Annotated in this window: 106 protein-coding genes, 3 pseudogenes and 2 riboswitches (2 of these 111 cut by a window edge); of the genes and pseudogenes, 50 read left to right on the forward strand and 59 right to left on the reverse strand. The window is 67.8% G+C overall.

Annotated elements, in window-relative coordinates:
* A protein-coding gene (locus ACODRX_RS02995) for a dicarboxylate/amino acid:cation symporter (RefSeq protein WP_488869559.1) crosses the window boundary here: on the forward strand, positions 1-204 show its final stretch. It extends 1110 nt beyond the left edge of the window; only the last 204 of its 1314 coding nucleotides appear in the window; its start codon lies off the left edge, out of view; its stop codon occupies positions 202-204.
* On the opposite strand, the gene ACODRX_RS03000 is transcribed toward ACODRX_RS02995, so the two are convergent.
* The 3 genes from ACODRX_RS03000 to ACODRX_RS03010 all read right to left on the reverse strand — a co-directional run bounded on the left by ACODRX_RS03000 (position 205) and on the right by ACODRX_RS03010 (position 4412).
* Complete coding sequence (locus ACODRX_RS03000; RefSeq protein WP_488869560.1) at positions 205-999, reverse strand: sulfite exporter TauE/SafE family protein; 795 nt, start codon at positions 997-999, stop codon at positions 205-207. It abuts the gene before it with no gap.
* Between the two features lie 87 nt (positions 1000-1086).
* A complete protein-coding gene (locus ACODRX_RS03005; protein ID WP_488869561.1) occupies positions 1087-3429 on the reverse strand; it encodes a cytochrome P450/oxidoreductase in 2343 nt (780 codons plus the stop codon).
* Positions 3430-3431: 2 nt separating this feature from the next.
* Complete coding sequence (locus tag ACODRX_RS03010; RefSeq protein WP_488869562.1) at positions 3432-4412, reverse strand: Bug family tripartite tricarboxylate transporter substrate binding protein; 981 nt, start codon at positions 4410-4412, stop codon at positions 3432-3434.
* Between the two features lie 119 nt (positions 4413-4531).
* Positions 4532-4633, forward strand: a riboswitch (glycine riboswitch).
* 172 nt (positions 4634-4805) lie between these two features.
* On the opposite strand from ACODRX_RS03010, the gene ACODRX_RS03015 reads away from it, so the two are divergent.
* A complete protein-coding gene (locus ACODRX_RS03015) occupies positions 4806-6044 on the forward strand; it encodes a D-amino acid dehydrogenase (RefSeq protein ID WP_488869563.1) in 1239 nt (412 codons plus the stop codon).
* 42 nt (positions 6045-6086) lie between these two features.
* On the opposite strand, the gene ACODRX_RS03020 is transcribed toward ACODRX_RS03015, so the two are convergent.
* Together ACODRX_RS03020 and ACODRX_RS03025 are read right to left on the reverse strand one after the other, a co-directional pair.
* A complete protein-coding gene (locus tag ACODRX_RS03020) occupies positions 6087-6890 on the reverse strand; it encodes a BUD32 family EKC/KEOPS complex subunit (protein WP_488869564.1) in 804 nt (267 codons plus the stop codon).
* A 14-nt stretch (positions 6891-6904) separates the two neighbouring features.
* Positions 6905-8647 carry an FMN-binding glutamate synthase family protein gene (locus ACODRX_RS03025; RefSeq protein WP_488869565.1) on the reverse strand — a complete coding sequence of 581 codons (1743 nt, stop codon included), beginning with the start codon at positions 8645-8647 and terminating at the stop codon, positions 6905-6907.
* A gap of 142 nt (positions 8648-8789) precedes the next feature.
* Here ACODRX_RS03025 and ACODRX_RS03030 point away from each other — a divergent pair, with 142 nt between their 5' ends.
* The 5 genes from ACODRX_RS03030 to ACODRX_RS03050 all read left to right on the forward strand — a co-directional run bounded on the left by ACODRX_RS03030 (position 8790) and on the right by ACODRX_RS03050 (position 12689).
* A complete protein-coding gene (locus tag ACODRX_RS03030; RefSeq protein ID WP_488869566.1) occupies positions 8790-9035 on the forward strand; it encodes a DUF6364 family protein in 246 nt (81 codons plus the stop codon).
* Positions 9032-9463, forward strand: coding sequence for a PIN domain-containing protein (locus ACODRX_RS03035; protein WP_488869567.1), 432 nt, complete (start codon positions 9032-9034; stop codon positions 9461-9463). Before ACODRX_RS03030 ends, ACODRX_RS03035 begins: the two co-directional genes overlap by 4 nt.
* Positions 9464-9508: 45 nt before the next feature.
* The gene (locus ACODRX_RS03040) at positions 9509-10327 is read left to right on the forward strand and encodes a YecA/YgfB family protein (protein WP_488869568.1); all 819 of its coding nucleotides are present in this window, start codon (positions 9509-9511) and stop codon (positions 10325-10327) included.
* Positions 10328-10379: 52 nt separating this feature from the next.
* Entirely contained in the window at positions 10380-11474 is a 1095-nt protein-coding gene (locus tag ACODRX_RS03045; RefSeq protein ID WP_488869569.1) for an SPFH domain-containing protein, read from the forward strand.
* A 75-nt stretch (positions 11475-11549) separates the two neighbouring features.
* Entirely contained in the window at positions 11550-12689 is a 1140-nt protein-coding gene (locus ACODRX_RS03050; protein ID WP_488869570.1) for a TFIIB-type zinc ribbon-containing protein, read from the forward strand.
* Between the two features lie 50 nt (positions 12690-12739).
* Here ACODRX_RS03050 and ACODRX_RS03055 read toward each other — a convergent pair whose 3' ends face one another.
* The 10 genes from ACODRX_RS03055 to apaG all read right to left on the reverse strand — a co-directional run bounded on the left by ACODRX_RS03055 (position 12740) and on the right by apaG (position 25116).
* Positions 12740-12958, reverse strand: coding sequence for a YMGG-like glycine zipper-containing protein (locus ACODRX_RS03055; protein ID WP_488869571.1), 219 nt, complete (start codon positions 12956-12958; stop codon positions 12740-12742).
* A gap of 190 nt (positions 12959-13148) precedes the next feature.
* Positions 13149-13376, reverse strand: coding sequence for a YMGG-like glycine zipper-containing protein (locus ACODRX_RS03060; RefSeq protein WP_488869572.1), 228 nt, complete (start codon positions 13374-13376; stop codon positions 13149-13151).
* Positions 13377-13528: 152 nt separating this feature from the next.
* On the reverse strand, positions 13529-14050 hold the full coding sequence (locus ACODRX_RS03065) for a CinA family protein (RefSeq protein WP_488869573.1): 522 nt from the start codon (positions 14048-14050) through the stop codon (positions 13529-13531).
* Complete coding sequence (locus ACODRX_RS03070; RefSeq protein ID WP_488869574.1) at positions 14047-14601, reverse strand: phosphatidylglycerophosphatase A family protein; 555 nt, start codon at positions 14599-14601, stop codon at positions 14047-14049. The genes ACODRX_RS03065 and ACODRX_RS03070 overlap by 4 nt, the downstream gene beginning before the upstream one ends.
* Before the next feature lie 32 nt (positions 14602-14633).
* Positions 14634-16289 (reverse strand): DUF4139 domain-containing protein, encoded by a 1656-nt coding sequence (locus ACODRX_RS03075; protein WP_488869575.1) that lies wholly within the window; start codon positions 16287-16289, stop codon positions 14634-14636.
* An 82-nt stretch (positions 16290-16371) separates the two neighbouring features.
* Positions 16372-19050 carry a PepSY domain-containing protein gene (locus ACODRX_RS03080; RefSeq protein WP_488869576.1) on the reverse strand — a complete coding sequence of 893 codons (2679 nt, stop codon included), beginning with the start codon at positions 19048-19050 and terminating at the stop codon, positions 16372-16374.
* A 152-nt stretch (positions 19051-19202) separates the two neighbouring features.
* Positions 19203-21335, reverse strand: coding sequence for a TonB-dependent receptor family protein (locus ACODRX_RS03085; protein ID WP_488869577.1), 2133 nt, complete (start codon positions 21333-21335; stop codon positions 19203-19205).
* A gap of 253 nt (positions 21336-21588) precedes the next feature.
* Complete coding sequence (thiL, locus tag ACODRX_RS03090; protein WP_488869701.1) at positions 21589-22569, reverse strand: thiamine-phosphate kinase; 981 nt, start codon at positions 22567-22569, stop codon at positions 21589-21591.
* Between the two features lie 4 nt (positions 22570-22573).
* Complete coding sequence (locus ACODRX_RS03095; RefSeq protein WP_488869578.1) at positions 22574-24706, reverse strand: site-specific recombinase; 2133 nt, start codon at positions 24704-24706, stop codon at positions 22574-22576.
* A complete protein-coding gene (gene apaG, locus ACODRX_RS03100; protein WP_488869579.1) occupies positions 24706-25116 on the reverse strand; it encodes a Co2+/Mg2+ efflux protein ApaG in 411 nt (136 codons plus the stop codon). Before apaG ends, ACODRX_RS03095 begins: the two co-directional genes overlap by 1 nt.
* A 29-nt stretch (positions 25117-25145) precedes the next feature.
* Here apaG and rpe point away from each other — a divergent pair, with 29 nt between their 5' ends.
* From rpe to ACODRX_RS03170, 14 genes are all read left to right on the forward strand, one after another.
* Positions 25146-25826 (forward strand): ribulose-phosphate 3-epimerase, encoded by a 681-nt coding sequence (gene rpe / locus ACODRX_RS03105; RefSeq protein ID WP_488869580.1) that lies wholly within the window; start codon positions 25146-25148, stop codon positions 25824-25826.
* Positions 25823-26509 carry a phosphoglycolate phosphatase gene (gene gph / locus ACODRX_RS03110; RefSeq protein WP_488869581.1) on the forward strand — a complete coding sequence of 229 codons (687 nt, stop codon included), beginning with the start codon at positions 25823-25825 and terminating at the stop codon, positions 26507-26509. Before rpe ends, gph begins: the two co-directional genes overlap by 4 nt.
* Positions 26510-26724: 215 nt before the next feature.
* Positions 26725-28002: a polyamine aminopropyltransferase gene (gene speE, locus ACODRX_RS03115; RefSeq protein ID WP_488869582.1), complete on the forward strand. Its 1278-nt coding sequence runs from the start codon at positions 26725-26727 to the stop codon at positions 28000-28002.
* 251 nt (positions 28003-28253) lie between these two features.
* Positions 28254-29753 carry an anthranilate synthase component I gene (gene trpE, locus ACODRX_RS03120; RefSeq protein ID WP_488869583.1) on the forward strand — a complete coding sequence of 500 codons (1500 nt, stop codon included), beginning with the start codon at positions 28254-28256 and terminating at the stop codon, positions 29751-29753.
* The gene (locus ACODRX_RS03125; RefSeq protein WP_488869584.1) at positions 29750-30094 is read left to right on the forward strand and encodes a chorismate mutase; all 345 of its coding nucleotides are present in this window, start codon (positions 29750-29752) and stop codon (positions 30092-30094) included. The genes trpE and ACODRX_RS03125 overlap by 4 nt, the downstream gene beginning before the upstream one ends.
* Before the next feature lie 10 nt (positions 30095-30104).
* Positions 30105-30680, forward strand: coding sequence for an aminodeoxychorismate/anthranilate synthase component II (locus ACODRX_RS03130; protein ID WP_488869585.1), 576 nt, complete (start codon positions 30105-30107; stop codon positions 30678-30680).
* Between the two features lie 102 nt (positions 30681-30782).
* Positions 30783-31817: an anthranilate phosphoribosyltransferase gene (trpD, locus tag ACODRX_RS03135; RefSeq protein WP_488869586.1), complete on the forward strand. Its 1035-nt coding sequence runs from the start codon at positions 30783-30785 to the stop codon at positions 31815-31817.
* Between the two features lie 10 nt (positions 31818-31827).
* Positions 31828-32628, forward strand: coding sequence for an indole-3-glycerol phosphate synthase TrpC (gene trpC, locus ACODRX_RS03140; RefSeq protein WP_488869587.1), 801 nt, complete (start codon positions 31828-31830; stop codon positions 32626-32628).
* A 4-nt stretch (positions 32629-32632) separates the two neighbouring features.
* On the forward strand, positions 32633-33298 hold the full coding sequence (locus ACODRX_RS03145) for a response regulator transcription factor (RefSeq protein ID WP_488869588.1): 666 nt from the start codon (positions 32633-32635) through the stop codon (positions 33296-33298).
* A gap of 41 nt (positions 33299-33339) precedes the next feature.
* On the forward strand, positions 33340-34725 hold the full coding sequence (locus ACODRX_RS03150; RefSeq protein ID WP_488869589.1) for a sensor histidine kinase: 1386 nt from the start codon (positions 33340-33342) through the stop codon (positions 34723-34725).
* 69 nt (positions 34726-34794) lie between these two features.
* Entirely contained in the window at positions 34795-35985 is a 1191-nt protein-coding gene (locus ACODRX_RS03155; RefSeq protein WP_488869590.1) for an ATP-binding protein, read from the forward strand.
* A 113-nt stretch (positions 35986-36098) separates the two neighbouring features.
* The gene (locus tag ACODRX_RS03160) at positions 36099-37316 is read left to right on the forward strand and encodes an efflux RND transporter periplasmic adaptor subunit (RefSeq protein WP_488869591.1); all 1218 of its coding nucleotides are present in this window, start codon (positions 36099-36101) and stop codon (positions 37314-37316) included.
* A 22-nt stretch (positions 37317-37338) separates the two neighbouring features.
* Positions 37339-40524 carry an efflux RND transporter permease subunit gene (locus ACODRX_RS03165; protein ID WP_488869592.1) on the forward strand — a complete coding sequence of 1062 codons (3186 nt, stop codon included), beginning with the start codon at positions 37339-37341 and terminating at the stop codon, positions 40522-40524.
* A gap of 40 nt (positions 40525-40564) precedes the next feature.
* Positions 40565-41956, forward strand: coding sequence for an efflux transporter outer membrane subunit (locus ACODRX_RS03170; protein ID WP_488869593.1), 1392 nt, complete (start codon positions 40565-40567; stop codon positions 41954-41956).
* Here ACODRX_RS03170 and ACODRX_RS03175 read toward each other — a convergent pair.
* The 10 genes from ACODRX_RS03175 to ACODRX_RS03220 form a co-directional block, all read right to left on the reverse strand.
* Entirely contained in the window at positions 41948-42781 is an 834-nt protein-coding gene (locus ACODRX_RS03175) for a ChbG/HpnK family deacetylase (RefSeq protein WP_488869594.1), read from the reverse strand. The two genes, ACODRX_RS03170 and ACODRX_RS03175, sit on opposite strands and share 9 nt — an antisense overlap.
* 8 nt (positions 42782-42789) lie before the next feature.
* The gene (locus tag ACODRX_RS03180; protein ID WP_488869595.1) at positions 42790-43209 is read right to left on the reverse strand and encodes a type II toxin-antitoxin system VapC family toxin; all 420 of its coding nucleotides are present in this window, start codon (positions 43207-43209) and stop codon (positions 42790-42792) included.
* Positions 43206-43433, reverse strand: coding sequence for a FitA-like ribbon-helix-helix domain-containing protein (locus ACODRX_RS03185; protein WP_488869596.1), 228 nt, complete (start codon positions 43431-43433; stop codon positions 43206-43208). Before ACODRX_RS03185 ends, ACODRX_RS03180 begins: the two co-directional genes overlap by 4 nt.
* Before the next feature lie 53 nt (positions 43434-43486).
* Positions 43487-44023 carry an RNA polymerase sigma factor gene (locus ACODRX_RS03190; RefSeq protein WP_488869597.1) on the reverse strand — a complete coding sequence of 179 codons (537 nt, stop codon included), beginning with the start codon at positions 44021-44023 and terminating at the stop codon, positions 43487-43489.
* Positions 44013-44225 carry a YgaP-like transmembrane domain gene (locus ACODRX_RS03195; RefSeq protein WP_488869598.1) on the reverse strand — a complete coding sequence of 71 codons (213 nt, stop codon included), beginning with the start codon at positions 44223-44225 and terminating at the stop codon, positions 44013-44015. Before ACODRX_RS03195 ends, ACODRX_RS03190 begins: the two co-directional genes overlap by 11 nt.
* A 67-nt stretch (positions 44226-44292) precedes the next feature.
* Positions 44293-44709 (reverse strand): type II toxin-antitoxin system VapC family toxin, encoded by a 417-nt coding sequence (locus tag ACODRX_RS03200; RefSeq protein ID WP_488869599.1) that lies wholly within the window; start codon positions 44707-44709, stop codon positions 44293-44295.
* Between the two features lie 8 nt (positions 44710-44717).
* The gene (locus tag ACODRX_RS03205) at positions 44718-44984 is read right to left on the reverse strand and encodes a type II toxin-antitoxin system Phd/YefM family antitoxin (RefSeq protein ID WP_488869600.1); all 267 of its coding nucleotides are present in this window, start codon (positions 44982-44984) and stop codon (positions 44718-44720) included.
* 79 nt (positions 44985-45063) lie between these two features.
* Positions 45064-45498 carry a GtrA family protein gene (locus ACODRX_RS03210; RefSeq protein WP_488869601.1) on the reverse strand — a complete coding sequence of 145 codons (435 nt, stop codon included), beginning with the start codon at positions 45496-45498 and terminating at the stop codon, positions 45064-45066.
* The gene (locus ACODRX_RS03215) at positions 45482-46486 is read right to left on the reverse strand and encodes a glycosyltransferase family 2 protein (protein WP_488869602.1); all 1005 of its coding nucleotides are present in this window, start codon (positions 46484-46486) and stop codon (positions 45482-45484) included. The genes ACODRX_RS03210 and ACODRX_RS03215 overlap by 17 nt, the downstream gene beginning before the upstream one ends.
* A gap of 15 nt (positions 46487-46501) precedes the next feature.
* Positions 46502-48115 carry a glycosyltransferase family 39 protein gene (locus ACODRX_RS03220; RefSeq protein WP_488869603.1) on the reverse strand — a complete coding sequence of 538 codons (1614 nt, stop codon included), beginning with the start codon at positions 48113-48115 and terminating at the stop codon, positions 46502-46504.
* 255 nt (positions 48116-48370) lie between these two features.
* On the opposite strand from ACODRX_RS03220, the gene ACODRX_RS03225 reads away from it, so the two are divergent.
* The 9 genes and pseudogenes from ACODRX_RS03225 to ACODRX_RS03265 form a co-directional block, all read left to right on the forward strand.
* A complete protein-coding gene (locus ACODRX_RS03225) occupies positions 48371-48946 on the forward strand; it encodes a bactofilin family protein (RefSeq protein WP_488869604.1) in 576 nt (191 codons plus the stop codon).
* Between the two features lie 156 nt (positions 48947-49102).
* Positions 49103-49849, forward strand: coding sequence for a GntR family transcriptional regulator (locus ACODRX_RS03230; protein ID WP_488869605.1), 747 nt, complete (start codon positions 49103-49105; stop codon positions 49847-49849).
* Between the two features lie 22 nt (positions 49850-49871).
* Positions 49872-50555 carry a dienelactone hydrolase family protein gene (locus ACODRX_RS03235; RefSeq protein WP_488869606.1) on the forward strand — a complete coding sequence of 228 codons (684 nt, stop codon included), beginning with the start codon at positions 49872-49874 and terminating at the stop codon, positions 50553-50555.
* A 7-nt stretch (positions 50556-50562) separates the two neighbouring features.
* The gene (locus ACODRX_RS03240; protein WP_488869607.1) at positions 50563-51312 is read left to right on the forward strand and encodes an SDR family NAD(P)-dependent oxidoreductase; all 750 of its coding nucleotides are present in this window, start codon (positions 50563-50565) and stop codon (positions 51310-51312) included.
* A 34-nt stretch (positions 51313-51346) separates the two neighbouring features.
* Positions 51347-52327 (forward strand): Bug family tripartite tricarboxylate transporter substrate binding protein, encoded by a 981-nt coding sequence (locus tag ACODRX_RS03245; RefSeq protein WP_488869608.1) that lies wholly within the window; start codon positions 51347-51349, stop codon positions 52325-52327.
* 142 nt (positions 52328-52469) lie between these two features.
* Positions 52470-53411 carry a Bug family tripartite tricarboxylate transporter substrate binding protein gene (locus ACODRX_RS03250; RefSeq protein WP_488869702.1) on the forward strand — a complete coding sequence of 314 codons (942 nt, stop codon included), beginning with the start codon at positions 52470-52472 and terminating at the stop codon, positions 53409-53411.
* 37 nt (positions 53412-53448) lie between these two features.
* Positions 53449-53649: pseudogene (locus tag ACODRX_RS03255) on the forward strand (tripartite tricarboxylate transporter substrate binding protein); the annotation flags it as partial.
* Between the two features lie 270 nt (positions 53650-53919).
* Positions 53920-54276: pseudogene (locus ACODRX_RS03260) on the forward strand (tripartite tricarboxylate transporter substrate-binding protein); the annotation flags it as partial.
* A 275-nt stretch (positions 54277-54551) separates the two neighbouring features.
* A pseudogene (locus tag ACODRX_RS03265) lies at positions 54552-54971 on the forward strand (tripartite tricarboxylate transporter substrate-binding protein); the annotation flags it as partial.
* A gap of 3 nt (positions 54972-54974) precedes the next feature.
* Here ACODRX_RS03265 and ACODRX_RS03270 read toward each other — a convergent pair.
* The gene (locus tag ACODRX_RS03270; protein ID WP_488869609.1) at positions 54975-55394 is read right to left on the reverse strand and encodes an acyl-CoA thioesterase; all 420 of its coding nucleotides are present in this window, start codon (positions 55392-55394) and stop codon (positions 54975-54977) included.
* Positions 55395-55445: 51 nt separating this feature from the next.
* Here ACODRX_RS03270 and ACODRX_RS03275 point away from each other — a divergent pair, with 51 nt between their 5' ends.
* Positions 55446-57266, forward strand: a complete 1821-nt coding sequence (locus tag ACODRX_RS03275; RefSeq protein ID WP_488869610.1) for an ABCB family ABC transporter ATP-binding protein/permease — start codon at positions 55446-55448, stop codon at positions 57264-57266.
* A 33-nt stretch (positions 57267-57299) separates the two neighbouring features.
* Here the strand turns inward: ACODRX_RS03275 and ACODRX_RS03280 are convergent, their stop codons facing one another.
* Positions 57300-57749, reverse strand: coding sequence for a polyhydroxyalkanoate granule-associated phasin (locus ACODRX_RS03280; RefSeq protein WP_488869611.1), 450 nt, complete (start codon positions 57747-57749; stop codon positions 57300-57302).
* A gap of 192 nt (positions 57750-57941) precedes the next feature.
* Between ACODRX_RS03280 and ACODRX_RS03285 the strand changes: the two genes are divergently transcribed.
* From ACODRX_RS03285 to ACODRX_RS03295, 3 genes are read left to right on the forward strand one after another with little or no spacing between them, the layout of a single operon-like run.
* The gene (locus tag ACODRX_RS03285; RefSeq protein ID WP_488869612.1) at positions 57942-58700 is read left to right on the forward strand and encodes a class II aldolase/adducin family protein; all 759 of its coding nucleotides are present in this window, start codon (positions 57942-57944) and stop codon (positions 58698-58700) included.
* Positions 58618-58938, forward strand: a complete 321-nt coding sequence (locus ACODRX_RS03290) for a 4-oxalocrotonate tautomerase (RefSeq protein ID WP_488869613.1) — start codon at positions 58618-58620, stop codon at positions 58936-58938. The genes ACODRX_RS03285 and ACODRX_RS03290 overlap by 83 nt, the downstream gene beginning before the upstream one ends.
* Positions 58939-59772, forward strand: coding sequence for a creatininase family protein (locus tag ACODRX_RS03295; protein ID WP_488869614.1), 834 nt, complete (start codon positions 58939-58941; stop codon positions 59770-59772). It begins immediately after the preceding gene.
* Between the two features lie 65 nt (positions 59773-59837).
* On the opposite strand, the gene ACODRX_RS03300 is transcribed toward ACODRX_RS03295, so the two are convergent.
* The 5 genes from ACODRX_RS03300 to ACODRX_RS03320 form a co-directional block, all read right to left on the reverse strand.
* On the reverse strand, positions 59838-60821 hold the full coding sequence (locus tag ACODRX_RS03300) for a threonine dehydratase (protein ID WP_488869615.1): 984 nt from the start codon (positions 60819-60821) through the stop codon (positions 59838-59840).
* Positions 60818-61753 carry a PhzF family phenazine biosynthesis protein gene (locus ACODRX_RS03305; protein ID WP_488869616.1) on the reverse strand — a complete coding sequence of 312 codons (936 nt, stop codon included), beginning with the start codon at positions 61751-61753 and terminating at the stop codon, positions 60818-60820. Before ACODRX_RS03305 ends, ACODRX_RS03300 begins: the two co-directional genes overlap by 4 nt.
* Before the next feature lie 66 nt (positions 61754-61819).
* On the reverse strand, positions 61820-62461 hold the full coding sequence (locus tag ACODRX_RS03310; RefSeq protein WP_488869617.1) for a glutathione S-transferase: 642 nt from the start codon (positions 62459-62461) through the stop codon (positions 61820-61822).
* Positions 62462-62542: 81 nt separating this feature from the next.
* Positions 62543-63730: an aminotransferase-like domain-containing protein gene (locus tag ACODRX_RS03315; RefSeq protein WP_488869618.1), complete on the reverse strand. Its 1188-nt coding sequence runs from the start codon at positions 63728-63730 to the stop codon at positions 62543-62545.
* 69 nt (positions 63731-63799) lie between these two features.
* Positions 63800-64399: a LysE family translocator gene (locus ACODRX_RS03320; protein WP_488869619.1), complete on the reverse strand. Its 600-nt coding sequence runs from the start codon at positions 64397-64399 to the stop codon at positions 63800-63802.
* Positions 64400-64510: 111 nt separating this feature from the next.
* Between ACODRX_RS03320 and ACODRX_RS03325 the strand changes: the two genes are divergently transcribed.
* Positions 64511-65974 carry an aminotransferase-like domain-containing protein gene (locus ACODRX_RS03325; RefSeq protein WP_488869620.1) on the forward strand — a complete coding sequence of 488 codons (1464 nt, stop codon included), beginning with the start codon at positions 64511-64513 and terminating at the stop codon, positions 65972-65974.
* 14 nt (positions 65975-65988) lie between these two features.
* Here the strand turns inward: ACODRX_RS03325 and ACODRX_RS03330 are convergent, their stop codons facing one another.
* On the reverse strand, positions 65989-67839 hold the full coding sequence (locus tag ACODRX_RS03330; RefSeq protein WP_488869621.1) for an ABC transporter ATP-binding protein: 1851 nt from the start codon (positions 67837-67839) through the stop codon (positions 65989-65991).
* A gap of 214 nt (positions 67840-68053) precedes the next feature.
* On the opposite strand from ACODRX_RS03330, the gene ACODRX_RS03335 reads away from it, so the two are divergent.
* Positions 68054-69226 carry an asparaginase gene (locus tag ACODRX_RS03335; RefSeq protein ID WP_488869622.1) on the forward strand — a complete coding sequence of 391 codons (1173 nt, stop codon included), beginning with the start codon at positions 68054-68056 and terminating at the stop codon, positions 69224-69226.
* 88 nt (positions 69227-69314) lie between these two features.
* On the opposite strand, the gene ACODRX_RS03340 is transcribed toward ACODRX_RS03335, so the two are convergent.
* Complete coding sequence (locus ACODRX_RS03340; protein WP_488869623.1) at positions 69315-70712, reverse strand: aminotransferase-like domain-containing protein; 1398 nt, start codon at positions 70710-70712, stop codon at positions 69315-69317.
* A 100-nt stretch (positions 70713-70812) separates the two neighbouring features.
* On the opposite strand from ACODRX_RS03340, the gene ACODRX_RS03345 reads away from it, so the two are divergent.
* On the forward strand, positions 70813-72000 hold the full coding sequence (locus tag ACODRX_RS03345; protein ID WP_488869624.1) for an MFS transporter: 1188 nt from the start codon (positions 70813-70815) through the stop codon (positions 71998-72000).
* Positions 72001-72030: 30 nt separating this feature from the next.
* On the opposite strand, the gene yedF is transcribed toward ACODRX_RS03345, so the two are convergent.
* Together yedF and yedE are read right to left on the reverse strand one after the other, a co-directional pair.
* Positions 72031-72270 carry a sulfurtransferase-like selenium metabolism protein YedF gene (gene yedF, locus ACODRX_RS03350; protein WP_488869625.1) on the reverse strand — a complete coding sequence of 80 codons (240 nt, stop codon included), beginning with the start codon at positions 72268-72270 and terminating at the stop codon, positions 72031-72033.
* Between the two features lie 9 nt (positions 72271-72279).
* The gene (gene yedE / locus ACODRX_RS03355; protein WP_488869626.1) at positions 72280-73503 is read right to left on the reverse strand and encodes a selenium metabolism membrane protein YedE/FdhT; all 1224 of its coding nucleotides are present in this window, start codon (positions 73501-73503) and stop codon (positions 72280-72282) included.
* A gap of 205 nt (positions 73504-73708) precedes the next feature.
* On the opposite strand from yedE, the gene ACODRX_RS03360 reads away from it, so the two are divergent.
* Together ACODRX_RS03360 and ACODRX_RS03365 are read left to right on the forward strand one after the other, a co-directional pair.
* Positions 73709-75223 carry an amino acid permease gene (locus ACODRX_RS03360; RefSeq protein WP_488869627.1) on the forward strand — a complete coding sequence of 505 codons (1515 nt, stop codon included), beginning with the start codon at positions 73709-73711 and terminating at the stop codon, positions 75221-75223.
* Positions 75220-76095: a D-hexose-6-phosphate mutarotase gene (locus tag ACODRX_RS03365; protein WP_488869628.1), complete on the forward strand. Its 876-nt coding sequence runs from the start codon at positions 75220-75222 to the stop codon at positions 76093-76095. Before ACODRX_RS03360 ends, ACODRX_RS03365 begins: the two co-directional genes overlap by 4 nt.
* Here ACODRX_RS03365 and ACODRX_RS03370 read toward each other — a convergent pair.
* The 3 genes from ACODRX_RS03370 to ACODRX_RS03380 all read right to left on the reverse strand — a co-directional run bounded on the left by ACODRX_RS03370 (position 76085) and on the right by ACODRX_RS03380 (position 78248).
* Positions 76085-76447 carry a HepT-like ribonuclease domain-containing protein gene (locus ACODRX_RS03370; RefSeq protein WP_488869629.1) on the reverse strand — a complete coding sequence of 121 codons (363 nt, stop codon included), beginning with the start codon at positions 76445-76447 and terminating at the stop codon, positions 76085-76087. The genes ACODRX_RS03365 and ACODRX_RS03370 overlap by 11 nt on opposite strands.
* Positions 76444-76734, reverse strand: coding sequence for a nucleotidyltransferase family protein (locus ACODRX_RS03375; RefSeq protein ID WP_488869630.1), 291 nt, complete (start codon positions 76732-76734; stop codon positions 76444-76446). Before ACODRX_RS03375 ends, ACODRX_RS03370 begins: the two co-directional genes overlap by 4 nt.
* Positions 76735-76805: 71 nt before the next feature.
* Positions 76806-78248 carry an NAD-dependent succinate-semialdehyde dehydrogenase gene (locus tag ACODRX_RS03380; RefSeq protein WP_488869631.1) on the reverse strand — a complete coding sequence of 481 codons (1443 nt, stop codon included), beginning with the start codon at positions 78246-78248 and terminating at the stop codon, positions 76806-76808.
* 200 nt (positions 78249-78448) lie between these two features.
* On the opposite strand from ACODRX_RS03380, the gene ACODRX_RS03385 reads away from it, so the two are divergent.
* Positions 78449-78877 carry an energy transducer TonB gene (locus ACODRX_RS03385; RefSeq protein WP_488869632.1) on the forward strand — a complete coding sequence of 143 codons (429 nt, stop codon included), beginning with the start codon at positions 78449-78451 and terminating at the stop codon, positions 78875-78877.
* A gap of 153 nt (positions 78878-79030) precedes the next feature.
* Here the strand turns inward: ACODRX_RS03385 and ACODRX_RS03390 are convergent, their stop codons facing one another.
* The 12 genes from ACODRX_RS03390 to ACODRX_RS03445 all read right to left on the reverse strand — a co-directional run bounded on the left by ACODRX_RS03390 (position 79031) and on the right by ACODRX_RS03445 (position 91413).
* The gene (locus ACODRX_RS03390) at positions 79031-79258 is read right to left on the reverse strand and encodes a CopG family antitoxin (RefSeq protein WP_488869633.1); all 228 of its coding nucleotides are present in this window, start codon (positions 79256-79258) and stop codon (positions 79031-79033) included.
* A 234-nt stretch (positions 79259-79492) separates the two neighbouring features.
* Complete coding sequence (locus ACODRX_RS03395; RefSeq protein ID WP_488869634.1) at positions 79493-80278, reverse strand: HAD-IIB family hydrolase; 786 nt, start codon at positions 80276-80278, stop codon at positions 79493-79495.
* Positions 80279-80328: 50 nt separating this feature from the next.
* Positions 80329-81300 (reverse strand): glycosyltransferase family 2 protein, encoded by a 972-nt coding sequence (locus ACODRX_RS03400; protein ID WP_488869635.1) that lies wholly within the window; start codon positions 81298-81300, stop codon positions 80329-80331.
* Positions 81293-81694 (reverse strand): GtrA family protein, encoded by a 402-nt coding sequence (locus tag ACODRX_RS03405; RefSeq protein WP_488869636.1) that lies wholly within the window; start codon positions 81692-81694, stop codon positions 81293-81295. The genes ACODRX_RS03400 and ACODRX_RS03405 overlap by 8 nt, the downstream gene beginning before the upstream one ends.
* Positions 81691-82671, reverse strand: coding sequence for a glycosyltransferase family 2 protein (locus tag ACODRX_RS03410; RefSeq protein WP_488869637.1), 981 nt, complete (start codon positions 82669-82671; stop codon positions 81691-81693). The genes ACODRX_RS03405 and ACODRX_RS03410 overlap by 4 nt, the downstream gene beginning before the upstream one ends.
* Before the next feature lie 22 nt (positions 82672-82693).
* Complete coding sequence (locus ACODRX_RS03415; protein WP_488869638.1) at positions 82694-84535, reverse strand: hypothetical protein; 1842 nt, start codon at positions 84533-84535, stop codon at positions 82694-82696.
* Entirely contained in the window at positions 84492-85541 is a 1050-nt protein-coding gene (locus tag ACODRX_RS03420) for an acyltransferase family protein (RefSeq protein ID WP_488869639.1), read from the reverse strand. The genes ACODRX_RS03415 and ACODRX_RS03420 overlap by 44 nt, the downstream gene beginning before the upstream one ends.
* Positions 85542-85719: 178 nt before the next feature.
* Positions 85720-87432, reverse strand: a complete 1713-nt coding sequence (locus ACODRX_RS03425; RefSeq protein ID WP_488869640.1) for a hypothetical protein — start codon at positions 87430-87432, stop codon at positions 85720-85722.
* Positions 87429-89198: an ArnT family glycosyltransferase gene (locus tag ACODRX_RS03430; RefSeq protein ID WP_488869641.1), complete on the reverse strand. Its 1770-nt coding sequence runs from the start codon at positions 89196-89198 to the stop codon at positions 87429-87431. Before ACODRX_RS03430 ends, ACODRX_RS03425 begins: the two co-directional genes overlap by 4 nt.
* Entirely contained in the window at positions 89195-90823 is a 1629-nt protein-coding gene (locus tag ACODRX_RS03435) for a peptide chain release factor 3 (RefSeq protein ID WP_488869642.1), read from the reverse strand. Before ACODRX_RS03435 ends, ACODRX_RS03430 begins: the two co-directional genes overlap by 4 nt.
* Positions 90824-90844: 21 nt before the next feature.
* On the reverse strand, positions 90845-91162 hold the full coding sequence (locus tag ACODRX_RS03440) for a type II toxin-antitoxin system RelE/ParE family toxin (RefSeq protein WP_488869643.1): 318 nt from the start codon (positions 91160-91162) through the stop codon (positions 90845-90847).
* Entirely contained in the window at positions 91159-91413 is a 255-nt protein-coding gene (locus tag ACODRX_RS03445; RefSeq protein WP_488869644.1) for a type II toxin-antitoxin system ParD family antitoxin, read from the reverse strand. Before ACODRX_RS03445 ends, ACODRX_RS03440 begins: the two co-directional genes overlap by 4 nt.
* Before the next feature lie 89 nt (positions 91414-91502).
* Positions 91503-91581, forward strand: a riboswitch (S-adenosyl-L-homocysteine riboswitch).
* A gap of 74 nt (positions 91582-91655) precedes the next feature.
* On the opposite strand from ACODRX_RS03445, the gene ahcY reads away from it, so the two are divergent.
* Genes ahcY through ACODRX_RS03465 form a run of 4 tightly spaced genes read left to right on the forward strand, consistent with a single transcriptional unit; the run spans position 91656 to position 95785 of the window.
* The gene (gene ahcY, locus ACODRX_RS03450; RefSeq protein WP_488869645.1) at positions 91656-93086 is read left to right on the forward strand and encodes an adenosylhomocysteinase; all 1431 of its coding nucleotides are present in this window, start codon (positions 91656-91658) and stop codon (positions 93084-93086) included.
* 20 nt (positions 93087-93106) lie between these two features.
* A complete protein-coding gene (locus tag ACODRX_RS03455) occupies positions 93107-94099 on the forward strand; it encodes a TlyA family RNA methyltransferase (RefSeq protein ID WP_488869646.1) in 993 nt (330 codons plus the stop codon).
* Complete coding sequence (gene metF / locus ACODRX_RS03460) at positions 94096-94923, forward strand: methylenetetrahydrofolate reductase [NAD(P)H] (protein ID WP_488869647.1); 828 nt, start codon at positions 94096-94098, stop codon at positions 94921-94923. The genes ACODRX_RS03455 and metF overlap by 4 nt, the downstream gene beginning before the upstream one ends.
* Before the next feature lie 55 nt (positions 94924-94978).
* Complete coding sequence (locus ACODRX_RS03465; protein ID WP_488869648.1) at positions 94979-95785, forward strand: septal ring lytic transglycosylase RlpA family protein; 807 nt, start codon at positions 94979-94981, stop codon at positions 95783-95785.
* 262 nt (positions 95786-96047) lie between these two features.
* On the opposite strand, the gene ACODRX_RS03470 is transcribed toward ACODRX_RS03465, so the two are convergent.
* Positions 96048-96929: a 23S rRNA (adenine(2030)-N(6))-methyltransferase RlmJ gene (locus ACODRX_RS03470; protein WP_488869649.1), complete on the reverse strand. Its 882-nt coding sequence runs from the start codon at positions 96927-96929 to the stop codon at positions 96048-96050.
* Positions 96930-97199: 270 nt separating this feature from the next.
* On the opposite strand from ACODRX_RS03470, the gene rplM reads away from it, so the two are divergent.
* Both rplM and rpsI read left to right on the forward strand, forming a co-directional pair.
* Positions 97200-97628: a 50S ribosomal protein L13 gene (rplM, locus tag ACODRX_RS03475; RefSeq protein WP_460479777.1), complete on the forward strand. Its 429-nt coding sequence runs from the start codon at positions 97200-97202 to the stop codon at positions 97626-97628.
* Positions 97629-97637: 9 nt separating this feature from the next.
* Positions 97638-98030 (forward strand): 30S ribosomal protein S9, encoded by a 393-nt coding sequence (gene rpsI, locus ACODRX_RS03480; RefSeq protein WP_488869650.1) that lies wholly within the window; start codon positions 97638-97640, stop codon positions 98028-98030.
* Between the two features lie 216 nt (positions 98031-98246).
* Here rpsI and ACODRX_RS03485 read toward each other — a convergent pair whose 3' ends face one another.
* Together ACODRX_RS03485 and ACODRX_RS03490 are read right to left on the reverse strand one after the other, a co-directional pair.
* Positions 98247-99134, reverse strand: coding sequence for a dioxygenase family protein (locus ACODRX_RS03485; RefSeq protein WP_488869651.1), 888 nt, complete (start codon positions 99132-99134; stop codon positions 98247-98249).
* Between the two features lie 73 nt (positions 99135-99207).
* A complete protein-coding gene (locus tag ACODRX_RS03490) occupies positions 99208-99642 on the reverse strand; it encodes an RcnB family protein (RefSeq protein ID WP_488869652.1) in 435 nt (144 codons plus the stop codon).
* A gap of 255 nt (positions 99643-99897) precedes the next feature.
* Between ACODRX_RS03490 and erpA the strand changes: the two genes are divergently transcribed.
* Complete coding sequence (gene erpA / locus ACODRX_RS03495; protein ID WP_488869653.1) at positions 99898-100266, forward strand: iron-sulfur cluster insertion protein ErpA; 369 nt, start codon at positions 99898-99900, stop codon at positions 100264-100266.
* 52 nt (positions 100267-100318) lie between these two features.
* Complete coding sequence (mdtD, locus tag ACODRX_RS03500) at positions 100319-101752, forward strand: multidrug transporter subunit MdtD (RefSeq protein WP_488869654.1); 1434 nt, start codon at positions 100319-100321, stop codon at positions 101750-101752.
* 50 nt (positions 101753-101802) lie between these two features.
* Here the strand turns inward: mdtD and ACODRX_RS03505 are convergent, their stop codons facing one another.
* The gene (locus ACODRX_RS03505; RefSeq protein ID WP_488869655.1) at positions 101803-102927 is read right to left on the reverse strand and encodes an anhydro-N-acetylmuramic acid kinase; all 1125 of its coding nucleotides are present in this window, start codon (positions 102925-102927) and stop codon (positions 101803-101805) included.
* Positions 102928-102993: 66 nt separating this feature from the next.
* Complete coding sequence (locus ACODRX_RS03510) at positions 102994-104373, reverse strand: M23 family metallopeptidase (RefSeq protein ID WP_488869656.1); 1380 nt, start codon at positions 104371-104373, stop codon at positions 102994-102996.
* 210 nt (positions 104374-104583) lie between these two features.
* On the opposite strand from ACODRX_RS03510, the gene tyrS reads away from it, so the two are divergent.
* Positions 104584-105816: a tyrosine--tRNA ligase gene (gene tyrS, locus ACODRX_RS03515; protein WP_488869657.1), complete on the forward strand. Its 1233-nt coding sequence runs from the start codon at positions 104584-104586 to the stop codon at positions 105814-105816.
* Between the two features lie 103 nt (positions 105817-105919).
* Here the strand turns inward: tyrS and queA are convergent, their stop codons facing one another.
* The 3 genes from queA to ACODRX_RS03530 form a co-directional block, all read right to left on the reverse strand.
* A complete protein-coding gene (gene queA / locus ACODRX_RS03520) occupies positions 105920-107011 on the reverse strand; it encodes a tRNA preQ1(34) S-adenosylmethionine ribosyltransferase-isomerase QueA (protein ID WP_488869658.1) in 1092 nt (363 codons plus the stop codon).
* A gap of 65 nt (positions 107012-107076) precedes the next feature.
* The gene (locus tag ACODRX_RS03525) at positions 107077-108453 is read right to left on the reverse strand and encodes an ATP-binding protein (protein ID WP_488869659.1); all 1377 of its coding nucleotides are present in this window, start codon (positions 108451-108453) and stop codon (positions 107077-107079) included.
* Positions 108450-109196 carry a response regulator gene (locus tag ACODRX_RS03530; protein ID WP_488869660.1) on the reverse strand — a complete coding sequence of 249 codons (747 nt, stop codon included), beginning with the start codon at positions 109194-109196 and terminating at the stop codon, positions 108450-108452. Before ACODRX_RS03530 ends, ACODRX_RS03525 begins: the two co-directional genes overlap by 4 nt.
* Positions 109197-109593: 397 nt before the next feature.
* Here ACODRX_RS03530 and ACODRX_RS03535 point away from each other — a divergent pair, with 397 nt between their 5' ends.
* Positions 109594-110679: the 5' portion of a TonB-dependent receptor gene (locus tag ACODRX_RS03535; protein ID WP_488869661.1), read on the forward strand. It continues 1176 nt past the right edge of the window; the window shows 1086 of its 2262 coding nt (coding positions 1-1086); the start codon lies at positions 109594-109596; its stop codon lies off the right edge, out of view.

Genomic DNA, 110679 nt, shown 5'->3' on the forward strand with positions numbered 1-110679 from the left:
GCGGTGGTGCCCGAAGTGCCGGTGGCCGGCATGGCGCTGATCCTGGGCGTGGACCGCTTCATGAGCGAATGCCGCTCCCTCACCAACTTCATCGGCAATGCGGTGGCCACCGTGGTGGTGTCGCGCTGGGAAAACGCGCTGGACTACACCCGGCTGAACGCAGCGCTGGACGGCGAGGATCTGCCCGACGCCGTGGCCGCTTGATCAGATCAGCACCAGCTTGGCGCCCGCCCAGGCCAGCAGCAGCGAGAGGGCCGAGCGGATCAGCCGCTCGGGCGCGCGGGTCACCAGGCGCGCGCCGATCCAGATGCCGGGCAGCGAACCGGCCAGCAGCTGCGCCAGCAGCGGCCAGTCGACCGAGCCGAGCGATGCATGGCCGAGGCCCGCCACCAGCGTGAGGGGCACGGCATAGGCGATGTCCGCCGCGATGATGCGCGGTAGCGGCAGCAGCGGGAACACCAGCAGCAGCACCGAGACGCCGATCGCGCCGGCGCCCACCGAGGTGAAGGTAACCATGGTGCCGATCACCGCGCCCAGCAGTACCGGCAGGCTCCAGTGGCGCGCCTTCAGCGCGGCGGCTGCGTCCTGGCCCTGGGGTTCGCTGCGGCGCGGCTGGGAAAAGACCAGCACCTTGTAGGCGGTGGCCGCGGCGGTGAGCAGCAGCGCCGCGCCCAGCGTGGTGGTCATGATGTGCTGCACGCGGGCGCTGTCCGGCCCCAGCCGCCGCAACACCCACAGCGCGAGCAGCGCGGCGGGGATGCTGCCGGCGCACAGCTGCGCCACCACGGGCCAGGGCACCAGCCGCTGGCGGGCCAGGCTGGCGGTGCCGCCCAGCTTGGTGAAGGCCGCGAACAGCAGGTCGGTGCCCACCGCCATATAGGGCTTGACGCCAAAGAAGAAGATCAGCACCGGCGTCATCAGCGAGCCGCCGCCCACGCCGGTCAGGCCCACGATCAGGCCGACGCCAAAGCCCGCGAAAACAAACGCAAATTCCTGCATGGCCGCGACTGTAGGCGAGGCGGCATATGGATCGAACGATTATTTCGTGCTTTTCTTATGTGGATCGCCGTATATGGAAATGGCCGGCTACAGCCCGAGCACGATTTTTCCGCCGCTGGCCCTGGCGCGCGAGCAGCAGCTCATCATCTTGGTGCAGGCCGCGCGCTCGGCGCGCGTGAGCACCATGTCGCGGTGGTCGACCTCGCCGGCCAGCACCGGCACCTCGCAGGATCCGCACAGGCCTTCGCGGCAGTCGCTCTCGATGTCGATGTTGGCGCCGCGCAGCGCATCGAGCAGGGTCTGGTCGCTAGCCACCTGCAGGGTGAGGCCCGATTCGCGCAGCTCGACCTCGAAGCCGTGTTCCTTGCTCGGGTCGAGCGCGCCCAGGGTGGTGGCGAAATGCTCCACCCGCAGGCTGTCCTCGGGCCAGTGGCGGCAGGCCTGCTCCAAGCCATCGAGCAGGCGCTGCGGGCCGCAGGCATAGATCCGGGCGCCGGGGCGCACGGCGGCCAGCAGGGCGGCGTAGTCGGCGCGCCGGCCTTCTTCGCCCGCATGGACGTGCAGCCGCTCGCCATGCTGCGCCTGCAGGTCTGGCAGGAGCGCCATGCGCCGGCGCTGCCGGGCGCTGTAGTGGATTTCATACGAGATGCCTAGCGCCTTGGCGCGCGCGGCCATGGCGGCGATCGGCGTGATGCCTATGCCGCCGGCCACCAGCATCAGGTGCTGTGCGCTCTCGTCGAGCTGGAAGTGGTTGCGCGGGCCGCGCACCTGCACCTGCATGCCGGCCTGCAGTTGGTTGTGCACCCAGGCCGAGCCGCCGCGGCCGTGCTCCTCGCGCAGCACGGCGATTTCATAGATATCGGCCTGCTGCGGATCGCCGCACAGCGAGTACTGGCGTGAGATTCCAGTGTCGCCGCACTGCAGGTCGATGTGCGAGCCGGGCGTCCAGCGCGGCAGCTGGCGGCCGTCGGGGGCCTTGAGGCGTATGCGCAGCACGTCCTCGGCAATGGCCTCAACGCGGTCCACCAGCATGCTGCGGCTCGCCTGGCCGTGCGAGGATTCGCCTATGCGCACGGCCTGGCGCTGCTGCAGCAGCGCGGGGTTGGCGCGTTCGGGATTGCGCGCCGGGTCCCACTCGACCCACAGGTGCTCGGGGCCGCGGAACGAGGTGTTGGGCACATAGCTGAAGCGCTGCTCTGCCAGCCGCATATGGGGCAGGCGGCGGGCGAATTCCTCCAGGAAGATCTGCATCTCCATGCGCGCCAGGTTCTTGCCCATGCACTGGTGCGAGCCGTAGCCAAAGGTCAGGTGGTCGCTGGCGTTGTCGCGCTCGATGTCGAAGAAATCGGCATCGACGAAGTGCCCCTCGTCGTGGTTGGCCGACGAGGTGACGATGAGCAGCTTGGAGCCCGCCGGGATCGGCTGGCCGCCGATCACCACGTCCCGGGTGGCCAGGCGCCGCCAGGCGGCGACCGAGCCGTTGTGGCGCAGGCACTCTTCCACCGCGCCGGGGATCAGCGACGGGTCGCGGCAAATAGCCTGCCAGGCCTCGGGGTGCTGCAGCAAAAGCTTCACCGCGTTGGCGGTGGCATTGGCGGTGGTCTCGTGGGCGGCGACGATGCCGGCCATCATCATCGAGTGCAGGTACGAGTCGGTGACGACCTCGGGCAGCTCCCTTTGCCTGCGGATGCCGTACTGCATCCAGCCATCGGCATCGGGGTTGGCGCGCATCTTGTCCAGCACCTGGCCCGCGTATTGCCAGAACCGGCCCACCGCATGGGCCACCGCCACCTGCTCCTCGGGCCTGGGGCGGCCCCAGGTGTTGACCGTGTGGGCGATGCTGTACTTGCGCAGCGTGTCCATGTCGTCCTCGGGCACGCCGAGAAAGTGCATGGCCACGGTGAGCGGCACTTCCCACAGCATCTGGTCCACCAGGTCGGCGCGGCCGTCGGCTATGAAGCGGTCCACGTATTCGCGCGCCAGCCGGCGCACCATGGGCTCGTGGTGCGCCAGCTGCTCGGGCGTGAACGGCTCCATCAGCGCGCGGCGGCGCGGCATGTGGGCCGGCTCGTCCTCGTTGACCAGGGTGCGGTTGAGCGCGAAGCCGTAGGAGGCCAGCACCGCATTGGCCGCATCGCCCGTGGGCGTGATCTTCTCCAGCGCGATCGACGGGCTGTAGGTGAGGTTGTCGCGGAAGATGGCCTTGATGTCGTCGAAGCGTGTGACCACCCAGTAGCCCAGCTGCGGGCTGTAGAACACAGGCTCCTGCTCGCGCGCCCAGCGCACATACTCGGGCGGGTCCTGCTGGTAGCCGTCGCTGAAGGGGTCGAAGGCGGCGGCGCCCAGGCTCACCGGGCAACCGGTGGGGCCGCTGCGGCCCGAGGGCCGGGTGAGCTGGCTGTGGTCGATGGGGCAGCGGGCGGATGCCATGTTCACTCCAGCGTGATGTGCAGGTCCTTGATCAGCTTCTGCCAGCGCGTGCTCTCGCTGTTGATCAGGGCCTGGAACTGCTCGGGCGTGTTGCCCACCGGCTCCACGCCGAAGTCGATGAGCTTTTGCTTGACCGCGGGCTCGTTGATCGCGGCCACCACCTGCTTGTTCAGGGTGGCGATCACCGGGGACGGCGTCTTGGCCGGCGCCACCATGCCGACCAGCGCCGCCGCATCGACCTTGGGCAGGCCCAGCTCGGCGAAGGTCGGCACCTCGGGCAGCTGCGGCAGGCGCGTGGCATTGGCCACGGCCAGCGGCTTGACCTTGCCGCCCTTGATGAACCCCGCGCCCGCGGCCAGGTCCACCATCATCGCCGGAACCTGGCCGCCGGCCACGTCGCCCAGCGCAGGCGCCGCGCCGCGGTAGGGCGCATGCACCAGCGACAGGCCGGCCTCCACCTTCAGCAGCTCCATCGCCAGGTGGTGCGGGCTGCCCGCGCCGGCCGAAGCGTAGTTCAGCCCCTGCTTGCTGGCCTTGGCCTTGGCGATGAAATCGCGGGCATCGGCAAAGCCGGCGTTCGGATTGACCACCAGGATCATCGGAAAGCGTCCCATCAGCGTGACCGGCGCCAGATCCTTGGAGGGGTTGTAGCTCAGCGTCTTGTACAACACCGGGTTGTAGATCAGCGTGCCGTTGTCGGCCGAGAGCACGGTGTAGCCGTCGGCCGCGGCGCGCGCGGTTTCGGAGGCGGCGATCGCGGTGTTGCCGCCGGGCTTGTTGTCCACCACCACCGGCTGCTTGATGTGGGCCGACAGCGCCTGCCCGATGGTGCGGGCCAGGAAGTCCGAGCCGCCGCCCGCCGCATAGGGCACTAGCCAGCGGATCGGCTTGGAGGGGTAGGCATCGTCGGCCCAGGCGCCGGTGGACATGCCGGCCAGGGCGGACAGCGCCAGCAGGCTGGCGGCGAAAGCGCGTTTTTTCATCGAAAGTCTCCGTGAACAGGTTCTAAGCCATTGTGGCGCCATGCATGGCGCAATGGCAGAGAAAACCCGTATATCCAATATCAGGGGATTTCCCTATATTTGCCCCCAAGGCTGTCAGCCTGGTGATGCCGAGAGAGACTGTTGCGTGCCCGCGTGCCGCATACAGCGCCGAAGGAGCAACCGCCCCGGAAACTCTCAGGCAAAAGGATCGGCATCACCGTCCATGCACTCTGAAGAATGTCCGGCGCCGTTGTCCGCCGGGCATACCGAAGGAGCAAGCGATCATCGCCCCGGCGATGCTGCGTGAATCTCTCAGGTCCAGAACAGAGGGGGCGTCCGGTGCACATGGTGTGCCCGGGCTCCACCTTTGACACATCCGGGACCTGATCCATCATGAAGAAAACCATCGCCGTCATCGGTGGCGGAATCACTGGCGTGACCACGGCCTACGCGCTGGCCCAGCGCGGGTTTGCCGTCACCTTGTTCGAAAAGCAGCGCTACGCCGCCATGGAAACCTCGTTTGCCAACGGCGGGCAGCTCTCGGCCTCGAATGCCGAGGTGTGGACCCATTGGTCCACCATTCTGAAGGGCCTCAAGTGGATGCTCAAGAGCGATGCGCCGCTGCTGGTCAACCCCAAGCCAAGCTGGCACAAGCTCTCGTGGTTCTTCGAATTCCTCGCGGCGATCCCGCACTACCAGAGGAACACCGTTGAAACCGCCAGGCTGGCCATTGCGGCCCGCGAGCACCTTTTTGCCTGGGCCGCGCAAGAGGGCATCGACTTCGACCTGAAGCAGAAAGGCATCCTCCATATCTACCGCAACAAGGCCGGCTTCGAGCATGCGGGCATGGTCTCGAAGCTGCTGGCCCAGGGTGGGCTGGAGCGGCGCGCACTGACGCCGCAGGAGATCCGGGACATCGAGCCGACCCTGTCCGGCGCCTTCTATGGCGGCTACTTCACCGAGAGCGACTCGACCGGCGACATCCACAAATTCACCAGCGGGCTGGCTGCCGCCTGCGTGCGCCACGGGGTGCGCTGCCTGTACGGCCAGCAGGTGCTGTCCGTGGCGGCCGATGGCCGGCAGGCCCGCGTGACCGCGAGCGATGCGCAGGGCACGTCCACCTCCAGCTTCGACGGCATCGTGGTCTGCGCCGGCACCGCCAGCCGCATGCTGGCAGCCCAGCTGGGGGACCGCGTCAATATCTATCCGGTCAAGGGCTATTCCATCACCGTCAACCTGCTCGATGAAGCCAGCCGCGCCGCGGCGCCGGTGGTGAGCCTGCTGGACGACGAGACCAAGCTGGTCACCAGCCGCCTGGGCGAAGAGCGCTTTCGGGTGGCGGGCACCGCGGAATTCAATGGCTACAACCGGGATATCCGGGCCGACCGGATCCGGCCCCTGGTCGAGTGGGTGCAGGCCTGCTTTCCCGGTGTCAGCACCCGCAGCGTCGTGCCATGGGCCGGCCTGCGCCCGATGATGCCCGACATGCTGCCGCGCATCGGGCGCGGCAGCAAGCCCGGTGTCTTCTACAACACAGGCCACGGCCATCTGGGCTGGACCTTGTCGGCGGTGACCGCCAGCATGCTCGGGGATATTGCGCAGCAGGCGATGGGGCCGGCTGCAGCGGTGTAGCAGGCGAAGGCATGGCGCGGCATACCGCGCCGTGCCTTGCCCTCACTGCACCAAATCGTACACCGCACGCAGGCGCTGCGTGTCGCGGCCCAGGCGGCGGCTGTCGGGCAGGCGGCCTACCCAGCGCATCCGGCGTACGGTGGTGTCGAGCGCCGCGCGCGCGCTGGCATCCAGCTGGTCATGCCATTGCTGCCAGTGCGGGCGGGCGGCGCCGAGCATGCCGGCCTGGCGCAGGAAGAGCGCGCTGGAGTGGGCGTAGCACAGCGCGTCCTTGACGATGCACAACTCGCGCGGCAGCGTGGCCAGCGGGTCGTCCTCGAAGTCGATGTAGCCGATCACGTCGTCGGGGCAGCGCACCATGTTGCGCGCAAAGCCCTGGCTCAGGCAGGTGCCGCTGCCGTGCACCCGCTGCATGGCGGCAAAGCCCCGCCGCCACAGCCACAGCGCCTGCTGCGGTGCATGGCGTGCGGCGTTCTCGATCTCGTCGGCCAGCGACGGCGTGGCCTGGCCCGGCGCGCCCAGGTGGCGCATCAGAAAGCCGTCTTCCTCGACAGCCAGCACGGCGGGCACGCGCAGCCCGCGCGCGGCCAGGTCGCGCAACCGCCGCACCTCGGTGGCGATGGCCTCGCGGCCGCCGGGGTTGACCACGGGCTGCAGCACATCCACCTTGAGCAGCCGCGCGGCCATGCCCAGCAGCCGGTAGCGCCAGGCAGCGATCGGCGGGCCGGCGCGCTTGAGCCAGACCGACTCGCCGGGCAGTTCGTAGCGCACGACGTTGAAGCTTTGCGCCTGCAGGTGCGAGCGCAGGAACGCGGTGTAGTCGGTGGCGGTGAGTGCGTGGTTCAAGGCGTGGCGGAGATTTAGATCAAGGCTGCATTGTCGCCGGTGGCGCTGGCCTGCTGGCGTTCTTCGGCCTTGCGGGCTCGGGGCGCCGACGGCTTGATCGACGGCGTCGCCGCCTGGAAGCTCTCGGCGCTGGCCAGCGGCCAGTAGGTTCGGAACACCTGGTGCTGCCGCTCCAGCTCGTGCAGCAGCGCGCCGGGCTGCACCTGCAGCAGCAGGTTGGAAAGCAGGCGCACCTCGGTGTCGCTGATGCGTCGCACGATGTGGTGGGCGCTGAAATCGCCCGGGTGCTGCAGCCCGGCGGCCTGCACCATCTCTTGCAGCGCATGCAGCGTGCTCTTGTGGAACTGGGCCACGCGCAGGGCCTTGTCGGGCACCACCAGCGCCTGCTGGCGCAGCGGGTCCTGCGTGGTCACGCCGGTGGGGCAGTTGCCGGTGTGGCAGCTCTGCGCCTGGATGCAGCCCAGCGCCATCATGAAGCCGCGCCCGGCGTTGCACCAGTCCGCGCCCAGCGCCATCATGCGCGCGATGTCGAAGGCGGTGATCACCTTGCCCGCCGCGCCGATCTTGATGCGCTCGCGCAGGTTCACGCCCACCAGCGTGTTGTGCACCAGCAGCAGGCCGTCTTGCAGCGGCACGCCGATGTGGTCGCTGAACTCCACCGGCGCGGCGCCGGTGCCGCCCTCGGCGCCGTCCACCACGATGAAATCCGGCGTGATGCCGGTCTTGAGCATGGCCTTGACCATGGCGAACCATTCCCAGGGGTGGCCCACGCAGAACTTGAAGCCCGTGGGCTTGCCGCCCGACAGGCGCCGCAGCCGGGCGATGAAGTGCATCATCTCCTCGGGCGTGGAAAAGGCGCTGTGGCTGGCCGGCGAGATGCAATCCACGCCGACCGGCACGCCGCGCGCGGCCGAGATTTCGGGCGTGACTTTGGCGCCCGGCAGCACGCCGCCGTGGCCGGGCTTGGCGCCCTGGCTGAGCTTGATTTCGATCATCCGCACCTGCGGCTGGGTGGCATTGGCGACGAAGCGCTCTTCGCTGAACGTGCCGTCGGCATTGCGGCAGCCGAAGTAGCCCGAGCCGATTTCCCAGATCAGGTCGCCGCCATGCACGCGGTGGTGTTCGGAGATCGAGCCCTCGCCGGTGTCGTGCGCAAAGCCGCCGATCTTGGCGCCCTTGTTGAGCGCCAGGATGGCATTGGCCGACAGTGCGCCGAAGCTCATCGCCGAGATGTTGAACACGCTGGCCTCGTAGGGCTGGGTGCAGGCGCTGTCCGAGTCCGGCGGCGCATCGGGGCTGGCGCCGATGGTGACGCGGAAGTCGTGCCCGTCGAGCCGGGTGGGCGCGAGCGAGTGGTTCACCCATTCGTAGCCTTGCGCGCTGACATCCATCAGCGTGCCGAAGGGCCGGTTGTCCGGCTCGCCCTTGGCGCGCTGGTACACCAGCGAGCGCTGGGCGCGTGAAAACGGCAGCGTCTCGGTATCGCTCTCGATGAAGTACTGGCGCATCTCGGGGCGGATGAACTCCAGGAAGAAGCGCATATGGCCGATCACCGGGTAGTTGCGCAAGATGGCATGGCGGGTCTGGCGCAGGTCGTACAGGCCGAGCAGCACCAGCGCCGCGCCGGCCAGGGCGCCGAGCCACCACCACGGCGAGCCGCCAGTGAGGAGTGCCGCCAGGCTCAAAGCCAGCAGCAGCACGCAGAGGATGAGCACGGTGTAGCGCACCGGGTAGAGTTTGTTGAGCTGGTGGATCATGGGGGCTCTCTCGGCGATACCGCCGTACTTGTTAGCGTTGGATGATAGAGGCTTGCCGGCATCGGCGCTGGCGGGCCGCCTCTGCCGGTGGGATAGTGTGACGTACAATGTTGCGTGTTTTGTACGTCATACGAGGTGCGCCATGCAAACCAAGCTTACGCTGCGGCTTGATGCGGAACTGATCGAGCAGGCCAAGGAGCAGGCACGGCGCAATGGCAAGTCGCTGTCGCAGCTGGTGTCGGACTACTTCATGCAGCTGGGCCAGGCTCCTGCCGCATTGCCGCTGCCGCCCACCGTGGCCTCGCTCAAGGGATCGCTGCGAGCTGCCGACGCCAGGCAGCCCGACGAGCGCGACTACCGCGCGCACCTGGAGGGCAAGCACCGGTGAACCTGCTCTTCGACACCAACGTGGTGCTTGACGTGCTGCTTGACCGCGAGCCTTTCGTCCATGACAGCGCGCAGGCCATGGCGCTGGTGGAGCGCGGCGAGCTGCGCGGCAGCTTGTGCGCCACTACGATGACCACGCTGTTCTACCTGTGCGGCCGCGCGCGCGACGAGCGCCGGGCCCGCGAGGCGGTGGGCACATTGCTCAAGCTGTTCGATGTGGCCGCGGTCGGCCGCATGGTGCTGGCCGATGCGCTTGCGCTGCGCTTTTCGGACTATGAGGATGCCGTGCTGCACGAGGCGGCCCGCCATGCGGGCTGCCGGGCGATCATCACCCGCAATGTGCGCGACTTCGCGGCAGCCAGCCTGCCGGTCTATACGCCTGGCGAGTGGATGCGGGCCTGGTCAACGGGCCAGAACCTCGGGCGCTGAGGCTACACTGCCGCATCTCGGTATTTTTCCTGATTCCTGTATCCCATGACCACTGCTGAACTGCCCCCGGACGACGACCCGTCGTCGCTGCGCCTGTCCGAACTGGACGATCTGCTCAACGACCTGCACACGCGCGACGACGGCGTGCCGCAGTGGGAGTTCTGCGACGGCTTTCTGGCCGCGCTGGCGTGCACGCGCCGTGCGGTGCCGCCCGAGGAGTTCCTGCCCGTGCTGCTGGGTGAGGGCGAGCCGCTGGTGCGCGCGGCCGATGGCAGCCTGCCGGTGCTGCCGGTGTTTGCCGACGCCGCGCAGCAGTCGCGCTTTCTGGCGCTGTGGCAACAGCGCTGGGACGAAGTGGTTGCGCAACTCGACGGCCAGGCCCAGGCGCTTGACGACGACGATGCCTTCCAGCCCGAATTCATCGACATGCGCGGCGCGCTGGCCGGCATGGACGAGGCCGAGCGCGCCGAAGCCGTGAGCGAGGGCGAGGTGCCTTCGCTGGCGCAGATCTGGGCGCTGGGCTTCATGTTCGTGGTGGAGCACTGGGCCGACGACTGGCAGCCGCCGCGCGACAAGGAAAATGCCGCCTGGCTGGCCGATGCGCTGGAGTTGGTGGAGCTGCTGGCCGAAGACGACAACGCCGCGCCCGCGCTCAACCTGTACGACGAGGACGCCGAGCCCAGCGTCAGCCAGGAGCGGATCGAGGCGCTGGGCGAAGCCATCTGGGCGGTGTACGACCTGCGCCGGCTGTGGAAAAGCATGGGCCCGCGCCAGTTCACCATCGTCAAGGGCGCGACCCCGGGCCGCAACGACCCCTGTCCCTGCGGCAGCGGCAAGAAGTTCAAGAAATGCTGCGGCGCATAGAATAGTCCGCTGATATCAGAACCCGCTTTTTTCTTTGCCCCAAGGATCTTTCATGAACCTCATGAACATCATCACCAAGCAACTGATCGAGGTCATCGAGTGGACGGATGATTCGCGGGACACGCTGTCCTACCGCTGGCCCGACCAGGACAAGGAAATCAAGAACGGCGCGCAGCTCATCGTGCGCGAGTCGCAGCAGGTGCAGTTCGTCTCCGAGGGCCAGTTCGCAGACCTGTTCGGCCCCGGCCGCCATGTGCTGACGACGCAGAACATCCCGATTCTCTCGACGCTGCGCGGCTGGAAGTACGGTTTCGAGTCGCCGTTCAAGTGCGATGTCTACTACGTCAACACGCGCCTTTTCACCGGCAACAAATGGGGTACCTCCAACCCGGTGATGCTGCGCGACCAGGACTTCGGCGTGGTGCGCATCCGCGCCTTCGGCACCTACGACTTCCGCATCGTCGAGGCCGCCAAGTTCCTCAAGGAGGTGGCGGGCACCGACCAGAACTTCCGCCTCGACGAGTTCGCCGACACCATGCGCTCGCGCATCGTCAGCATCTTCAGCGAGGCCCTGGCCCGCGCGCATGTGCCGGTGCTCGACGTGGCGCAGCGCTACTCCGAGATGGGCGAGGCGCTGCTGCAGCTCATCAACCCCGCGGTGCGCGACAAGTACGGCCTGGAGATCACCAGCTTCATGCTGGAGAACGTATCGGTGCCGCCCGAGGTGGAGGAGGCCATCGACAAGCGCTCCAGCATGAGCGCCATCGGCAACCTGAACGACTACGTCAAGTACCAGATGGGCCAGGCCATGGCCAATGGCGGCGAGGGCGCGGCCGCCGCCACCATTCCCGCCACCATGGCCATGGGTTTCGGCATGGCGCAGGAGATGATGAAGGGCATGCAGCAGCCGGGCCAGCCGGCGGCCGACCCCTTCTCGCCAGCCGCAGCGCAGGCCGCCCAGGCGCCGCAGGCGCCCGCCGCCGCGGGCGCGGTGCAGGTGCTCACGCCCGAGCAGGCGGCGCAGACGTTGGGTGTCTCGCTGCAGGACGTGATGGCCGAAATCGAGGCCGGCCACCTCAAGGCCCGCAAGATCGGCGCGGCCTGGCGCATCTCGCAGGACGCGCTCAACGAGTTCCTGCGCGGCTGAGCCCCGCAAGTGCCGGTAGCTATTGACTAGGTAGCTGCTGGCGCTTTCCCCATCCGCGTTTTACCGGTTTTTCTTGTGAACGACACGAGTGCTTTCACCGCGGCAGAGCCTGCCCAGGCCAAGCTGGTGGGGCGGCATACCTGCCCCGAATGCGGCGGCAACCTGGAATGGAATGCCAAGGCCCAGTCGCTGAAGTGTCCGTATTGCGGCACCACCGTGCCCTGGACGGACGAGCAGCAGGCCGCGCTGGGCGAAGCGGTGCTGGAGCAAGACCTGGCCGCCGCGCTGGCCAACCCGGCATCGGGCCGCGGCTGGGGCCAGCAGCGGCGCGAATACCAGTGCCAGAACTGCCGGGCCATCTCGGTGTTCGTCGACGGCCGGGTGGCGCAGCGCTGCGACTTCTGCGGCTCGCCCGCCATCCAGCAGCACGAGGAGAAGAACGACGCCATCACGCCGCAGAGCCTGCTGCCGTTCAAGATCAGCGACGGGCAGATCCGCGACCGCATCCGCCAGTGGTACGGCTCGCGCTGGTTCGCGCCGAACAAGCTCAGGAACGCCGCGCTCACCGACACGCTCAAGGGCGTGTACCTGCCGTACTGGACTTTCGACGCCCATGTGCAGGCCGAATGGCGCGCCGACGCGGGCTATTACTACTACACCACCGAGCAATACCGCGATGCCAACGGCAATGTGCAGACCCGCCAGGTCCAGCATGTGCGCTGGGAGCCGGCGGCGGGCGGCCTGCAGCATTTCTTCGACGATGAGCTGGTGCCCGGCACCGTGGGCATCCACCCGAACCTGCTGCGCAAGATCGAGCCTTTCCCGACCACCACCGAGCTCAAGCCCTACTCGCCGGAGTTCGTGCGCGGCTGGACGGTGGAGCGCTACCAGGTCGACCTGGGCCGGGCGGCGCAGCTCAACGAATCCGACATGGACCGCCAGGTCCAGGCGCTGTGCGCGCAGCAGGTCCCTGGCGACACCTGCCGCAACCTGCAGGTGCAGCGCCTGTACCAGGGGCGCACCTTCAAGCATGTGCTGGTGCCCGTGTGGCTGGTGAGCTATACCTATGGGCCCCGGAGCTACCAGATCGTGGCCAATGGCTACACCGGCCAGATTGCCGGCGAGCAGCCCTATAGCTGGGTCAAGATCGCGCTGGCGGTGATCGTGGCGCTGCTCGTGGCCTTGGTGCTGCTGAGCGTGACGCAGGGGCGGTAGAAACAAGAACCGCGCCAGGCGGCGCGGTTGAAACGGGGTTGAGGGCCGCTTCAGCGTGTACGGCGGCCCACCTCGTTGCCCAGCAGCGCGCCAGCGGCGGCACCGCCCACGGTGCCTAGCAGCGAGCCGAACAGCACATGGCCCACGGCACCACCGGCCACCGCGCCCACGCCGGTGCCGATCTGTGCATTGGTGGGGCGGGTGCTGCAGGCCCCCAGGCCCAACGAGGCGGCCAGCGCAATGGCAATGACAAAAGTGGGTTTCTTCATGGTTTCTCCTGGCAGGCCTGCTGCACATCAAAGAGGGTGAAGGCAGGCGCGCCAAGCTTTGGCTCGCGGGTGCAGCAGTGCAGCAGGAATAGCCTATATCCTAGGCGCTGTGGCGGCGGCGCCGCGCGTTGCAGGTGTAACTCCGGTGAGCGATGGTGCCGCCACGGGGCCGGGATCAGGAAAATGCCGCTTATCTGCGCCCGTCCATCTTGTCGCCGACTTGGTTGCCCAGCAGCGCGCCGGCGGCGGCACCGCCTACCGTGCCCAGCGTGGAGCCAAAGATCGCATCGCCGACCACGCCACCGGCCACCGCGCCCACGCCGGTGCCAAGCTGGGCATTGGTCGGTGGGCTGCTGCAGCCGCTCAGGCTTACTACACCAGCGAACAGCGAGGCCAGAATCCAGGTAGCTTGCTTCATGGTGGTTCTCCTTTCCAGAGCATCAGCTCGTGCAGGATGGATACCTTGCAACGATGATGCCTCCAGTATGGCGTGTGCCTGGCAGCGCGGGGATCGGCCAAGCGAGCCGATTCCTGTCGGCCGGATCTGACAGGCCGGCAGGAGCGCTCTTGTCAGCCGCAGGCCGCCATGTGCTCCAGCAGCCGCTTGAGCGCATGCACCACCGTGGCCTGGCGGATGGCGGCGCGATCGCCCTCGAAATGCATGCATTCGCTGAAGGTCTGCCCCGCCACCTGCCAGCCGAACCAGACCGTGCCCACCGGCTTGGCGGCGGTGCCGCCGTCGGGCCCGGCCACGCCGGTGACGGCCACGCTGGCCTGGGCCCGGGAGTGCGCGCATGCGCCCTGCGCCATGGCGCGCGCCACCGGCTCGCTGACGGCGCCATACTCCATGACCATGTCGGCGGGCACGCCCAGCATGGCCGTCTTGGCCTGGTTGGAATAGGTGACGAAGCCGCAGTCCAGCCAGGCGCTGGAGCCCGGCCGCTCGGTGCAGGTGCCCGCGATCAGGCCGCCGGTGCAGCTCTCGGCGGTGGCCAGCAGCCAGCCCCTGCGGGGCAGGGCCTCGGCCAGCTGCGCCACATAGAAGGGCGCGGGATGATCGCCCTTGAGCAGCAGTGAAGCAGTGGTGTTCATGTGAAATGCCTCCACAGCGCGATGACCAGCAAAGTGCAGAACGCGGCCACCAGGTCGTCCCAGATGATGCCCCAGCCGCCGCGCCAGCCCAGGCCCTTGAACATCTGGTCGGCCCAGCGCACCGGCCCGGGCTTGAGCGCGTCGAAAAAGCGGAACAGCGCAAACGCCGCCGCCTGGCCGGCAAGGCCCATGGGCATCGCCAGCCACAGCACCAGCCAGAAGGCTACCACCTCGTCCCATACCACGCTGCCCGGGTCGGCCACGCGCAGGTGGCGCGCGGTGGCGGTGCAGGCCCACCAGCCCAGGGCGATGGCGGCGGCGATCACCATGCCGATGGCGCGCGCGGACAGCCAGTGCTGCATCACCAGGTAGGCCACCCAGGCCCACAGCGTGCCCACCGTGCCCGGCGCCAGCGGACTCAGGCCGGCGCCAAAGCCCAGCGCCACCCAATGCAAGGGGTTCTCCAGCATGAAGCGCGCCGTGGCGCGGCGCGGCCCCTGCGCCGGCGGCTCGGCGCTGGGCTCCAGCAATTCGAAAGCTTGCTCACTCATGCCCGGGATGATAGAGGAGTCCGCCGGCCGCGCTATTGCCGCTCGTCAATCTGGGCGTCCTGCGGGAAGCGGATCTGGTGCCGTGCCTCGAAGCGCGCGCTGTCCCCGGCGGCCAGCTCCTGCTGCCAGGCGATCATGCCGGGCTGCTCGTTCCAGCGCAGCGTGGCGGGCTGCGGCTGGTACTGCGACTGCACGCTGATCCGGTCGTTCTTCGCCACGGGCGCGGCATCCAGCACTTCGAGCCGGATGCTGCGCTCGTGGCGGTTCTGGACTTCGAAGCGCCGCGCCACTTGCCGCTCGGTGCTGCTGCCAATGAAGCCGGCGCTGCCCGCGCTCTCTTCGGGCGGCAGCCTGCGCACCACCACGCGCTCGTCGCGGCCGAACGAGAGGCCGCGGGCCAGGCCGGCGGCATTGCCGAAGTCGAGCCGCCCCTGGCCCACGAAGGCGCCGTCGCGCAGCAGCACCGCGGTGCCGGCGGGCCATACACCGGCAGGCGGCTGCAGCTGCGCCACCAGGTAGGCGGCTTCTTCCGCCGCGGGCGCGGCACGCGTGAGCAGCGTGGCCGGCAGGCCCTGCGAGCCCAGCGACAGGGTCACGCGCTCGCTGCTGGATGGCACGCTGATCTTGTAGGGCACCGCGAACTGGGTGGCATAGGCGGTGTCGATGGCGGAGACATCAAGCGCCGGCGGCGCGTCGCCGGCCTCGGCCATCTTGCCGCGGGCGCGCTCCAGCAGCATGGGGGCCGCGGCGGCCACGGGCGCGGGCGCCGCCGTGGGGCGGGGGCGCTCGATGTCCAGCGTCCAGGGCCGCGGCAGGGCGCCCTGCGTGCTGCGGGTGGGTTGCCCGGTGGACAGCAGCAGCTGCACATGGCTCCAGTCCTCGCCGCTGTTTTGCGCCACCAGCGCCTGGCGCTCCAGCTGCACCACGCCCTTGGCGCTGTCCAGCTGCGCGCGGTAGACGGGCTGCCAGCCGGGGCCGCGCACCTGGTAGTTCAGCTGCACCGTGGCCTCGCTCGCGGTGGCGAGCTGCACCGTCACCTTCATCACCTGCGAGCGGGCGTTGGCGGTGCGGTCGCGCTCCTGCCGCAGCGGCTTGAGCTGCTCCAGCAGCGCCTCTTTTTGCCGCAGCGTCTGGTGGGCGCGCAGGCTGTTATCGCGGCTGGCGGAGCGCAGGGCATTGCTGGTGGCACCGATCTGGCTGGCGGCGGGGCCGGGGTTGCCGCTGCCATGGCCGTCGGCGGGCTTGGCCACGCCCTGCAGATAGTCGCCCACCAGCTTGGCGGCGGCCTCGTCGGCATCCAATGCGGCCAGCTGGTCTTCGAGGCTGCGGATCTGCTGCTCCAGCGGGCTGGCGCAGGCCTTGCCCGCCAGCTCGCGCGGCTGCAGCAGGATCTTGATGTCGCCGATGCGCACGCCCGCATCGGCGCTCACCTGCAGGCTTTGCTGATCGATGGAGGCGGGCAGGCAGTCGAGGCTGAGCTGGCGCGCGCCCGCCGCCACGCGGGCCGTGCGCTCCACCGCAGCGACGCCGGGGTAGACCGTGACCCTGGTGATGGGCGCCTGGGCGCCAGGCCCGGCGGCCGGTTCAGCCGCGGCCGATGCGGGCAGCGCGAGCGCCAAGGCCAACAAGGCCGATGCCGACTGGCGTGCCGGGGTGGTCGGTGCGAGCATGGAAATGCGGTGCTTCATAAGCCAGGCACCATAGCATGGCGGGTGCCGCCAAGTTGTGTTCAATTCTTTCGCCGCCGCCGCTGGCGGCGGGCGTGGGCGCTCAATAGACATCCCGCCGGTAGCGTCCCGATGCCGCCAGCTCTTCCATCGCTGCCGCGCCGAGCATCTCGGTGAGCACGGCATCCACGTCGCTCGCCATGCCCTGGAAGCTGCCGCATAGGTAGAGGACGGCGCCGCGCTCCAGCCATTCGCGCATGGCCCCGGCCTGCGCGCGCACCACATGCTGCACGTAGCGCAGCTGCGGGGCGCTGCCGCCCTGGGCCTGCGGGTCGCGCGAGTAGACGAAGTCGGCGCGCCGCAGATGGCCTTGCGCGAGCCATTGCCGCGCCTCGGCCTCGGCGTAGCCGTCGTGCGCGCGCTGGCGCTCGCCGAAGATCAGCCAGTTGTCGTTGCGGCCCTTGGCAATGCGGTCGAGCAGGTGGCCGCGCAGCCCGGCATAGCCCGAGCCGTTGCCCAGGAAGATCGCCGGCAGCGCGGGATTGTCGTGCGGTGCGAACGACGGGTTCTCGACCAGGCGCAGCAGCACCGTGCCGCCCAGCGGCGCATGCTCGCTGAGCCAGCCCGAGGCCAGGCCCAGGCGGGCCGGCTGGCCAGGTGTTTCCACCTGCATCTGGCGCACGCACAGGCGCAGGTGGCCGTCCTGCGGCAGCGAGGCCAGCGAATAGCTGCGCGCCGGCAGCGGCTGCAGCTGCTCGGCCAGGGCTTGTGGCGCCGGCCAGGAAGCATCCTCGGGCAGCTCGCTGGCCGCCAGTGCGTCGCGCAGCGGCACGCTGGCGCCATGCCAGCGCACCGGCGCGGCGCCATCGAGCTGGCGCGCCTGCAGCCAGGCATCGACCGCCTGCGCCGCATGCTGCGGCCAGATCTCGACCAGCGCGCCCGCCTGCCAGTGCAGCGTTGGCGTGGCTGTGGCCGGCAGGTCCAGCTCAATCTGGTAGAGCGGCCTGCCGACGCTGCCCGGGTTGCAATGCAGGCGGCTCTTGAGCCGGCCGCGGTGGAATGCCGCTTCGGGCTCCGCGGCGCTGCCGCCGCCGGCGGCATGCAGCTCCTGCAGCCCGGCGGTGCCCCAGTGGCGGCCCAGTGCTGCGCTCCAGGCCTGCCAGGCGGCATCGTCTTCGCCGTCCATGGCGATGGTGGGGAACAGGGGCTGCGCGCCCAGCTGCTGCAGCTGCGCCGCCAGCGCCAGGCCAAAGCCGCAGAACTGCGCATACTGGCGGTCGCCCAGGGCCAGCAGGCCAAAGCGCTGCCCGGCCAGGGGCTTGCCCTGTCCCTGTTCCGTTCCCTGCTCGATTTCCTGCTCCGCAGCCTGCCGCAGCAGGCGCGCGAACCGCCGGGCCGCGTCGGGCGGCTGGCCCTCGCCAAAGGTGCTGGCAACCCACAGCACCCGGGCATGGCGCTGCAGCTGCTCCATGTCCAGTGTGGCTGCCGGCACCAGCTGCGCGGCCAGGCCGGCGCCGCGCAGGCGCGCGGCGGTGCGCGCCGCCAGCTGCTGCGCGTGGCCCGATTGGCTGGCATGCACCACCGCAATGGCCTGGCCCGGGTCGTCGCCGTGGCCCGCTCCCGCTCCATCGGCCAGCGCCTGCTGGGCGTGGGCAGCGGCGCGCGCCTTGCGGCGGCGGTCCAGATACAGCATCCAGCCGGTGATCGCAAACAGCGGCAGCATCAAGGCGGCCACGGTGACGATGATGCGCCCGGCCAGCCCGAAGTAGGAGCCCAGATGCAAAGGGTAGATCGCCAGCAGGGCGCGGCGCCCTGCGGGCAGGTCGGCGAAGCGCTCGTCGCGCTGCACCGCGCCGTCCAGGCCCAGGCTGAGCTGGTTGCGCGCGCGCTCGTGCGGGGCAGCGGCATCGAACCAGCTGAACTGCAGCGGCTGCCCGGCGCGCTGCGGCAGGCGCAGCTGCGCAAACTGCCAGCCCGGCGCCTGGCGGGCGAAGCCGGCCCAGGCCGGCTCCAGCGCGGCGGCGCCAAGGGGCGGCGGGGGCGACTGCCTGGCGGCTTGCTGGGCGGCGGAATTCTCGGCCCGGGCCGCGGCGCGCGATGGCGCACCCAGCCAGCGGTCAACCGGGGCGCGCACCGCGTTGAAGGCCCAGTACGCGCCGGTGAGCGTGAACATCAGATACACCACCAGCGCCCAGGTGCCGGCGACCGAATGCAGGCCCCACAGGAACGGGCGCCCCTGGCGGCGTACATTGAAGGTCAGCCAGGTGCGCCAGGACAGGGGCTTGGCCGGCCAGCGCAGGTACAGGCCCGACAGCGACAGGCCCAGCAGGCACAGCGACAGGGTGCCGGTGATCGGCTTGCCATCGTCGCGCGGCAGCAGCAGCCAGCGGTGCAAGTGCTCGACCCATTCAAAAAAGGCCTGGCCGCGCTGCTGCGGCAGGCGTGCACCGGTGTACGGGTCGAGAAAGACGGTTTCGCCGCGGCGCTGCCCGGGCCCGGGTGCAAAGCTGGCCAGGGCGCTGCGCCCGGGCTTGGCAAAGACGGTGATGCGCTCGATGCGGCGCTGCTCGCCCGAGGCCTGCACCGCGCCCACCAGCTCGGGCGGCGTGAGCGCGGGCGCCTGGCGCGGCGGCACGCTGGCCGTGCCGGGGTTGAGCCAGTCCAGCACCTCCTCGTGGAACGAATAGAGCGCGCCCGACAGGCCGATCACCATCAGCACCGTGCCGGCGGTGATGCCCACCAGCCAGTGCAGCTGGAACCAGATGTTCTTGAAACTCCACATGCTGCGCTCTCGTGCCTGTGCTGTTGTTCCCTCTGCCCATAAAGCGCAGACTCAGAAGTCCATTGCCATGCAAGGCAGGGTCTGCGCAAGGCGCATCCGACACCTCGTCGCGAACGCAAAAGCCTTCGGTTCCTGAGCTGCGTTGGCTGGTGTCAGAATGCGTAGCGGCCCTGGACATAGAAGGTGCGCGGCGCACCCACCATGCGGCCGGGGTTGCCGTCCACATTGCGGGTGTAGTAGCGCTTGTCGGCGATGTTGTTCACGCCGACCATGATCTCGCTGCCCTTGTAGTGGGGCACTTTCCAGCTGAGCTGCACATTCCACAGGCGAAAGCCCGGGATGCGGCCCACATTGGCATTCGCCGATTCGGCCTCGGTATTGGCGAGGTCGGAGTACTGGCCGCTCTGGTGGGTGCTGGAGAGGTTGAGGCCCCAGGCATCGCGCTCATAGCGCACGCCGACGGTGTCGGTGTTGCGCGAGTAGAAGGGCACGTCCAGGCCTGCGGTGGCGCCGGACTTCTGGATCGCCTTGGTATAGGAGTAGTTGCCGTACACGCTGGTGCCCGCCAGCGCGCCGCCCTTGTCGAAGCTGTACTCCAGCGCCAGCTCTAAGCCCTGGTGCTTGGTGGCGCCGATGTTGGCGAAGGTCGCGGGCGTCACGCCGGGGATCTGCAGGATCTGGTTGTCGAAGCGCATGTCGAACAGCGCCGCTTCCGCGCGCCACTGCTTGTCTTGCCAGCGCGCGCCGATTTCCTTGGTCTTGGCGACCTCGGGGCGCAGCGGGTTGGCGGCGGTCTGCGAGTTCAGCTGGATGTTCTGCACCGGCCCGAACGAGGTGGTGTAGTTGGCAAACAGCGTCAGCGCCGGGTTCAGCAGGTACGACACGCTGATCGACGGCAGCCACTTGTTGTTGCGCGTGTCGAAGCTCTGCGCGCCCGAGCGGTCGTCGCGCTCGGACTTGATGTGCTCGAAGCGCACGCCGGGGGTGATGCGCCACTGGCCGATGGCGATGCGGTCGTCGATGTAGGCGGCATGCGCGTCGGTGGCATTGTCGAACGAGGTGGTGGGGCCGAATGCGCCGGAAGACAGGGTCTGCAGATAGCTGTTGTCGTCGCCGCGCTCGCGGATGTAGCGGTAGCCCACGGTCACGTCGTTGGTGCTCGGGCCCAGCGTGAAGCGCTGGGTGTAGCGCGGCTCTATGCCCAGGGTCTGGTAGTTGCGTGGCTGGTAGTTCAGCTGGGTCCGCGCGGCATTGATCAGGCGGCTGGAGCGCGAGCTGTCGTTGTAGTAGGCGCGGATCTCGAACTCCTGGGTGTCCGAGATGGTGTTGATGTAGCCCAGGTCCAGGCCCTTGCGCTCGCCGTCCCACATGTCCGTGGGGCGGGTGTTCTGGAAGGGGTTGGCCTGGTATTGGGCCACGCTCAGGCCGCCGGGGGTTTTCGAGCGCACGTCGTAGTACGAGAACTTGCCATACACCTCGGAGCTGGGGCTGAGCTCATAGCGGAACTTCAGCGCCAGGTCGTTCAGGTGCTCGTCGCTGTCCTTGCGCCATTCGGAGCCGCTCATGCCCGAGTACATCAGCGCCCAGCCCAGGCCGCTGTCCAGCTGCGAGCCCAGGAAGGTGCTGTAGAGCGTATTGTTCTCGCCGCCCTTGCCGAAGCCGTTGTAGCGCACGCTGACGTCGCCGCTCAGCTCCTTGCTGGTGGGAATGGAGCGGGTCTTGAAGTTGATGATGCCGCCCACGTTCTGCGGGCCGTAGCGCACGGCGCCGCCGCTGCGCACCACGTCGATCGATTCGATATTGGCGAGGCTGACCGGCGCAAACGACAGCTGGGGCTGGCCATAGGGCGCGACCGCCAGCGGCACGCCGTCGAGCAGCACGGTGGAGCGCGGCGAGTAGCGGCCGGTCAGCCCGCGCACGCCGATGTTCAGCGAGATCGCGCTGCCGGCGGTGCCCGAGTTGTCGCTGCTTTGCACGCCGGGGATGCGGCGCATCACGTCGCCGATGCTGGAGGCGCCGGTGCTCTCGATCTGCTGCTTGTCCACCACCGTTCTGGCGCCGGCAAAGGTCTTGAGCTGGTTCTGCAGCCCGGTGCCCAGCAGGTCGCCCGACACCTGGATGGTCTCCAGCGTAGGGGTCTCCTCGCTGGCGCTGGCGGCGTCGGCAGCGGTGGTGTCTTGCGCCGCCGCCAGCGCAGGCCAGCCAAGCCCCGCCAGAATGGCGAGCGCCAGCCTACGGGGGCGCAGCACGCCGGCCGCCTGATGTGCAGAGAAAGGGGTTTTCATGGTGTTTGGCAATGGCGCAGGACAAGCGTGGGCCCGGGAGGATGCGGGTATCCGCGGCGGGCACATGGCGTTTCTCGGATGAGAGTGCTCCCGATAGCCGGTGAAGCAAAGTGAATGATAATGAATTTTATTTGTATTTTTGCTGCTTCAGCCAGGCGACGGTCGGCGCACTGTTGCGAAATCCATGAAACGGCTTGGCGCAGGCCGGGCCTGCGCCCTTTTCGCCGGCGCCGGTGGTTTGCTGCCGCGCCGCTCAGGCGTTTCCGAAATGATCGAACGAAGCGGGGCGCTGCGCCAGCGGCAGCCCCTGGCCGTCCACCAGGCGCAGGCCGGGCGTGCCATCCACCGTGCCGATGCGCGTGACCGGCACGCCGGCCTGCCGTGCGGCCGCCCGTACCGCTTCGCGGCGCGCGGCGGGGGCGGTGAAGGCGAGTTCATAGTCGTCGCCGCCGGCCAGGGTGCACTGGTGCAAAAGCTCCGGCGGGAACTGGCTGCCGCCCGCCGCGAAATGGGCGCGGGCGGCCAGCAACTGCGCAATGGCCGCTGCATCCAGCGTGGCGCCCACGCCGCTGGCCTTCAGGATGTGGCCGAGATCGCCGGTGAGGCCGTCGCTCACATCCAGCGCGCTGCTGGCGATGCCGCGCAGCGCCAGGCCCAGCGCCACGCGCGGCGTGGGGCGCTCCAGCCGCTGGCGCGCTGAGTGCAGGGCCGCGGCGGGCAGCTCGATGTGGCCGAACAGGGCTTCGAGCGCCAGGCGCGCATCGCCCAGCGTGCCGCTCACATAGATATCGTCGCCCGGGCGCGCGCCGCTGCGCAGCAGGGCCTGGCCGGCCGGGACCTCGCCGAACACGGTGATGCAGATGTTGAGCGGGCCCTGCGTGGTGTCGCCGCCAACCAGCTCGCAGCCATGCTCGTCGGCCAGCGCCAGCAGTCCGGCGGAAAAGCCGGCGAGCCAGGGCTCGTCGACCTGCGGCAAGGCCAGCGCCAGCGTGAAGGCCAGCGGCCTGGCGCCGCAGGCGGCGAGATCGCTGAGGTTCACCGCCAGCGCCTTGTGGCCCAGCGCTGCGGGCTCGACGTCGGCAAAGAAATGGCGGCCTTGCACCAGCATGTCGCTGGAGATGGCCAGCTGCATGCCGGGCCGCGGCGCGAGCAGCGCGCAGTCGTCGCCCACGCCCAGCACCGCCTGGCGGGTCGGGCGCGTGAAGTAGCGCGCGATCAGGTCGAATTCGCCCATCTGCCTACCCATGCTCGCCCACCGCGCCGGCGCTGCTGCCGTGAGCTGCGGCCTTGCGGGGCCGGATCGGCAGCAGGAAGCTGAACGGGCGCCTTAGCAGCCGTGCCAGCAGGGCCCGGTAGATATGGCGGCGCTCCACATTGCTCACGTTCTGCGCGCGCAGCGCGAGGCGGAAAGCGCAGTAGAAGCTGATGATGATGTTCATCGCCCCCATCAGCGGCAGCGCCGCCACGGCCAGCCAGAAGCCCGGCAGGTGCAGCACCGGCAGGCCGAGGCTGGCCGCCGCCGCGCCGATCTGGCCCGAGGCGAGCGTGACGTGGCGGATGTCGATGGGCAGCCCGAAGAACTGCGCGAACACCGGGATCAGCCCCAGCATGAAGCCCAGCGAGATGTTGGAGGCAAAGCCCGAGATGTTCTCGCGCATGAAGCGCCCCCAGCGCGCCGCGCGCGCCTTGCCCAGCCAGCGGGTGAAGCGCGGGTTGTACTGGATGGCGGAGTCGAGGCGGCGCAGCACGAACCAGTTCTCCGTCCAGCCCGCGATGATGCTGGAGGCGAACAGCAGCACGCCGGTGAAGGCCGCGTACAGGACCGACGGGCCCAGGATGCTGAGCGACTGCAGCGTGTACTCGGCGGTGTGCGTGCCGATGGCGGGCTGGCCCGCCAGGCGGGCATACAGCAGCGCCAGGGCCAGCACGGCGGGAAACACCACCAGCACATTGCCCAGCACTGCCGCCACCTGCGAGCGCACCAGGAAGCTCACCTCGTCGACGAAGGCCTGCACGCCTTCCTCGGTGTTGCCCGAATCGCGCAGCTTGGCGGCCATGGCCGGCGCGGTCATCGCCGGCTGCTTGGTGGCCACGGTGAAGTGCAGCAGCTGGATCAGCACGAAGCTGAGCGCATAGTTCACCCCGGCCAGAAAGCCTGCCCAGAAGGCCGAGATGGCAATGGCGTGCAGCGCGAACTTGATCAGCGTGGTGAAGGCCATCACCAGGCCGCCGCCGCTGGCCTTGCGCACCATGCGGCCGTAGTCGCCCTTGTCGCGCGTGATGTAGTGCTCGCCGGTCTCGGCGCTGCGCTCGGCCACCTTGGCCGCCAGCAGCGAGGAGTTCGACGCGATCAGCGCCTTGACGCTCTGGCGCTCCTGGCCCACCACGACCAGGTGGGCAAAGAACTTGGCGGTGATCACGCCGGGGTTGGGGGTGAGCAGGCAGTCCAGCAGCTCGCGCACGCGCAGGATGCGCATGCGCAGCTGCCGCAGGCGAAACACCATGCCCACCGAGATGCCGTTGTCCTCGAAATGGTCGTAGATCGAGGCCACGGCGGCGCGGCAGTCGTCCAGGCTGGTCCGCACCGCCGCCTCGGCGGCCTGCACCTCGGCGGCCTGGGGGCGGTGGTGCAGCATCTCCTTGCGCAGCGCCGCCACATCGCTGATCAGCGTGTAGAAGGGCTGCGTGTTCTTGGCGGTGTCGCTCATGCGCAGGCGCAGCTCGGGCGTGAAGCCCGAGGCCAGGATCTGGCCCGCGCAGTAGGTGACGGCATTGAGCACCAGCAGCTGCCACGGCGAGATGTGCGCGCCGTAGTGGCCGGGCACCGTGTCGCTGGCGGCGCTGGCCGCATCGGCCACGTCGCTTTGCGCGATCTGCGTGGGCACGACCACCGGCGCCTCGATGGCGACGAAGCCCGGCGACAGCAATCGGGCCAGCCGGCTCAGCGTCGCCTCGTCCAGCGCATTGAGCCACTGCGCATCGAAGCGCGTGTGCAGCGCCAGCGAAAACAGCTCGGACGCATCGATGGTCTCGGGCGTTGACGGCAGCAGCTTCCAGCGCAGGCGCTCGGCCAGCTCGTTGAAGAAGGCGGTGCGCGGCGCAAAGCCGAAATCAGCCAGCAGCGCGGTCAGGTCGATGGTCTGCAGCGTCTTGGCCCACCAGGACTGCAGCTTCTGCAGCGCCTGCGGCTGCGCCTCGAAGGCGTCGAGCAGCTGCACCACGCGGCTGACCGCGCCCTCGGCCGAGCGCTGCTCGCCGCGGATCCAGCGGATCGCCTCGATGAGCCACAGGTTGCGCTCGGCCAGCGGGGCCTCCGGCTCCAGCGTGGCGAGCAGCTCGCCCAGCTGGTTGGATGATTTGCCCTTGCGCATCAGTGCAGCACCCGCCCTTGGGGAACCTCGGGCGTCAGCCCGGGCGGCTGGCCGGCATCCAGCGCGAAGGGCGCGATGGCGCACTCGAAGCGCTCGCCGTCCTCGGCCACGCAGAAATAGCTGCCCTGCATGGTGCCGCGCGGCGCCGCCAGGCGGCAGCCGCTCTGGTAGCGGAATGATTCGCCCGGCGCCAGCAGGGGCTGGTGCCCGACCACGCCCAGGCCCTTGACCTCCTGCACCTGGCCGCTTTCGTCCTTGATGATCCAGTGCCTGGCGATCAGCTGCGCGGGCACCTCGCCGCGGTTGCTGACCACGATGGTGTAGGCGAACTGGTAGATCCGGGCCTCGGGCGCGGAGTGCTCGGGCAGGTACTCCGGCGTCGCGGAGACTTCAAACTGGTATTTCGGCATTTGTCAATGGTAACTGCGACAATACGCCGATGAGCTCAACCTACCGCATTGCCCCCTCCATTCTGTCCGCCGATTTCGCCCGCCTGGGCGACGAGGTGCGCACGGTGCTGGCCGCCGGCGCCGACTGGATCCACTTCGATGTGATGGACAACCACTACGTGCCCAACCTCACCTTCGGCCCCATGGTCTGCCAGGCACTGAAGCCGCATGCGCTGCGGCCCGACGGCAGCGCCGCGCCCATCGACGTGCACCTGATGGTGCAGCCGGTGGACGCGCTGGCGGCGGCCTTTGCCGAGGCGGGGGCGGACTACATCAGCTTCCACCCCGACGCATCGACCCATGTGCACCGCAGCATCCAGGCCATCAAGGCCCAGGGCTGCAAGCCGGGCCTGGTGTTCAACCCCGCTGCGCCGCTGGACGTGCTGGACTGGGTGATCGAGGACATCGACCTGATCCTGCTGATGAGCGTGAACCCCGGCTTCGGCGGCCAGAGCTTCATCGACAGCACGCTGCGCAAGATCGAGCTGGCGCGCAAGCGCATCGATGCCTCGGGCAAGGACATCCGGCTTGAGGTGGACGGCGGCATCAAGGAGAGCAACATCCGCCGCGTCGCCGATGCCGGCGCCGACACCTTCGTGGCCGGCAGCGCGATCTTCGGCAAGCCCGATTACCAGGCGGTGATAGCGCAGATGCGGAGTGCGCTGGCATGAGCGGCAGGGGAGCGGCGGCGTTCCAGGCCGCCATCGTCGACCTGGACGGCACCATGGTCGACACCATGGGCGACTTTGCCGAGGCGCTCAACCGCATGCTGGCCGACCTGCGGCTGCCCGCGATCGCGCCGGCGGCGATCGAGCCCATGGTGGGCAAGGGCTCGGAGCACCTGCTGCGCTCGGTGCTCGGGCATGTGCTGGCGCAGGACGATGCGCGCATCGAGGCGCTGTACCCGCAGGCCTGGGAGCGCTACCAGCACCACTACCTGGCGATCAATGGCCAGTATTCGCGGGTCTATGCCGGCGTGGAGCAGGGCCTGGCGCAGCTGCGCGCCCAGGGCCTGCGGCTGGCCTGCCTCACCAACAAGCCGCTGGCATTCGCCGAGCCCCTGCTGCAGGCCAAGGGCCTGCGCCCGTATTTCGAATGCGTGTTCGGCGGCGACTCGTTCGCGCGCAAGAAGCCCGATCCACTGCCGCTGGTGCAGACCTGCGCCGCGCTGGGCAGCCAGCCTGGTAGCACCTTGATGATCGGCGACTCCAGCAACGATGCGCAGGCGGCGCGCGGCGCCGGCTGCCCGGTGTACCTGGTCAGCTATGGCTACAACCACGGGCAGCCGATCCGCGCGGTGCCGGCCGACGGCTATGTGGACTCGCTGGCCGAAATCTCGCTGCCGCGCGGATAGCGGTAGCGGGTAGGGCAAGGGGAGGGCGCAATATCGCACCTGGGTGTGCGTTATTGCGCGCGGGCTAGCATCGTGGGTTGACCGCTGCCGCGCTGCATCCTTGGTGCCCGCGGCGCCGCGGGCGGGCCACGCCTGCCCCTTTCCATTCACCTGCGAAGACCTGCCGCCTGCCACCCTCGCTGCCCGGGTCTTCCCATCACAAGGAACTCCAGACGATGGATGGACTGCACCTGACCGCCGACCTGTACCGCTGCCAATGCGACGCCGCCCTGCTGCTCGAAGAAAAGCCGCTGGCGCAGCTGTGCACCGAGCAAACCCGCGCAGCGGGCCTGACCCTGGTGGACGACAGCTGGGTCAAGTTCCCGCCCTACCAGGGGCAGCCCGGCGGCGTGACCGGCATGGTGCTGCTGGCCGAATCGCACCTGGCCATCCACACCTGGCCCGAAACGGGCAACGTGACGCTGGACGTCTATGTCTGCAACTTCTCGGCCGACAACTCCGGCAAGGCGCGCCAACTGCTCGAAGCGGTGGTTGCCGCGTTCCGGCCCGAGCGCATCCAGCGCCAGCAGCTGCAGCGCGGCGACATCAGCGCGGCCGGCTCCGCTGGTGAGCAATGGGTGCAGGAGCGGCTGACGCCATCGAGCGCCTTCAGCTTCCGCGCCCGGGTGCTGCAGCGCCGCCAGACGCCGTACCAGCAGATGGAGCTGCTGCAGTCGCCGGCCTTTGGCCGCATGCTGCGCCTGGACGGCCGCTTCATGACCTCGGAGAAGGATGAGTTCTTCTACCACGAGGCATTGGTGCACCCGGCGGCCATCGCGCACCCCGCGCCCCGGCGCGCGCTGATCATCGGTGGCGGCGATGGCGGCGCGGCCGAAGAGCTGCTCAAGCACCGCTGCATGGAGCGCGTGCTGCTGGCCGAGCTCGATGCGCAGGTGGTGGACGCCGCGCGCGCCCACCTGCCGCAGGTGCACCGCGGCGCGTTCGACGACCCGCGCCTGGAGCTGCGCATCGGCGATGGCCTGCAGCTGCTGGCGCAGACCGACGAGCGCTTCGACCTGGTGCTGATGGACCTGACCGATCCCGACACCCCCGCCAGCCCGCTCTACACGCCCGAGGCGCTGCTGCGCATGAAGCGCGTGCTGGCGCCCGGCGGCGCGGTGGTGCAACACCTGGGCAGCCCGGTGTTCCATGCCGACCAGGTGCGGCAGCTGGCCGCCAGCCTGCGCCAGGTGTTTGCCCAGGTGCATTGCTACGGGCTCTACATTCCGCTGTATGGCGCGTACTGGGGGCTGGCGGTGGCGTCGGATGGCCTGCAACCCGTGGCCCTGGGCGCTGCCGCGGCGGCGCAGCGGCTGGCCGAGCGCGGCGTGGGCGAGCTGCAGTTCTACAACGCCGAGCTGCACCCGGCGCTGTTTGCGCTGCCCACCTACTACCGGCAGCTGGTGGCCGAGGCCACGCCGGCAAAGAGCCAAATCCCGGATTTGGCGCTCTAGATCGGAATCGGGCCTGAATCGTTTGCTACACTAGCCGCCATGTTCATCCATCAAGCAGTCATTGCAGGTCGTTCGCACCGGGGAGCCTGGCCCTGGCGTAAGCCTGCGCATGCGACCGTTTGATTGCCGCTGGGTGACACGCCCCAGCGTGCGCCCTCGGTCATGCCATGAGGCATGGCCTTTCCAATGATGAACTGCAGCGCACGATACGCACACATCCAGCGTGCGCTGCCCTAGCTGGGGACGACTTCGTGATCACCGAACTCGAATTCAAAAGTCTGGCCGACCAAGGCTACAACCGCATTCCGCTCGTCGCCGAAGCCTTCGCCGACCTGGAAACTCCGCTGTCGCTGTACCTGAAGCTGGCGCACACGCATGACGACGGCAAGCACAGCTTCCTGCTCGAATCCGTGGTGGGCGGCGAGCGCTTCGGGCGCTACAGCTTCATCGGCCTGCCCGCGCGCACCCTGCTGCGCGCCAGCGGCTTCGGCAGCTTCGCCAAGACCGAAGTGGTCACCGACGGCGCGGTGGTGGAGACGGCATCCGGCAATCCGCTGGATTTCATCGCCAGCTACCAGCAGCGCTTCAAGGTGGCGGTCAGCCCCGGCCTGCCGCGCTTTTGCGGCGGCCTGGCCGGCTATTTCGGCTACGACGCGGTGCGCCACATCGAGAAAAAGCTCGAGAACTCCTGCCCGCCCGACAGCCTGGGCACGCCCGACATCCTGCTGCTGCAGTGCGAGGAGGTGGCGGTCATCGACAACCTCTCGGGCAAGCTCTACCTCATCGTCTACGCCAACCCGGCCGAGCCCGAGGCCTATTCGCGCGCCAAGAAGCGCGTGCGCCAGCTCAAGGAGCGGCTGCGCTACTCGGTGAGCGTGCCGCAGATCAAGGCGGGCGAAAGCCACCCGGCCCAGCGCAGCTTCGCCAAGGCCGACTACCTGAAGGCGGTGGAGGAGGCCAAGGAGCTGATCGCCGCCGGCGACTTCATGCAGGTGCAGGTGGGCCAGCGCATCCACAAGCGCTATACCGAAAGCCCGCTGAGCCTGTATCGCGCGCTGCGCTCGCTCAACCCCAGCCCCTACATGTACTACTACCACATGGGCGACTTCCACGTGGTGGGCGCCAGCCCCGAGATCCTGGTGCGGCACGAGCGCGTGGAGGGCGGCGAGAAGGTCATCATCCGCCCGCTGGCCGGCACCCGCCCGCGCGGCGCCACGCCCGAGAAGGACCAGGCCGCCGAGGTCGAGCTGATCAACGATCCCAAGGAGCGCGCCGAGCACGTGATGCTGATCGACCTGGCGCGCAACGACATCGGCCGCATCGCCAAGACCGGCAGCGTCAAGGTGACCGAGGCCTTCGTGGTGGAGCGCTACAGCCACGTGATGCACATCGTGAGCAATGTCGAAGGCCTGCTGCAGGACGGCATGAGCAGCATGGACGTGCTCAAGGCCACCTTCCCCGCCGGCACGCTGACCGGCGCGCCCAAGGTGCACGCGATGGAGGTCATCGACCGGCTGGAGCCGACCAAGCGCGGCATCTACGGCGGCGCGGTGGGCTACCTCAGCTATGCCGGCGACATGGACCTGGCGATCGCCATCCGCACCGGCGTGATCAAGGACGGCATGCTCTACGTGCAGGCCGCGGCCGGCGTGGTGGCCGATTCGGTGCCCGAGCTGGAATGGAGGGAAACGGAACACAAGGCGCGCGCGCTGCTGCGCGCGGCCGAGCTGGTCGAGGAGGGACTGGAATGACGCGCGAGAACCGAGAGGGCGAGGCCCGCGCCATCGACAAGGTCGAGCACTGCGCCAGCATGGCCGAGGTGCGCCGCCATGTGAACGCGCTCGACGACGTGCTTGTGCCGCTGCTGGTCGAGCGCGGCGGCTACATGACGCAGGCCGCCCGGGTCAAGAACGATCCCGGCCTGGTGCGCGACGAAGACCGCATCGAGACCATCGTCGCCCGCGTGCGCGAGCGCGCCGTGGCCGAGGGCGGCCAGCCCGAGCTGATCGAGGCCATCTACCGCGGCATGATGGAGGCCTACATCGCCTACGAACACCGCGAACTCGCCCGTTTGCAATCCGGACAGAACTAGGAGCGGAGCCATGAAAAAGCTCTTGATGGTCGACAACTACGACAGCTTCACCTACAACATCGTGCAGTACTTCGGCGAGCTGGGCGTCGAGGTGGTGGTGGTGCGCAACGACGAGACTTCGCTGGAGGCGATTGCCGCGCACCGGCCCGACTGGCTGGTGATTTCGCCCGGCCCGTGCTCGCCCGCCGAGGCCGGCATCTCGGTGCCCGCGATCAAGCATTTCGCCGGCAAGCTGCCCATCCTCGGCGTATGCCTGGGCCACCAGGCGATCGGCGCGGCCTTCGGCGGCAAGATCGTGCGCGCGGTGCAGCAGATGCATGGCAAGACCAGCGTCATCACCACCACGCAGCAGGGCGTGTTCGCCGAGCTGCCGCGGCAGTTCACCGTCAACCGCTACCACTCGCTGGTGATCGAGCGTGCCAGCTGCCCCGAGGTGTTGGAGATCACCGCCACCAGCGAGGACGGCGAGATCCAGGGCGTGCGCCACCGCGAGCTGCCGATCCAGGGCGTGCAGTTCCATCCGGAAAGCATCCTGACCGAGCACGGCCATGCGATGCTGAAGAACTTCCTCGACGGCAAGCATTGAAAACCATAGCTGCTAGCGCAGTACCTGTAACGATTTCGATATAAAAACTATTTTAAATTCAAAGTGGATCAGTGCTAGCAGCTATCAAATAAGAGAAACATCATGAGCCAGATCACCCCTCAGGAGGCGCTGCAGCGCGCCATCGAGCACCGCGAGATCTTCCACGACGAGATGCTGCACCTGATGCGCATGATCATGCGTGGCGAGCTCTCGCCGGTGATGACCGCGGCCATCACCGCCAGCCTGCGCGTGAAGAAGGAAACCATCGGCGAGATCAGCGCCGCCGCGCAGGTGATGCGCGAGCTGTCGACCAAGGTGAGCGTGGCCGACCGCAGCCACATGGTCGACGTGGTGGGCACCGGCGGCGACGGCGCCAGCACCTTCAACATCTCCACCTGCGCCATCTTCGTGTGCGCGGCGGCGGGCGCCAAGGTCAGCAAGCATGGCGGGCGCAGCGTCTCCAGCAAGAGCGGCAGCGCCGATGTGATGGAGGCGCTGGGCGTGCACATCGGGCTGGCGCCCGAGCAGATCGCGCAGTGCATCGCCGACGTGGGCATAGGCTTCATGTTCGCGCCCAACCACCACCCGGCGATGAAGAACGTGGCCCCGGTGAGAAAGGAGCTGGGCGTGCGCACCATCTTCAACATCCTCGGGCCGCTCACCAACCCCGCGGGCGCGCCCAACATCCTGATGGGCGTGTTCCACGAAGACCTGGTCGGCATCCAGGTGCGCGCACTGCAGCGCCTGGGCGCCGAGCATGCGCTGGTGATCTACGGCCGCGACGGGCTCGACGAGATCAGCCTGGGCGCCAGCACCCTGGTGGGCGAGCTCAAGGACGGCGTGGTGCGCGAGTACGAAATCCACCCGGAGGACTTCGGCATTCCCATGGTGGGCACGCGGGCTTTCCGCGTCGACACGCCCGAGCAGTCGCGCCAGATGCTGCTCGACGTGCTGGGCGGGGCCCAGGGCCCGGCGCGCGACATCGTCTGCCTGAATGCGGGCGCGGCGCTGTATGCGGCCAACGTGGCGGACTCGATCGCCGACGGGCTGGCGCGCGCGCGCGCCGCCATCGACAATGGCGCGGCCAAGGCCAAGCTGGAGCAACTGGTCGTGCGCACCCATGAGCTTGCGGCCTGAGGAAAAAGCAATGTCCGACATCCTGAAGAAAATCTGTGAAGTGAAGGTGCAGGAAGTGGCCGCGGCGCGCAAGAAAATGCCGCTCGAAGCCATGCGCGCCGATGCCGAAAGCCGCGTGCTCACGCGCGATTTCGAGGGCGCGCTGCGCGCCAGGATCGCCGCCGGCCAGGCCGCGGTGATCGCCGAGATCAAGAAGGCCAGCCCCAGCAAGGGCGTGATTCGCGCCGACTTCGTCCCCGCGGACATCGCGCAAAGCTATGCCGAGGGCGACGGCAAGACCAGCGCCGCCTGCCTGTCGGTGCTGACCGACAAGCAGTTCTTCCAGGGCTCGGTGGACTACCTGAAGCAGGCGCGCGCCAGCTGCGGCCTGCCGGTGCTGCGCAAGGACTTCATGATCGATCCCTACCAGATCTACGAGTCGCGCGCGATGGGCGCCGACTGCGTGCTGCTGATCGCCGCCTGCCTGGAGGATGGGCAGATGGCCGAGCTCGAAGCCATTGCGCGTAGCCTCGACATGGCGGTTCTGGTCGAGGTGCACGACGGCGCCGAGCTGGCGCGCGCGCTCAAGCTCAAGACCCCGCTGGTGGGCATCAACAACCGCAACCTGCGCAATTTCGAGGTCAGCATCCAGACCACGCTGGAGCTGCAAAAAGACGTGCCCGCCGACCGCCTGCTGGTGACCGAATCGGGCATCCTCGCGCCGGCCGACGTGAAGGCCATGCGCGACGCCGGCGTCAATGCCTTCCTGGTGGGCGAGGCCTTCATGCGCGCGCCCGAGCCCGGCGAGGCGCTGGCCGCGCTGTTCGGATAAAGCCATGCGCGTGCTCATCGTCGAAGACGACCCGGCGCTGCGCCTGGCGATGGAGCGCATGCTCCAGGCCGAGGGCTGGCAGGTCGACGTGGTGACCGACGGCGAATACGCGCTCGCGGCCACTGCCACCGAGCGCTACGACGCAGCGGTGCTCGACCTGGGCCTGCCGCGGCGCGGCGGCATCGAGGTGCTCAAGGACTGGCGCAGCCAGGGCAACGACATCGCGGTCATCATTCTCACCGCCAGCGACGGCCTGCAAAGCCGCGTGCAGGGGCTCAATGCCGGCGCCGACGACTACCTGGGCAAGCCCTTCGAGCCCGAGGAGCTGGTGGCGCGGCTGCGCGCGGTCACCCGGCGCAAGTCGGGCAATGCCAGCAACCTGCTCAGCGCCGGCCGCCTGGTGTTCAACACCGATTCGCGCGAGCTGCACGCCGGCGAGCAGCGCCTCGCGCTCAGCCCGCGCGAGGCGGCGCTGCTGGAGCTGCTGATGTCCTCGCCGGGCAGCGCCATCCCCAAGAACCGCATCATCTCCGCCATGTCCAGCTGGGAAAGCAATTTCAGCGCGAACGCGGTCGAGATCTACATCCTGAAGCTGCGGCGCAAGCTGGCCGATGCCGGCGTCACCATCACCACGGTGCGCGGCGTCGGCTACGCACTCGAAGTGCTGTGATCCCCCGGGTGCTCGCCGAGGTCGGGCGCACCTGGAGGCGCATGGGCCCCAGCCTGTCGCAGCGCCTGCTGGTGCCGGTGGTGGTGCTGTGGGTGGTCTGCGCCGCGCTCGCCGCCGGGGCGGCCTACCTGTTCAGCGGCCGCAGCATGTCGCTGACCTACGACCGCCTGCTGGCCGACGACGCGCATGCGCTGGCGGCGCAGCTGCGCTGGCAGGACGGGCGCGCGAGCTTCAACGCCAGTAAGGAGATCGCGGACTACCTGGTGTTCGATTCGCTGTCGCACAGCCGCTATGCGGTGCGCACGCAGCAGGGCCGCAAGCTGGTGGGCGACCTGATGCTGGATGTGCCCGACGCACTCAAGGCCGGCACGAACGCCACGGTGTTCTTCGACGCCGAATCCAAATCCGGCATAGCGCTGCGGCTGGTGGCGCAGCGCCTGCAGCCCGCGCCGGGCGACGAGGCGGTCTGGGTGCTGGTGGCCGAATCCAAGGCCAAGCGCCAGCAGACCAAGGACCAGATCGCGATGGCGATCTTCCTGCCGGCGGCGCTGGCCTGCTTCATCATCGTGCCGCTGGTCTACCTGGGCATACGCCGGGGCCTGGAGCCCACGCGGCGGCTGTCGGCCGAGGTGGCGCGCCATCGCGGCGAAGACCTGTCGCTGCTGCCGGTGGACGATGTGCCCGAAGAGCTGCGCGACATGGTCGAGCACACCAACTTCCTGCTGCGGCGCCTGCAGGTCTCGATCGACGAGCAGCGCCGCTTCATCGCCGATGCGGCGCACCAGCTGCAGACGCCCATCGCCGGCATCCGGCTGCTGGTGGGCGACATGCTGCGCGTGCAGCGCGCCGATCCCGGCCAGCCGGTCGATGCGCAGGTGCTGGGCCAGCTCGACGAGGTGGCCACGCGCGGCGCGCGCATGGTCAAGCAGCTGCTGGCCTACACCCGCGCGGGCGAGGCGCAGCTGCACGAAGACCTGGTGTTCGACGCCGCGCCCGTGGTGGCCGAGGCGGTGCAGCGCTGGCAGCGCCCCGCCCAGGCCGCGGGCAAGCGCCTGGCGCTGCAGGGCACGCTGCCCGCGGCGCCGGTGGCGGGCTCGCCCACGCTGCTGGGCGAGGTGGTGTCCAACCTGGTCGACAACGCCATCCGCTATGGCGGCCGCAGCATCCTGGTGGAGCTGCGCTGCAGCGCGGCCGAACTGCACATCGAGGTGCTGGACGACGGCGCGCCGCTGCCGCCGGCCACGCGCGAGCAGATGTTCCTGCCGTTCTGGCGCGGCGGCCACGGCTATGCCGAAGGCTCGGGCCTGGGCCTGTCCATCGCCCAGCGCATCATCCGCCGTATGGGGGGCGAGCTGGCGCTGCTGGAGGCGGCCGCGCCCGGCGGCACCTGCCTGCGGATTGCGCTGCCGCTGGCGGCAGGCATATAGGAATTTATATCTATATCTATCAATAATGATTTAGAATTCGTTAGATATTGATCAATACGGAGGCCTGCCATGGATGCAGTGAGAAACCCGTTCGCTCCAGGGGCGGGATCGCAGCCGCCCGAACTGGCAGGCCGCCAGCGCATTCTCGATGAGGCGCAGGTGGCATTGCGCCGAGTCATCCAGGGCAGGAACAGCCAGTCCCAGATGCTGCTGGGCTTGCGCGGTGTCGGCAAGACGGTGCTGCTGAACAAAATCGAGGGCTTTGCCGAAGAGGCGGGGTATCTGACCTCATTCATCGAGGCGCCGGAAAATCGCCCCTTGCCGCAGCTGCTGTACCCGCGGTTGCACCAGGTATTGCGCAAGCTGTCTATCGGCGAACTTGCCAAGGCGAAGGTGGTTGCCGCGCTGCGGGCACTCAAATCGTTTGCCGCCGCCTTCAAGGTGACGGTGGGAGACGTCTCCATCGCCTATGAGCCTGAGCAGGGCATTGCAGACAGTGGCAACTTGAGCGACGACCTGGTGGAGCTGTTTGTGCTGGTGGGCGAGGCGGCAAAGGCAGCGGGCAAGGGGTGGGCGCTGCTGATCGATGAAGTCCAGTATCTGTCCGAGCGTGATTTGTCGGCGTTGATCGTGGCGCTGCATCGGGTCAATCAAAAGAGCCTGCCCATCGTATTCTTCGGCGCGGGCCTGCCGCAATTGGCGGCAATGGCGGGAGACGCCAAATCCTACGCGGAACGCCTGTTCACCTATCCGGTGGTGGATGCGCTCGACACCGGGTCCGCCGCGCAGGCCATCCGTCAGCCGGTCGAAGACGAGGCGGAGTGCATCGACGAGGATGCGGTGGCCGCAATCGTCGCCACCACCAAGGGATATCCGTATTTCCTGCAGGAATGGGGGTTCCAGGCGTGGAACCATGCTCAGGGGGAGCGCATCACCAGCATGGATGTGCGCGGTGCGACCGTGGCGGCATTGCGCCGTCTCGACGATGGCTTTTTCAATGTGCGCCTGGAGCGGCTGACGCCCAAGGAGCGCGAGTATGTCTATGCCATGGCGAGCCTGGGCTGCGGTCCGTATCGTTCGAACGATGTAGCCCATTGCCTGGGGGAAACCAACCAGAGCCTGGGACCGTGCCGAGCCAAGATCATCAGCAAGGGGATGATCTACAGTCCTGCCCATGGCGACATCGCTTTCACCGTGCCGATGTTCGATGATTTCCTGCGGCGAAATTTTGCCGATCACCGATTGTTCCAGTCCCTGTAGTCCAGAAAACGGCGCGGAGGTCGTAATAAAGCCCGCATAAAGCTTTTGTGCCTACATTGGCGAGCCGTATCGACATGCACGGGAAAGATGGGCAGATGACGGCGGCAAGTCCAATGACAGAGGGGCCATACGGCCGGCGGGGCATGGCCTGGGCGGCGCTGGCCGCGGCGGGCGTGCTGGCGGCCGGTGGCTGGTGGTATGCGCGGCAGGCGCACGAAGCACCGGCGGCCGAGGAGGCGCCCGCGGTCGCGGGGCGGGTGCAGGCGGACGTGGTGCGCGTGGCGCCCGAGCAGCTGGCGGCCTTCGACGTGGGCACGCTGCAAGAGCGCAGCTTCGCCAACCTGCAGCGCACCCTGGGCGTGATCGATTTCAACCAGGACCGCACCGTGCGCGTCTTTGCCGCGCAGCAGGGCCGCGTGGCCCAGGTGCTGGTGAAGGCGGGCGACGAGGTGCGCAAGGGGCAGGCGCTGTTCACCGTGGCGGTGTCCGATGCCTCGCAGGCCGCATCCGCGCTGATCTCGGCCGCCGCCACGCTGCACGCGGCGAATGCCACCCTCAGGCGCGCCGAGGCGCTGGCGCAGGACAGCAGCATCCCGCAGAAGGAATACCAGCAGGCGCAGGCCGAGCAGCAGACGGCCCAGGCCGCCTACGATGCCGCGCGCCAGAACCTGCGCCTGCTCGATCTGGGCGAGGCCGACATCGCCCGCATCGAGCGCGAGCGCAAGGTCGGCATCGAGGTGGCGGTCAAGAGCCCGATCGCCGGGCGGGTGGTGGCGCGCGCGGCGCAGCCGGGGCTGCTGGTGCAGCCGGGCAACGATCCGGCGCCGGTCACCGTGTCGGACACCGGCGCGCTGTGGATGGTGGCCAACGTGCCCGAGTCCGAGTTCCGCTACTACCGCCCGGGCCAGCCGGTCGAGGTGCGGGTGGCGGCCTGGCCGGGCAAGGTGTTCGCCGGCAAGGTGGCGCATGTGGGCGACAGCATCGATGCCGACAGCCGGCGCATTCCGGTGCGGGCCGAGATCGCCGATCCGCAGCACCTGCTGCGGCCGCAGATGACGGCGGAGTTCAGCACCACCGTCGCCGCGCCCGAGCAGGGCATTGCCGCGCCGGCCGAGGCGGTGGTGCGCCGCGGCGACGGCGCCGACGTGGTGTGGGTGGCCTCGGGCAAGGATGCCCGGGGGCCGCTGTTCACGCAGCGCCGCGTGGTGCGCGGCAAGGCCGATGGCGGCTGGGTCGAGCTGGTCCAGGGCCTGGCGGCCGGCGACCAGGTCGCCCGGCGCAACGCGCTCTTTCTGAGCAGCCTGTACGAAACCGACGCGCAGCCGCAATAGCCGCCGTCCAGGAGAGTCCACCGTGTTTCGTCCGCTGCTGGCCTTCGTGCTGTCGCGCAGGCCCATTGTTCTGCTGGCCCTTTTGGCCTTCATGGGCCTGGGCGTGCTCGCCTTCATGAAGCTGAATGTCGAGGCCTATCCCAACCCGGCGCCGGTGATCCTGGAGATCACCGCGCAGGCGCCCGGCCAGTCGGCCGAGGAGATGGAGCGCTACTACACCCGGCCGATGGAGATCGGCCTGGCGACCACGCCGGGGGTGGAGAACATCCGCTCCACCTCGTTCTACGGCCTGTCCTTCGTGCGCGTGACCTTCAAGTACGGCACCGACTACTACTTCGCGCTGGCCCAGGTGGCCAACAACCTGCAGGCCAATGTCGAGCTGCCCGGCGGCGTGCAGCCGCAGATCCAGGCCTCCAGCCTGGTGGGCGAGATCCTGCGCTACCAGGTCAAGGGCCCGTCCACCTACAGCCTGACGCAGCTGCGCACGCTGCAGGACTGGGTGATCGAGAAGCGCTTGCTCACCGTGCCCGGCGTGGTGCAGGTCGTCACCTGGGGCGGCACCACCAAGGAATACCATGTCGAGGCCGATCCGCGCCGGCTGGAGGCGCACGGCATCACGCTCAAGGCGCTGGTCGATGCCATAGGCAACGCCAACCTCAACGTGGGCGGGCGCTCCGTCAGCCTGGGCGACCAGTCGGTCAACATCCGCGGGCTGGGCCTGGTGCGCGACCTCAAGGACGTCGCCGACATCGTGGTCGGCAGCCGGGGCGGGCTGCCGATCCAGGTCAAGGACGTGGCCACCATCTCCGAAGGCAGCATGCCGCGCCTGGGCGAGGCCGGGCGCGACGGGCAGGACGACGTGGTGACCGGCGTCGTCATCATGAACCGCACGCTGCACACCAGCGACGTGATCAAGCGCGTGGCGGCCGAGGTCAAGAAGATCAATGCCGACGGCACGCTGCCGCAGGGCGTGCAGGTGCAGCCCTACTACGACCGCGCGGTGCTGGTGGGCGTGACCACCCATACCGTGCTGCACAACCTGCTCTTCGGCTGCCTGCTGGTGTTCCTGATCCAGTGGGTGTTCCTGGGCGATTTGCGCAGCGCGGTGATCGTCAGCGTCAACATCCCGTTCGCGCTGTTCTTCAGCATCATGATGCTGGTGCTCACCGACGAGTCGGCCAACCTGCTGTCGCTGGGGGCGGTGGACTTCGGCATCATCGTCGATGCGGCGGTGATCCTGGTGGAGAACGTGTTCCGCAACTTCCAGCGGCCCACGCCGCTGCGCGCCGCGATGCTGCGCGACATGGCGCGCGGGCCCGACGGCGCGCGCACCAATCCGTCGCAGGGCTGGACCTCGCGGCTGCGCATGATCTACCTGAGCGCCACCCAGGTGGACAGCTCGGTGCTGTTCTCCACCTGCATCACCATCGCCGCCTTCACGCCGCTGTTCGCGATGCAGGGCGTGGAAGGCCAGATCTTCGGCCCCATGGCACGCACCTATGGCTATGCGCTGGCCGGTGCGCTGATCGCCACCTTCACCATCACCCCGGTGCTGGCCAGCTACCTGCTGCCGGCCAGGGTCGAGGAAAAAGAGACCTTCGCGGTGCGCGCCATCCACCGTGTCTACGAGCCGGCGCTGGCCTGGGTGCTGCGCAACACCCGCCTGGTGCTGGCCTTCAGCGTGCTGGCGCTGGCGGCGGGCGGCTTCATGGCGATGCGCCTGGGCAGCGAATTCCTGCCGGCGCTGGAGGAGGGCAACCTGTGGATACGCGCGTCGATGCCGGCCACCATCTCGCTGGAGGCCGGGCACGACAAGACCAACCGCATGCGCCAGATCATCAAGGAGTATCCCGAGATCATCACCGTGGTGTCGCAGCACGGGCGGCCCGACGACGGCAGCGACGCCTCGGGCTTCAACAACGTCGAGCTGTTCGCGCCGCTGCGGCCGTTCGAGCAATGGCGCCCCGGCATGACCAAGGAGCGCCTGGTGGGCGAGCTGCAGCGCAGGTTCGAGGCCGAGTTTCCCGGCGTCAGCTTCAACTTCTCGCAGTACATCCAGGACAACGTGCAGGAAGGCCTGTCGGGCGTGAAGGGCGCGAACTCGGTGAAGATCATCGGCCCCGACCTGGCCGTGCTGGAAAAGCTGGCCGAGAAGGTGCAGGACGTGATGTCGCGCATCGACGGCGTGGCCGACCTCGGGGTGTTCCACATCCTGGGCCAGCCCAACATGAACATCCAGATCAACCGCGAGCGCGCCGCCCGCTATGGCCTGAATACGGGCGACGTGGCCAGCGCCATCCAGACCGCCATGGCCGGTGCCCTGGCTACCCAGGTGCTGGAGGGCGACAAGCGGTTCTCGCTCACCGTGCGTTTTGCCGAAAGCAGCCGCTCGTCGCCCGAGGACGTGCGCCGCATGCGCGTGGGCTACACCACCGCGGCCGGCGCGACCTCGTTCATCCCGCTGGCCGACATCGCCGACATCTCGCTCGATACCGGCGCCACCTACATCTACCGCGAGAGCAACGAGCGCTACATCCCGATCAAGTTCTCGGCGCGCGGGCGCGACCTGGGCAGCACCGTGAGCGAGGTGCAAAGGCGCATCGCCGAGCAGGTGGCGCTGCCGCAGGGCTACCGCATCATCTACGCGGGCGAGTTCGAGGCGCTGCAGCAGGCCAAGGGCCGCATGCTGGTCGCCATTCCCGTGGCGGTGGCGCTGATCGTGGCGCTGCTGTACGCGCTGTTCAACAACTTCAGCTTCTGCCTGCTGACGCTGGTGTCGGTGCCCTTCACCGTGATCGGCGGCCTGGCGGCGCTGTACCTCACCGGCCAGGTGCTGAGCATCTCGGCGGTGATCGGCTTCATCTCGCTGCTGGGCGTGTCGGTGATGGACGGCATCCTGATCCTGGGCTACTACCAGAACCTGCGCCGCCATGGCTACGACCCCGTGCGGGCCATGCACGACGCCTACAGCGGGCGCATGCGGCCGCTGCTGATGACCGCGCTGTCGGCCTGCATCGGCCTGCTGCCCGCGGCGCTGTCGCACAGCATCGGCAGCGAGGTGCAGCGGCCGCTGGCCACCGTGGTGGTCGGCGGCATGCTGATCGGGCCGGTATTCCTGCTGCTGGTGGTGCCCGCGATCCGGCTGGCGGTGCTGCGCCGCATGACATTGGGCGCCGGGCGCCGGGGCCTGGGAGGCAAGCGTGCATAGGAAAAATCAGCGTTTCAAAGGGTCTGCCCTGGCCGCCGTGATGGCCATTTCACTGGCCTTGGCCGGCTGCGCGGCCGGCCCCGAGCATGTGCCCCCCGCCGCGCCGGTGGCGGCAGCGCTCACCCGCGAGCCGCTGTCCGTGACCGGCAGCGATGCCACCGTGCAGCGCGACTGGTGGCGGGCCTTCGGCTCGCCCGAGCTCGACGCCTGGATCGGCGAGGCGCTGGCCGCCAGCCCCACCATCGAGGCCGCGCGCGCCACGCTGCGCGCGGCGCACGAAAACGTGGTGGCCCAGCGCGGCTACTTCTATCCCACGGTGCAGCTGGGCTACAACCCCTCGCGCCAGAACACCGGCAAGTCCATGTCGGCGCCGCTGAACAACGGCGACTCGCTCTACACCTACCACACCGCGCAGCTCAGCGTGTCGTACACGGCCGACCTCTTTGGCGGCAACCGCCGCCAGCTCGAGGGGCTGGCCGCGGCCGAAGACGGCCAGCGCCTGCAGCTGCAGGCCGCGCGGCTCGCGCTGGCCGGCAACCTGGCCGGCGCGGTGCTGCAATCCGCCATGCTGCGGGAGCAGGGCGCGCTGGTGGAAGAGGCCATCGAGGTCGCCCTGCAGCAGCTGGCCCACATGCGCAAGCTGCAGGCCAACGGCTATGCCAGCGGGCTTGACTTGGCCACCCAGCAGACCCTGCTGCTGCAATTGCAGCAGACCCTGCCGCCGCTGCACAAGGAGCTGCAGCAGACCCGCAACCTGGTGGCGGTGCTGATGGGGCGCACGCCCGACCAGGCGCCGCCGGTGCCGGCCCTGTCGTCCTTCAAGGTGCCGGTGCTGCCGCAGGCGGTGGCCTCGGCGCTGCTGGCGCAGCGGCCCGACATCCGGCTGGCGGAAACCGCGGTGCGCCAGGCCAATGCCGCGGTGGGCGTGGCCGCGGCCGGGCGGCTGCCGCAGCTGTCCATCACCGCGATGTTCGGCGGCGGGGCCACCGCGCTGCCGCAGATGTTCTCGTCGGGCAACCTGGTCTGGTCGCTGGGCGCGGGGCTGGTGCAGCCGCTGTTCTCGGGGGGCACGCTCAGCGCCCGCCAGCGCGCCGCCGAGGCCGAATGGCAGGCCGCCGGCGCGCAGTACAAGGGCACGGTGCTGTCGGCCTTCCAGGATGTGGCCAACGCGCTGTACGCGCTCGATGCCGACACCAAGGCGCTGGCCATGGCGCAAGGCAGCGAGGCCGCCAGCCGCCAGACCCTGGGTTTCACCTCGGCGCAGCTGCGCGCAGGCTATGCATCGCGCCCGTCGGAGCTGGCCGCGCGCCAGTCGTGGCTGCAGGCGCGGGCGGCAACCGTCGCGGCGCAAGGCGCCTGGTTCGGCGATGCCGTGGCCCTGTACCAGGCGCTGGGCGGCGGCGTGCTGCAGGGCGGCGAGGCCCTAATTTGATGTGCGCATCAGCCGCAGGATCGCCGCCGCATCCTGGGTGATCGCGCAGCCGCGCGACTGCAGCAGTGCGCCGAATTCGGGGCTGCGCAGGTATTCATACTCCACCGGCCGCTGCGCGCCGATCGCATCGCCTTGCACCACCGCATTGGCGGGGTGGCACATCAGCAGGCTGCCTGGGCCGCAGGCCCGCAGCCAGGCATCCATGTGGCGGCCATAGGCTGGCGGCGTGGGCGCGTCGAAGCCGTACACGCCGCCGAAGCCCCGGTTGCGGGCCAGGCCGCGGCGGCCCAGCTGGCGGGCCAGCGACCAGCCGCCCAGCGCGGCAATCACCGCGGCCTTGGCGCTCCAGACCAGGCGGCCCGCGGGCGCGGTCGAGCGTACCCACAGCGGCGGCGCGGCGCCATAGCGGCGCTGCAGCTCCTGCAGCAGCGCGGCGCGCACCGCCGGCAGCTGGTGCACATGCTGGTGGCCGTCGATGAAATCGGGCGGCGTGCCCAGCGCGTCCTCGAAGGCGTCGAGCTGCGCGCGCCATTGCGCCTGCAGCCAGGCGCGCTCCAGCCTGGCGCCATAGGCCTGCGCAATGCGCGCGCCTATGCCGGTGGATGGCTGCCGGCCGAAGCCTTCGGTCAGGTTGAAATGCAGGCCCACCGCGAGCCTGGGCCGCAGCGCGGGCAGCAGGCGGGCGGCCTCGCGCCAGCGCGGCGCGGTGCTCATGCAGCTGGTGGCGGACAGGCGGCCTGCGTTCGCCAATGCCTGCACCGCCGCATCGACGGCTGGGTGCAGCGCGAAGTCGTCGGCGCACAGGATGATCGGTTGGAGAGCCATGGCTTGGGTCAGTGCGTGGCCGTGTCCCAGGGATTCACGGTGGGGATGGGCAGGAAGTCGAAGTCGGCCACATTGCGCGTGGCCAGGCTTGCGCCGCGGGCGGCGCAGATGGCGGCGATCATGCCGTCTTCCACGCTCAGGCCCCGGCCCTGCGTTTTTGCCTGCTCCTGCAGGGCGGCATAGATCCGGGCGGCCGTCTCGTCGTAGGGCAGCGTCACCGCCCAGCGCAGCAGCACCTGTTCGATGGCTGCCAGCAAGCCGGTGCGGCGCCTGCCGTGGGGCAGCAGATGCACGCCGGTGAGCAGTTCGCCAATGGTGACCGAGGTGACGGCAAAAGGCTGGCCGCACCGCTGCAGCCATTGCATGACGGCAGGCGATGGCTGGGTGCGCACGGTTTCGGAAACGACATTGGTATCCAGGACGATCATGGCCGCTCGACGCCCCGGGGTTGCGAGCGCTCCGGTACCGGCAGCGGATCGCCGCGCAAGGACTGCGTGGCCGCAACCCACCGGGGCCACCATGCGCGGCCGCGCACGGCCGCGGACAGGATCTCGCGCACCTCGGCCTCCATCGAGCGGCCGCTGGACTCGGCCTGGGCCTTCAGCCCCTGGTAGACATCTTCTTCCAGCTGGCGGACGGTAACTGTGGGCATGGCGAAACCTCCCAAGGGATATGTGTGCTGTCAAGATGCTAGCACATGCGGCCTCACCCGCCATCGGCCCGGTAGCCGCCCGCCAGCAGCTGTTCGCGCATCAGGGCGCGGGCGCGGTGCAGGCGGCTTTTGACCGCCGCCACCGAAATGCCCAGGTGGGCCGCGGCCTCGGGCGCGGACAGCTCCTCGATGTCGCGCAGGATCAGGATCTCGCGGTAGTGCGGCGCCAGCCTGGCCATGGCCGCGGCCAGGTCCTGGCGCAGCTGCTGGGGGGCCGGCGCGGCCTGCAAGGCGTCTTCCAGCGCCTGCGGCAGCGGCTCGGTCTTTTTGCGCCACGAGAACAGCCGGTAGCATTCGCGCTCGACGACGCGAAACATCCAGGCGGCCAGCGCCGACAGCTTGCGCAGGCCGCCGATCTTGCTGCGCAGTATCCACAGCGCCTCCTGAACCGCGTCTTCCGCATCCTCGCTGCTCGCGCAGCTGCGGCGGGCAAAGCGCCTGAGGTCCGGCTGCATCGCGGCCAGCAGCTGGTCGAGCGCGCAGGCATCGCCGCCCAGGGCGGCCTGCGCCAGCTGGGCATCAACGCCCATGGGGCCCGAGCCGGCGGCCGAACAGGGCGCACATCGGGCAAAAGCCGACGCAGCCGGTGGCGGCGAACGCGGCGCCGCCCGCCGCTGCCAGCCATTGGTAGAGCGGGGCCAGCGGCAAGGTAAAAGCGCCGATGGCGGCGGCCAGGCCGGCGAGCACGCGCAGCGCGCGCTCCCACGACGGAAGGTTCTTCTGGAAAAACATGTCACTCCTTGTACGCTTGCAGGAAAAAGCTCCTGCATGACAAGAGGCTGCCAGCGCCGCAAAGGATTCAGAAATTCAGCGCCATGCAAATGGATTGAACACATCCAGGCCCAATGCCTTGAAGGTCCACCGCGTTGCGCGTTGCCACGGTCAAGCCGTGGACCTGTGCGGTCGCAGCAATCATGGAATCTTCGTACAGCGTGTCAGACTGCCGGTGCATCAACCTGGCCCAGCGCCGGAAGATGGCCGCATCCATGGGCAGCACGTTGCCCGCGCTGGCAAGCATGTCCAGCCAAGCTTCGATTTCCGCCGCCTTGGCGGCATCCTGCTGTCGAGTCAGTTCGATGCCGGCCTGTATTTCGCCGATGGTCACCGCGCTGATAAACACCTGTGCATCGTCTACCGATTCCAGCCATGCCACCACGCCGCCGTGCGGCCTGGGTTTGCGCAGCTCGGAGACGACGTTGGTGTCGAGCAGGTACATGCCTGTCGTCACAGCGCCGGAAGATGGCGGCGCCTGGCGCGGCCGCGAGGCGGAATGGCTGGCTCCAGCGCATCCGCAGGCCGCGCCTGGTTCGACAGCAGCAGCTGCTTGAGCGTGGGGCCGGCGCTGGCCTGCAGGCGCCGCCACTCCTGCACCGAAACGAGCACGGCGGCTTCGGCGCCTCGCCGTGTCAGCATTTGCGGGCCTTCGGCGAGGCAGGCGTCCACGAATTCACTGAAGCGCGCCTGCGCATCCTGAACAGGCCATGTGTGCATGGTCGATCGCCTTCTGACTGGTTGGATAGCCGGCCGGTTTGGGCGGTGGCAGTGGAAATGTCAATGCATGGCCACGGCCTCACGCCTGCACCCTGGCAAAGGCCCAGAACTTGGCGGCCACGAAGGTCAGCACCGAGACGATCAGCAGCACCGCCACCAGGCTCCAGAAATAGTGCAGGTGCAGTACCTGCAGGGCCACGATATAGAGCAGCTCGTTGACCGCGAACGAGGCGCAGGACACCGCGAAGAAGCGTGGGATCGCCTGCAGGTGCGGTGTTTGGTGCCGGGCGAAGGTGAGCAGCGCATGCCCCGAGTAGCTTACGCAGAACGCCACCAGGAAGGCCAGCACGTTGGCCAGCAGCGGCTGCCAGTGCAGGCCCTGCACCAGCGCGGCCACCACCAGCAGGTGGGTGGCGGCGGCGCAGCCGCCCACGCCCAGGAACTGCAGCGGCTGCGGCAGGCGCTGCAGCAGCGCGAGCGCGCGCAGGGGCAGGGAATCAGCGTGCAGGCTCATGCGGCTCGGGCGGCAAAGGGGGCAGGGGGCTGTGGTTGTCGTCCTCGGCCACCACGTAGACCGGCCGGCGCTTGACCTCGGCATAGATGCGGCCGATGTATTCGCCCAGGATGCCTATGGACAGCAGCTGCACGCCCGAGAACAGCATCAGTCCGGCGGCCAGCGTGGGCCAGCCGTCGACCGGGTTGTCGTTGAGCAGGTAGTCGACCGCGATGAAGATGCCATAGCTGATGGCCGACAGCGAGATGGCCGCGCCGACCGCGCTCCAGATCTGCAGCGGCAGCGTGGTGAACGAGGTCAGGCCCTGCATGGCCAGCTTGGCCAGCCGGTGCAGGTTGAAGGTGGAGGTGCCGCTCTTGCGCACATCGGGCACGAAGGGCAGGGCCACCGACTGGAAGCCCACCCAGGCGTACAGCCCCTTCATGAAGCGGTTGCGCTCGGGCAGGCGCTTGAGCGCATCGACCACCTTGCGGTCCATCAGCCGGAAGTCGCCGGCATTGGCGGGGATCTGCACCGCGTTGTCGTGGTTCATCAGCCGGTAGAACAGGCCGGTGCCCCAGCGCTTGGCCAGACCTTCGCCGGCGCGGTCGGCGATCACGCCATAGACCATGTCGTAGCCCGACTGCCACAGCCGCACCATCTCGGGCACCAGCGACAGCGGGTGCTGGAAGTCCGAGTCGATCAGCAGCACCGCATTGCCGCGCGCATGCTCGATGCCGGCGGACAGCGCGGCCTCCTTGCCGAAGTTGCGCGACAGCTTCAGGAAACGCATCGGGAAGCGGGGCGCGAGCCGCTGCGCGATGGCGGCGGTGGCGTCCTTGCTGCCGTCGTCGACCAGCACGATCTCGCATTCCGCGGCCAGCGGCGCGATGGCCGCATGCAGCGCATGCAGAAAGTCCTCGAGGTGGCCGGCCTCGTTGTAGGCGGGCACCACGCAGCTCAGTACCAGGCGCTCGCGACCCGGCAGGGGGGCGGTCAGTGGGGGCATGGTGGGGTTCTCCGCTCAGCGGCCCTGCGCGGGCAGATACTCGAAAATCGCATACACATAGGATTTGGGATGCGGAAAGCGCCAGTCCACCGGCTTGTGCACCTTGATCAGCACCGGCCCGCTGGCCTGCCCCTGGCGCGCCTGCCAGGCGGCGGCGGCGTCTTCGCAGGCGGCGGCGGGCGGGGGCGACTGGCCGTCGCCGCCCACCGGGCCGCGGCCGCACAGCAGCAGGCCACCCTGGCGCGCCCAGTCCGGGTAGTCATACATCCTGGCCTCGGGGCTGTCGGGCATGCCCGGCAGGGTGCGCACCGCAGGATCGCCGTAGAAGGCCACCAGCGCGTTCTGGGCCCAGTCGCCGCCCACCCAGCGCAGCGGCACATCGGGATGCGCGCGCTGCCAGTGCGCCAGCACCGCATGCGCCGCGGCCTCGTTGGGGCGGTAGTAGTCGCTGTCGGAGTTGGCGATTTCGCGGCGCATCTGCGCCGCGCCCAGCACCACCACCAGGGCCAGCGCCGGCCAGAAGCCGCGCGCCAGGCTGCGCAGCGCCCGCTCGGTCGCCGCCGGGTGGGCGGCATCCAGGTTGCGCAGCCACAGCAGGCTGAAGGCAAAGCCGATGGGAATGGCCCATGGGATCGACAGCGTGACCACGCTGGACAGGCCAAACAGCAGCATGCCCAGCCAGGTGGACATGGCCAGCCAGAACAGCGTGTCGCGCCAGCCCTGGCAGCGCCAGCTAGTGGCCATGGCGCGCCGCCAGCGGGTCAACCAGCTGGCGCTGCCGCCAGGGTCCGCACGGCCCTGCCAGGCATAGACGCCGGTCACCGCCAGCCAGCCCGGCAGCCAGTACAGCACCGGCGAGACCACGAAGCGGGCGATGTGCCGCCATTCCACCCGGCCGTCGCCCTGGTCGGCGGCGTAGCTCAGCGTGATCCAGCCGTGCTGCGCCACCCAGGCCAGATGCGGCGCCAGCGCGGCGGCAAAGGCGATCAGCGCCAGGTAGGGCCGTGGCGTGCGCAGCCACTGCCGGCCCTGCGGCGTGAGCAGCGTGGGCAGCAGAAAGCCGGCCAGGAACACGCCGCTGACATATTTGCTGAGCATGCAGGCCGCGGCCAGCAGGCCGAGCACCACGCTGGCCAGCGCGCCGCGCCAGCGCTGCTCCTGCATGCTGGCGAGCAGCAGGCCCGCGGTCCAGGGCCACAGCGACAGCAGCTGCGAATTCGCGTTGAACTTGCCCGCCAGCGTGGTGTAGGGAAAGCTCCACAGCAGCAGCAGCACCGCCACCGGCGCAAAGCGCTGCATGCCCAGCCGGCGGGCCAGGTAGGCCACGCCCAGCAGGCCCACGGCCACGTTCGCATACGACAGCGCGCGGTACGAGGCGTCATTGATCGGGAACAGCGCAAACCACAGGCCCGTGGTCCACGAGAGGAACGGCGGGTGCTTGTGCGTGCCCCAGCCGAACGACTGCGACCATGCATAGTTCTCCAGCATGTCGAAATAGCCGTCGAGGTTGCCGTTGGCAAGCCAGCCCATCACGGTCCACACGGCGGCGGACACGGCAATCCACAGCCACAGCTGGCGCTGGGGGCTGGCCTGCCGGGGCAGGGCTTGGTCAAAGGAAACGGCAGTCAAGGCAATGCATTGGTATCGGGAAGTAGCGCGTTATTGTAGGGAGCCCAGCTGAAAACAAGCCGTGCTTCTTGGCAAGACGCCAGGATATGGCGAAATGACCTTTGTTTGCAAAAGTGTGCTTTGTACTGATAATGAAAATATTGATAGCAGCCGATCTCTGCCGGTGCTTTTGTTACCAGCCTTTTCAAATGCGACAGAGTGACCAGGCGCGGATTGGCTAGCATGCGATTTTTAACCCCCCAGGAGAACGAACCGATGGCTGTGCAAAATCCCTTCTTTGGCGGGCGGCGCGAGAGCGACGCCGGCGCCTCCAAGTTTTTGGGCGCTGCCCCGGCTTCGGCCTCGGGCGGCACCCTGCCCAGCACAGCCGCCGGGTCGGCCAGCTCGGTTCTGGGCGGCGCGATCAACACCCCCAAGAGCGCCGAGGCCGCCGAGGCGCCGGCCGCCGAGTCGAGTGGCAGCAAGCTCACCGTCGGGCCCAACATCAAGCTCAAGGGCGTGGAGATCACCGATTGCGACACCCTGGTGGTGGAGGGCACGGTCGAGGCCACGATGAATTCGCGCGTGATCCAGATCGCCGCGCAGGGCGCGTTCCGCGGCTCGGCCGAGATCGACATCGCCGAAATCCATGGCGAGTTCGAGGGCAACCTGACGGTGCGCGACAAGCTGGTGATCTTTGGCTCGGGCCGCGTGCACGGCAAGATCCGCTACGGCAAGGTCATCATCGAGGAGGGCGGCCAGATCACCGGCGAGATCGAATGCTCGGCCAGCGGCCGCGCCGCCGGCAGCAGGCCCGCGGCCGACAAGGCCGAGGCGGCCAGCATCGTATAGCCGCGGGCATCGGCCCAGCCAGTGCGCCGTGCTCCGCGGCGCCCACCGAGTCTCCAAAAAGGCATGGCGCCCAGCGCCATGCCTTTTTTGCTGCGGCTCCGGGTTTGTGGGTATGTTGCTGAATTAAGTTATATCTTATTATTTAAATTAGAACCTATGCCGAACACCAGCCATCCCCCCCGTGCCCACGAGCCGCTGTACCGCAAGGTCTGCGCCGCGCTGCTGGAGCAGATCCGCCAGGGCCAGTGGCCCGTGGGCGCGGTGCTGCCCAAGGAGCTGGACCTGGCCAAGCTGCTGGGTGTGAGCCGCATCACGCTGCGCCAGGCGCTCGACATTCTGGAAAAGGGCGGCGTGGTGCAACGCGTGCGCCGCCTGGGCACCCGGGTGGTGGCGCAGGAGATGGCCCAGCGCTACGTGCAGCAGATGGATGGGCTCGACAGCATCCTGCGGCTCGCGGGGCAGACCGCGTTGCGCGTGCGCCGCATCCAGACCCTGGCCGGCGAGCCGGACGAGGGCCTGCAGGGCATGGCCTGCGCCACCGGCCACTGGATGGCGATCGAGGGCGTGCGCCACCTGCAGGGGCAAAGCGAGCTGTCGAGCTGGACCACGGTTTACCTGGACAACAAATATGCCGGTATCGCGCCGCTGCTCGACCAGGAGGTCGATTCGGTGCTGGAGCTGATCGAGCGCGTCTACGGCGTCAAGGTGCACAGCATCCGCCACCGCATCGGCGCCTGTGCGCTGGCCGCGCCCATCGCCCGGGTGCTGGGGCTGCCGGCCGGCGCGCCGGGGCTGGAGGTGCAGGCCTGGCTGTATGCCGGCGACGGCGCGCTGATCGAGTACGTGCGCTCGATCCACAACCCGGCGCTGATCAGCATCGAACTCACGAGTACCGCTTCCTGAGCTTTTTTGGAGATAGACCGCAATGAACATGATCCCCCTGCGCGCCGACGACGGCTTCGCGCTGCCTGCGCTGCATGTGCCCAGCCGCCTCGGCACCGCCCGCCCCCTGGTGCTGATCCAGGAGATCTTCGGCATCAACGCCGCCATGCGGGCGGCCGCGGCCGCCTGGGCCGAGCTGGGCTTCGAGGTGCTGTGCCCCGACCTGTTCTCGCGCCAGCAGGCCGGCGTCGAGCTCGACCCGGCGCAGCCCGGGCAGTTCCAGCAAGGCGTGGCGCTGATGCAGGCCATGGACCAGGAGCGCGCGGTGCGCGATCTCGACGCGGCGCGCCAGTGGTTCGTGCAGCAGGGCCGGGGCGATGCCGTGGGCGCGCTGGGCTACTGCCTGGGCGGCCGCCTGGCGGTGATGATGGCCATGTCCACGCCGATCGCGGCCGCGGTGAGCTACTACGGCGTCGGCCTCGAAGGACTGATCCCTGCGCAGCGCACCGGCATGGCGCCCTGCCTGCTGCACATCGCCGAGCGCGACGTGTTCGTGCCGCCCGAGGCGCGCGCCACCATCCTGGCGCATGCGGCGCGGCAAGAGCGCATGCCGGCGCATGTCTATCCCGGCTGCGACCATGCCTTCGCGCGCCCGGGCGGCGAGCACTTCGAGGCCGCCGCCGCGCAGCTGGCGCAGCAGCGCACGCTCGACTTCCTGCAAGCCTGAGGGCTGCATGTCGTTCGCCGGCAAGGTGGTGGCGGTCACGGGCGCGGCCCAGGGCATAGGCCTGGCGATCGCGCGGCGCTTCGCGGCTGCGCAGGCGCGGGTGGCGCTGATCGATCTCGACGCGGCCCGGCTGCAGCAGGCAGTGCAGGCGCTGTGCGCCCAAGGCGGCGAGGCGATCGGACTGGCGGCCGACGTGGCCGATGCGCAGGCGATGGAAGGCGTTGCCGCGCAGCTGCAGCAGCAGGCCGGCCCCTGCGATGTGCTGGTCTGCAATGCCGGCGTCTTGCTGCGTGGCAGCCTCGACGATGCCGGCGCGCTGCAGCGCTGGCGGCGCACCATGGGGGTGAACCTGGACGGCTGCTTTCACGCCGCCTACGCCTTTGCCGGGCAGCTGCGCGCGCGCCGCGGCTGCATCGTCAACATCGCCTCCATCCACGCCTTCGTGGCGGTGCGCAATTCGGTGGCCTATACCGCGTCCAAGGGCGGGGTCAAGCAGCTGACGCAGGCGCTGGCACTGGAGCTGGGCCCGCAGGGCGTGCGGGTGAATGCGGTGGCGCCCGGCATCACCGCCACCGAGATGACCGCCGGCCTGCGCGCGAATCCCGAGGCGCTGGCCGCCTTCCTCGCGCGCATGCCCCTGCAGTGCACGGTGCAGCCCGACGACGTGGCCTGCGCGGTGGAATTCCTGGCCTCGCCGGCGGCCGCCTGCATCACCGGCGCCACGCTGCCGGTCGACGGCGGCTACTGCGCCACCTGATGAAGTTCCTTGGTTCTTTTTGCTGGAGTCCGACATGAGCACTCGCCGCCATTTCCTCACCGCCGCCGCCGCTGCCTCGGCAAGCCTGCTGGCGCCCCAGGCCCGGGCGCAGCACCTGAAGGCGACCAAGGTCGTCGTCGGCTTCGCGCCGGGCGGCACCACCGACCTGGTGGCGCGCCGCATCGCCGAGAAGCTGGGCGGCGGCTTTGCCGCTGCCGCCATCGTCGAGAACCGGCCCGGCGCGGGTGGCCAGATCGCCTGCATCGCCGCCAAGAGCGCGCCGGCCGACGGCCAGGTGCTGCTGTGCACGCCGTACTCGTGCATGGTGATCTACCCCTTCGTCTACAAGAAGCTGGGCTACGACCCGGTGGCCGACTTCGCCCCGGTGGGAATCGCCGCGACCACCTCGCAGGCCATGGCCGTGGGCCCGATGGTGCCGGCCGCGGTGAAGACCGTCTCCGACTACCTGGACTGGGTGCGCGCCCATCCGCAGTACACCGGCTACGGATCGCCGGCGCCGGGCTCGACCTCGCACTTCCTCGGCGCGCTGCTGGGCATGGAGGCCAGGCTGCCGCTGGTGCAGGTGCCCTACCGCGGCGCGGTGCCGGGCATAGCCGACCTGATCGCGGGGCAGATTCCGGTGATGTTCACCACCACCGGCGACCTGCTGGCGCACTACAAGGCCGGCAAGCTGCGCCTGCTGGCCACGTCGGCGCCGCGCCGCACGCCGTTCACGCCCGGCGTGCCCACCTTCGCGGAGCAGGGCTTTCCCGGCCTGAGCAGCGAGGAATGGTTCGGCTTCTACGCGCCGGCGCGCACGCCCGCCGCGGTGCTGCAGGCCGCCAATGGCGCGATGCGGCAGGCGCTGCAGCAGCCCTCGGTGATCGAATCGCTGGGGCAGATGGGGCTGATCGCCGCTGCCTCGTCGCCGGCCGAGATGGCCGAGTCGCAGCGTGCCCAGACCGAGCACTGGGGGCCGCTGGTCAAGAAGATCGGCTTCACCGCCGAGTCGTGACCGGCAGCAGGCGCTTTACCGCGGCCGAAGCGCCGGTTTTCCAAGTACGAAGCATCTCTACAGCCTAACCCTAGGCGCCGGGCGGCGGCGACCCCGTATGGTGTTGCCTGCTTTGACTCGAACAGGAGACTTCATGAAACGCATGATCTGGGCCGCATGCCTGGCCCTGCAGGGCGTGGCCACCGCGGCCATGGCCGCGTGGCCCGAACGGCCGATCACCGTGGTGGTGCCCGCGGCGGCGGGCGGCACCACCGACATCGCGGCGCGCGTACTGGCCGAGAAGATGGGGCGCGACCTTGGCACCTCCATTGTGGTCGAGAACAAGGGCGGTGGCGGCGGCAGCATCGGCACCTCGCTGGTGGCGCGGGCCAAGCCTGACGGCTATACCCTGCTGATGGGCAACATCGGCCCGGTGGCGATCAACTTCAGCCTCTACAAGCACCTGAGCTACAAGGAGAGCGACCTGCGCGGCATCACCAACGTGATCTCGGTGCCCAACATCCTGGTGGTGAATGCGAACTCGCCGGTCAAGAGCGTGGCGGAGTTGGTGGCGCTGGCGAAGACGCGGCCGCTGACCGCGGCCACCTCCGGCGTAGGCCAGTCGCCGCACATGTCCACCGAGATGTTCCGCCAGAAGGCGGACATCGACGTGACCCTGGTGCCGCACAGCGGCGCCGCGCCCGCGGTGACCGCGCTGCTTGGCTCGCAGGTGGACTTCATGATCGACAACCTGCCCAGCTCCATGCCGCACATCAAGTCGGGCAAGTTCCGCGCGCTGGCCATCACCAGCAAGGACCGCGCCGCGCAGCTGCCCGAGGTGCCGACGATGGCCCAGGCCGGCATTCCGATGCAGGTGACCGCCTGGTTCGGCCTGCTGGCGCCGGCGGGCACGCCGGATGCGGTGGTCGAGCAGCTGCAGCAGTCCGCGCGCAAGGCCATGCTCACGCCCGAGCTGCGCCAGCGCTTTGCCGACCTGGGCGGCGTGCCCGGCGGCGAGACGCCCGCCGAGTACGACGCCTTCATCGCGCAAGAGCGCAAAAGCTGGGCGCAGATCGTGAAAGCGGCCGGGCTGTCGCTCGAATGACCCCCCATCCATCCACCAGAATCCAGGAGGCCTTTCCATGTACCCATCCCACTTGCGCCGTGCGCTGCTTTCCTGCCTGGCGCTGGCCGGCGCCGCCGTGCTGGCCCCCACGGCCCAGGCCGCGGACTGGCCCGACAAGCCGATCCAGCTGGTGATCCCGTACCCGCCGGGCGGCAGCGCCGACCTGCTGGGCCGCCCGCTGGCGCTGCAGCTGCAGCAGCAGCTCAAGCAATCAGTGTAGGGCCTGCCCGCCCCCAGAATGGGAGTGCGAAGGATGAATGCCGGGATGCAGCGCTAGGCGCGGTGCCCAGCCAATAGCCGTAGCTATTGGTTGGGTGCCGTAACAACGCGATGCACCCGGCATTCGTCCTTCCCTTCGGGTTGCCCCGCCCTGGGGCGCCTGCTTTGTCGCTCGGCATCCCCAATAGCTGCGGCTATTGGGAATACCAAGCTTCGCGCATCCATCCCCACGGCGGGGCAACGCAGCTCCCATTCTGGGGGCGGGCAGGCCCTGGAGTACAAGCCCGGCGCGGGCGGCACGCTGGCCTCGCAGTACCTGGCGCGGGCCAGGCCCGACGGCTATACCTTCCTGATGGTGCTGGCTGCGCATGCGATCAACGACAGCCTGTACCCCAAGCTGCCCTACGACACGCGCAAGGACTTCGCGCCCGTCTCGCTGGTGGCGACGCTGCCCATGGTGGTGGCGGGCAGCGCCAAGCTGCCGGCCAGGAACATCCCCGAGCTGATCCAGGCGGCCAAGGCGGCGCCGGGCAAGCTCACCTTCGGCTCGGCGGGCAACGGCAACACCGGGCACCTGGCGGCCGAGTATTTCAGCAGCATGGCCGGCATCCAGATGACCCACGTACCTTCAAGAACCTGTTAGCGGTCTCTACGGTGCCGCGCCATTGCCTTTGCGGGATGGGACGCAAGGCGCGATACCGCAGCCATAGCCCAGCTATGGCGAGGATTCGCAACGCAGCAGACCGCCCGCAAAGGCCCTGGCCCTCCGGGTTGGGGCGCAATCGGGCGATTGCTTCGCGCTGCGCCTTGCATGCACACTAGTGCATGCTGCGCCACATCGACTCGCACTCATCCCGATTGCGAACCAACGCGGCAGCGTAGAGGCCGCTAACAGGTTCTCGGGGCAGCGCCGGCGTGGTCAACGCCATGCTGGCGGGCGACATCGACCTCACCTTCGACAGCATCTCCACCTCGATGCCGCATATCCGCAACGGCCGCATGCATGCGCTGGCGGTGACCAGCCCCCAGCGCTCGGCGCTGGCGCCCGAGGTGCCGACCATCCAGGAGCAGGGCGTCGCCGGCTTCGACGTCACGGGCTGGTACGCCATCATCGCGCCGGCGGCAACGCCGCTGGCCATCCGGCAAAAACTCAGCGAGGAGATCGCCGCCGCGCTCAAGCAGCCCGCGATGCAAGCGCAGATGGCCGCCGGCGGCTATGACCCGGTCGGCTCCACGCCGCAGGCGCTGCAGTCGCACATCGACAGCGAGATCGTGCGCTGGGCCAAGGTGGTCAAGGCCACCGGGGCCAAGGTGGACTGATGCTCAGGCGCCGCAGTTGAGCGGCGGCACCTTGCGCGGCTGGCCGTAGTCGTCGATGGCCACGTAGGTGGCGGTGGCCTGCGTCACCAGCACGTATTCGCCGGGCATGGACAGGCGCTCGGCAATCGCCTCGACTTCCACGGTCATCGAGCTGGTTCCCACGCGCGCGAGCTTGGCGTAGAACGAGACGATGTCGCCCACGCGCACCGGCTGCCTGAAGACGAACTCCTTCACCGCAACCGTGGCGATCCTGCCGCTGGCATGGCGCGCCGGCAGCACCGCGCCGGCCAGGTCGAACTGCGACATCACCCAGCCGCCGAAGATGTCGCCGTTGGCATTGCAGTCGCCGGGCATGGGGATGACGCGCAGCACCAGCTCCTTGTCGGCGGGCAGTTCGGCGGAGGTGATTCGGGGGCTATGCATGGTTATGGGGGGCACAATGGCAGAGTTCTTGCAAAACCACCATTGTCCCCGATGCGACGCTTTCCCGACGCCATGCCCGCCACCCCCGCCATGGCAGCCCCTTCGCGCGACGGCGCGGCCTTGAAGCGCCTGCTGCCCTATCTCTGGCAGTACAAGTGGCGCGTCATCGCGGCGCTGCTGTTCATGGTGGGCGCCAAGCTCGCCAACGTGGGCGTGCCGGTGCTGCTGGGGCGCATCGTCGATGCGCTCGGCATACCGGCCGGCAGCCCGAAGGCGCTGCTGCTGGTGCCCGCCGGCCTGCTGCTGGCCTATGGCGGGCTGCGCCTGGTGACTTCGCTGTGCTCGGAGCTGCGCGAGCTGGTGTTCGCCAAGGCCACGCAGGGCGCGGCGCGCAGCATCGCGCTGCAGACCTTCGAGCACCTGCACGGCATGAGCCTGCGCTTTCACCTGGAGCGCCAGACCGGCGGCATGACGCGCGACATCGAGCGCGGCGTGCGCGGCGTGGAGTCGCTGATCTCCTTCTCGCTCTACAGCATCATCCCCACGCTGATCGAGCTGGCGCTGGTGCTCGGCATCCTGGCCGTGCGCTACGACCTGTGGTTCGCGCTCATCACCGGCGCCGCGCTGGTGGTCTACATCGGCTTCACCGTATCGGTCACGCAGTGGCGCACGCGCTTTCGGCGCGAGGCGAACGTGCTCGATTCGTCGGCCCATTCCAAGGCCATCGATTCGCTGCTGAACTACGAAACCGTCAAGTACTTCAACAACGAGGCCTTCGAGGCCCGGCGCTACGACGAAGACCTGGAGCGCCTGCGCCTGGCCCGCCTCAAGAGCCAGAGCAGCCTGAGCCTGCTCAACAGCGGCCAGCAGCTCATCATCGCGCTGGCGCTGGTGGCCATGCTGTGGCGCGCGACCCAGGGCGTGGTGGCCGGCCAGCTCACGCTCGGTGACCTGGTGATGGTCAACGCCTTCATGATCCAGCTCTACCTGCCGCTGAACTTCCTGGGCACGCTGTACCGCGAGATCCGCCAGAGCCTGACCGACCTGGACCGCATGTTCACGCTGATGGACACCGAGCGCGAGATCGCCGACGCGCCCGGCGCGCTGCCGCTGGCGCTGCGGGGCGAGCCGGAGGTGCGCTTCGAGGACGTGCACTTTGCCTATGACCCGGCGCGGCCCATCCTGCAGGGCGTGTCCTTGGCCATTCCGGCGGGCAAGACCGTCGCGGTGGTCGGCCCGTCGGGCGCGGGCAAGTCCACGCTGGCGCGGCTGCTGTTCCGCTTCTACGATGTGCAGCAGGGGCGCATCACCATCGCCGGTCAGGACATCCGCGGCCTCACCCAGCACAGCCTGCGCCAGGCCATCGGCATCGTGCCGCAGGACACGGTGCTGTTCAACGACACGGTGGAATACAACATCGCCTACGGCCGCCCCGGCGCATCGCATGCCGAGGTGGTGGCGGCCGCGCAGGCCGCGCGCATCCACGACATGGTGATGGCCACGCCCGGTGGCTACGCCACCCGCGTGGGCGAGCGCGGGCTCAAGCTCTCGGGCGGCGAGAAGCAGCGCGTGGCCATCGCCCGCACCCTGCTCAAGAACCCGCCCATCCTGATCTTCGACGAGGCCACCTCGGCGCTCGATTCGGCCAATGAACGCGCCATCCAGCGCGAGCTGCGCAGCGCCGCCGCCGGCAAGACCACGCTGGTGATCGCGCACCGGCTGTCCACCGTCGTCGATGCGCACGAGATCCTGGTGATGGACGCGGGCCGCATCGTCGAGCGCGGCACCCATGCGCAGCTGCTCGCGCAGGACGGCCGCTATGCGCGCATGTGGGCGCTGCAGCGCAGCGAAAAGGATGAAAAAGGCAGCTAGCGCCTGTCCATAAAGCGCTAGCAGCTATCTTTTTTAGCTATGCTCGCGCGAACCGCTGCGCGACAGGCGCTTGGCATTGCTCACCGCCTTGGCATGCACCGGCGACAGGCCGGCATGCAGCACCTCGGTGACCGCGCGCATCTGCTGCTTGGCCAGCTTCTGCGAGGCCGAGCCCAGCGCGAACGGCGCGAACGGGTTCTGCAGCGTGGGCGCCATCAGGGGGGCGAAGCTCATCTTGGCGGCGGTTTGCCAGTACGAGGTCATCGCCTGGCCCCACATCGCGGCCCAGGATTCGTAGAAGGCCACCACCTTCTCGTTGCCCATGCGCATGAATTCCTGCTGGTCGCGCGCCGACGGGCTGGCGCCTGCCGCCATCATGCGGCTGACCCGCTGGGCCACTACCTGGGGCGCGGCCCAGGAGAGCTCCAGACTCTTGGCGGCCAGCGACTGGGCGCTGGAATGGCGGCGGCGGGAGATGGACATGACGGACTTTCCTTGCGAAAAACTCAGGCTCGATTTTAAAGAAACCGGTTTCCAATAGCTGGGCTAAATTACTCGGAAAAATTCAACAATGCTTGTAGGCGGCGGCGCTGCGGATAACTGAAATGCCGGCCTGCGCGCTGCCGGCCATGTCAGAATCGCGGCAAACCCCTTGCTTGCCTCAGCCGATCCGCCATGACCGCCTCCCGCCCCGAACGACCGCCGCGCACCGAGCGCCAGGTGCGCACCGACCTGGCCGCCGCGTACCGCATGGCCGCCGCGAACGGCTGGGACGACACCATCTACACCCACCTGTCGGCCAGCGTGCCCGGCGAGCCCGGGCATTACCTGATCAATCCCTTCGGCGCGAGCTTCGACGAGATCACCGCCTCGTCGCTGGTCAAGGTCAATGTCGCGGGGCAGGTGGTCGACGGCTCGGGCGCCCGGGTCAACCCCAGCGGCTTCGCCATCCACGGTGCCGTGCATGCGGCGCGCCCCGAGGTGGAATGCGTGATCCACCTGCACACGCCCTGGGGCGTGGCGCTGGCCATGCTGCCGCAGGGCTTGCAGCCGACCTCGCAATGGGCGATGCGGCTGTATGGCCGGCTGGGGCGCCATGCCTACGAAGGGCTGGCGCTGGGGCAGGACGAACAACGCCGCCTGGTGGCCGCGCTGGGCTGCCTCGACGGGCTGTTGCTGGAAAACCACGGTCCGCTGGTGGTGGGCCGCAGCGTGGCCGAGGCCTGGATGCTGATGCACCTACTCGAGCGCGCCGCCCAGGCACAGCTGCGCGCCATGGCGGCCACCGGCGGCCAGCTGCTGCTCGCCTCGCCCGAGCTGGCCGCGCTGACCTACCGCCAGTGGGTGGGCGATGGCAGCGAATGGGACGGTGACCTGGAATGGCCGGCGCTGCTGCGCCGGCTCGAGCGCGCATCCCCCGACTACCGCAACTGAATTTTTGAAACGGAGAACCTGCATGCCAACCATTCGCGTAGAACTGTTCGAAGGCCGTACCGTGGAGCAAAAGCGCGCGCTCGCCCAGGCCCTGACCGAAGCCACCGTGCGCACGCTGGGCGGCTCGCCCGATGGCGTGGACATCCTGTTCTTCGACGTGCCGCGCCACGACTGGGCCACCGGCGGCCGGCTGTGGAGCGACCGCGAGGCGCAGCAACAACAGCAACAGCAGCAATAGATGAACGCCAGCGCCTGGTCTTCGCGCTGGTGGCAGGACATCAGCACCCGCGAGTTCGCCGCGGGCCAGGCCTCGGGCCTGGCCGCGCGCAGCCTGGCGGTGCTGCCGGTGGCGGCCATCGAGCAGCACGGGCCGCACCTGCCGGTGTCGGTGGATGCGACGCTGGTCGACGGCATCGTGCGCGCGGCGCTGCCGCTGCTGCCGCCCGATGCGCCGGTGCTGGCGCTGCCCACGCAGGCCGTGGGCCTGAGCACCGAGCACCTGAGCTTTCCCGGCACCATCAGCCTGCCGCCCGCGCTCATCATCGAGCTGTGGAGCGCGCTGGGCGAAGCCGTGGCGCGCGCCGGCATCCGCAAGCTGCTGCTGTTCAATGCCCATGGCGGCCAGGTCAGCGTGATGGACATCGTCGCGCGCGAGCTGCGCATGCGCCACGGGCTGCTGGTCTACGGCAGCAGCTGGGGCAGCCTGCCGCTGCCGCCCGAGGTCACTGGCCTGTTCAGCGCCGAAGAGCACCGCTTCGGCATCCACGGCGGCGAGATCGAGACCTCGATGATGCTGCACCTCGCGCCGCAGCAGGTGCAGATGGCGCATGCGGGGTGCTTTCACTCCAGCTCGCAGGACCGCGCGGCGCGCTTCGCGATCCTGGGCAACGGCAAGAGCGCCAAGATGGGCTGGGCGATCGAGGACTACAACCCCTGCGGCGCGGTTGGCAACGCGGCCGCGGCCACGGCCGAGAAGGGCGCGGCCCTGGTGGATGCGGCCGCCCGGGGGCTGGCCGAGCTGCTGGCCGAGCTGCTGCAGCTGGCCTGGGCGCCGGGGGCGGCTCGGCCCTAGATCGAGCCCGGTGGCCGAGCCTGCTCGCCCGAGTCCACCCCCTGCCGACCGACCGGTACTGATGCTCAGCCTGCCGCGCCCTGCAGCACGCGGGCAAAGACTGCCGCATCCACATTGCCGCCGGTCAGCGGCAGGCCGACCACCTGGCCCTGCAGGGCGGCGCGCTCCTGCAGCGCGGCGGCAAGCGCGGCGGCGCCCGCGCCTTCGGCGGTATTGTGGGTGTCGGTGAACAGCAGGCGCATGGCCTGGCCCACCGCGGCGTCGTCCACGGCCACGATGCGCTCCAGGTGCCGCCGCAGCACCGCGAGCGCGCCGGCATCGGCCTGGCGCACCGCCAGGCCATCGGCGATTTGGGTGCTGGCGGGGGCCTCCACCACGCGGCCGGCGACCAGCGAGTCGCGGTAGGTGGTGGCATGGCTGCTGACCACGCCGACGATGCGCACCGGGTGCCCCAGCGCCAGCTTGGCGGCTATCGCCGCGCAGGCACCCGAGCCCATGCCTATGGGCACGTAGGCCACGTCCATGCGTGGCACGGCGCGCAGGAACTCCCACCAGTAGGTGGCCACGCCGCGCACCAGGTCCGCGTGGTAGCTGGGCACCATGTGCGCGCCGCGCTCGCCGGCCAGTTGCATGGCGTGTTCGCGCGCGGCCTGGAAGTCGTCGCCGTGCTCGATGAGCTCGGCGCCCAGCGCGCGCATCGCGGCGTTCTTCTCGGTGGAGTTGCCGTGCGGCACGACGATGGTGCAGCGCACGCCGTGGCGGCGCGCGGCCCAGGCGATGCTCTGGCCATGGTTGCCGCGCGTGGCGCTGATCACCTCGTGCGGCAGCGCGTTGCGCGCCGCGAGCTGCGCGAAATAGCTCAGCCCGCCGCGGATCTTGAAGGCGCCCACCGGCGTGTGGTTCTCGTGCTTGAGCCAGCAATCGGTGCCCAGGCGCTCGCTGAGCTGCCCCCAGCGGTACTGCGGTGTGGCGGCGAAGTCCTGGTAGACGGTGTGCGCGGCGGCCTCGATGTCGGCCAGGCCGGGCAGGGTGGGGACGGTCGTGCTCATAGCGTCACTTCTCCTTGGATGCACAGCGACACCTGGCCGCCGACCCAGACCTGGCCCGATGCGTCCTGCTCGATATGCACCAGCCCCTGGCGCCCCAGGGCCACGCCCTGGCTGGCGAGGTAGGGCGCCTGGAGGTGGCCCGCGTCGATCAGCCATTGGGCCAGGCTGGCGTTGAAACTGCCGGTGATCGGGTCCTCGCAGGCAACGGTGGTGGCGTTGAAGAAGGCGCGCACCTCGATGTCGGGCTCGGCCTCCTGCGCGCCGGCCGGCGGCGGGGACTGCATGAAGGCCCGGGCCTCGCGGCTGGAGCGCGCGATCAGGCCCGCCGCCGGCGGGCGCGGGTAGATGGCCGCCAGGCCCACCTCGACCCGCATGGCGTACAGCGCGGCAAAGTCGGGCTGGGCGGCGAACACGCTGTCGGCATCGCGCAGCAGCAGGGCCCAGAAGTTGGGGCCGTTGTCCAGCTGCTGGCAGGCCAGCACCGCCTCGCGCGGCAGCTGCAGCGCCTGCAGCACGGGCAACAGCTGGGTCTCGCTGATGGGCTGGCGCCGGGTGGCGGGCGCGGCAAAGCTCCAGAGGCTTGGCTTCGCCGCCAGCGGCTGCAGTGCCACCAGGCCCTTGGCGCATTGCTGCACCACGCGGCCGGCGCGGGCCGGCTTGCCGCCCGCCGCCAGCCAGGCGTGGCAGCTGCCCAGCGTGGGATGGCCGGCGAAGGGCAGCTCGTTGCTGGGCGTGAAGATGCGCACCCGGTAGTCGGCCCCGGGCACGGTGGGCGGCAGCAGGAAGGTGGTTTCCGACAGGTTGGTCCAGCGGGAGAAGTCCTGCATCTGCGCGTCGCCCAGGCCTTCGCCGTCGAGCACCACCGCGAGCGGGTTGCCCTGGTAGGGCGTGGGCGAGAAAACGTCGACCTGCATGAAGCGGCGTGGGCGCATGGCGGGCTCCGGTGGCTTGGGTTCTGGCGGCTGGTGGTGTTTGTGCGGCAAGTGCTGGCGGATGCTTCAGCTCAATGCCATGTCCAGGATGCCCTGGGCGGCCGGGCGCGCCTGCAGGCTGGCGAACCAGCGCTCCAGGTGGGGCCAGCGCGGGCGCTGGTAGTGCGCGGCGGGCAGGCCGAACCAGCGGTGCGCCTCGCAGGCCAGCGGTATGTCGGCCATGCCGAAGGCATCGCCCAGCATGAAGGCGCGCTCGGCCAGGTGGGCGTCGAGCAGCGCCATCAGCGGCTCGGTGGCGGCCACCGAGGCTTGCAGGCGGGCGGCGTCGCGCTGCCCGGGCGCGGTGCGCACCAGTTGCAGGAAGGCATCGCGGCCGGCCGGGTTGAGCGTGGTCTGCTGCCAGTCCATCCAGCGCTCGGCATCGAAGCGCGTGGCCAGCGGCGCCGGGTAGAGCTGGCCGGGCGAGTAGCGCGCGCACAGGTAGCGCACGATCACGTTCGACTCCCACAGCCGCACCACGAACGGGCCTTCGCCGTCGCGGATGGCGGGCACCAGCGCATTCGGGTTCAGCGCCAGGTAGTCGGCGGTGCGGGTGCCGCCGAACGTACCGCCGGCCTCGATGCGCTCGAAGGCGAGGCCCAGCTCGCGCGCGCACCACACGACCTTGCGCACATTGATCGACGACAAACGTCCCCAGATGGTCAACATGGCGACTCCTTCATTCAATAAAAAACGCTCCAGCGCCCCGCAGGCGGTGGAGCGTTCTCGATGGCGCCGCGGCGCCGGTGCTTACCTGCGGCCCAGCTGCTCGCGCACGGTGGCGGCCAGCGCGGCGATCGCGGTCTCGATCTGCTGCTCGGACGCGGTCACGTACGACAGGCGCATGGTGCGGGTGTCGGGGTTGCTGGCGTAGAAGGCGGCGCCGGGCACATAGGCCACGTTGCGCTCGACCGCGTCGGGCAGCATCTTCACGGTGTCGATGCCCTCGGGCATGCGCAGCCACAGGAACATGCCGCCAACAGGCTTGGTCCAGCGCACGTCCATGCCGGCGAAGTGCTTTTCCAGCGCGGCCAGCATGGCATCGCGCTGCTTCTTGTACAGCGCGCGGATGGTGGGCACGTGGCGGTCCAGGAAGCCATCCTTCAGCACCTCGGCCACCATGCGCTGGTTGAAGCTCGGGGTGTGCAGGTCGGCCGCCTGCTTGGCCTGCAGCAGCTTGGGGTAGATGTGCTTGGGCGCGACGATGTAGCCCAGGCGCAGGCCGGGCGCCAGCACCTTCGAGAACGAGCCCAGGTACAGGCCGCCGTCGGGGTTGCGCGCGGTCAGCGGCTTGGCGGGCTCCTCGTCGTACCACAGGTCGCCATAGGGGTTGTCTTCGAGGATGGGCAGGCCCAGCTTGGCGGCGCGCTCGCTCACGGCCTGGCGGCGGGCGTCGTCCATGGTGCGGCCGGTGGGGTTCTGGAAATTGGGCAGCAGGTAGATGAAGCGGGCCTTGTCGGCGCCTGCGCCGATCTTGCGGTCCAGATCGTCGACGAGCACGCCGCCGTCATCGCTGTCCACGCTGGCCACGCGGGGCTGGTTGGGCGAGAAGGCCTGCAGCGCGCCCAGGTAGGTGGGCGTCTCCACCAGCAGGCGGCTGCCTTCGTCGAGCAGGATCTTGCCGGCGAGGTCGAGCCCCTGCTGCGAGCCGGTGGTGATCAGGATCTGGTCGGGGCTCACATCCCAGGGCAGGAAGCCGGCGATCGCCTCGCGCAGCGGGCCGTAGCCTTCGCTGGCCGCGTACTGCAGCGCGGCGCTGCCGTCTTGCGACAGTACCTTGGCCGCGGCTTCCTGGAACGCGTCGATCGGGAAAGTCTTGGGCGAGGGCAGGCCGCCCGCCAGGCTGATGATGCCGGGCTTCTCGGTGACTTTCAGGATCTCGCGGATCACCGATGGGTTCATGGTGGCGGCGCGTTGGGCCAGGGTCCAGTGGTTCATTGCTTCCTCTTCACTTGGGTGTGGGTGCATTGTGCTATGCGTAATCCGCGATTATCGATCTTTGCCGGGCTAGGCCCGGAGCATCCAGAGTGCCGTCAGCATCAGAAATGCTGCCATCACCCGGTTGAACCAGAGCAGGCGCCGCCCCTGGGACAGCCAGCGGCGCAGCAGCGCGCCCACCGACGCATAGGCGAAATTGCTGGCAAAGGCGTAGGCCGCCATCAGCGGCACCACGATGGCCAGCCGCGCGAGGGCGTTGTCCTGCCCGGCAATCCAGCCAGCCACGATGGTCAGCGCCAGCAGCCAGGCCTTGATGTTGACGAACTGCAGGCCGACCCCTTGCCAGAAGCCGACCAGCTCGGTGGCGCGGCTGCTGTCGGCCAGCCGGCCGCTGCCGCTGAGCCTCAAGGCCAGCCACAGCAGGTAGGCGATGCCCACCGCCTTGAGCGCGGTGCGCAGCACCGGCGCCGCCATCACCAGCGCGCCCACGCCGCTGGCGCACAGCAGCAGCAGGGCCACCCAGCCCACCGGCACCGCCCACACGAAGCGCATGGCAGCCCGAAAGCCCTGGTTGGCCGCGAGCGCGGCCGCCAGCGTGGTGTTCGGGCCGGGGGTAAAGCTCATCGCGGTGGCGAGCACAAAAAAAGCGCTCAGTTCAACGGCAGTCATGGTCGGTTAATATACGAAGAAGACCATTACATCACCAGTACAGATGCTGGCTCACGATCAGCAACTGTATTGGTTGCGATGGCAATACAGCAGCAAACGCAGAAGGCCGCCATGCTCACCCGCGATGCCCACCAGACCCTGACCGAACAGCTCGCCGCCCGCTTCGCCGAGCGCATACGCTCGCGGCTGCTGCCCGCGGGCTCGCGCCTGCCGTCGGTGCGCGCCTGCGCCCGGCAGCAGGGCGTGAGCCCGTATACCGTGGTGGCCGCCTACGACCTGCTGCAGGCCCAGGGCCTGGTCGAGTCGCGCCGCCAGCGCGGCTTTTATGTGCGCGATTTCGTGCAGAAAAGCATGCCCGCGGCCGCCGCGCCCGGAGCTGCCAGAAGCGGGGCCGCCGGATCGCTGCGCGACGCGATGACCGTGCAGCTGCCCATGGCCTCGGCGCGCATCAATGCGGCCTCGCTGATCCGCGGCATGATGCACCCGGCCGCGCACCTGCCGCAGCCGGGCGCCGGCATGTTTCCGCAGGACTGGCTGAAGAACCAGTTCATGGGCTCGGCGCTGCGCAAGGTGGTGTCTTCGCCGGCCGACCTGCAGGCGATCTCGCTGCACTACGGCACGCCCATGGGCGACCCGGGCCTGCGCGAGGCGCTGGCCGAGCGCCTCAAGGGCCTGGGCCTGCCGGTGGACAGCCGCCAGATCATGACCACGGTGGGCGCCACGCATGGGCTGGACATCGTTTGCCGCACCCTGCTCAAGGCGGGCGATGCGGTGATGGTCGAGGAGCCCGGCTGGTCGGTGGAGTTCGCGCGGCTGGCGCTGCTGGGCATGCAGATACTGCCGGTGCCGCGCGGCGAGGGCGGCCCGGATCTGGCCGTGATGCGCCGCTACTGCGAAACCCATGCGCCCAAGCTCTTCGTCAGCGTGAGCGTGCTGCACAACCCCACCAGCTACTGCCTGCACCCGGGCGCCGCGCACCAGGTGCTGCAGCTGGCGCAAAGCCACGGCTTCCATGTGCTGGAGGACGACACCTACAGCCACATCGCGCCCGAGCACAGTACGCGGCTGACGGTGCTCGACGGGCTGTCGCGCAGCATCTACGTGAGCGGCTTTGCCAAGATATTGGCGCCGAACTGGCGCGTGGGCTACCTGGCCGCGGCGCCCGACCTGGTCGAGCGCCTGCTCGACACCAAGCTGCTGTCCACGCTGACCACGCCGGCGCTGATGGAGCGCGCCATGGCCATCTGCCTGGAGAATGGCCAGCTGCGCCGCCACATCGAGCGCGTGCGCGGCCACCTGGTGCAGGCGCGCAAGCGCAGCGTGCAGCTGGCCCAGCACCACGGCTGCCGCTTCGTGACCGAGCCCGCGGGCATGTTCGGCTGGGTGGATACCGGCGTGGACACCGAGGTGCTGGCCCAGCGCCTGCTCGACGAGGACTACCTGATCGCCCCCGGCGCGCTGTTCTTCGCCGGGCGCAAGCCTTCGACGCTGATGCGCATCAACTACGCCTCGTCGCAGGACGCCAGGTTCTGGCAGGCCTACCGGCGCGTGCGCGCGCAGTTTGCGGATGCTTGAATCATTCCTTGCCCTCAGGCAACGCTGCGCTCGCCCAGGTCCTCGCCAAGAAAGCCGCCGCTTTGGTGCGCCCACAGGCGCGCGTACACGCCGCCCTGCTGCAGCAGCTGCTGGTGCGTGCCTTGCTCGACGATGCGGCCCTGGTCGAGCACGATCAGGCGGTCGAGCGCGGCGATGGTGGACAAACGGTGCGCGATGGCGATCACCGTCTTGCCCTGCATCAGGCTGTCCAGGCTTTGCTGGATGGCGGCCTCGACCTCGCTGTCGAGCGCGCTGGTGGCTTCGTCGAGCAGCAGGATGGGCGCGTCCTTGAGCATCACGCGCGCGATGGCCACGCGCTGGCGCTGGCCGCCCGAGAGCTTGACGCCGCGCTCGCCCACCTGGGCGTCATAGCCGGTGCGGCCCTTGAGGTCGCTCAGGCTGGCGATGAAGTCCGCCGCCTCGGCGCGCTCGGCGGCGCGGCGCATGGCGTCCTCGCCGGCATCGGGGCGGCCGTAGAGGATGTTGTCGCGCATCGAGCGGTGCAGGAGCGAGGTGTCTTGCGTGACCATGCCGATCGCGCTGCGCAGGCTGTCCTGCGTGACGTGGGCGATGTCCTGGCCGTCGATGCGGATCTGTCCGGCCGCCACGTCGTGAAAGCGCAGCAGCAGGTTCACCAGGGTGGACTTGCCCGCGCCCGAGCGGCCGATCAGGCCCACGCGCTCGCCGGGGCTAATGCTCAGCTGCAGGTGGTCGATCACCGGCTTGCCGCCCGCCTTGTACGCGAAGCTGACGTTGTCGAACTCGATCTGGCCGCGTGTTACCGCCAGCGGCCTGGCATCGGCCGCGTCGACGATGCTGCGCGGTTTGGTCAAGGTGTTGATGCCGTCCTGGATGGTGCCCACGTTCTCGAACAGGCCGGTCATCTGCCACATCACCCAGTGCGAATAGCCCATCAGCCGCAGCGCCATCGCGATCACCGCCGCCACCACGCCGGCGCTGGCCTGGCCCTGCGACCACAGGTACAGCGCGGTGCCGGTGGAGCCGAGCAGCAGCAGCGTGATCATGAAGTGGTTGGCGATCTCGAACTGGCTCACCATGCGCATCTGCGCATAGCCGGTGGTCTTGAAGGCCTCCATCGCGTTGCGCGCGTACTCGGCCTCGCGCCGCGTGTGGGCGAAGAGCTTGACGGTGGCGATGTTGGTGTAGGCGTCGGTCACGCGGCCGGTCATCATCGAGCGGGCGTCGGCCTGCTCCTTGCCGATCTTGCCCAGGCGCGGCACGAAATAGAAGCAGGCCGCCACATAGGCGGCGAGCCACAGCGCGAACGGCAGCATCAGCCGCCATTCAAAGCTGGCCGCCAGCACCAGGATGCCGATCATGTAGACGCTGACGCCGACCAGCACGTCCACCACCATGAACACCACCTCGCGCACCGACAGCGCGGTCTGCATGATCTTGGTGGTGATGCGGCCGGCGAACTCGTCCGCATAGAACGACATGCTCTGCCCCAGCATCAGCCGGTGGAACACCCAGCGCAGCCGCATCGGGAAGTTGATGGCCAGCACCTGGTGCATCACCATGGTGTGCAGGCCCAGCAGCGCGCCGCTGGCCAGCAGCACGGCGGCTATGGCGTAGACGGTGCCGCGCTGCTCGGCCCAGAAGCCGGCGGGCGAGACGCTGCCCAGCCAGTCGACCACATGGCCCATGATGGCGAACAGCAGCGCCTCGTAGAGGGCCAGCAGTGCCGAGGTGATGGTGAGCAGGCCGATCCAGCCGCGCATGCCCTGGGTGCAGGCCCACATGAAGGCGAAGAAGCCCGTGGGCGGCACTGAGGGGTCGGCCGTGGGATAGGGCGGCACGCGCCGCTCAAAGAACGAGAACACCGGGGGAAACTCCTTGTTGCAAGACGCCCGCACTTCATGAGGCTGCCGGGCGCGATGGGGCAAGTCTATCTGCCGCCCCCGGCGGCTGCAGGGCGGGCCCCGGATTCCAGGTGCCGAAAAACGGCTTTGCCGCGCTGGCAACTAGGGCGAATCCCAGGCGGCAAAAGGATTGCCTGTTTCTATGATCCTCGCCTTTCCTTCATGGAGTACTTGTATGTCTTCCCAACTTTCGCGCATTGCGCGCCTGCCGGCCCTGTCGGCGATCACCTTGGCGCTGGCGCTGGGCCTGGGCGCCTGCGCGCAAAACCCGGCTGCTCCGGCTGCCGCCCAGGCGGCGGCTCCCGCTGCCGCGCCGGCCGCCACCGCCACCGCCACCGCTACGGCACCGGCCCCGCAGGGCCAGCGCAACGTGGTCGTGCTGGCCACTGGCGGCACCATTGCCGGCGCCGGCGCATCGGCGATGAACAGCGCCACCTACAGCGCCGCCAAGGTGCCGGTGGACAAGCTGCTGGCCGGCCTGCCCGAGCTGGCGAAGGTGGCCCATGTGCGCGGTGAGCAGGTGTTCCAGATCGCGTCCGAGAGCTTCACCAACGACAACCTGCTGGCGCTGGCGCGGCGTGTGTCGGCGCTGTCCAAGCAGTCCGACGTGGACGGCATCGTGGTCACCCACGGCACCGACACGCTGGCCGAGACCGCCTACTTCCTGAGCCTGACGGTGCACACCACCAAGCCGATCGTGGTCGTGGGCTCGATGCGCCCCGGCACCGCGCTGTCGGCCGATGGCGCGCTGAACCTGGTGGACGCGGTGAGCGTGGCCGCCGCCAAGGACGCCGAGGGCAAGGGCGTGCTGGTGACGATGAACGACGAGATCCAGACCGCGCGCGACGTGAACAAGGACGTGAACATCAAGACCGGCGCGTTCCAGAGCCAGTGGGGCCCGCTGGGCATGATCGTCGAAGGCAAGAACTACTGGTTCCGCAACCCCGCCAAGCGCCATACGATGAACTCGGAGTTCAACATCGACAACATCACCACGCTGCCGCAGGTGGACATCGTCTACGCCTACGGCACGGTGCAGCGCACCGCGCTGGATGCGCTGGTGAACAGCGGCGCCAAGGCCATCGTGCACGCCGGCACCGGCAATGGCTCGGTGGCCGACCGCATGGTGCCGGCGCTGCAGGAAGCGCGTGGCAAGGGCGTGCTGGTGGTGCGCTCGTCGCGCGTGCCCTATGGCTTCGTGCTGCGCAATGCCGAGCAGCCCGACGACAAGTACGACTGGGTGGTGGCACACGACATGCGCCCCGAGAAGGCCCGCATCCTGACCATGCTGGCGCTGACCCGGAATGCCAGCACCCAGGAGCTGCAGCGCATGTTCTGGGAATATTGATAGCCCGGCCCGCCACACGGCAAGGCAAGAGAAGCGGAGCCTGCGGGCTCCGTTTTTCTTTGCCGCCCGCCCGGGCCGGCGAGAGGGCTCAAACCCCGGGGTCGGCCAGAAAAGCCACGGCCGCTGGCTCGGTGGCATAGGCCACATTGATGCGCAGCCAGGGGCTGGCCGCTCCGTTCGGCATGAAGGCCGACCCGGGCGAGAGGCTGATGCCGCGGCGCTCGGCGGCGGCCACCAGCGTGGCGGAGTCGTCCACGCCCGGGCGGCGCGCCCAGATGAACATGCCGCCCGCGGGCGGGCCCCAGATATCCCAGCCCGCCGAGGCCATCAGCTGCTGCACCGCCGCCTGCTGGCCTTCGAGCCGGCGCCGCAGGCGCTCGGCCAGCCGGCGGTAGCTGCCGTTTTCGATCATCGAGGCCACCACCTCTTCGGCAAAGCGCGACGATGCGATGCTGGTGAGCATCTTCACATCAACCAGCGGGCGCAGCACGGCCGCGCCGGCCGCGATATAGCCCACGCGCAGCGAGCACGACAGGGTCTTGGAGAAGCTGCCCAGGTAGATCACGCGCTGCAGCTGGTCCAGCGTGGCCAGGCGCACGCTGGGCTCGCTCTGCAGGTCGGCGTAGATGTCGTCCTCGACGAGCACGAGCCCGTGCTGCTCGGCCAGCTGCAGGATGCGGTGGGCCACGGCGGCGGATAGCAGGCTGCCCGTGGGATTGTGGAACACGCTGTTGACGAAGAAGGCCTTGGGCCGGTGGGCCTGCAGCAGGCGCGCCAGCGCATCCACATCGGGGCCCTGCGGCGTGCGCGGCACTTCGAGCATGCGGATGCCGTGCAGCTTGAGCAGGCCGAACAGGTTGTAGTAGCCGGGCGACTCGACCAGCACCTCGTCGCCCGGGCGCAGCAGGTAGCGCACCAGCAGGTCGAGCGCATGGCTGGCGCCGCTGGTCAGCATGATCTGCGCGGCGGCCACGCCAAAGCCGAGCCGCGCGCCCAACTGCTGCTGCAGCAGCGCACGCAGCGCGGGGCTGCCCAGCGGGGTGCTGTAGTCGAACAGCGCCTGCGCCTCGCGGCGCGCCACCTGGCGGATGGCGGCGGCCAGCGCTTCCTGCTCGCGCCAGCTGTCGGGCAGCCAGCCGCAGCCGAGCTTGAGTGTGTGTGGCGCATCGCTGAACAGCTGCCACAGCTCGCCGGCCACGTCTTCGGCCTGCTGCGGCATGAGCGCGCCGCCGGCGCTGGGTGGGCTAGGTGAAGGCGGCTCCTGCACGAAGTAGCCCGAACCCTGGCGCGAGCGCACCAGGCCTTGGGCGCGCAGGCGCTCGTAGGCCTCGATCACCGTGTTGCGGCTCACGCCGCGCGCATCGGCCAGCCCGCGGATGGATGGCAGCCGCATGCCGGCGCCCAGCAGGCCGCGCGCCATGCGCGCGCGCAGCTCCTGCTCGATCTGGGTGACCAGCGGCAATGGGCGTTCGGTGGTGGCAGGCACGGGCAGGCTCCAACTGTTCCGCCAAACCAGGGGTACGGTTGGGCGATTGAATGGCAAAGTGTACCTGGCACAGTTGCAGGCGGGCCACTAGAGTGGCGCAATGAACGGATTGCAACGTGGCGCCAGCGTTGGGCGCATGGCGGGTGAACGGGGGCAGGCGGCCTGCCTGGCCTGGGCGCTGCTGACGATCACCGTGGGCGTGAACCTGCATGTGCCGCTGTATCCGGCGATCGCGGCGCGCGGCGGCCATGGGCTGGCGGCCACCACGCTGGCCTTCTCCTTTTACGTCGCCGGGGTGCTGCCGGTGCTGCTGCTGCTGGGCGGGCTGTCGGACCGCGTCGGGCGCCGGCCGGTGATGCTGGCCGCGCTGGTGCTGTCGGGCATGGCCACGCTGGTGATGGCGCTGTGGCCGCAGCTGCTGTCGCTGGCGCTGGCGCGCTGGCTGCTGGGCATGGGCTCGGCGCTGATGTCGGCCACGGCACTGGCCTATATGGGCGAGCTGCTGGCCGGGCGGCCGGATGGCATGGCCAGCGCCGCCAGCTGGGTCACGGCTAGCACCTCGCTGGGCTTCGGGCTGGGGCCGCTCGTCACCACGTTGACCATGGGCCCCGGTGCGGGGCTCGCGCCGCCCAGCTACGCGCTGCATGTGGCGGCGCTGGCCGCCGCCGCCCTGCTGCTGCGCTGGCTGCCGGCAGGGCCGGCCGTGCGAACGCCGGCGGCGGCCATGCTCCGCCTGCCCAGCTACCCGCCGGGCACGGCCTGGTTCGGCCTGGCGATCCTGCTGGCCTGGGCAACCTCAGGGCTGGTGATTTCGGTGCTGCCGGCGGTGCTGGCGCGGCATGGGCTGGCACATTGGTCGGGCGCGACCACGCTGCTGGCCATCAGCTGCGGGCTGCTCTTTCAGCCGGCGGCACGCCGCTGCCCGCCGGCGCGGGCCACGGCCATCGGGTTGTGGACGCTGCTGCCCGCCTATGGCCTGCTGGCCCTCGGGGCGCTGCAGGGGCAACTGGCCTGCGTGCTGCTCGGCGCCCTGCTGGCGAGCAGTGCCTGCTATGGCTTCGTCTATCTCGGCGGGCTGGCGGGCGTGGCCGCGCTGGCCGATGGCAGGCAGGCCCGGGTGAGCGCGGGCTTTTTCGTGCTGGCCTATGTGGGCTTCAGCGTGCCGGTGGTGTTTGCCGGCGCGCTGGCCGACCGCTGGGGCCAGGGCGCGGCGCTGGCGGCGTTCGGCGGGTTCCTGCTGCTGGGCGTGCTGGCCTTGCTGGCGGGCCGGGGGCGGCAAACGGCATAGCCATGTGCCGGCCGGCCTTGGCTTGGGCGTTCAGCGGCGGATCAGGTAGCGGATGGTGGGGCCGTCCTGCTGGATCTCCAGCACCTCGTAGCCGTGGTTCCTGGCGTCGAGCGGGATGTTGTTGATCGACTGCGGGCAGTCGGAGACCACCTCCAGTATCTCGCCCGGCTGCAGCTGGGGCAGCGCCTCCAGCGTGGCGATGGCCGGGTAGGGGCAGGGCTCGCCCATCATGTCGATGCGATAGGTGGGGGTGTAGGTAGGCTTGGTCATCGGATCCTTTCAGGCGCCTCGGGCCACGGTGGCGGCGATGCCGGGCTGCGGCCGTTTGCGGTTGAAGAAATGCCGCTCCCACCACAGCACCAGCAGCAGCGCCACGGCCAGCAGCGCGTAGGTGACGAGCAAGCCGCCTTGCGGGCCGAAGACCTTCAGCAGGTTGACCTTGTCGTAGTTGACGGCGATGGCCGGGGCCAGGTCGTCCCACACCGCGGCCAGCAGCGTGGAGCCGAGCACATTGCCCAGGCCCACCCACCAGTAGTGCACCTGGCCTTCAACCGCGCGGTACATCCAGCCCGTCTCGCAGCCGCCGGCCAGCACGATGCCGAAGCCGAACAGCAGGCCGCCGATCACCGCGTTCGGCCCGGCCCAGAAGATCTTCTGGTCCAGGCCCAGCTGCGCATAGCCATAGACGCCGATGGCGCTGGCCGCCATGCCGATGATGATGGCCTTGGCCATCTGGGTGCGGCCGGTGAGCCACAGGTCGCGGAAGGCCGAGGTAAAGCATACCTGGGCGCGCTCGATGATCAGCCCGAACGCCAGGCCGAACAGCGCCGCGAAACCGAGCTTGGGCGCTTCCAGCACCTTGGCCAGCGCCCAGGCGACGAAGGCCGCGAAGATCAGCATGCCCAGCCGAAAGCGCTTGCGCGCCTGGGCCTCGTGCTGCTGCAGCGGCAGCGCGGCGCTTACCTTCTGCAGCTTCACCGGGATGCGGAAGATGGGTAGCATGCCGACCTTGGCGCCCGCCAGCGAGCCGATGGCGGTGGCGATGGCGAAGAACCAGGCATGCAGCGAGAACTGCGGGATGCCGGTGAAGAAGGCCGCCAGGTTGCAGCCCATGGCCAGCCGCGCGCCAAAGCCCGCGATGATGCCGCCCACGATGGCCTGCGCCACGCGGATGCGGTGGTGCGGCATGCGCAGCTTGATGTTGTTGGCCCACAGCGCCGCCGACAGGCAGCCGGCGAACATGCCGATGATCATCACGCCGTCCACCCGGGTCAGCGGCGTGCCCTGCATGCCGATGAGCCGGAAGTAGCCCCAGCTGGAGATGTCCACGCCCAGCAGCTGCAGCACATGGCCGCCCCAGCGGGTGAATTCGCCGGTGACCGCCCAGAAGGTGCCGGTGATGCCGAAGTAGTACGCCGCCAGCACGCCGGCCGCGATGACGGCGGGCACGGGCGACCAGAAGCGCACCAGATATTGTTGCTTGAAGTCTTGCCAGGTTTGCATGATGGTCTCACCGGAAAATGCCGCAGCACCTGTGAGCGATAACGGCTGCCCGGGTGGGGCGGTGCGGCCGCGCCGGGAACGCAGGGCGTTCCCCGGGCGCCATTGTGCCTGTTTGGTGCCTGCTTGGCACCCGTTTGCGCGCGCCGGTCCGCCCGCCTGCGATTGCCCGGATAATGACCGCCCTTTGGGCAAGTTTTTCATCGTTATGCAGGCTGATTCGAGTAGTAACAAGGCCGGGCCACCCACGGACAGCGGCGGATTGCGGCGCGAGCTGAAGGCCCGGCACCTGTCGATGATCGCCATCGGCGGCTCCATCGGCACCGGGCTGTTCGTGGCCTCGGGCGCCACCATCTCGCAGGCGGGGCCGGGCGGGGCGCTGCTGGCCTATGCGGTGATCGGGCTGATGGTCTACTTCCTGATGACCAGCCTGGGCGAGCTGGCGGCCTACATGCCGGTGTCGGGCTCGTTCGCCACCTATGGCGCGCGCTATGTGGACGAGGGCTTCGGCTTCGCGCTGGGCTGGAACTACTGGTACAACTGGGCGATCACCATCGCGGTGGACCTGGTGGCCTCGCAGCTGGTGATGGGCTACTGGTTTCCGCAGGTGCCGGGCTACCTGTGGAGCGCGCTGTTCCTGGCGCTGATGCTGGGGCTCAACGCCATCTCGGTCAAGGGCTTCGGCGAGGCCGAATACTGGTTTTCGGCCATCAAGGTGACGACGGTGATCGTCTTCATCGCGCTGGGCGTGCTGATGATCGCCGGCATCCTCAAGGGCGGCCCGGCGCCGGCGCCCTGGGCCAGCCTGGCCAACTGGAGCGTGGCCGACGCGCCGTTTGCCGGCGGCTTCGCGGCGCTGATCGGCGTGGCGATGATCGTGGGCTTCTCGTTCCAGGGCACCGAGCTGATCGGCATTGCCGCGGCCGAGTCGGAGGACCCGGCCAGGAACATTCCCCGCGCGGTGCGCCAGGTGTTCTGGCGCATTCTGCTGTTCTATGTGCTGGCGATCGCGGTGATCAGCTCGCTCATTCCCTATACCGATCCGCAGCTGCTGCGCCAGGAGGTGGGCGACATCAGCGTGAGCCCGTTCACGCTGGTGTTCCAGAAGGCGGGGCTGCTGTCGGCCGCGGCGGTGATGAACGCGGTGGTGCTGACCTCGGTGCTGTCGGCCGGCAACTCGGGCATGTATGCCTCAACCCGCATGCTGTACACGCTGGCCTGCCAGGGCATGGCGCCGCGGGTGTTCGCGCGGCTCAGCAGGAACGGCGTGCCCTTGTATGCGCTGATGGCCACCACCGTGGTGGCGGGGCTGTGCTTCTTCAGCTTTCTGTTCAGTCCGAACGCGGTCTACCTGTGGCTGCTGAACCTGTCGGGCATGACCGGCTTCATCGCCTGGCTGGGCATCGCGGTGAGCCACTACCGCTTTCGCAAGGGCTTCGTGGCGCAGGGGCACGAGCTGGGGCTGCTGCCGTACCGCGCCTCGCTGTTTCCCTTCGGGCCGGTCTTTGCCTTCGTGCTGTGCATGCTGATCACGCTGGGGCAGAACTACCAGGCTTTCCTGCAGGATCGCATCGACTGGGGCGGCGTGGTGGCCACCTACATCGGCCTGCCGGTGTTCCTGCTGGTCTGGTGGAGCTACCGCCTGGCCACTGGCGCGCGCACGGTGCGCTATGCCGAGATGCGCTTTGACGGCCATGTGAACGCAAACGGAGATCTGCAATGAACCAGGCCTGGCAAGCGGTGCAGATCCAGGGCATTGCCGCACTGCGCTACCAGTCGCCAGCCGGCGACAGCGTGGCGGTGGCGCTGCAGGGCGCCCAGGTGCTGTCTTGGCGGACCGCAGATGGGGCCGACGGCGTGGAGCGCCTGTACCTCAGCCCGTGCTCGGCGGCCGATGGGCACAGCGCCATCCGCGGCGGCATTCCGGTGTGCTTTCCGCAGTTCAACCAGCGTGGCCCCTTGCCCAAGCATGGCTTTGCCCGCAACCTGCCGTGGCAGGTTGCGCAGCAGGGGGACGGTGTGCTGGAGATGGTTTTGCACAGCAGCGAGGCAACACACGCGTGGTGGCCAGAGTCTTTCGAGGCGCGCCTGTCGGTGATGCTGGCGCCGAACCGCCTGCGGGTGCGGCTGCAGGCCACGAACACGGGTACCCGGCCCTGGGCGCTGACGGCCGCGCTGCACACCTACCTGCGGGTGGACGACATCACCCGTTGCTGCCTGCACGGCCTGCAGGGGCTGGCTTGCTGGGATGCGCTGGCCGACACGCGCTTTGCCGAGCCGCGCGAGCGCATTGCCTTTGGCGACGCGCCGGGCGCGGGGTTCGACCGGGTGTTCTCGCTGCCGCGCGCTGGCGCCGCGCATGCGCTGGCGCTTGAGCAAGGGGCTGCAAGGCTGGCGATCGACAACCAGCCGGGCGCCACCGAAACCGTGGTCTGGAACCCCGGCGCGGCGCTGAGCGCCGAGCTGGCCGACCTGCCCGATGACGGCTGGCGCCACATGCTGTGCGTGGAGGCCGCCCGCATCGACGCGCCGCTGGCGCTGGCGCCGGGCCAGTCTTGGGAGATTGCGCAGGAGCTGGCTAGTGCTATTGGGTAGCGTGGGCTCGTGCATCCAGGATTTGAGCCTGGAACCCGGGCAGCTCGCTTTGGATGGTCTTCCAGACAACGGCGAAGTCCACCTTGAAGTAGCCATGGGCCAACGCATTGCGCATCTGGTAGGCGGAGGCCAGAGGCAACCGAGGGTGGCGGGCTACGAAATCGGGATGGTGCTTTTCGATATTGTTGCAGGCCTCGCCGATGATTTCGAAATTGCGGATCACCGCATCCTGCACTAGCGGGGTGCTCAGGAAGCCGGGTTCGTCCAGGCTCTTCGTGTACTGGTGGATGCGTTGAATGGCTTCGAGGATATGCCCGAGATAGTCCATCAGGCGTTGTTGATCGCGGCTCATACCGGACGAGCCTCGGCAAGCACTGCAGCACGGAATGAATCCGGCAGTGCATTGGGGGTCAGCACGTCCACGGGCACGCCGAGCAGCACGACCAGCTCATGGCGGATGGCTCCAATGTCGAACAGTGTGGTGTCCGGCGTCGGGTCGATAAGGAGATCGAGGTCGCTGCCATTGGTGTCCCGCCCATGCAGTACCGAGCCGAACACCCTGGCGTTGCGGCTGCGGTGCGACTCGACGATGCGGCGGATTGCCGCACGATGCAGGTCCAGGGCTTCGGAAGGCTTCATGCACTAATGATAAAGGGCAGGCGCCAGGCCTGCCCTTGCTGCCTCAAGACAAGCTCAGGACGGGGGCTGGCTTACACCGCCGTGATCGACACCGCCTTGGAGTTCAGGTAGGCCTCCATGGCCTCGGGGCCGCCTTCGCTGCCGTAGCCCGAATCCTTGATGCCGCCGAACGGGAATTCGGCCGTGGGCGTGGCGGGCTGGTTGATCCACACCATGCCGGCCTCGATGCCGTGCGCCAGCATCTGCACGTTCTTGTACGCGCGGGTATAGGCATAGGCGGACAGGCCGTAGGGCAGGCGGTTGGCTTCGGCGATGGCGTCTTCCAGCTTGTCGAAGCTGCGGATCGCGGCGATCGGGCCGAAGGGCTCGTCGTTGAACACCGAGGCGTTGAGCGGCACGTCCGTCAGGATCGTGGGCGCGAAGAAGTTGCCCGCACTGCCCACGCGCTCGCCGCCGGTGGCCACCTTGGCGCCCTTGGCGGCGGCATCGCTCACCACCTGGGCCATGGCGGTGAGGCGGCGCGGGTTGGCCAGCGGGCCCAGCGTGGTGCCATCGGCCAGGCCGTCGCCAAGCTTCAGGCCCTCGGCGTGCTTGACCATGGCCTGGGCAAACTCCTCGCGCAGGCTGCTGTGCACCAGGAAGCGCGTGGGCGAGATGCAGACCTGGCCGGCGTTGCGGAACTTGGCGGCGGACACGGCACGGGCGGCCAGGGCCACGTCGGCGTCCTCGGCCACGATCACCGGCGCGTGGCCGCCCAGCTCCATGGTCACCCGCTTCATGTGCGCGCCGGCCAGCGCGGCCAGCTGCTTGCCCACCGCGGTGGAGCCGGTGAAGGTCACCTTGCGGATGATGGGGTGGGGAATCAGGTATTCGGAAATCTCGGCCGGCGAGCCATACAGCAGGCCGATCACGCCGGGCGGAATGCCGGCATCCACAAAGCACTGCAGCAGCGCGGCCGGCGAGGCCGGGGTCTCTTCGGGCGCCTTCACCAGGAAGGAGCAGCCCGTGGCCAGCGCCGCGCCCAGCTTGCGCACCACCTGGTTGATCGGGAAGTTCCACGGCGTAAAGGCCGCCACCGGGCCCACCGGCTCCTTGATCACCAGCTGCTGCACATTGGTGACGCGCGCGGGCACGATGCGGCCGTACACGCGCAGGCCCTCGTCCGCAAACCATTCGATGATGCCGGCGCCGGCCAGCGCCTCGCCCTTGGCCTCGACCAGCGGCTTGCCCTGCTCCTGCGTCAGCAATCGGCCGATGGCGTCGGCGCGCTCGCGCAGCAGCCCGGCGGCGCGGCGCATGATGGCGGCGCGCTCGATCGCGGGCAGGGCGCGCCAGGTCTCGAAGCCCTTTTGCGCGGCGGCCAGCGCACGGTCCATGTCCGCCTTGGCCGCATGCGCCACCTTGCCAATCACCTGGCCCGAAGCGGGGTTCACCACATCGATGGTACGGCCGCCTTCGGCATCGACCCATTCATTGTTGATCATCAGGCGGGTATCGGGATATCCGGTTGTCATTGCGTATGTTTCCTTGGACAGTCAGAAGTCAGAGAAAAGAAGAACAGGCCGGCAAAGGTATCACGACTTGCGCAAATCCGGTTCGGGCTATGATCCCCGCTGTTCACGCGCCTTGTCTTGCAAGGCATTTGCAAGCCTTTGCAAACCAGCGCCATGGGCATGGTAAAACAAGGCGGCACGAGTCTATGGAAACGCACAAGATGACCACCTTTCAGAGAAGTTTTTTGGCCATGAGCATGGTGGCCGCCTTTGCACTGGCCGGCTGCGCCACCCCGGGCAGCCAGGCTTCGGCCGATGCCAACGCCCCGGCGGCCGCCACGCCAGCGCCGGCCGTGGCCGCTTCGGGCTGCGCCAACAACGCCTGCGACACGCCACCCCAGCTGGTCACCGGAGCCGCGCCGCGCTATCCCTACCCGGCGGGCACGCAGGCGCAACCGGCCAGCGTGCGCGTGCAGTTCGTGGTGAACACCGATGGCTCGGTGGGCGATGTGAAGACGCTGACCAGCACCTCCAAAGACATGGCCACCGAGGTGGAGCGCGCCGTCAAGCGCTGGAACTACCGCCCCGCCACCAAGGGCGGCCAGCCGATCAAGGTCATCCTGCAGCAGCAGTTCGACTTTAAGCCTTGATCAGTTTGCTCCTGAAACAGGAGCTTCTGGCGCTTGATGGCAGTGATTTTTAGGTATATAGGCCATTGAAAGCATTGCAGGAAAAGCGCGGGAAGCTATTGTTTTGAGGGTGAGGCCATGGTCGCACATGGCTGAAGGCCGGCAATCGCCTTCTTAGTTCTTTGTGGCGGGCCAGGCTATCTGCACCTTGCGGTGGGTCATGACGCAATCGCGCAGGTAGAGATTGATAAGGCTTTGGTAGGGTACGCCGGCCTCATTCGCCATATTCTTGAAATACTCGACCACATCCTCCGACAAGCGCATGGAGACGGGCTTCTTGAGTTTTGCCGCGTATGGATTCTTGCGCGACCGCATCTTGGAAAAATCGTATTCGGCTTTCATGGCTTAATCTCGCGTGTAGTGGCGGGCCTCGGGCTTGGTGGCTTTGCGCGCAGAGATGATGCGAATGGTATTTTCGCTGCCTCGCTCGCAGTGGCAGACAACCAGCAGGTTGGATGCGCTGCTCATGCCCAGCATGATGAAGCGGTCTTCTTCCTTGGAATGGTCTTCATCAAAGAGTATGGCTCAAGAATCCAAGGTCAAGCCGCCAGCGCCAAAGGCGTTGGCTTCTGAAACTCAGCCTGCCGCCGCGCATAGCCGCTCGGCCAGCTCGATAAAGCCCGCGCCGCGCTCGTGCCGCGTCACATAGCGCGGCAGGTGCGCCAGCTGCGGCACGAAGCGCGCGATGTTGGCCACGCCAAAGCTGTTGGCAAAGGCCTCGAACATCAGCTGGTCGTTGGTCGAATCGCCGATATAGCACCAGCGGTCCAGCTCGGCATCGAGCTCGCGCCCGTACAACTCCCGCACGATCCAGCGCGCGCCCTGCAGCTTGTTGTGCGCGCCAAACCAGCCATTGATGTGGATGCTGCTGACCGTGGCGTTCATGCCGGCGTCCCGCATGATGCGCAGGCAGGCGTCGATCTGCGGCTGCGCCAGCTGCACGAACTCGCTGTGGTCCACCGCGATATCGCATTCGCGCCCGGCCGAGTCCTCGGCGCGGCGCGCGCCGGGCACCGTGGCTTCGACGGCGGCCAGCACCCGCTGCATCGCGGCATGGTTGCGCTGGCGGGTAGCCGAGTCCTGCTGGTAGAGCTTTTGCAGCGTGCCGTCGGCCCGCCGGCGCAGCGCCACCGCGCCGTTCTCCGCCACGATGGCATCCACCGGCCAGGCCTGGGCGAAAGGCACGCTCCAGCCCACCGGGCGGCCGGTGATCGGAATCACCGCCAGCCCGCGCGCCTTCAACTGGCCGATGGCCGCCACCACCTCGGGCGCCACGGCGCCATCGGTGGTCAAGGTGTCGTCGATGTCGGTGAACAGGCCGATGAGGTTGGCGGGGGGATTCCAGGTGTGGAGGGGCTGCATAGGGGAACGAAGAGCAGGGGCTCTTGGATAGAAACGACGGGGCTGCCGGGCTAGAGATCTTCCAGCGTACGGCTGATCGGCTCAGAGGGGATATTGCTCACGTCGTAATGCAGGAATGCAATCAGGCATTGGATGCCGATGATGATCGGCAGCGCCGCAAGCATCACCGTGCCGCTGGAGGTGAAGTCGCCGTGCAGGATGCTTTTTGCCCAGTGGTAGCCGCCAAAGCCCGCGCCCCACAGCAGCAGCACGCATGCCGCCAGGCTGTAGAGGCTGCCAACGTTGAAGTCCCGCACCCAGTAGCTGTACACATAGCGCCGCACCAGCCGCGACAGATGCTTGCGCAGAAACTCGGGCGCCACCTTGCGGATGAGCAGGTTGGACACCTCGTACGAATACACCGCATCCATGGGAATGTCCTTGACCAGGGCGCGCACGGTGCCGAGCCGAAAGAGCATGTCGGTTTCAAAGAAGAAGCGCTTCTCCAGCTTGTCCAGCGGGATCTCGCGCAGCACGCAGGTGCGCACCGCGGTATAGCCGTTCGTGGGGTCCATGACTTGCCATTGCCCGCAACTGAGCTTGGTCAGGAAAGACAGCACCGCGTTGCCGAACAGGCGTATGGGTGGCATGCCCAGCACGGACTCGGGCCTGAAGAAGCGATTGCCCTTGGTGTAGTCGGCTTCCTCGCGCAGCAGCGGCCGCACGAAATGCGGCAGCAGTCCGGGGTCCATCTGGCCGTCGCCGTCGATCTTGACCACGATGTCCATGCCGTCGGCAATCGCCGCCTTATAGGCGCTTACCATGGCGCCGCCCACGCCCTGATTCTCGTGGTGGAACAGCACCCGCACGCGCGTATCCGAGCAATGGGCTTCGATGAAACGGCCACTGCCTTCGGGGCAGGCGTCATCGACCGCGTAGATCGCCTCCACCTCCGGCCCGATCGCCTGCAGCACCTTCAGCACATGCTGGGTGACCTTGTAGCAGGGTATGGCGACGGCGATGCGCACGGACGACTCATGCATTCGGCTGCTGCCGATACAGCAGCCGGCTCATGCCCAGGTAGTTGACCACCATGCCCGCCAGCGTGCCGAGTGCGACATACACCGTCAGCCACAGCGGCGTCTGCGCAAAGCGCCAGGCCAGCAGCGAATAGACGGCCAGGTTCACCGCCCCGCCGCCCAGCACCAGCAATAGGTAGCGCAGGTATTCGTTCAACAGGCTGCCCGAGGCCGGGCGGCCCGCAAACGAGATATTGCGGTTGATGAGCCAGGTGGTGGTGGCTGCCAGCCAGAACGACACGGCCCGCGCCGCATACACGCCAAGCACCTCGCGCAGCAGGGCCAGCACGCCGACGTCCACCACAAACGCAAGCCCGCCCGCCACGGCGAACCATGCAAACGAGCGGCTGATTTTCATCGTTTGCCGTCGGCGCTGGGCGCATCCACCGACAGATAGGCGAACTGCTTGACCTCGCGGCGCGCCAGCGTGATGGCCTGCAGGATCAATCCGGTGACGAACGACAGCGCGCCGCTGACCACCAGCGCCGTCACCAGGCTCAGCGTGGGAAAGCGCCGCACCAGCCCGGTATGGCCAAACTCCACCAGGATGGGCGCGGCCAGCAGCACCGCCAGCAGCACCAGCAGCGCGCCCAGCCAGCCAAAGAAATGCAGGGGCTTTTCGCTGACCACCAGGCGGCCGATCGTCTTGAGGATGCGCCAGCCATCGCGGTAGGTGGACAGCTTGGAGGCAGAGCCCTCGGGGCGTGCGCCGTAGGGCGTATCCATCTCCGCGCAGGGCATGCGCAGCTCCAGCGCGTGCACGTTCAGCTCGGTCTCGATCTCGAAGCCATGCGAATGCGCCGGGAACGATTTGACATAGCGCCGCGAAAACACCCGGTAGCCCGACAGCATGTCGCGAAAGCTGCCACCGAAGATCTTCTGCACGCTGCCCGTCAGCAGCTTGTTGCCCAGCCGGTGGCCGGGCCGGTAGGTCTCGCCCTTGTCGCCCGGCTCGGGCTCGGATTCCACCCGTGCGCCGACCACCATGTCCAGCTGCTGGTCGATCAGCATGTCAATCAAGGCACGCGCCGAAGGCGCATGGTAGGTGGCGTCGCCATCGGCCATCACATACACGTCGGCGTCCACATCGGCGAACATGCGGCGCACCACATTGCCCTTGCCCTTGAGGTTGACATTGCGCACATGTGCGCCAACTTCGACAGCGATCTCCGCCGTGCGGTCGGTCGAGAGGTTGTTGAAGATATAGATCTCAGCCTCGGGCAGCGCCTGGCGGAAGCCCTCGACCACCGGCCGTACCGTCAGCTCCTCGTTGTGGCAGGGGAGGATGACGGCGATGCGCTGGTTGCGGTAGAGACCTGGCTGTTGTGCACTCATATTCAGGATTCTTCTCAATTATTCAAATAGTTGCCGCATTGTGCCCGCTTTTGGTATCTGGCCTGAGCAAACGTGCGATGCTCCACACCATCACCACCGGCAATGCCAGTGACAGTGGCACAACGGGGAACAAGTACAGGATGTAGTTGCTGGGGATGGATGTCGCCTCTAGAAAACCGAGCAGCGCCACCCGTGTGACCAGCGCCACGACCAGGGTAGCTGCCAGCATCCAAGCGGCATCCGGCATGCGCCGGCGCACCAGCAAGGCGATAGACCATAGCGCCCACAATGCAAAGGCCAGCGGGAGCGCCACTGTCGACACTTTGCTCATGGCTGTGGCTATCCACTGCGCTAGCCGCATGCGCATTTTGTCGCGCGGCGAAGTCAGGTCGACCTCTAGCGGAGGTGGATCGGCCTCGGGTGCGATGGGGCCATTGGTCACTACCTCGAACAGCTTCAGATGCAAGGGCTGGCCCACACTGTGGTAAGGCTTGAGCGTTGCATGGTCCAGGGTCGCGAGCGTCCAGAACACCTGGCCAGATGCCTTGATCGCATCCAGCGCATAGCCCTTGTGCCACGGCGGTATCATCGTAGCGCGCGGTGGCAGGCAGTCGCCCGGGCGCTGGCGGCAGCCAGCATCAATCTCTGCCGCCAGCCTGCGGTAGAAAGCCCGTGCCTCCTGTGCGTTTTGGTAGTGCCCAGTCGTTGCTACTGCTCTGCGCAGCGCCCACATGAACCAGCCCGATAGAATTTCGGGGCATGGGGAGGTCTGGGTTTGCGCGCAGCCTCCGCGCCGCCAGAATTCGCCACCATCGCCTTCGAAATAGGGTTTCAGCTCGCGTGCTGCCTCGCTCATGGCATAGGCGCGCTCGCGTGCATCCTTGGGAAAGGGTACATAGCGTTGCCAATGGTCGTGGCGGATACGCGTCAGCGCCCCGTAGCCGGCCAAAAAATCGCTGGACCGGAAATCGTTATTGCGAAATACGCCATATACCGCGAAATTGGTAGTGTTAACTGCACCGACCACCAGCGTGGCCACCAGAATCGGCAATGAGGTAAAGGCTAATGCAGCCTTCCAATAGCGCAGCGCGCTGCGCTGTGTCCATAGCCAATAGGCCAGCAGCAACGCCAGTGCGGGTAGCAGCCACACGCCCTCTTCGCGTGTCAACCAGAACCATCCACCGACCAGGCCCATGGCGACCAGCATGCGCCACCGCTGCCGCAACTGCGCGCTGGGCGTGGCTTGTGCTGCGGCAAGTACCCAGCAGCGCAAGCCCAGTGTCAGCAGCAGCAGCGTTTGCGAAATATAGATACCCTCGCGCATCACCCGTCCGCCCGCCTGCTCAAGCCACGCCGCGGGCTGAAATGCCATGATGGCAAACAGCAGCAATGCAAAAAAACGCGACCGCAGCATCTGACCAGCCGTGTGGGCAAAGAACGCTGCAGATGCCAGATATAGCGCATGCTCAGAAAGCTTCAGAGGCAGTGCCGTGGCGTGATTCAGTAGCAAGAACAGTGGATAACCAACACCTTTTGCATGCGTCAATTCGTTATAGTTGCCTAACCAGTGACCCATGCCAATTTCGGCGGCGAGGCGCACAAAAAGTAGATCGTCATGCGCTGCCCAACCTACGGCCAATATCGGAAAGGCCATGCGCAGCCACAGAGATAGTGCGCTGATAAGTGCAATCCAGATCCAGTAAAAGATGGGAGTGCGTATCTGGTCTGACTCTATAGGTGTGATGAAATTTGGGTGATTGATTTCGGCAGTTCGCATGGTCGTAATACCGACGGGAAAGCAGTCTTTCATTGCATTTGCACTATTGGGAAAGTTTGCGTCCAATTGCAATGAATCTTTTTTCAATCAATTCGTAGATGATATTTGAAATGACGAAAATAATTGCATATGCCAAGGCGATAGAGAGAAGTCCCATTGATCCACTGAATTTCTGAGTGCAAAATATAATTATCGGGAAATGGATGAGATATATCGAGTATGAGATTTTTCCAATTCTGGGAAATAATTTGTCCTGAATCGCTGGTGCGCGCAGGAATTTTAACATTAGAGATCCCAGGCCCAGGCCAGTTAGAAATATTGGCGATGGCAATTTTGCTTGATAAATTCCGATCAGAAGAATGAAAATTATAATGCTTGCGTTGATAAGTGTTTCATTGAGTCGAAAGAAAAAATCTCGATAAAGGTAAATGCATCCACCAAATATAAAAAAGAACATCTGGGCTGGGAATGCGTTGTTTATAATGATTGCCACTTGACCAGGGTCGGCTGGGGTTGCTAGTGAGGCGAATCCATTGGCGAACCAACTAGTGAAGTGGCCTTGTGCAGCGAAAACACTCCAAGTGGTCGAGATGAAAATGCTTGCGGCTAGCCACAAGAGGGCCCAGCGTCCCTTGTTGATTGCAAATATTGGGGCAATAAAATACCAAATCAATTCCACTGTTAGCGTCCATGTGACGTGCAACGTATCGTAGCCAATCAGCGCCTTTGGTGAAAACTGCTGAAGATTTATAATGTTAAGAAAAAACGCAAACCAATCTCGATTGGGTTGAAGAAAAGTCCCCGCGAGAAGGCCAAATAGTAAATAGGCGAACCAATAAGCCGGAAAGATTCTAAATATACGATGAATTGTATATTTTTTTAAATTGCTTTTGCTTGCGCTTTCAGTTATTAAGAACCCGCTAATGAGGTAGAATAACTCTACGCCTAGCAAGCCACCATAGTCTCCGATAAAGGGGATGCTGAAGCCTGTGACTGCCTTGGTGTGGTGTGCAACAACTCCAATGACGGCAAGCGCTCGTAGAGCATCCATATTGACTAGGTGTTTTTCTTTCGAATCTTTGATTTCTTGCATCTGAGTCTTTGGTTGTATTTTCCCGGTCTTGCAATTTTTTCAGTGATATATGAAAAATATTTCTAAATAATCTTCTCATTTACTCATTGGAGACGGATGAATAGTGAGATTTATTGATTTGCAAGAGTGAAGATGGGAGGCAAGCAAGCCCGTTGAAGACTGTAGGGTGTGTCTTTGGTTAATTGTTTGGGTTTTGGTGATTTCTTAGGCAATCAATTGCCCCCCAGAGTGTCACAGGTAGCATGGCTAGCGAAAGAGGTACCAGGGGGAATAAGTACAGCATGTTGTTGCTTGGAATGGATGTTGCATCAAGAAAGCCGAGCAGTAAGACTCGGGCGGTTACGGCGGCAGCTAGTGCAGTTGTAACCCACCATGCGGCAACTGGAATCTGCTTTCGCGAGACTGCTTGCCATAGTATGGAGATAGACCATATCAACCAGATGAGAAATGCTAGCGGTAGGCCGTAGGTAGAAAGTTTATTGATCCCGCTTGCGAGCCAGTTGGCTAGTTGCATTCGTGTCGCGTCGCGAGGAGACTTAAGCTCATGTCCATCCCAGGCGGGCGGCGCATCTTTCAATGGCGCCAATGGGCCATTGGTCACTGTATCATATAGGGCAAGATTCTTTGCCTCGCCTTCACTGGGTAATGTATATGGCGTGATATTGCCCAATGTGGCTAAGGTATTAAATACCCTCAAAAATCCTTGTAAAGTATCTGAGGCATAGCCTTCGTGCCATGGCGGAACCATTGTTGCACGCGCCGGAAGGCAATCGCCAGGGCGTTGGCGGCAGCCTTCATCAATTTCCTTGGCCAATCGCCGATAAAAATGCTTTGCTTCGCTTGCATTTACATAGTGCCCTGCATTTGCTACTGCATCGCGCAAGGCCCACATTAACCAGCCTGACTGAATTTCGTTGCAAGGCAAGATCATGGGCTGGCTACAAGTAATGTTCAGCCAGGCTTGGCCTCCAGGGCCTTCAAAGTACGGCTTCAGTTCACGCGCGGCGGCACTCATTTCATAGGCTTTTTCGCGTGCATCCTTGGGGAATGGTACGTATTTCCGCCAATGTTCATGCTTGATGCGCGATATTGCACCATACCCGGCCTGAAAGTCGTTGGAGCGGAAGTCATTGTTACGGAAAACTCTATACATGGCGAAATTGACGGTATTGACCAAGCCAATTACCAGCAAAGTCGTCAGCACTGGCACTGCCAGAAGGCTCAGAATGGAACGCCAGCGTTCACGCCAAGCGCATTGACGCAACAGCCAGTAAGCCACCAATACCATCATCGCGGGCACAAGCCAGACACCTTCCTCCCGGGTGAGCCAGAACCAGCCCGCAAGAAAGCCAAGCAGCACCAATGTTGCCCATTGCTCGCGTAACTGCTTCGCTGGGGAAGCCTCTGTAGGTAAGACGAAGCATCGAATACCCAGCGTAACGAGCATCAGGGCCTGGGAGATGTACAAGCCTTCCCGCACAACCCTGCCTGCAGCGCCGCCTATCCATGCCGTTGGAAAGAATGCCAACAGGAAGAACGTTGCTAGCGTGGCGATGCGTGAGCGGTATAACTGACCAATGGTTATGGAAAAGAAACCTGCAGCGGCTAGATACAGTGCATGCTCGGTGAATTTGAGCGGCAGTCCTGTAGCATGATTGACTAGTAGGAATAGCGAGTAGCCAACGCCCTTGGCATGGGTCAAATTGTTGTACTCTCCTAGCCAATGACCCAGGCCTATTTCTGCAGCCCAGCGAACGAAGAGCAAATCATCATGTACGGCCGATCCGGCAGCCACAATCGGAAACGCCATTCGCAGCCATAGTGAAATTGCGGCGATGGCCGTGAAGAGAATCCAAAAGGCGCGGGAGTAGGTTAGTCGAGGTGTCATCATTGTCTGCTGCGAGCATGGCGCAGCTGGTACAGCCGCACCGCCCCATCAATCATCACTAATTCAAAATACTGCCCAAATCCCTCCCGCTCCACCATATCCGCCGCCCGGCCGGTATGAACGGCCAGCGCGGTAAAGCCTTCTGCAGCCAGCTTGTCGTGCAGGGCCTGGGGGGAGAGCGATGCGTAGTCCCGGTACCGCCACGGCCCGAACACGTCGCCCCAGATGGGTCGAGGCGCATAGTACAACGTATCTTCAAGATTGATCTGGTATATCTTTACATGGGGCTGCTCGCGCAGGTAGCGCCAGATGCCATAGCCCTCCAGGTGCTGTTGCAGATAGGCATCACGCATGGCTGCTGTGGGGGCGATAGCCTCATGGCTCTTGGCGATGGAGCGGGCGCCAATGCTGAGCAGTGCGCCAAGCAGGATGGCCTGGGTGCCGCGCCAGGCCATGGCGGCCGGCAGGCCGGCGCCCATCCAGGCATGGATGCTGCGAAAGATGTGCAGGCAGGCCGCGGCCGACAGCAGCGCCAGCAGCGGATAGGCCTGCATCAGGTAGCGGGGATAGCGCGAACTCGCCAGCCATACCAGCGCCATGCAGCCTGCCGCCAGCATGGCGGCGCGCGCCGCGCGCTGGCTCCGCAATGCCGGCACCAGCGGTGCCAGCAGCGCTGGCCAGACCAGCCAATGGGGCGGGCCCGCATGGTGGCGTAAGTCCTCGAATTGCCAGAAGTAGTCACCCTCATTCCAGTCCGAAAAGCCGAACAGCCGCCCGCCTAGCGGGTTGAAGGGGTCGCCGGTCAGCAGGGCGTTGCGCGCATACCAGTAGGCGCAGGGCAGCGCCAGCAGCAAGGCGGCTGCCAGCCAGGTCTGCGGCCGGCGGTCATATGCCAGCACCGCCATGGCAAAGAAGGGGATGAGCGCCAGCACCTGGTATTTGCTGCCTGCCGCAACCCCGAGCAAGAAGGCGGCGGCCAGCAGCCAGGCGCGCTCGCGCTGCGCGGCGGCCTTGCCGCTGGCTATCCAGGCATACAAGGCGGTACAGGCGGCGGTGACGAACATGGCCACGGCCATGTCGACATAGGCCATTGCATAGTATTGGCGGCTGATGGCCAGCCACATGGCGGCGGCCAGGCAGGCGGCCGCGTGGTCTTGCAGGTACTGCCGGCCCAGCTGGTAGATGAGCCAGGCGGTCACCCAGCCGGTGCAGGCGTGCAGCAGGTGGGGCAGCACGTCACTGCCCAGCGTGAGGGCCGCGGCGAAAAGCAGGTCGAAGTTATAGGGAAACCAGGGGTAGCGCAGCCATTCGTTGACCTGCAGCCTGCCGCTCAGGGCCCACTCGCGGGCCTGTGGCAGGTGGTACATCAGCTCATCCCAGGCCAGCGGCAGGCGCAGCGGTGCCCACAGGGTGGGCAGGGCGGCCAGCGCCAGCAGCGCCAGCCAGAAATACCGGTGCGGGAAGGGTGAGGCCTTGGCGCTTGCCTCTGGCCTGCGCTGGTGAATGGCTTGCCATGCGGCTGCGGCCATGCCCAGGCCGGTGACCGCTGCCACGCTCCACGCGGTCAGTACCCCGCCGATGGCCTGGGCTTGCAATGCGCAGATCACCAGGCCCATGCCCAGGGCAATCGCCAGCGGATGGCCCGTGCGCGTATCGGCCAGGCGGTGGCGCAGCGCGGTGGCGCCTAAGCCCCAGCATGCGGCCACAAAGGCCAGCAGCAATGCGTACAGGCCTGCGGCATAGCCCAGCCGCATTGCGAGCGCGGTCATCCCTTGGCTTGCAAAGCCAAGCCCGCATGCTCCCTCAGCGGGTGGAAATGGATCTTCGGAAAGCGCTCCTGCGCCAGCCGCACGTCATACGGCGAGGTGCACAGGTAGGCCAGCGTGTCGGCCGCGTCGCGCGCCATGCGCAGCGGGTAGGCGTTCTCGAATTCGCGCAGCTCGGCCGGGGTGTCGGCCGTGATCCAGCGCGCGCCGGTGTACTGGCAGCCTTCCAGGCGCACGTCGCAGTCGTATTCGGTGTTCAGGCGGTGCTGCACCACTTCGAACTGCAACTGGCCCACGGCGCCCAGCAGCATGTTGCCGCCGGCCTCGGGCTTGAAGACCTGGATCGCGCCTTCCTCGCCCAGCTGCATCAGGCCCTGCTGCAGCTGCTTGGTGCGCAGCGGGTTCTTGAGCACCACGGTCATGAACATCTCGGGCGCGAAGAAGGGCAGGCCGGTGAACTGCAGGCTGGCGCCATCGGTGATGGTGTCGCCCAGCTGCACGCCACCGTGCGTGGTGAAGCCGATGATGTCGCCCGCATAGGCTTCTTCCACCGCCTCGCGGCGCTGGCTCATGAAGGTGACGACGCTGGTGGGGCGCAGCTCCTTGGCGGTGCGCTGCACCTTCATCTTCATGCCGGGCGTGTACTTGCCCGAGGCCACGCGCACGAAGGCGATGCGGTCGCGGTGGTTGGCATCCATGTTGGCCTGCACCTTGAAGACCACGCCGGAAAAGCCTTCGTCCTCGGGCTGGACGATCTTTTCCACCGGCTGCTTGTTGACGATCAGCGAGCTCTTGCGCGGGCCGGGCGGGGGCGACATGTCGACCACCGCATCCAGCACCTCCATCACGCCGAAGTTGTTCACGCCCGAGCCGAAGAACACGGGCGTGAGCTTGCCGGCCAGGAAGGCCTCGTGGTCCCATGCGGCGGATGCGCCCACGGCCAGCTCCATGCTCTCCAGCGCATCGTCGAAGGCCTGTCCGAAGCGCGCGCGCAGCTTGTCGGCCTGCGCGAGCGGGATCACCTCGAAATCCTGCGGGCGGCGCTCGCTGCCGGCCTGGAACACCGTCATGCTCTGCGTGCGCAGGTTGATGATGCCGCCGAACTGCTTGCCCTGGCCCACGGGCCAGGTGATGGGGCAGCAGGGCATGCCCAGCTCGCGCTCGACTTCGTCCATGATGTCCAGCGGGTCGCGCACCTCGCGGTCCATCTTGTTGACGAAGGTGATGATGGGCGTATCGCGCTGGCGGCAGACCTCGATCAGGCGGCGGGTCTGCGATTCCACGCCGTTGGCGGCATCGATCACCATCAGCGCCGAATCCACGGCCGTGAGCACGCGGTAGGTGTCTTCCGAGAAGTCCTTGTGGCCGGGCGTGTCGAGCAGGTTGACCACGTGGTCGCGGTAGCTCATCTGCATGACCGAGCTGGCCACCGAGATGCCGCGCTGCTTTTCGATTTCCATCCAGTCGGAGGTGGCGTGGCGGCTGGCCTTGCGGCCCTTGACGGCACCGGCGATCTGGATCGCGCCCGAGAACAGCAGCAGCTTTTCGGTCAGCGTGGTCTTGCCCGCGTCGGGGTGGGAGATGATGGCGAAGGTGCGGCGGCGCCGCGTTTCGGGTGCGAAGGACACGATTAAAAAAAGAAAGAAGCTCTACGGTGAAAGCAGGTGTTGTGGAATGTCGCTGGCTTGGTGCAGCACGCGCACGATGTCGATGCGCGCCGGGTGGGTCAGGTAGAACACTGCGTAGGGAAAGTGGTTCAGGCTCCAAAAGCGCAGCGCCGAGGCCGCTGTGTCGCCTTGGGCGTAGCGGGCAGAGCCCGTGCCGGGGTGGCGGCGGATGTGCGCCAGCGCCTCGTCCACCGCATCCCGAAAGCGTTCGGCCAGCGCCAGATCGGCGGCGTCGAAGTAGTATTCGAAGGCTTGCTCCAGATCGGCTGCGGCCTGGCGGGTCAGCAGCGCGGGTGTCACCGGGGCGGGCCCTTGGCGCTGCGGGACGCCGCGATGCGTGCCGTCCAGCCATCGCGCAGCTCGTCCCACGAGCGTGGATCGAGGCCGGAGTCGACGCCTTCCTGGATCAGCGCCCGAAAGCGTTCCTCGGCCGCACGCTCTTCGTCGCGCCGCACCAGCTCGCGCATGTACTCGCTGGTGCTGCTGTAGCCGCGCGCCTTTACGCGGGCATCGACAAAGGCCTTCAACTCGTCGGTCAGCGAAATGTTCATCGTTACCGTGCTCATGGGCTGGATTGTAGAGGGCATTCGGCTGTGTTTGGCAAGCTTTGCCAAGCGGGCGCTGCTGGTACAATGCGTATTTTTCCGAGGAGCGTTGCAGCGCCCCCAGCATGGCGGGGCGCGAGGCTCGGAATCATCAAGCAACGACGCTCACCCACGCTTTCTGTGCGGTGAGGCTCTTTCCCCAAAGTTCCCCCCAGAACGTGGTTTTTCATTCGTCACTGGAGAAAACCATGAACGCTGCCGTTCGCCCTGTTTCCGCAGATTCGGCCATTGCCGACATCACCCTGGCCGACTGGGGCCGCAAAGAGATCAGGATCGCCGAGACCGAGATGCCCGGCCTGATGGCCGTGCGCGAGGAGTTCGCCGCCGCCCAGCCGCTCAAGGGCGCGCGCATCGCCGGCTCGCTGCACATGACGATCCAGACCGCCGTGCTGATCGAGACCCTCAAGGCCCTGGGTGCCGACGTGCGCTGGGCCTCGTGCAACATCTTCTCCACGCAGGACCACGCCGCCGCCGCCATCGCCGCCACCGGCACGCCGGTGTTCGCGATCAAGGGCGAGTCGCTGCAGGACTACTGGGACTACACCCACAACATCTTCGAATTCGGCGCCAAGGGTGCCGAGGGCGAAGGCCCGAACATGATCCTGGACGACGGCGGCGACGCCACCATGCTCATGCACCTGGGCAAGCGCGCCGAGAAGGACCTGTCGGTGCTGGCCAATCCCGGCTCCGAGGAAGAGAAGATCGTCTTCGCCGCCATCAAGGCCAAGCTGGCCGAGGATGCCACCTGGTACAGCCGCAAGAGCGCCCAGATCATGGGCGTGACCGAGGAGACCACCACCGGCGTGCACCGCCTGAACGAGATGTCCGCCAAGGGCACGCTGCTGTTCCGCGCGATCAACGTCAATGATTCGGTCACCAAGAGCAAGTTCGACAACCTGTACGGCTGCCGCGAATCGCTGGTGGACGGCATCAAGCGCGCGACCGACGTGATGATCGCCGGCAAGGTGGCGGTGGTGGCCGGCTATGGCGACGTGGGCAAGGGCTGTGCCCAGGCGCTGCGCGCGCTGTCGGCCCAGGTCTGGGTGACCGAGATCGACCCCATCAACGCGCTGCAGGCCGCGATGGAAGGCTACCGCGTGGTGACCATGGAATACGCCGCCGACAAGTGCGACATCTTCGTGACCACCACCGGCAACAAGGACATCATCCGCCACGAGCACATGGTGGCCATGAAGAACGAGGCCATCGTCTGCAACATCGGCCACTTCGACAACGAGATCGACGTGGCCTCGATCGAGAAGTACGAGTGGGAAGAGATCAAGCCCCAGGTGGACCACATCACCTTCCCCGACGGCAAGAAGATCATCCTGCTGGCCAAGGGCCGGCTGGTGAACCTGGGCTGCGCCACCGGCCACCCCAGCTTCGTGATGAGCAACTCGTTCGCCAACCAGACGCTGGCGCAGATCGAGCTGTACTCGCGCCCCGACGCCTACGAAGTGGGCAAGGTCTACGTGCTGCCCAAGATCCTCGACGAGAAGGTGGCCCGCCTGCACCTCAAGAAGGTGGGCGCGCAGCTGACCGAGCTGAGCGACTCCCAGGCCGCCTACATCGGCGTGAGCAAGCAGGGCCCCTACAAGCCCGATACCTACCGCTACTAAAACGACGAGAGGACTGCGCCATGCGCGCCGATGTTTTTCTGGTGGACGCGGGTCATGCGTCCACACGCTCGCAGGCGCAGCGCCTGATCGCCGCCGGCGTGCAGTGGCGGCTGTCGCCGCTGGCGCCGTGGGTCGCCGTGGCCAAGAATGGCGACGAGATTCCCGCCGGCTCCGAGATGCAGCTGCTCGATGCGTCCGAGGCCCGCTACATCTCGCGCGGCGGCCTCAAGCTCGAAGGCGCGCTGGCCCGGGTGGGCCTGGCCGTGGCCGGGCTGCGCTGCCTTGACGTGGGCCAGAGCACCGGCGGCTTCACCGACTGCCTGCTGCAGGCCGGCGCCGCGCAGGTGATTGGCGTCGACGTGGGCCACGGCCAGCTGCACGAGCGGCTGCGCGCCGATGCGCGCGTGGTCTGCATCGAGGGCATGAACGCCCGCGCGCTGACGGCTGCTGACTTGCAGGAGGCCTGCGAGGAAGCGCTGTCCGAGCGCATCGAAGAGGCCGAGGACAACGACACCCAGCCCGTCGCGCCCTATGCCTGGATGCGCAACGGAGGCATGGTGGCCGACGACTATGACGATAGTGGCGACGCGACCGACGCCGAGATCGAGTCCTTCAAGACCGAGCGCGCCGCCAAGGCCCGCCTGGCGCAGGACCGCTCTCAGCTGCCGCGCCGCCGCCGCGCCGGGCTGGAGCAGGCCGGCACCACGCCCGCGTTCGATCTCGTCACCGGCGACCTGTCCTTCATCTCGCTCACGCTGGTGCTGCCCGCGCTGGTGCCGCTGCTCCAAAGCGGCGGCCACCTGCTGATGCTGGTCAAGCCGCAGTTCGAGCTGCAGCCCGGCCAGGTCGGCAAGGGTGGCATCGTGCGCGACGCCTCGCTCTACGCGGTGGTCGAGCAGCGCATCCGCGACTGCCTGGCCGGCCTGGGGCTGCAGGTGGCGGCCTGGCTGGATTCGCCCATCGAGGGCGGCGACGGCAACCGCGAGTTCTTCATTTACGCAAAGCAACCATGACTTTCCCGATCAGCTTCGAATTCTTCCCGCCCAAGACGCCCGAAGGCGCGGAAAAGCTGCGCGTGGTGCGCCAGCAGCTTTATGCGCGCCGGCCGCAGTTCTGCTCGGTCACCTACGGCGCCGGCGGCTCCACCCAGCAGGGCACCTTCTCGGTGGTGCAGTCCATCCTCGATGAAGGCGTCGATGCGGCCTCGCACTTCTCGTGCATAGGCGCCACCAAGGAGTCGGTGCGCGCGCAGCTCGCGCAGCTGCAGGCCATGGGCGTCAAGCGCCTGGTGGCGCTGCGCGGCGACCTGCCCAGCGGCTATGGCCTGGGCGGCGAGTTCCAGTACGCCAGCGACCTGGTGGCCTTCATCCGCGAAACGACGGGCGATGCCTTCCACATCGAGGTGGCGGCCTACCCCGAGATGCACCCCCAGGCGCGCACGCCCGAGGCCGACCTGCAGGCCTTTGCCGCCAAGGTGCGGGCGGGCGCGGACTCGGCCATCACCCAGTACTTCTTCAATGCCGCCGCGTATTTCAGATTTAAAGATGATTTACAAAAACTCGGAATTGATACACCGGTCATCCCCGGTATCATGCCCATCACCGGATCGACGCAGCTGATGCGTTTTTCCGATGCCTGCGGCGCCGAGATCCCACGCTGGATCCGGCTCAGGCTGCAGGCCTACGGAGACGATGCCGCCAGCATCCGCGCCTTCGGCCTGGATGTGGTGACCCAGATGTGCGAGGAACTGCGCCAGCGGGGCGTGCCGGGCCTGCACTTCTACACGATGAACCAAAGCGCCGCCACCCTGGCCATCTGCGAACGCCTGGGGTTGTAGTCAGTCCCCGGCGCAAGTGCGGGGCCTGCGGCACCAGCCAGAAGAAAGTGACCGCATGGGGATTGCCGCTGTGCCGCGCATCTGCCGAATCCGAACCGCCGCGGCCTGTGCCCTGGCAGCGAGCCTGCTCGTGGCCTGCACCCAGCCGCCGATACAGCCCCAGCAGGCGGCGCCCGTGGCCGCCGCCAAGCCCCCCGCACCGCCGGGCAGCCCCAAGGCTCAGCCCGCGCCCAGTGCTCCTGCCGCGGCTGCGGCAGCCGCGCCGGCGGCGCAGCCAGAGCCCGCCATGCCCGTCGAAGACCAGGCCGGGGCCTACACCGATGCCTACTCGGGCGACGGCCTGCTGCCGCCAGTGCTGCGCCCCTATGGCGGCGTGCTCGACGGGCGCAGCCTGCAGCGGCGCATTCCCGAAAGCCCCATCACCCCGCCGGAAGACTGGCGCGACAGCGACCAGCGCGGCATGGCCTCGTGGTATGGCGGGCGCTTCCATGGGCGCAAGACCGCCAGCGGCGAGCGCTTCGACCAGGGCGAGCTGACGGCCGCGCACCGCACGCTGCCCTTTGGCTCGCTGGTCTGCGTGCGCAGCACCGTCACCGGCAAGACCGTGGTGGTGCGCATCAACGACCGCGGCCCGTACAGCGACGGCCGGGTCATCGATCTGAGCCAGGCCGCCGCGCAGGAGCTGGGCATGCTCGGCCTGGGCATCAAGCCGGTGGAGATGTGGACGCTGGCCGAAGGCAAGGAGGAATGCCCGGCCTTCGTCAATGCGCGGCACCGCAAGACCCATGCCTCGGCCTCCAGCGCCGCGCGCAAGAAGGCGGTGGCCGCCAAGGCCAGGCCGCAACCGCGCAAGCGCCGCTAGGGCCTGTTCACACAAAGCACGGGGATCGCGTTGAGTCCTCTTGGGAGGGGCTGCAAGGCGCAGGCCCGCAGCAAGCTAGGCAGCTTGCAAGGGACAGCAACGCAGCAGAGCGCCCAAGAGGGCTCAACCCTTCGGGCAAGTGCGGCAGGGCCGCCACTGCGTCGTTGCGCTCCTTGTGCGGGTGGGCACACGCACGGCGTCGCGTGCCTAGCATTGACAGCCCTGTCGGGCTTGCGCGACCCCGTATTGGTGTGAACAGGCCCTAGCCCGCACCTTCCAGCGTGAAGCCGGCGTTGCTGTCCTGGCGCAGCAGCTCCACCATCTGCGGCAGCGCGGCCTTCAGCTGGGCCTGCAGCGTATACGGCGGGTTGAGCACGAACATGCCGCTCGCCGGCAGGCCGGGGCGCTTCTTCTGGCCCTGCTGGCTGCTGGATATCTTGCTCGACTTCACGGTCAGCGTGGCATGCAGCCAGCCCTTGCCGGCCTTGGTGGCCAGCGTCTTCAGGCGGCGCGGCAGCTCGTGCGCCTCGGGCCGGGGAATGATCGGGTACCAGACCGCATAGGTGCCGGTGGGAAAGCGCCTGAGCCCGTCGGCCAGCATGTCGGCCACCTTCATGTAGTCGGTCTTGATCTCGTAGCTCGGGTCGCACAGCAGCAGCGCGCGGCGCGACGGCGGCGGCAGGAATTTCTTCACGCCCTCGAAGCCGTCCTCGTGCAGCACCTGCACCTGGCGCCCGGCCTCCAGCTGCGCCACATTGCCGCTGAGCGAGCGCATGTCGGTGGGGTGCAGCTCGAACAGCTTGAGCTTGTCGTGCGGCCGCAGCTGCTGCTGCGCCAGGAACGGCGAGCCGGGGTAGGCCTGGATGCGCGGGCCGGCGTTGAAGCTGCGCACCGCATCCACATAGTCCTGCAGCAGCGGCGCGAGGTTCTCGGCCTGCTCCAGGCGCAATATGCCGTCGGCCGCCTCGCCGCTGGTGCTGGCATAGTCGCCGTCGAGCCGGTACAGCCCGGCGCCCGCGTGGGTGTCGAGCACCGCCAGCGCCGCCTCCTTTTGCGTGAGGTATTGCAAGATGGCGAGCAGCATGCTGTGCTTGAGCACATCGGCATGGTTGCCCGCATGGAAGGCATGGCGGTAGCTGAACATAGGTCGCCAATGGTACCCAGCTTGCGCAGGGCTGGCGCAAAAAACGGTTTTTTGTATAATGGCGGACTTCGCAGCGATTTCTGGACCCCGCGACGAAGAATGGAAGACTTGCGCAAAACAGCCCCAAAGCCAGGTTCCTGGCCCGTGGGCAGGTAGTTTCGGCATCCTTGTTTGCGCAAGCCGGCCATGCCCCCGCCTAAGAGGCCTCTCACCAGAAGAGGCACCGACCGCGGAAAAGGGCCCGCCAAACCTTCTTGAAAGAGAAAACTCATGTCTACATTCAGCGCAAAACCCGCTGAGGTCGTGCACGAGTGGTTTGTGATTGACGCCACCGACAAGGTGCTCGGACGTGTCGCCAGCGAAGTGGCACTCCGTCTGCGCGGCAAGCACAAAGCCATTTATACGCCTCACGTTGATACCGGCGACTTCATCGTCATCATCAACGCCTCCAAGCTCAAGGTCACCGGCACCAAGAACCTGGACAAGATCTACTATCGCCACTCGGGTTTCCCCGGCGGCATCACCGCCACCAACTTCCGCGACCTGCAGGCCAAGCACCCCGGCCGCGCGCTGGAGAAGGCTGTCAAGGGCATGCTGCCCAAGGGCCCGCTGGGCTACGCCATGATCAAGAAGCTCAAGGTGTACGGCGGCGGCGAGCATCCCCATACCGCTCAACAGCCCAAGCCGCTGGAAATCTAAGGAGTTGCAATGATTGGTGATTGGAACAATGGCACCGGCCGTCGCAAATCCAGCGTCGCCCGCGTGTTTCTGAAGAAGGGCTCCGGCAAGATCACGGTGAATGGCAAGGACATTCAGCAGTATTTCGGCCGTGAAACCTCCATCATGATCGCAAAGCAGCCCCTGGTGCTGACCGGCAATGTCGAAGCCTTCGACATCCAGGTGAACGTCCATGGCGGCGGCGAATCCGGCCAGGCCGGCGCAACCCGCCACGGCATCACCCGTGCCCTGATCGACTACGACGCAGCGCTCAAGCCCGCACTGAGTCAAGCCGGCTTCGTGACCCGCGACGCCCGTGAAGTCGAACGTAAGAAGGTCGGCCTGCACTCCGCACGCCGCGCCAAGCAGTTCTCCAAGCGTTAATACGCTGGTGCTGCACTCAAAAAACCGCCTTCGGGCGGTTTTTTTTTGCCACCGGGCCGCCTCAAGATAAAAAGCGCCCCTCTCGGAGGGGCAGCGACTCAACGCAGTGGGGAGCGTGGGGTGCCACTTTTTATCGCCGGGCCGCCCCAAGATAAAAAAGCGCCCCTCTCGGAGGGGCAGCGACCCAACGCAGTGGGGAGCGTGGGGTGCCTTTTTTTAATCTTGGCTTGCCGGCCGCGGCATGCGGGGCGGGCGGCCAAAGCCACCCGGCGCAGGGCCTGCGCGCCCGCCCGGTCCGCCCGGCCCACCGGGGGGCGGCGTGCCCCGGGCCTGGCAGACGCTGGCTTCGAGGCTGCTGCGGATGGCCAGCGTCTTGGATGCGAGCATCACGCCGCCGACATTGCGCACGTCGAACAGGTACGGCGACGGGTCCGGCTCCGCGCCCAGCACGTTGTCGGTGGCCAGCGTCGTGTCGGGCTGGCCGTGGTCGCGGTACAGCGGCGCGCTGCCGAAGATCTCGGTGTTGAGCGCGTCGGCGAACAGCAGCTGCGAGGTGAGCCAGCTCGCGGCCGCATCGCTGGGATCGTAGTTGCCCTTCAGCACGCGCAGGTGCACATGGTTGGCGCGGCCGCGGTACCAGCCGGGAAAGCAGCTGTCGAAACGCACCACGCCCTGCGCATCCGTGCGCTGCCAGCCGCGAAAGAACTGGCGCTCCACGTCGGCCTGGTCGTTGTTGCACATCTGCACGATGTGCCCCGAATAGCCGCCGGTGTGGTTGGTGTGCCAGATCTCGACGATGGCGCCCTGCACCGGGCGGCACTGCTCGTCGACGATGCGCAGCTGCACATGCATCGGCAGCCCGTCCCAGCCGTCGCTGATGTCGGAGCGCTCGGGCGACAGCGTATGGCAGGGGCCGATGGTCGCCTCGCAGGCCAGCCGACAGGTGGTTGCGGCGGCGCCGAGGAAGGGGTTGGCATTGCGCACCGCGGCCGCGATGCGTGCGGTGCCGCCCGTGGCCCAGGCCTGCGGCGCCGGGCTGCTGCTGGCGCAGCCCCCCAGCAGCCAGCTGGCGGGTAGTGCAGGCGCGGCGCCGAAAAGCCGCATCAGCGCTCTGCGCGAAATACCTCTGGCATGGGATGGGGCTATGGACAATTGCTGGAGCATGGGGCGCGTGTCTTCAGTGGCCCAGGATGATCTGGGTGATGACGCCGGTGGCGACGGCGATCAACACATAGTCCGCGCCCACCTGCACCCAGCGGTGCCCGCGTGGCGGCGCGCTCAGGTGGTGGCCGCGCCAGTCGTCCACCACATACTGCCGGCTGCGGTAGTCGGTGGGCAGGCGTTCGCCCTTGCGGAAGCGGTGATCCGGGCCCGCGCCGCGGCCGTGGTCGGGCTGGGGCATCGGCCGGCTGGCCGCGGGGCGGTGGTTGGGGGCGTGTTGCGGCTGCATTTGCGGCGCGGGCTGCCGGGCGTCGCGGCCCGGTGCGTTCATGGGGGCGCCCTGGCGCGGGTCCCTGTCGCGCATGTCCTGCGGCTGGGGCTGGGCTTGCGCCAGGCCTGCGTTGAGGCCGAAGGCGATGGCGGTGATGGCGAGTATGCTGCGTGCGTGCACGTTCGTCTTCCTTTCTCGGGTTTGTGGAAAGTATCGGTTGGCGAGCGGCCATGGCCATCCTACTGTGCCGCCATGGCCCGCATGTAAAGCGGCGTGAAGCGCAAGAAAAGCCCGGCCCGATGCCAGCGGCAGCTCCTGCTTTTGACAATCGATTGCGCAATATCCCCAATGCGAATGGCAGCAAAGCCTGGCGCCCAGCGCGGATCGGGCGGATTGCAGTAGCATCCGGGCATTGACGATGCAAGGATTTGCCCCATGACTGCCGTTGCCGAAGCCGCTCCCGCCACCGAAATGCCCGCGCCCATCATCTTCACCGACAGCGCCGCCGCCAAGGTGGCCGACCTGATCGCCGAAGAGGGCAACCCCGACCTGAAGCTGCGCGTGTTCGTGCAGGGCGGCGGCTGCTCGGGTTTCCAGTACGGTTTCACCTTCGATGAAATCACCAACGAAGACGACACGACCATGACCAAGAACGGCGTGTCGCTGCTGATCGACGCGATGAGCTACCAGTACCTGGTCGGCGCCGAGATCGACTACAAGGAAGACCTGCAGGGCGCCCAGTTCGTGATCAAGAACCCGAACGCGAGCACCACCTGCGGTTGCGGGTCGAGCTTCTCGGTGTGAGCGCACACTGGTTTCAACAAGCCGCTGTCCCCAGCGGCTTTTTCTTTTTCCTATGACTGATTCTGCTTCGCGCTCCGCCTCGTCCATGGTGCTGTGGCTGGTGGCCATCGGCTTTTTCATGCAGACGCTGGACGCCACCATCGTCAACACCGCGTTGCCCTCGATGGCGGCCAGCCTGGGCGAGAGCCCGCTGCGCATGCAGTCGGTGGTGGTGGCGTATTCGCTGGCGATGGCGATGCTGATCCCGGCCTCGGGCTGGATCGCCGACCGCTTCGGCGCCAAGCGCGTGTTCATCGGCGCGATCGTCTGCTTCGTGCTGGCATCGCTGCTGTGCGCGATGGCGCGCACGGTGGACCAACTGGTGGCCTTTCGGGTGCTCCAGGGCCTGGGTGGCGCCTTGCTGCTGCCGGTGGGGCGGCTGGTGGTGCTGCGCAGCTTTCCGCGCGAGGAGTTCCTGCAGGCGATGAGCTTCGTCGCGATCCCGGGGCTGGTGGGCCCGCTGGTCGGCCCGACGCTGGGCGGCTGGCTGGTGGAGCTGGCCTCGTGGCACTGGATCTTCCTGATCAACGTGCCGGTGGGCGCGATCGGCGTGGCCGCCGCGCTGCGCTACATGCCCACCATCGAGAGCCCGCCGGTCGACCGCTTCGACGGCGTGGGCTACGGCATGCTGGCCTTCGGCATGGTGGCGGTGTCGCTGTCGCTCGACGGCCTCTCGGGCATGGGCATGGGGCGCGCCGCGGGGCTGCTGCTGATGCTGGCGGGCCTGGCCAGCCTGGCGGCCTACTGGCTGCATGCGCTCAGGCATTCGCATCCGCTGTTTTCGCCGCAGCTGTTTTCGGTGCCCACGCTGCGCATCGGCCTGCTGGGCAATCTGTTCGCGCGGCTGGGCAGCGGCAGCATGCCGTTCCTGATCCCGCTGCTGCTGCAGGTGACCATGGACTACTCGCCGATGCAGGCCGGCATGATGATGCTGCCGACCGCGCTGTCGGGCATGGCGATGAAGAAGGCCGCGGTGGCGGTGATCAGTCGCCTCGGCTACCGCCGGGTGCTGGTGGGCAACACCCTGGCGCTGGGCGTGGTCATGGCCAGCTTTGCGCTGTCGTCGCCCGCCGAGCCGCTGGCCTTCAAGATCGCGCAGCTGGCGGTGTTCGGGGCCATCAACTCCATGCAGTTCACCGCGATGAACACGGTGACGCTCAAGGACCTGGGCAAGAGCATGGCCAGCAGCGGCAACAGCCTGCTGTCGATGGTGCAGATGGTGTCGATCGGCATGGCCGTGGCCACCGCCGGCGCGATCCTGACCGCCTTCGATGCGCACAGCGGCGCGGCCGGCGCCGGCGCGCATGCGCAGGGCGCCTTCCAGGCGACCTTCATCTGCATGGGGCTGATCACCATGCTGTCGGCGCTGATCTTCTGGCAGCTGGCACCGCAGGACGAGAACCTGCGCGGCCAGGGCAGCGACCAGCTCGACGACGCGCACGGCTGATCCCGGCCACGGCGCGGCCGGGTGGCCGTCAGGCGATTGTCAGGCGGTCGTCAGGCCGGGTAGAGCGCGCCCAGCACGCGCGCACCGCGCGCGCCGGTCACCGCCGGCAGATTGCCCGGCAGGCGCAGCAGGGCCTGGCGCGCCAGCCAGGCGAAGGCGGTGGCCTCGACCTGCAGCGGCGGCAGGCCCAGCGCCTCGGAGCCCTGCACAGCCAGGCCCGGCAGCAGCGCGGCCAGGCGCTGCATCAGATGGCGGTTGAGCGCCCCGCCGCCGCAGACCACCACGCGCTGCCCGGGCGCGGCGCCGTGGGCGAGCAGGTCCTGGGCGATGGCCTGGGCGCTGAATTCGGCCAGCGTGGCCTGTACGTCCGCTGGCGCCGCGCCGCCGCCATGGGCGGCCAGCTGGGCCTGCAGCCAGCCGGGGTGGAACAGGTCGCGCCCGGTGCTCTTGGGCGCGGGCTGGGCCAGGTAGGGCTCGGCCAGCATGGACTGCAGCAGCGGCGCCAGCACCCGGCCCGAGGCCGCCCAGCGGCCGCCTTCGTCATAGGCCCGGCCGGTGTGCTGCTGGCACCAGTAGTCCATCAGCGCATTGCCGGGGCCGCAGTCCCAGCCGCGCACGCTGTGCTCGGCATCGGTGTCGGCCAGGCGGCTGAGGTTGGAGATGCCGCCGATGTTCACCGCCCAGGCCAGCGCGCCGCTGTGGCCGAACACGCCCTGGTGGAAGGCGGGCACCAGCGGCGCGCCCTGGCCGCCGGCCGCCAGGTCGCGGCTGCGGAAATCCGCCACCACGGCGATGCCGCTCAGCTCGGCCAGCAGCGCCGGGTTGTTCAGCTGCAGCGTGTAGCCGGTGCCGTCCCACAGGCCGGGCTGGTGGCGCACGGTCTGGCCGTGGGCGCCGATGGCGGCGATGTCCGGGGCCGCGGCACCGGTGTGCAGCAGCAGTTGCCGCACCACCTGGGCATAGCTGCCGGCCAGCGCATTGGCGGCGAGCGCGGCGCGGTGCAGTTCGTTGTCGCCGGCGGTGTTCAGCGCGAGCAGCTCGGCTTTCAGGCCGGGGGCGAACGGCACCGACTCATGGCGGGCGACCAGGGGTTTTTCGCCCTCGAAGCGCACCAGCACGCCGTCCACGCCGTCGAGCGAGGTGCCCGACATCAGGCCGATAAAGAGATCTGTCATCTGCATACCCAACACAACAAAAGGCCCCGGCAAGCATGGCTCGCCGGGGCCTGGTGACTCCTGCGTTTATTCGGCGCTGGCGCCGCTGCTTTGCTCTGCGGCGTTCAGCGCCAGGCGCATGGAGGCGGCCAGCTTGTCGAAGGCCGGGCGCGCCGTGCGGCTGATGGGCTGGGCCTGGCTGCTGCTGCTGGCCACCATGGCCAGCGGGTCGCGCTGCTCGCCGCCAACACGGAACTCGAAGTGCAGGTGCGGGCCGGTGGCCCAGCCGGTCTGCCCCACCGCGCCGATTTCCTCGCCCTGGCGCACCTTCTGGCCAGGCTTGACGTCGATGCGGCTGAGGTGGGCGTAGACGGTTTCCTGGTCGTTGGCATGGTCGATGAAGACCACGTTGCCATAGCCGTTCTGCACCCCGGCGAAGCTGACGGTGCCGTCCGCCACGTTCAGCACCGGCGTGCCGCTGGGAGCGGCCAGGTCGGTGCCCTTGTGGGCCTGCCAGGTCTTGTGGATGGGGTGGATGCGCATCGCGAAGGCGCTGGTCACCTGGTAGTGGCGCAGCGGCGACGACAGGCCGCGCTCCAGGCTGTTGCCGGCGAAGTTGTAGTAGCCGCCCTTGTCCTTGGGGTCTTGCTGGAACCACACCGCCTCGTAGGTCTTGCCGGCGTTGCGCAGCTCGGCGCTCAGCAGGCGGCCGGTGCGCAGGATTTCGCCGTCGGCCTCCAGCGTTTCGTAGACCAGCGAGAAGCGCGCGCCGGGGCGCACGGCCCGGCGCAGGTCGACCTGGTCGGCCAGCGCGTCGCTGAGCTGGCTGACCACGCTTTGCGGCACGTCGGCCGCGTTGGTGGCCGAGTACAGGGTGCCGCGCACGATGCCGCCGGCCAGGCGCTGGTTCTTGATCAGCGGCACGAATTCGGTGACCACGTCGAACTTGCCGGCGCCGGGCTTGCCGTCCTGCTGGCTGCGGCTGATGGTCAGGCGCTGGAACACGTCGCTGTCGTCGGCCGCCCAGCGCACGGTGAGGCTGGCGAGCTGGTGGTCGTTGGTGGTCTCGGCGGTGACCAGGCGGCCGGTGCGGCCGATGATGGCGTTGCGCGCCTTGGCATTGCTGCGCAGGAAGGCGGAGGCCGCCGGGTCTGCCACGCCCAGGCGGCGCAGCAGGGTTTCGGGCGAGTCGCCGCTGCGCACCTGCTCGGAGCGGTAGAGCGTGAAGCCCGGGCCGTCGACCAGGTCGGCGATGGAGATGTCGGAGGCCTGCGAGGGCACGCTGTACTGCACGGTCTGCACCGGCAGGCTGGCGGCGGGTTCAAGCTGCGCCACGGCGAAGGCGGCACCGCCGCCGGTCATCAGCAGCAGGGACAGCAGGGCGGCGACGCGCCGGGGGTGCCGCTGCGCGCTGGCGGCCAGCCGGCCGAGCCAGGCCTGGCTGCTGGAAACGAGTCCGTTGTTCAAATCGTCATCCCGGTTCAATCGTCAGTGTGCCTGCCGGCCGTCTGTGGACGGCAAAAACGGCTGCAGGGCGGTGGCAGCCGTTGGCGTGCAAGCACGTAGGTGTCTGGATGCGCGTAGGACTGGTTCGTTGCGGGAGCAGTCTAAAATCCCACGCGACAATGGGCTGGAAGTATACCGGCCATCCCCGCCGTTGGGGCTAGAGAAACCCTTATGAATCAATCGACTGTTACAAATTACCCCGTCACCGACAGTGTACGGCAGGCGCTGGAGGTCTCGCTGCGCGGCGTCGACGAGCTGCTGCCCCGCGAGGAATGGGAGCGCAAGCTCGCCCGCTCGGCCGCGACCGGCGTGCCGCTCAGGGTGAAGCTGGGGCTGGATCCGACGGCGCCCGATATCCACATCGGCCACACGGTGGTGCTCAACAAGATGCGCCAGCTGCAGGACCTGGGCCACCAGGTGATCTTCCTGATCGGCGATTTCACCACGCTGATCGGCGACCCGTCGGGCCGCAACAGCACGCGCCCGCCGCTCACGCCCGAGCAGATCAAGGTCAACGCCGAGACCTACTACACCCAGGCCGCCAAGGTGCTGGATCCGGCCCGCACCGAGGTGCGCTACAACAGCGAGTGGTGCGACAAGCTGGGCGCGCGCGGCATGATCGAGCTGTCGGCCAAGTACACGGTGGCGCGCATGATGGAGCGCAACGACTTCCACCAGCGTTTCACCGATGGCAGCTCCATCAGCCTGCACGAGTTTCTCTACCCGCTGCTGCAGGGCTACGACTCGGTGGCGTTGAAGGCCGATCTGGAGCTGGGCGGCACCGACCAGAAGTTCAACCTGCTGATGGGCCGCCACCTGCAGCAGGAGTATGGCCAGGAGCCGCAGTGCGTGCTGACCATGCCGCTGCTGGTGGGGCTGGACGGCGAGCACAAGATGTCCAAGTCCAAGAACAACTACATCGGCATCACCGAGGATGCGAACACCATGTTCGCCAAGGTGCTGTCGATCTCGGACACGCTGATGTGGGACTGGTACACGCTGCTGTCCTTCAAGAGCCTGGCCGAGATCGCGCTGCTCAAGGCCGAGATCGAAGGCGGGCGCAATCCCAAGGATGCGAAGGTGATGCTGGCCAAGGAGATCACCGCGCGCTTTCACAGCGCGGCCGCGGCCGATGCGGCCGAGCAGGACTTCATGAACCGCAGCAAGGGCGGCATTCCGGACGACATCCCCGAGATCAGCCTGTCCGGCGCGCCCATCGGCATAGGCGCGTTGCTCAAGCAGGCCAACCTGGCGCCTTCCACCAGCGAGGCCAACCGCCTGATCGACGGCGGCGGCGTGCGCATCGAGGGCGGCGTGGTCAGCGACCGGGGCCTGAAGCTGGGCGCCGGCACCTATGTGCTGCAGGTGGGCAAGCGCAAGTTCGCGCGGGTTACCCTGTCCTGATCGCATTTGTCTAAAAAGAGAGCTGGCAGCGCTTGCTGTATAAGGTTTTCAGATATAAATGTATCTGAAATCATTGTATATAAAGCGCAGCAAGCTATTGTTTTTATGAATGCGTGCGGCGCAGCAGCATCGCGTCGCCATAGCTGAAGAAGCGGTAGCGCTGCTCGATCGCGTGGCGGTACAGCGCCATGACGTGCTCGTAGCCGGCAAAGGCGCTGACCAGCATCATCAGCGTGCTCTTGGGCAGGTGGAAGTTGGTGACCAGCAGGTCGACCACCTGGAACTGGAAGCCCGGCGTGATGAAGATGTCGGTATCGCCCGAGGTCTGGCCGGCGTTCCTGGCCCAGGACTCCAGCGTGCGCACCGTGGTCGTGCCCACCGCCACCACGCGGCCGCCGCGCTGGCGGCAGCGCTCCAGCGCGGCCAGCGTGGCCAGCGGCACCTCGTACCACTCGCTGTGCATGCGGTGCTCGGCCAGGTTCTCGGTCTTCACCGGCTGGAAGGTGCCGGCGCCCACGTGCAGCGTGACGCTGGCGCGCTCCACGCCGCGCTCGGCCAGCCGCGCCAGCAGCGCCTCGTCGAAATGCAGCGCTGCGGTAGGTGCGGCCACCGCGCCGGGGCGCTTGGCGAACACGGTCTGGTAGCGCGCCTCGTCCTCGGCCTGGTAGGGATCGGCGCCGTGCTGCTGCTGGCGCTCGATGTAGGGCGGCAGTGGAATGTGGCCGTGGCGCTGCATCAGCTCCCAGGGCGTTTCGCCGCCGGGGCCGTCCAGGCGCAGGCGAAACAGCGCGCCCTGCTCGTCCGGCCAGCGGCCCAGCAGCGTGGCGTCGAAGCCGCCGCCGCGGCGCCCGCCGGCCAGGTGCATCACGCCGCCGACCAACGGCTTCTTGCTGACCTTCATGTGGGCCACGACCTCGTTGCCGGCCAGCACCCGCTCGATCAGCAGCTCCAGCCGGCCGCCGCTGGCTTTTTCGCCGAACACGCGGGCCTTGACCACCTGGGTGTCGTTGAACACCAGCAGGTCGCCGGGCTGCAGCAGATCGGGCAGCTCGTAGAAACGGCGGTCGGTGGGGGCGGGGGCCTGGCCGTCGAGCAGCCGCGAGGCGCTGCGTTCGGTGGCGGGATGCTGGGCAATCAGCTCGGGGGGCAGGGCGAAATCGAAATCGCTCAGTTGGAAGGCGCGGGGCGCGGTCATCGCAAAACGCAGGCTGTACAGGCCTGGGGCAGTCACAAACAAGGGCGTGATTGTGCCACTGCCGGCTACCAGGGCAGCTCGATCACGGCGCGCAGCCCGCCGCCGCTGCGGTTGTGCAGCATCACGTCGCCGCCATGCGCCCGCACGGCGGAGCGCGCGATCGCCAGGCCCAGGCCGACGCCGTGGCCGTCGTCCATGCCGCGGGCGCTGTCCAGGCGGGTGAAGGGCTCGAACACCAGTTCGAGCTGATCGGCGGGGATGCCGGGCCCGTCATCCTCCACCACGATGCGCAGCACCCGGGCGGCGCTGTCGATCGCACTGGCGACCCGCACCTCGCCGTAGCGGGCGGCATTGTCGAGGATGTTGTGCAGCGCGCGCTTGAGGTGCACCGGGCGGCAGCGGTAGCACAGCCCGGCATCCAGGCTGGCGGTGCGGCGCACCGTGTGCCCGCGCGCGCGCTGCTCCTGCGCCACGGACTCGATCAGCGCGTCGATGGGCGCGTCCTGCGTAGGCTCCTGGCGGGCATCGTCGCGGGCGAAGTGCAGGGTTTCCTCGACCATGGCGCTCATTTCATCGAGCGTGGCGATCATGGCGCGGCGCAGGGCGTCGTCGTCGATCAGCTCGGCGCGGATGCGCAGCGAGGTCAGCGGCGTGCGCAGGTCGTGCCCCATGGCGGCGAGCATCTGGGTGCGGCCGTTGACGAAGCGGATCAGGCTCTCCTGCATCTCGTTGAAGGCCTGGGTGATCTCGCGCACGCTGCCGGGCCCGCTGGGCTGCAGGATCACGCGCTCGCCCCGGCTCACCAGCCGGGAGGCCTCGGTCAGCGCAGTCAGCGGCCGCATGATGCGCCGGCCGAAGAACCACGCGATCAGCGCCGCGGGCAGCATGCCGACGAGCAGCGAAAAGCTCAGCACGCGGTTCCAGTGCGCGGGCACCAGCGTGGGCCAGTGCCGGCTGCGCAGCCAGCGGCCGTCGGGCATGGGCACCTCGATCTCCAGCACCCATGAGTAGGTGCCGCTGAAGGTCTTCTCCAGCCAGTTGCGCCGGTCGCCTGCGGACTGGCCGGGTTCGAGGCGCTGCAGGCGGACATGCACCGGGGCTTCGGGCGGCAGCTGCAGGCGCCGGCGGATGCCGCGGGCCAGCGCCTGCTCCTGCCGGCTGGGCTCGCCGCTGGGCGCGAGCTCGGGCGTGTCGCCCAGCGAAAACTCCGAGTCCGGCAGGCTGATGTCCTTGAGCAGCAGCCTGGCGTCGTTGGCATGGCTGGCGGCCTTGTAGGCGGACAACTCGCGGGTTTCGATGGTGCGCGCCGACAGCGGGTGGATGGTGGCGTCGTCGGCGCGCCACCAGGACAGCGCCAGCACCGCCAGCAGATGCGCGAGCAGTATGGCCACCAGCCACAGCGACAGCAGCTGCGCCGACATACTGCGCCGCAGCCAGTTCATGGATGCTCGATAGCCACTTTGGCCGCCAGCATGTAGCCGTCGCCGCGCACGGTCTTGAGCAGGTGGGGGCGGCGCGAATCGGGCTCCAGCTTCTTGCGCAGGCGGCTGATCTGGCTGTCCACGCTGCGGTCGAAGGAGATGGCGTCGGCGCGCTGCGTGTAGTCCAGCAGCTGGCTGCGGGTCAGCACGCGCCCTGCGTTGTTCAGCAGCACGCGCAGCAGATGGAATTCGGAGGTGCCCAGCGCGACGACTTCGCCCTCCGGGTTGCGCAGCTCGCGCGTGCACATGTCGAGCGACCAGCCGCTGAAGAGGTAGCGGTATTCGTGCCCGTCGGGGGAGGCCATGGCCGGCTGCGGCGCCTGCAGGGGCCTGGACTTGCTGCGGCGAAGGATGGTGCGGATGCGCGCCACCAGCTCGCGGGGGTCGAAGGGCTTGACCACGTAGTCGTCGGCGCCGATCTCCAGGCCCGCGATGCGGTCGACCTGGTCCGCCATCGCGGTCAGCAGGATGACCGGTATGCCCACGTGCTCGGAGACGTAGCGGCACAGCGAGAAGCCGTTTTCATCCGGCAGCATCACGTCCAGCACGATGAGGTCGAAGCTGCGCTCCTGCAGCCGCTGGCGCATGGCGTTGCCGCCGCCCACCGCCTCGACCTCGAAGTCGTAGCGCTGCATGAAGGTCGCCAAGGGCTCGCGGATGCTGGCGTGGTCGTCCACGATGAGCAGGCTGGTACGGGTGTCCATGAAGGTAATGGAATTAATTCTTATTTGAATTCTACCCGTGCGCCAACGCTTCGGCGCACGGCGCCCTTGCGGCAGGCCGATCACCTGAGCGGCGGAGCGGGCATGCCTGTCGAGCCGCACTTGTTGCGGCGATGCAACGTGTCGTCCACGCCCGCCGCGCATCGGAAGGTGGGGGTGGATGCCGGGCCGATGGCGCGGGCAGGCCCTGGGCGCCAGGCGTGGCGCGGGTTTGCCGCCATGCGCTGCGGCGGCTTGCAAAACTTCGCCACATTTGGCCAAAGCCGCACCATACGCGCCGGGAATGATTCTCAGTCTGAGGCGTGAAGACGCGTCCAGCTGCTGCCGCCAGGGCTGCTCCGGCCGGCAGTGAAAACCAATATGACTCCAAGGAAAATGCATGCGTAAAGCCGCCCATCTTCGTGTCCACCCTCCCGCGGACCTCACCCAGGTCGCCCTGGCCGCCTGCCTGGCGCTGGCCAGCGCTGGCGCGCTGGCCCAGCAGGAAACCACCTTGAACACCGTCACCGTCACCGACACGGCCGGCGCGCCGCTCAAGGCAGAAACCGCGCCGTCGGGCAAGTTCACCGCGCCGCTGATCGATACGCCCAAGACGGTGCAGGTGATCAACGAGGAAGTGATCCGCCAGACCGGCTCGACCAGCCTGTCCGAGGCGCTGCGCACCAGCCCCGGCATCACCTTCGGCGCGGGCGAGGGCGGCAACCCGGTGGGCGACCGCCCCTTTCTGCGCGGCAGCGATGCGCAGGGCAGCATCTTCATGGATGGCATGCGCGACATCGCCGCCCGCTCGCGCGAGGTCTACAACATCGAGTCGATCGAGGTCGTCAAGGGCGCCGACTCGGCCTATGCCGGCCGTGGCGGCGCGGGCGGCAGCATCAACATGCAGACCAAGAAGGCCAGGAACGAGAATTTCATCAGCGGCGATGTGGGCCTGGGCACCGACAGCTACCGGCGCGCCACCATCGATCTGAACCGCAAGCTGGGCGACACCACCGGCTTGCGCCTGAACGCGGTGAAGCACGATGCCGACGTGCCCGGCCGCGACGGCCCGGACAACAAGCGCTGGGGCCTTGCTCCCACGCTGACCTTCGGCATGGGCACGCCCACCGAGATCACGCTGGCCTACGAACACATGCAGAGCAACGACATGCCCGACAGCGGCGTGCCCTACGCCATGGGCAACGTCAGCGCGCTCAAGTCGCCCACCTTCATCGGCCCCACCTACGGCGGCAACCGCGACAACTGGTACGGCCTGAAGGCACGCGACTTCCGCAAGGAAAAGAGCGATATGTTCACCGCCGCGATCGAGCACAAGTTCAGCGACACCAACAAGATCCGCAACGCCACGCGCTGGAGCAAGGGCACGCAGGACTATGTGTGGACGCAGCCCGACGACAGCCAGAGCAACGTCGCCAACGGCAAGGTGTGGCGCCGCATGAACTCGCGCTACTCCGAGAGCAAGACG

The sequence above is a fragment of the Comamonas sp. FG99 genome (assembly GCF_057808605.1).

Excerpts from the sequence above, each read along its gene's own strand:
- ACODRX_RS03375 (WP_488869630.1), bottom strand. The coding sequence starts at position 76,734 with ATGAAGCCTTCCGAAGCCCTGGACCTGCATCGTGCGGCAATCCGCCGC.
- ACODRX_RS03525 (WP_488869659.1), bottom strand. The coding sequence starts at position 108,453 with ATGAACTGGCTGCGGCGCAGTATGTCGGCGCAGCTGCTGTCGCTGTGG.
- ACODRX_RS03465 (WP_488869648.1), top strand. The coding sequence starts at position 94,979 with ATGGGGATTGCCGCTGTGCCGCGCATCTGCCGAATCCGAACCGCCGCG.
- ACODRX_RS03085 (WP_488869577.1), bottom strand. The coding sequence starts at position 21,335 with ATGAAAACCCCTTTCTCTGCACATCAGGCGGCCGGCGTGCTGCGCCCC.
- ACODRX_RS03205 (WP_488869600.1), bottom strand. The coding sequence starts at position 44,984 with ATGCACACATGGCCTGTTCAGGATGCGCAGGCGCGCTTCAGTGAATTC.
- ACODRX_RS03320 (WP_488869619.1), bottom strand. The coding sequence starts at position 64,399 with ATGACTGCCGTTGAACTGAGCGCTTTTTTTGTGCTCGCCACCGCGATG.
- ACODRX_RS03125 (WP_488869584.1), top strand. The coding sequence starts at position 29,750 with ATGACGCGCGAGAACCGAGAGGGCGAGGCCCGCGCCATCGACAAGGTC.
- ACODRX_RS03075 (WP_488869575.1), bottom strand. The coding sequence starts at position 16,289 with ATGAAGCACCGCATTTCCATGCTCGCACCGACCACCCCGGCACGCCAG.
- tyrS (WP_488869657.1), top strand. The coding sequence starts at position 104,584 with ATGAATCAATCGACTGTTACAAATTACCCCGTCACCGACAGTGTACGG.
- thiL (WP_488869701.1), bottom strand. The coding sequence starts at position 22,569 with ATGGGCGAATTCGACCTGATCGCGCGCTACTTCACGCGCCCGACCCGC.
- ACODRX_RS03310 (WP_488869617.1), bottom strand. The coding sequence starts at position 62,461 with ATGTTGACCATCTGGGGACGTTTGTCGTCGATCAATGTGCGCAAGGTC.
- ACODRX_RS03070 (WP_488869574.1), bottom strand. The coding sequence starts at position 14,601 with ATGAGTGAGCAAGCTTTCGAATTGCTGGAGCCCAGCGCCGAGCCGCCG.
- metF (WP_488869647.1), top strand. The coding sequence starts at position 94,096 with ATGACTTTCCCGATCAGCTTCGAATTCTTCCCGCCCAAGACGCCCGAA.
- ACODRX_RS03185 (WP_488869596.1), bottom strand. The coding sequence starts at position 43,433 with ATGCCCACAGTTACCGTCCGCCAGCTGGAAGAAGATGTCTACCAGGGG.
- apaG (WP_488869579.1), bottom strand. The coding sequence starts at position 25,116 with ATGCCGAAATACCAGTTTGAAGTCTCCGCGACGCCGGAGTACCTGCCC.
- ACODRX_RS03030 (WP_488869566.1), top strand. The coding sequence starts at position 8,790 with ATGCAAACCAAGCTTACGCTGCGGCTTGATGCGGAACTGATCGAGCAG.
- ACODRX_RS03410 (WP_488869637.1), bottom strand. The coding sequence starts at position 82,671 with ATGAGTGCACAACAGCCAGGTCTCTACCGCAACCAGCGCATCGCCGTC.
- ACODRX_RS03280 (WP_488869611.1), bottom strand. The coding sequence starts at position 57,749 with ATGTCCATCTCCCGCCGCCGCCATTCCAGCGCCCAGTCGCTGGCCGCC.
- ACODRX_RS03160 (WP_488869591.1), top strand. The coding sequence starts at position 36,099 with ATGACAGAGGGGCCATACGGCCGGCGGGGCATGGCCTGGGCGGCGCTG.
- ACODRX_RS03300 (WP_488869615.1), bottom strand. The coding sequence starts at position 60,821 with ATGAGCACGACCGTCCCCACCCTGCCCGGCCTGGCCGACATCGAGGCC.
- ACODRX_RS03190 (WP_488869597.1), bottom strand. The coding sequence starts at position 44,023 with ATGGGCGTTGATGCCCAGCTGGCGCAGGCCGCCCTGGGCGGCGATGCC.
- ACODRX_RS03335 (WP_488869622.1), top strand. The coding sequence starts at position 68,054 with ATGTCTTCCCAACTTTCGCGCATTGCGCGCCTGCCGGCCCTGTCGGCG.
- ACODRX_RS03470 (WP_488869649.1), bottom strand. The coding sequence starts at position 96,929 with ATGTTCAGCTACCGCCATGCCTTCCATGCGGGCAACCATGCCGATGTG.
- ACODRX_RS03390 (WP_488869633.1), bottom strand. The coding sequence starts at position 79,258 with ATGAAAGCCGAATACGATTTTTCCAAGATGCGGTCGCGCAAGAATCCA.
- ACODRX_RS03430 (WP_488869641.1), bottom strand. The coding sequence starts at position 89,198 with ATGACCGCGCTCGCAATGCGGCTGGGCTATGCCGCAGGCCTGTACGCA.
- ACODRX_RS03275 (WP_488869610.1), top strand. The coding sequence starts at position 55,446 with ATGCGACGCTTTCCCGACGCCATGCCCGCCACCCCCGCCATGGCAGCC.
- ACODRX_RS03325 (WP_488869620.1), top strand. The coding sequence starts at position 64,511 with ATGCTCACCCGCGATGCCCACCAGACCCTGACCGAACAGCTCGCCGCC.
- ACODRX_RS03150 (WP_488869589.1), top strand. The coding sequence starts at position 33,340 with ATGGGCCCCAGCCTGTCGCAGCGCCTGCTGGTGCCGGTGGTGGTGCTG.
- ACODRX_RS03425 (WP_488869640.1), bottom strand. The coding sequence starts at position 87,432 with ATGATGACACCTCGACTAACCTACTCCCGCGCCTTTTGGATTCTCTTC.
- ACODRX_RS03455 (WP_488869646.1), top strand. The coding sequence starts at position 93,107 with ATGCGCGCCGATGTTTTTCTGGTGGACGCGGGTCATGCGTCCACACGC.
- ACODRX_RS03365 (WP_488869628.1), top strand. The coding sequence starts at position 75,220 with ATGAACCAGGCCTGGCAAGCGGTGCAGATCCAGGGCATTGCCGCACTG.
- ACODRX_RS03285 (WP_488869612.1), top strand. The coding sequence starts at position 57,942 with ATGACCGCCTCCCGCCCCGAACGACCGCCGCGCACCGAGCGCCAGGTG.
- ACODRX_RS03145 (WP_488869588.1), top strand. The coding sequence starts at position 32,633 with ATGCGCGTGCTCATCGTCGAAGACGACCCGGCGCTGCGCCTGGCGATG.
- ACODRX_RS03315 (WP_488869618.1), bottom strand. The coding sequence starts at position 63,730 with ATGAACCACTGGACCCTGGCCCAACGCGCCGCCACCATGAACCCATCG.
- trpD (WP_488869586.1), top strand. The coding sequence starts at position 30,783 with ATGAGCCAGATCACCCCTCAGGAGGCGCTGCAGCGCGCCATCGAGCAC.
- ACODRX_RS03395 (WP_488869634.1), bottom strand. The coding sequence starts at position 80,278 with ATGCAGCCCCTCCACACCTGGAATCCCCCCGCCAACCTCATCGGCCTG.
- ACODRX_RS03000 (WP_488869560.1), bottom strand. The coding sequence starts at position 999 with ATGCAGGAATTTGCGTTTGTTTTCGCGGGCTTTGGCGTCGGCCTGATC.
- ACODRX_RS03080 (WP_488869576.1), bottom strand. The coding sequence starts at position 19,050 with ATGTGGAGTTTCAAGAACATCTGGTTCCAGCTGCACTGGCTGGTGGGC.
- ACODRX_RS03025 (WP_488869565.1), bottom strand. The coding sequence starts at position 8,647 with ATGATCCACCAGCTCAACAAACTCTACCCGGTGCGCTACACCGTGCTC.
- ACODRX_RS03380 (WP_488869631.1), bottom strand. The coding sequence starts at position 78,248 with ATGACAACCGGATATCCCGATACCCGCCTGATGATCAACAATGAATGG.
- mdtD (WP_488869654.1), top strand. The coding sequence starts at position 100,319 with ATGACTGATTCTGCTTCGCGCTCCGCCTCGTCCATGGTGCTGTGGCTG.
- ACODRX_RS03345 (WP_488869624.1), top strand. The coding sequence starts at position 70,813 with ATGAACGGATTGCAACGTGGCGCCAGCGTTGGGCGCATGGCGGGTGAA.
- ACODRX_RS03445 (WP_488869644.1), bottom strand. The coding sequence starts at position 91,413 with ATGAACATTTCGCTGACCGACGAGTTGAAGGCCTTTGTCGATGCCCGC.
- ACODRX_RS03200 (WP_488869599.1), bottom strand. The coding sequence starts at position 44,709 with ATGTACCTGCTCGACACCAACGTCGTCTCCGAGCTGCGCAAACCCAGG.
- ACODRX_RS03155 (WP_488869590.1), top strand. The coding sequence starts at position 34,795 with ATGGATGCAGTGAGAAACCCGTTCGCTCCAGGGGCGGGATCGCAGCCG.
- ACODRX_RS03250 (WP_488869702.1), top strand. The coding sequence starts at position 52,470 with ATGATCTGGGCCGCATGCCTGGCCCTGCAGGGCGTGGCCACCGCGGCC.
- ACODRX_RS03360 (WP_488869627.1), top strand. The coding sequence starts at position 73,709 with ATGCAGGCTGATTCGAGTAGTAACAAGGCCGGGCCACCCACGGACAGC.
- ACODRX_RS03400 (WP_488869635.1), bottom strand. The coding sequence starts at position 81,300 with ATGCATGAGTCGTCCGTGCGCATCGCCGTCGCCATACCCTGCTACAAG.
- ACODRX_RS03195 (WP_488869598.1), bottom strand. The coding sequence starts at position 44,225 with ATGTTTTTCCAGAAGAACCTTCCGTCGTGGGAGCGCGCGCTGCGCGTG.
- ACODRX_RS03405 (WP_488869636.1), bottom strand. The coding sequence starts at position 81,694 with ATGAAAATCAGCCGCTCGTTTGCATGGTTCGCCGTGGCGGGCGGGCTT.
- ahcY (WP_488869645.1), top strand. The coding sequence starts at position 91,656 with ATGAACGCTGCCGTTCGCCCTGTTTCCGCAGATTCGGCCATTGCCGAC.
- ACODRX_RS03045 (WP_488869569.1), top strand. The coding sequence starts at position 10,380 with ATGAACCTCATGAACATCATCACCAAGCAACTGATCGAGGTCATCGAG.
- ACODRX_RS03245 (WP_488869608.1), top strand. The coding sequence starts at position 51,347 with ATGAGCACTCGCCGCCATTTCCTCACCGCCGCCGCCGCTGCCTCGGCA.
- gph (WP_488869581.1), top strand. The coding sequence starts at position 25,823 with ATGAGCGGCAGGGGAGCGGCGGCGTTCCAGGCCGCCATCGTCGACCTG.
- ACODRX_RS03215 (WP_488869602.1), bottom strand. The coding sequence starts at position 46,486 with ATGCCCCCACTGACCGCCCCCCTGCCGGGTCGCGAGCGCCTGGTACTG.
- ACODRX_RS03065 (WP_488869573.1), bottom strand. The coding sequence starts at position 14,050 with ATGAACACCACTGCTTCACTGCTGCTCAAGGGCGATCATCCCGCGCCC.
- ACODRX_RS03095 (WP_488869578.1), bottom strand. The coding sequence starts at position 24,706 with ATGCGCAAGGGCAAATCATCCAACCAGCTGGGCGAGCTGCTCGCCACG.
- ACODRX_RS03210 (WP_488869601.1), bottom strand. The coding sequence starts at position 45,498 with ATGAGCCTGCACGCTGATTCCCTGCCCCTGCGCGCGCTCGCGCTGCTG.
- ACODRX_RS03230 (WP_488869605.1), top strand. The coding sequence starts at position 49,103 with ATGCCGAACACCAGCCATCCCCCCCGTGCCCACGAGCCGCTGTACCGC.
- yedE (WP_488869626.1), bottom strand. The coding sequence starts at position 73,503 with ATGCAAACCTGGCAAGACTTCAAGCAACAATATCTGGTGCGCTTCTGG.
- ACODRX_RS03385 (WP_488869632.1), top strand. The coding sequence starts at position 78,449 with ATGACCACCTTTCAGAGAAGTTTTTTGGCCATGAGCATGGTGGCCGCC.
- ACODRX_RS03225 (WP_488869604.1), top strand. The coding sequence starts at position 48,371 with ATGGCTGTGCAAAATCCCTTCTTTGGCGGGCGGCGCGAGAGCGACGCC.
- ACODRX_RS03235 (WP_488869606.1), top strand. The coding sequence starts at position 49,872 with ATGAACATGATCCCCCTGCGCGCCGACGACGGCTTCGCGCTGCCTGCG.
- ACODRX_RS03270 (WP_488869609.1), bottom strand. The coding sequence starts at position 55,394 with ATGCATAGCCCCCGAATCACCTCCGCCGAACTGCCCGCCGACAAGGAG.
- ACODRX_RS03055 (WP_488869571.1), bottom strand. The coding sequence starts at position 12,958 with ATGAAGAAACCCACTTTTGTCATTGCCATTGCGCTGGCCGCCTCGTTG.
- queA (WP_488869658.1), bottom strand. The coding sequence starts at position 107,011 with ATGACCGCGCCCCGCGCCTTCCAACTGAGCGATTTCGATTTCGCCCTG.
- ACODRX_RS03485 (WP_488869651.1), bottom strand. The coding sequence starts at position 99,134 with ATGCGGCTTTTCGGCGCCGCGCCTGCACTACCCGCCAGCTGGCTGCTG.
- ACODRX_RS03290 (WP_488869613.1), top strand. The coding sequence starts at position 58,618 with ATGGCAGCGAATGGGACGGTGACCTGGAATGGCCGGCGCTGCTGCGCC.
- ACODRX_RS03170 (WP_488869593.1), top strand. The coding sequence starts at position 40,565 with ATGGCCATTTCACTGGCCTTGGCCGGCTGCGCGGCCGGCCCCGAGCAT.
- rpe (WP_488869580.1), top strand. The coding sequence starts at position 25,146 with ATGAGCTCAACCTACCGCATTGCCCCCTCCATTCTGTCCGCCGATTTC.
- ACODRX_RS03130 (WP_488869585.1), top strand. The coding sequence starts at position 30,105 with ATGAAAAAGCTCTTGATGGTCGACAACTACGACAGCTTCACCTACAAC.
- ACODRX_RS03040 (WP_488869568.1), top strand. The coding sequence starts at position 9,509 with ATGACCACTGCTGAACTGCCCCCGGACGACGACCCGTCGTCGCTGCGC.
- ACODRX_RS03180 (WP_488869595.1), bottom strand. The coding sequence starts at position 43,209 with ATGATCGTCCTGGATACCAATGTCGTTTCCGAAACCGTGCGCACCCAG.
- ACODRX_RS03295 (WP_488869614.1), top strand. The coding sequence starts at position 58,939 with ATGAACGCCAGCGCCTGGTCTTCGCGCTGGTGGCAGGACATCAGCACC.
- rpsI (WP_488869650.1), top strand. The coding sequence starts at position 97,638 with ATGATTGGTGATTGGAACAATGGCACCGGCCGTCGCAAATCCAGCGTC.
- ACODRX_RS03240 (WP_488869607.1), top strand. The coding sequence starts at position 50,563 with ATGTCGTTCGCCGGCAAGGTGGTGGCGGTCACGGGCGCGGCCCAGGGC.
- rplM (WP_460479777.1), top strand. The coding sequence starts at position 97,200 with ATGTCTACATTCAGCGCAAAACCCGCTGAGGTCGTGCACGAGTGGTTT.
- speE (WP_488869582.1), top strand. The coding sequence starts at position 26,725 with ATGGATGGACTGCACCTGACCGCCGACCTGTACCGCTGCCAATGCGAC.
- ACODRX_RS03060 (WP_488869572.1), bottom strand. The coding sequence starts at position 13,376 with ATGAAGCAAGCTACCTGGATTCTGGCCTCGCTGTTCGCTGGTGTAGTA.
- trpC (WP_488869587.1), top strand. The coding sequence starts at position 31,828 with ATGTCCGACATCCTGAAGAAAATCTGTGAAGTGAAGGTGCAGGAAGTG.
- ACODRX_RS03530 (WP_488869660.1), bottom strand. The coding sequence starts at position 109,196 with ATGGACACCCGTACCAGCCTGCTCATCGTGGACGACCACGCCAGCATC.
- ACODRX_RS03505 (WP_488869655.1), bottom strand. The coding sequence starts at position 102,927 with ATGACAGATCTCTTTATCGGCCTGATGTCGGGCACCTCGCTCGACGGC.
- ACODRX_RS03010 (WP_488869562.1), bottom strand. The coding sequence starts at position 4,412 with ATGAAAAAACGCGCTTTCGCCGCCAGCCTGCTGGCGCTGTCCGCCCTG.
- erpA (WP_488869653.1), top strand. The coding sequence starts at position 99,898 with ATGACTGCCGTTGCCGAAGCCGCTCCCGCCACCGAAATGCCCGCGCCC.
- ACODRX_RS03005 (WP_488869561.1), bottom strand. The coding sequence starts at position 3,429 with ATGGCATCCGCCCGCTGCCCCATCGACCACAGCCAGCTCACCCGGCCC.
- ACODRX_RS03305 (WP_488869616.1), bottom strand. The coding sequence starts at position 61,753 with ATGCGCCCACGCCGCTTCATGCAGGTCGACGTTTTCTCGCCCACGCCC.
- ACODRX_RS03370 (WP_488869629.1), bottom strand. The coding sequence starts at position 76,447 with ATGAGCCGCGATCAACAACGCCTGATGGACTATCTCGGGCATATCCTC.
- yedF (WP_488869625.1), bottom strand. The coding sequence starts at position 72,270 with ATGACCAAGCCTACCTACACCCCCACCTATCGCATCGACATGATGGGC.
- ACODRX_RS03420 (WP_488869639.1), bottom strand. The coding sequence starts at position 85,541 with ATGCAAGAAATCAAAGATTCGAAAGAAAAACACCTAGTCAATATGGAT.
- ACODRX_RS03175 (WP_488869594.1), bottom strand. The coding sequence starts at position 42,781 with ATGGCTCTCCAACCGATCATCCTGTGCGCCGACGACTTCGCGCTGCAC.
- ACODRX_RS03015 (WP_488869563.1), top strand. The coding sequence starts at position 4,806 with ATGAAGAAAACCATCGCCGTCATCGGTGGCGGAATCACTGGCGTGACC.